This is a genomic window from Halovenus carboxidivorans (assembly GCF_009831575.1).
GTDB classification, from domain to species: Archaea; Halobacteriota; Halobacteria; order Halobacteriales; family Haloarculaceae; genus Halovenus; species Halovenus carboxidivorans.
Genome location: NZ_WUUT01000005.1, coordinates 218,944 through 313,453, shown reverse-complemented (window position 1 = coordinate 313,453; position 94,510 = coordinate 218,944). Strand labels below are relative to the sequence as shown.

The 94,510-nt window shown below is 64.3% G+C and carries 99 protein-coding genes, 1 tRNA gene and 1 pseudogene (1 of these 101 cut by a window edge); 59 read left to right on the top strand and 42 right to left on the bottom strand.

From position 1 onward, the window contains the following. Positions 1–1,720: NAD+ synthase (locus GRX03_RS14050; protein ID WP_201289248.1), on the top strand; the 1,720-nt coding region annotated here is incomplete at its 5' end. A 524-nt stretch (positions 1,721–2,244) separates the two neighbouring features. Here the strand turns inward: GRX03_RS14050 and GRX03_RS14045 are convergent. Continuing rightward, positions 2,245–2,315, bottom strand: a tRNA-Gly gene (locus tag GRX03_RS14045). A gap of 232 nt (positions 2,316–2,547) precedes the next feature. Here GRX03_RS14045 and GRX03_RS14040 point away from each other — a divergent pair. The 21 genes from GRX03_RS14040 (at position 2,548) to GRX03_RS13945 (ending at position 22,261) form a co-directional block, all read left to right on the top strand. Next, positions 2,548–2,844 (top strand): hypothetical protein, encoded by a 297-nt coding sequence (locus tag GRX03_RS14040; RefSeq protein ID WP_201289247.1) that lies wholly within the window; start codon positions 2,548–2,550, stop codon positions 2,842–2,844. A 212-nt stretch (positions 2,845–3,056) separates the two neighbouring features. Next, on the top strand, positions 3,057–4,931 hold the full coding sequence (locus GRX03_RS14035) for an alpha/beta hydrolase family protein (protein WP_159764834.1): 1,875 nt from the start codon (positions 3,057–3,059) through the stop codon (positions 4,929–4,931). An 87-nt stretch (positions 4,932–5,018) separates the two neighbouring features. Then, positions 5,019–5,642, top strand: coding sequence for a methyltransferase domain-containing protein (locus GRX03_RS14030; RefSeq protein WP_159764833.1), 624 nt, complete (start codon positions 5,019–5,021; stop codon positions 5,640–5,642). Between the two features lie 75 nt (positions 5,643–5,717). Beyond that, positions 5,718–6,428 (top strand): DUF7500 family protein, encoded by a 711-nt coding sequence (locus tag GRX03_RS14025; protein WP_159764832.1) that lies wholly within the window; start codon positions 5,718–5,720, stop codon positions 6,426–6,428. Between the two features lie 97 nt (positions 6,429–6,525). Further along, the gene (gene cheY, locus GRX03_RS14020; protein WP_159764831.1) at positions 6,526–6,885 is read left to right on the top strand and encodes a chemotaxis protein CheY; all 360 of its coding nucleotides are present in this window, start codon (positions 6,526–6,528) and stop codon (positions 6,883–6,885) included. Positions 6,886–6,887: 2 nt separating this feature from the next. Continuing rightward, on the top strand, positions 6,888–8,102 hold the full coding sequence (locus tag GRX03_RS14015) for a chemotaxis protein CheC (RefSeq protein WP_159764830.1): 1,215 nt from the start codon (positions 6,888–6,890) through the stop codon (positions 8,100–8,102). 2 nt (positions 8,103–8,104) lie between these two features. After that, positions 8,105–8,626, top strand: coding sequence for a chemotaxis protein CheD (locus GRX03_RS14010; protein WP_159764829.1), 522 nt, complete (start codon positions 8,105–8,107; stop codon positions 8,624–8,626). A gap of 204 nt (positions 8,627–8,830) precedes the next feature. After that, on the top strand, positions 8,831–8,953 hold the full coding sequence (locus GRX03_RS16935; protein ID WP_267902787.1) for a hypothetical protein: 123 nt from the start codon (positions 8,831–8,833) through the stop codon (positions 8,951–8,953). Further along, positions 8,940–10,334, top strand: a complete 1,395-nt coding sequence (locus tag GRX03_RS14005; RefSeq protein WP_368278481.1) for a FlaD/FlaE family flagellar protein — start codon at positions 8,940–8,942, stop codon at positions 10,332–10,334. The genes GRX03_RS16935 and GRX03_RS14005 overlap by 14 nt, the downstream gene beginning before the upstream one ends. Before the next feature lie 3 nt (positions 10,335–10,337). Continuing rightward, the gene (locus GRX03_RS14000; protein WP_159764828.1) at positions 10,338–10,802 is read left to right on the top strand and encodes a fla cluster protein FlaF; all 465 of its coding nucleotides are present in this window, start codon (positions 10,338–10,340) and stop codon (positions 10,800–10,802) included. A gap of 1 nt (position 10,803) precedes the next feature. Then, on the top strand, positions 10,804–11,277 hold the full coding sequence (locus GRX03_RS13995; RefSeq protein WP_159764827.1) for a flagellar protein G: 474 nt from the start codon (positions 10,804–10,806) through the stop codon (positions 11,275–11,277). 54 nt (positions 11,278–11,331) lie between these two features. Continuing rightward, a complete protein-coding gene (locus GRX03_RS13990; protein ID WP_159764826.1) occupies positions 11,332–12,456 on the top strand; it encodes a rod shape-determining protein in 1,125 nt (374 codons plus the stop codon). A 150-nt stretch (positions 12,457–12,606) separates the two neighbouring features. After that, positions 12,607–13,956, top strand: a complete 1,350-nt coding sequence (locus GRX03_RS13985; protein ID WP_159764825.1) for a FlaD/FlaE family flagellar protein — start codon at positions 12,607–12,609, stop codon at positions 13,954–13,956. Position 13,957: 1 nt separating this feature from the next. Continuing rightward, positions 13,958–14,722, top strand: coding sequence for an ATPase domain-containing protein (locus tag GRX03_RS13980; protein ID WP_159764824.1), 765 nt, complete (start codon positions 13,958–13,960; stop codon positions 14,720–14,722). Between the two features lie 88 nt (positions 14,723–14,810). Next, positions 14,811–15,881 carry a hypothetical protein gene (locus GRX03_RS13975; protein ID WP_159764823.1) on the top strand — a complete coding sequence of 357 codons (1,071 nt, stop codon included), beginning with the start codon at positions 14,811–14,813 and terminating at the stop codon, positions 15,879–15,881. 74 nt (positions 15,882–15,955) lie between these two features. Further along, positions 15,956–17,155 (top strand): FlaD/FlaE family flagellar protein, encoded by a 1,200-nt coding sequence (locus GRX03_RS13970; protein WP_159764822.1) that lies wholly within the window; start codon positions 15,956–15,958, stop codon positions 17,153–17,155. A gap of 166 nt (positions 17,156–17,321) precedes the next feature. Next, positions 17,322–18,086: an ATPase domain-containing protein gene (locus GRX03_RS13965; protein WP_159764821.1), complete on the top strand. Its 765-nt coding sequence runs from the start codon at positions 17,322–17,324 to the stop codon at positions 18,084–18,086. 2 nt (positions 18,087–18,088) lie between these two features. Next, positions 18,089–19,768, top strand: coding sequence for a type II/IV secretion system ATPase subunit (locus GRX03_RS13960; protein ID WP_159764820.1), 1,680 nt, complete (start codon positions 18,089–18,091; stop codon positions 19,766–19,768). Beyond that, positions 19,768–21,519: an archaellar assembly protein FlaJ gene (gene flaJ / locus GRX03_RS13955; RefSeq protein ID WP_159764819.1), complete on the top strand. Its 1,752-nt coding sequence runs from the start codon at positions 19,768–19,770 to the stop codon at positions 21,517–21,519. Before GRX03_RS13960 ends, flaJ begins: the two co-directional genes overlap by 1 nt. 53 nt (positions 21,520–21,572) lie before the next feature. Then, the gene (locus GRX03_RS13950; protein WP_159764818.1) at positions 21,573–21,800 is read left to right on the top strand and encodes a CDGSH iron-sulfur domain-containing protein; all 228 of its coding nucleotides are present in this window, start codon (positions 21,573–21,575) and stop codon (positions 21,798–21,800) included. Between the two features lie 47 nt (positions 21,801–21,847). Then, positions 21,848–22,261, top strand: coding sequence for a DUF5807 family protein (locus GRX03_RS13945; protein ID WP_159764817.1), 414 nt, complete (start codon positions 21,848–21,850; stop codon positions 22,259–22,261). 2 nt (positions 22,262–22,263) lie between these two features. On the opposite strand, the gene GRX03_RS13940 is transcribed toward GRX03_RS13945, so the two are convergent. Then, positions 22,264–23,340 carry a DHH family phosphoesterase gene (locus GRX03_RS13940; protein ID WP_159764816.1) on the bottom strand — a complete coding sequence of 359 codons (1,077 nt, stop codon included), beginning with the start codon at positions 23,338–23,340 and terminating at the stop codon, positions 22,264–22,266. A 47-nt stretch (positions 23,341–23,387) separates the two neighbouring features. After that, positions 23,388–23,831: a universal stress protein gene (locus GRX03_RS13935; protein WP_159764815.1), complete on the bottom strand. Its 444-nt coding sequence runs from the start codon at positions 23,829–23,831 to the stop codon at positions 23,388–23,390. Positions 23,832–23,951: 120 nt separating this feature from the next. On the opposite strand from GRX03_RS13935, the gene GRX03_RS13930 reads away from it, so the two are divergent. Continuing rightward, on the top strand, positions 23,952–24,401 hold the full coding sequence (locus tag GRX03_RS13930) for a universal stress protein (RefSeq protein ID WP_159764814.1): 450 nt from the start codon (positions 23,952–23,954) through the stop codon (positions 24,399–24,401). A gap of 11 nt (positions 24,402–24,412) precedes the next feature. Here GRX03_RS13930 and GRX03_RS13925 read toward each other — a convergent pair whose 3' ends face one another. Then, on the bottom strand, positions 24,413–24,934 hold the full coding sequence (locus GRX03_RS13925) for a GNAT family N-acetyltransferase (RefSeq protein ID WP_159764813.1): 522 nt from the start codon (positions 24,932–24,934) through the stop codon (positions 24,413–24,415). Then, a complete protein-coding gene (locus tag GRX03_RS13920) occupies positions 24,931–25,290 on the bottom strand; it encodes a universal stress protein (protein WP_159764812.1) in 360 nt (119 codons plus the stop codon). The genes GRX03_RS13925 and GRX03_RS13920 overlap by 4 nt, the downstream gene beginning before the upstream one ends. A 93-nt stretch (positions 25,291–25,383) precedes the next feature. On the opposite strand from GRX03_RS13920, the gene GRX03_RS13915 reads away from it, so the two are divergent. Further along, entirely contained in the window at positions 25,384–26,064 is a 681-nt protein-coding gene (locus tag GRX03_RS13915; protein WP_159764811.1) for a DUF5806 family protein, read from the top strand. 48 nt (positions 26,065–26,112) lie between these two features. Then, a complete protein-coding gene (locus GRX03_RS13910; protein WP_159764810.1) occupies positions 26,113–26,313 on the top strand; it encodes a hypothetical protein in 201 nt (66 codons plus the stop codon). A 4-nt stretch (positions 26,314–26,317) separates the two neighbouring features. On the opposite strand, the gene GRX03_RS13905 is transcribed toward GRX03_RS13910, so the two are convergent. Continuing rightward, the gene (locus tag GRX03_RS13905) at positions 26,318–26,869 is read right to left on the bottom strand and encodes an HAD family hydrolase (RefSeq protein WP_368278477.1); all 552 of its coding nucleotides are present in this window, start codon (positions 26,867–26,869) and stop codon (positions 26,318–26,320) included. An 88-nt stretch (positions 26,870–26,957) separates the two neighbouring features. On the opposite strand from GRX03_RS13905, the gene GRX03_RS13900 reads away from it, so the two are divergent. Beyond that, positions 26,958–27,827: an SDR family oxidoreductase gene (locus GRX03_RS13900; protein WP_159764808.1), complete on the top strand. Its 870-nt coding sequence runs from the start codon at positions 26,958–26,960 to the stop codon at positions 27,825–27,827. Between the two features lie 68 nt (positions 27,828–27,895). Continuing rightward, a complete protein-coding gene (locus GRX03_RS13895) occupies positions 27,896–28,219 on the top strand; it encodes a DUF5789 family protein (protein ID WP_159764807.1) in 324 nt (107 codons plus the stop codon). Here GRX03_RS13895 and aglJ read toward each other — a convergent pair. Beyond that, positions 28,216–29,232: an S-layer glycoprotein N-glycosyltransferase AglJ gene (aglJ, locus tag GRX03_RS13890; RefSeq protein ID WP_159764806.1), complete on the bottom strand. Its 1,017-nt coding sequence runs from the start codon at positions 29,230–29,232 to the stop codon at positions 28,216–28,218. The two genes, GRX03_RS13895 and aglJ, sit on opposite strands and share 4 nt — an antisense overlap. 133 nt (positions 29,233–29,365) lie before the next feature. Here aglJ and GRX03_RS13885 point away from each other — a divergent pair, with 133 nt between their 5' ends. The 5 genes from GRX03_RS13885 to GRX03_RS13865 all read left to right on the top strand — a co-directional run bounded on the left by GRX03_RS13885 (position 29,366) and on the right by GRX03_RS13865 (position 33,013). After that, a complete protein-coding gene (locus GRX03_RS13885; RefSeq protein ID WP_159764805.1) occupies positions 29,366–30,184 on the top strand; it encodes an aldo/keto reductase in 819 nt (272 codons plus the stop codon). A gap of 93 nt (positions 30,185–30,277) precedes the next feature. Then, positions 30,278–30,811, top strand: a complete 534-nt coding sequence (locus tag GRX03_RS13880; RefSeq protein ID WP_159764804.1) for a transcription factor — start codon at positions 30,278–30,280, stop codon at positions 30,809–30,811. Beyond that, complete coding sequence (locus tag GRX03_RS13875) at positions 30,811–31,479, top strand: DUF2110 family protein (RefSeq protein ID WP_159764803.1); 669 nt, start codon at positions 30,811–30,813, stop codon at positions 31,477–31,479. The genes GRX03_RS13880 and GRX03_RS13875 overlap by 1 nt, the downstream gene beginning before the upstream one ends. After that, complete coding sequence (locus GRX03_RS13870) at positions 31,480–32,256, top strand: DUF5803 family protein (RefSeq protein ID WP_159764802.1); 777 nt, start codon at positions 31,480–31,482, stop codon at positions 32,254–32,256. Between the two features lie 67 nt (positions 32,257–32,323). After that, the gene (locus tag GRX03_RS13865) at positions 32,324–33,013 is read left to right on the top strand and encodes a competence/damage-inducible protein A (protein WP_159764801.1); all 690 of its coding nucleotides are present in this window, start codon (positions 32,324–32,326) and stop codon (positions 33,011–33,013) included. A gap of 27 nt (positions 33,014–33,040) precedes the next feature. Here the strand turns inward: GRX03_RS13865 and GRX03_RS16930 are convergent, their stop codons facing one another. Then, positions 33,041–33,163, bottom strand: coding sequence for a hypothetical protein (locus GRX03_RS16930; RefSeq protein WP_267902786.1), 123 nt, complete (start codon positions 33,161–33,163; stop codon positions 33,041–33,043). Between the two features lie 72 nt (positions 33,164–33,235). On the opposite strand from GRX03_RS16930, the gene GRX03_RS13860 reads away from it, so the two are divergent. After that, a complete protein-coding gene (locus GRX03_RS13860) occupies positions 33,236–34,303 on the top strand; it encodes an ATP-NAD kinase family protein (protein ID WP_159764800.1) in 1,068 nt (355 codons plus the stop codon). 97 nt (positions 34,304–34,400) lie between these two features. After that, positions 34,401–35,435 carry a phosphate signaling complex PhoU family protein gene (locus tag GRX03_RS13855; RefSeq protein WP_159764799.1) on the top strand — a complete coding sequence of 345 codons (1,035 nt, stop codon included), beginning with the start codon at positions 34,401–34,403 and terminating at the stop codon, positions 35,433–35,435. 69 nt (positions 35,436–35,504) lie between these two features. Here the strand turns inward: GRX03_RS13855 and GRX03_RS13850 are convergent, their stop codons facing one another. Beyond that, positions 35,505–36,812, bottom strand: a complete 1,308-nt coding sequence (locus GRX03_RS13850) for a Glu/Leu/Phe/Val family dehydrogenase (RefSeq protein WP_159764798.1) — start codon at positions 36,810–36,812, stop codon at positions 35,505–35,507. A 62-nt stretch (positions 36,813–36,874) separates the two neighbouring features. Beyond that, the gene (locus GRX03_RS13845) at positions 36,875–38,434 is read right to left on the bottom strand and encodes a class I adenylate-forming enzyme family protein (protein ID WP_159764797.1); all 1,560 of its coding nucleotides are present in this window, start codon (positions 38,432–38,434) and stop codon (positions 36,875–36,877) included. 152 nt (positions 38,435–38,586) lie between these two features. Between GRX03_RS13845 and GRX03_RS13840 the strand changes: the two genes are divergently transcribed. The 3 genes from GRX03_RS13840 to GRX03_RS13830 are packed head-to-tail and all read left to right on the top strand — an operon-like array spanning position 38,587 to position 42,337. Then, complete coding sequence (locus GRX03_RS13840) at positions 38,587–38,898, top strand: cupin domain-containing protein (protein WP_159764796.1); 312 nt, start codon at positions 38,587–38,589, stop codon at positions 38,896–38,898. A 59-nt stretch (positions 38,899–38,957) separates the two neighbouring features. Beyond that, entirely contained in the window at positions 38,958–41,318 is a 2,361-nt protein-coding gene (locus GRX03_RS13835) for a CARDB domain-containing protein (protein ID WP_159764795.1), read from the top strand. Between the two features lie 47 nt (positions 41,319–41,365). Next, positions 41,366–42,337, top strand: coding sequence for a ring-cleaving dioxygenase (locus tag GRX03_RS13830; RefSeq protein ID WP_159764794.1), 972 nt, complete (start codon positions 41,366–41,368; stop codon positions 42,335–42,337). A gap of 1 nt (position 42,338) precedes the next feature. On the opposite strand, the gene GRX03_RS13825 is transcribed toward GRX03_RS13830, so the two are convergent. Genes GRX03_RS13825 through GRX03_RS13815 form a run of 3 tightly spaced genes read right to left on the bottom strand, consistent with a single transcriptional unit; the run spans position 42,339 to position 44,036 of the window. Next, a complete protein-coding gene (locus GRX03_RS13825; RefSeq protein ID WP_159764793.1) occupies positions 42,339–42,872 on the bottom strand; it encodes a tRNA (cytidine(56)-2'-O)-methyltransferase in 534 nt (177 codons plus the stop codon). A gap of 3 nt (positions 42,873–42,875) precedes the next feature. Further along, positions 42,876–43,544: a DsbA family protein gene (locus tag GRX03_RS13820; RefSeq protein ID WP_159764861.1), complete on the bottom strand. Its 669-nt coding sequence runs from the start codon at positions 43,542–43,544 to the stop codon at positions 42,876–42,878. Between the two features lie 45 nt (positions 43,545–43,589). Then, the gene (locus GRX03_RS13815; protein ID WP_159764792.1) at positions 43,590–44,036 is read right to left on the bottom strand and encodes a hypothetical protein; all 447 of its coding nucleotides are present in this window, start codon (positions 44,034–44,036) and stop codon (positions 43,590–43,592) included. Positions 44,037–44,156: 120 nt separating this feature from the next. On the opposite strand from GRX03_RS13815, the gene GRX03_RS13810 reads away from it, so the two are divergent. After that, the gene (locus GRX03_RS13810; RefSeq protein ID WP_159764791.1) at positions 44,157–44,873 is read left to right on the top strand and encodes an ABC transporter ATP-binding protein; all 717 of its coding nucleotides are present in this window, start codon (positions 44,157–44,159) and stop codon (positions 44,871–44,873) included. Beyond that, positions 44,870–46,273 carry a hypothetical protein gene (locus tag GRX03_RS13805; protein ID WP_368278472.1) on the top strand — a complete coding sequence of 468 codons (1,404 nt, stop codon included), beginning with the start codon at positions 44,870–44,872 and terminating at the stop codon, positions 46,271–46,273. The genes GRX03_RS13810 and GRX03_RS13805 overlap by 4 nt, the downstream gene beginning before the upstream one ends. Positions 46,274–46,275: 2 nt before the next feature. On the opposite strand, the gene GRX03_RS13800 is transcribed toward GRX03_RS13805, so the two are convergent. From GRX03_RS13800 to mutL, 4 genes are all read right to left on the bottom strand, one after another. Continuing rightward, the gene (locus tag GRX03_RS13800) at positions 46,276–47,496 is read right to left on the bottom strand and encodes a lactate racemase domain-containing protein (protein WP_159764790.1); all 1,221 of its coding nucleotides are present in this window, start codon (positions 47,494–47,496) and stop codon (positions 46,276–46,278) included. A gap of 71 nt (positions 47,497–47,567) precedes the next feature. Further along, positions 47,568–48,398 carry a GTP cyclohydrolase IIa gene (locus GRX03_RS13795; RefSeq protein WP_159764789.1) on the bottom strand — a complete coding sequence of 277 codons (831 nt, stop codon included), beginning with the start codon at positions 48,396–48,398 and terminating at the stop codon, positions 47,568–47,570. A 23-nt stretch (positions 48,399–48,421) separates the two neighbouring features. Then, complete coding sequence (locus tag GRX03_RS13790) at positions 48,422–50,863, bottom strand: heavy metal translocating P-type ATPase (RefSeq protein ID WP_159764788.1); 2,442 nt, start codon at positions 50,861–50,863, stop codon at positions 48,422–48,424. Between the two features lie 73 nt (positions 50,864–50,936). Then, positions 50,937–53,051 (bottom strand): DNA mismatch repair endonuclease MutL, encoded by a 2,115-nt coding sequence (gene mutL, locus GRX03_RS13785; RefSeq protein ID WP_159764787.1) that lies wholly within the window; start codon positions 53,049–53,051, stop codon positions 50,937–50,939. A gap of 241 nt (positions 53,052–53,292) precedes the next feature. Here mutL and GRX03_RS13780 point away from each other — a divergent pair, with 241 nt between their 5' ends. The 10 genes from GRX03_RS13780 to GRX03_RS13735 are packed head-to-tail and all read left to right on the top strand — an operon-like array spanning position 53,293 to position 63,014. After that, on the top strand, positions 53,293–54,492 hold the full coding sequence (locus GRX03_RS13780; protein WP_159764786.1) for an NADH-quinone oxidoreductase subunit B family protein: 1,200 nt from the start codon (positions 53,293–53,295) through the stop codon (positions 54,490–54,492). After that, positions 54,480–56,000, top strand: a complete 1,521-nt coding sequence (locus tag GRX03_RS13775) for a nickel-dependent hydrogenase large subunit (protein ID WP_159764785.1) — start codon at positions 54,480–54,482, stop codon at positions 55,998–56,000. The genes GRX03_RS13780 and GRX03_RS13775 overlap by 13 nt, the downstream gene beginning before the upstream one ends. Then, positions 55,997–56,626, top strand: coding sequence for a hydrogenase maturation protease (locus tag GRX03_RS13770; RefSeq protein ID WP_159764784.1), 630 nt, complete (start codon positions 55,997–55,999; stop codon positions 56,624–56,626). The genes GRX03_RS13775 and GRX03_RS13770 overlap by 4 nt, the downstream gene beginning before the upstream one ends. Beyond that, complete coding sequence (locus GRX03_RS13765) at positions 56,626–56,919, top strand: HypC/HybG/HupF family hydrogenase formation chaperone (protein WP_159764783.1); 294 nt, start codon at positions 56,626–56,628, stop codon at positions 56,917–56,919. The genes GRX03_RS13770 and GRX03_RS13765 overlap by 1 nt, the downstream gene beginning before the upstream one ends. After that, a complete protein-coding gene (gene hypD / locus GRX03_RS13760) occupies positions 56,916–58,028 on the top strand; it encodes a hydrogenase formation protein HypD (protein WP_368278469.1) in 1,113 nt (370 codons plus the stop codon). The genes GRX03_RS13765 and hypD overlap by 4 nt, the downstream gene beginning before the upstream one ends. Beyond that, positions 58,025–59,059 (top strand): hydrogenase expression/formation protein HypE, encoded by a 1,035-nt coding sequence (gene hypE, locus GRX03_RS13755; RefSeq protein ID WP_159764782.1) that lies wholly within the window; start codon positions 58,025–58,027, stop codon positions 59,057–59,059. The genes hypD and hypE overlap by 4 nt, the downstream gene beginning before the upstream one ends. Position 59,060: 1 nt before the next feature. Next, positions 59,061–59,456 carry a hydrogenase maturation nickel metallochaperone HypA/HybF gene (locus GRX03_RS13750; protein WP_159764781.1) on the top strand — a complete coding sequence of 132 codons (396 nt, stop codon included), beginning with the start codon at positions 59,061–59,063 and terminating at the stop codon, positions 59,454–59,456. Then, positions 59,449–60,228, top strand: coding sequence for a hydrogenase nickel incorporation protein HypB (gene hypB / locus GRX03_RS13745; RefSeq protein WP_394351737.1), 780 nt, complete (start codon positions 59,449–59,451; stop codon positions 60,226–60,228). Before GRX03_RS13750 ends, hypB begins: the two co-directional genes overlap by 8 nt. Further along, positions 60,212–62,491, top strand: coding sequence for a carbamoyltransferase HypF (gene hypF / locus GRX03_RS13740; protein ID WP_159764780.1), 2,280 nt, complete (start codon positions 60,212–60,214; stop codon positions 62,489–62,491). The genes hypB and hypF overlap by 17 nt, the downstream gene beginning before the upstream one ends. Positions 62,492–62,540: 49 nt before the next feature. Continuing rightward, positions 62,541–63,014, top strand: a complete 474-nt coding sequence (locus tag GRX03_RS13735; RefSeq protein ID WP_159764779.1) for an FKBP-type peptidyl-prolyl cis-trans isomerase — start codon at positions 62,541–62,543, stop codon at positions 63,012–63,014. Positions 63,015–63,020: 6 nt separating this feature from the next. On the opposite strand, the gene GRX03_RS13730 is transcribed toward GRX03_RS13735, so the two are convergent. From GRX03_RS13730 to GRX03_RS13720, 3 genes are all read right to left on the bottom strand, one after another. After that, on the bottom strand, positions 63,021–64,247 hold the full coding sequence (locus tag GRX03_RS13730; RefSeq protein WP_159764778.1) for an HD domain-containing protein: 1,227 nt from the start codon (positions 64,245–64,247) through the stop codon (positions 63,021–63,023). Positions 64,248–64,285: 38 nt separating this feature from the next. Continuing rightward, positions 64,286–64,843 carry a protein-tyrosine phosphatase family protein gene (locus GRX03_RS13725; RefSeq protein ID WP_159764777.1) on the bottom strand — a complete coding sequence of 186 codons (558 nt, stop codon included), beginning with the start codon at positions 64,841–64,843 and terminating at the stop codon, positions 64,286–64,288. A 72-nt stretch (positions 64,844–64,915) separates the two neighbouring features. Beyond that, positions 64,916–65,371, bottom strand: coding sequence for a DUF302 domain-containing protein (locus tag GRX03_RS13720; RefSeq protein ID WP_159764776.1), 456 nt, complete (start codon positions 65,369–65,371; stop codon positions 64,916–64,918). Positions 65,372–65,500: 129 nt separating this feature from the next. Here GRX03_RS13720 and GRX03_RS13715 point away from each other — a divergent pair, with 129 nt between their 5' ends. Then, positions 65,501–66,295, top strand: coding sequence for an enoyl-CoA hydratase/isomerase family protein (locus GRX03_RS13715; RefSeq protein ID WP_159764775.1), 795 nt, complete (start codon positions 65,501–65,503; stop codon positions 66,293–66,295). 6 nt (positions 66,296–66,301) lie between these two features. Here GRX03_RS13715 and GRX03_RS13710 read toward each other — a convergent pair whose 3' ends face one another. The 4 genes and pseudogenes from GRX03_RS13710 to GRX03_RS13695 all read right to left on the bottom strand — a co-directional run. Further along, positions 66,302–67,408 carry an ABC transporter ATP-binding protein gene (locus tag GRX03_RS13710; RefSeq protein WP_159764774.1) on the bottom strand — a complete coding sequence of 369 codons (1,107 nt, stop codon included), beginning with the start codon at positions 67,406–67,408 and terminating at the stop codon, positions 66,302–66,304. After that, entirely contained in the window at positions 67,405–68,217 is an 813-nt protein-coding gene (locus tag GRX03_RS13705; RefSeq protein WP_159764773.1) for an ABC transporter permease, read from the bottom strand. The genes GRX03_RS13710 and GRX03_RS13705 overlap by 4 nt, the downstream gene beginning before the upstream one ends. Then, positions 68,214–69,146 (bottom strand): extracellular solute-binding protein, encoded by a 933-nt coding sequence (locus GRX03_RS13700; protein ID WP_159764772.1) that lies wholly within the window; start codon positions 69,144–69,146, stop codon positions 68,214–68,216. The genes GRX03_RS13705 and GRX03_RS13700 overlap by 4 nt, the downstream gene beginning before the upstream one ends. Positions 69,147–69,476: 330 nt before the next feature. Beyond that, positions 69,477–69,767, bottom strand: a pseudogene (locus GRX03_RS13695) (DUF5789 family protein); the annotation flags it as partial. Between the two features lie 100 nt (positions 69,768–69,867). Between GRX03_RS13695 and GRX03_RS13690 the strand changes: the two are divergent. From GRX03_RS13690 to GRX03_RS13680, 3 genes are read left to right on the top strand one after another with little or no spacing between them, the layout of a single operon-like run. Then, positions 69,868–70,689, top strand: a complete 822-nt coding sequence (locus GRX03_RS13690) for a DUF7139 domain-containing protein (protein WP_159764771.1) — start codon at positions 69,868–69,870, stop codon at positions 70,687–70,689. Positions 70,690–70,730: 41 nt separating this feature from the next. Then, positions 70,731–71,051, top strand: a complete 321-nt coding sequence (locus GRX03_RS13685) for a transcription factor S (protein WP_159764770.1) — start codon at positions 70,731–70,733, stop codon at positions 71,049–71,051. A 46-nt stretch (positions 71,052–71,097) separates the two neighbouring features. Next, positions 71,098–71,736, top strand: a complete 639-nt coding sequence (locus GRX03_RS13680) for a hypothetical protein (RefSeq protein ID WP_159764769.1) — start codon at positions 71,098–71,100, stop codon at positions 71,734–71,736. Here GRX03_RS13680 and GRX03_RS13675 read toward each other — a convergent pair. The 7 genes from GRX03_RS13675 to pyrB form a co-directional block, all read right to left on the bottom strand. Continuing rightward, positions 71,726–72,457 carry a methyltransferase domain-containing protein gene (locus GRX03_RS13675; protein ID WP_368278463.1) on the bottom strand — a complete coding sequence of 244 codons (732 nt, stop codon included), beginning with the start codon at positions 72,455–72,457 and terminating at the stop codon, positions 71,726–71,728. The genes GRX03_RS13680 and GRX03_RS13675 overlap by 11 nt on opposite strands. A gap of 3 nt (positions 72,458–72,460) precedes the next feature. Next, positions 72,461–72,835, bottom strand: a complete 375-nt coding sequence (locus GRX03_RS13670) for a nascent polypeptide-associated complex protein (RefSeq protein ID WP_159764768.1) — start codon at positions 72,833–72,835, stop codon at positions 72,461–72,463. Positions 72,836–72,960: 125 nt separating this feature from the next. Further along, a complete protein-coding gene (locus GRX03_RS13665) occupies positions 72,961–74,121 on the bottom strand; it encodes an acyl-CoA dehydrogenase family protein (protein WP_159764767.1) in 1,161 nt (386 codons plus the stop codon). 67 nt (positions 74,122–74,188) lie between these two features. Beyond that, positions 74,189–75,367: a hypothetical protein gene (locus tag GRX03_RS13660; protein ID WP_201289246.1), complete on the bottom strand. Its 1,179-nt coding sequence runs from the start codon at positions 75,365–75,367 to the stop codon at positions 74,189–74,191. A 27-nt stretch (positions 75,368–75,394) separates the two neighbouring features. Further along, a complete protein-coding gene (locus GRX03_RS13655) occupies positions 75,395–76,537 on the bottom strand; it encodes an ATP-binding protein (protein WP_233739973.1) in 1,143 nt (380 codons plus the stop codon). A 37-nt stretch (positions 76,538–76,574) separates the two neighbouring features. Continuing rightward, positions 76,575–77,033, bottom strand: a complete 459-nt coding sequence (pyrI, locus tag GRX03_RS13650; protein WP_159764766.1) for an aspartate carbamoyltransferase regulatory subunit — start codon at positions 77,031–77,033, stop codon at positions 76,575–76,577. Beyond that, positions 77,030–77,944, bottom strand: a complete 915-nt coding sequence (pyrB, locus tag GRX03_RS13645; RefSeq protein ID WP_159764765.1) for an aspartate carbamoyltransferase — start codon at positions 77,942–77,944, stop codon at positions 77,030–77,032. The genes pyrI and pyrB overlap by 4 nt, the downstream gene beginning before the upstream one ends. A gap of 119 nt (positions 77,945–78,063) precedes the next feature. Between pyrB and GRX03_RS13640 the strand changes: the two genes are divergently transcribed. Further along, entirely contained in the window at positions 78,064–78,738 is a 675-nt protein-coding gene (locus GRX03_RS13640) for an HAD family hydrolase (protein ID WP_159764764.1), read from the top strand. Between the two features lie 58 nt (positions 78,739–78,796). On the opposite strand, the gene GRX03_RS13635 is transcribed toward GRX03_RS13640, so the two are convergent. Further along, entirely contained in the window at positions 78,797–80,284 is a 1,488-nt protein-coding gene (locus GRX03_RS13635) for an FAD-binding protein (RefSeq protein WP_159764763.1), read from the bottom strand. Positions 80,285–80,399: 115 nt separating this feature from the next. Here GRX03_RS13635 and GRX03_RS13630 point away from each other — a divergent pair, with 115 nt between their 5' ends. Together GRX03_RS13630 and GRX03_RS13625 are read left to right on the top strand one after the other, a co-directional pair. Continuing rightward, the gene (locus GRX03_RS13630) at positions 80,400–81,356 is read left to right on the top strand and encodes a ribose 1,5-bisphosphate isomerase (RefSeq protein WP_159764762.1); all 957 of its coding nucleotides are present in this window, start codon (positions 80,400–80,402) and stop codon (positions 81,354–81,356) included. Beyond that, positions 81,353–82,216 carry a carbohydrate kinase family protein gene (locus tag GRX03_RS13625; RefSeq protein ID WP_159764761.1) on the top strand — a complete coding sequence of 288 codons (864 nt, stop codon included), beginning with the start codon at positions 81,353–81,355 and terminating at the stop codon, positions 82,214–82,216. Before GRX03_RS13630 ends, GRX03_RS13625 begins: the two co-directional genes overlap by 4 nt. Here GRX03_RS13625 and GRX03_RS13620 read toward each other — a convergent pair. From GRX03_RS13620 to GRX03_RS13575, 10 genes are all read right to left on the bottom strand, one after another. Continuing rightward, a complete protein-coding gene (locus GRX03_RS13620; protein ID WP_368278457.1) occupies positions 82,213–83,226 on the bottom strand; it encodes a phosphotransferase family protein in 1,014 nt (337 codons plus the stop codon). The genes GRX03_RS13625 and GRX03_RS13620 overlap by 4 nt on opposite strands. Positions 83,227–83,323: 97 nt before the next feature. Next, a complete protein-coding gene (gene rbcL / locus GRX03_RS13615) occupies positions 83,324–84,574 on the bottom strand; it encodes a type III ribulose-bisphosphate carboxylase (protein ID WP_159764760.1) in 1,251 nt (416 codons plus the stop codon). A gap of 52 nt (positions 84,575–84,626) precedes the next feature. Then, positions 84,627–85,949, bottom strand: coding sequence for a hypothetical protein (locus GRX03_RS13610; protein ID WP_159764759.1), 1,323 nt, complete (start codon positions 85,947–85,949; stop codon positions 84,627–84,629). 134 nt (positions 85,950–86,083) lie between these two features. Further along, positions 86,084–86,716 (bottom strand): archaellin/type IV pilin N-terminal domain-containing protein, encoded by a 633-nt coding sequence (locus GRX03_RS13605; protein WP_159764758.1) that lies wholly within the window; start codon positions 86,714–86,716, stop codon positions 86,084–86,086. 180 nt (positions 86,717–86,896) lie between these two features. After that, on the bottom strand, positions 86,897–87,523 hold the full coding sequence (locus GRX03_RS13600) for an archaellin/type IV pilin N-terminal domain-containing protein (RefSeq protein ID WP_159764757.1): 627 nt from the start codon (positions 87,521–87,523) through the stop codon (positions 86,897–86,899). Between the two features lie 229 nt (positions 87,524–87,752). Beyond that, positions 87,753–88,382 carry an archaellin/type IV pilin N-terminal domain-containing protein gene (locus GRX03_RS13595; RefSeq protein WP_159764756.1) on the bottom strand — a complete coding sequence of 210 codons (630 nt, stop codon included), beginning with the start codon at positions 88,380–88,382 and terminating at the stop codon, positions 87,753–87,755. Between the two features lie 157 nt (positions 88,383–88,539). Then, positions 88,540–88,818 (bottom strand): DUF7521 family protein, encoded by a 279-nt coding sequence (locus GRX03_RS13590; protein ID WP_368278492.1) that lies wholly within the window; start codon positions 88,816–88,818, stop codon positions 88,540–88,542. A gap of 226 nt (positions 88,819–89,044) precedes the next feature. Then, positions 89,045–89,380, bottom strand: coding sequence for a winged helix-turn-helix domain-containing protein (locus GRX03_RS13585; protein WP_159764754.1), 336 nt, complete (start codon positions 89,378–89,380; stop codon positions 89,045–89,047). Positions 89,381–89,531: 151 nt separating this feature from the next. Next, positions 89,532–90,257: an RAD55 family ATPase gene (locus GRX03_RS13580; protein ID WP_159764753.1), complete on the bottom strand. Its 726-nt coding sequence runs from the start codon at positions 90,255–90,257 to the stop codon at positions 89,532–89,534. A 2-nt stretch (positions 90,258–90,259) separates the two neighbouring features. Beyond that, positions 90,260–90,685 carry a chemotaxis protein CheW gene (locus GRX03_RS13575; protein ID WP_159764752.1) on the bottom strand — a complete coding sequence of 142 codons (426 nt, stop codon included), beginning with the start codon at positions 90,683–90,685 and terminating at the stop codon, positions 90,260–90,262. 233 nt (positions 90,686–90,918) lie between these two features. On the opposite strand from GRX03_RS13575, the gene GRX03_RS13570 reads away from it, so the two are divergent. The 3 genes in view from GRX03_RS13570 to GRX03_RS13560 are tightly spaced (at most 2 nt apart) and all read left to right on the top strand, a layout consistent with a single transcriptional unit that may run on beyond the window. After that, a complete protein-coding gene (locus GRX03_RS13570; protein WP_159764855.1) occupies positions 90,919–91,989 on the top strand; it encodes a protein-glutamate methylesterase/protein-glutamine glutaminase in 1,071 nt (356 codons plus the stop codon). Between the two features lie 2 nt (positions 91,990–91,991). Further along, positions 91,992–93,983, top strand: a complete 1,992-nt coding sequence (cheA, locus tag GRX03_RS13565; RefSeq protein ID WP_159764751.1) for a chemotaxis protein CheA — start codon at positions 91,992–91,994, stop codon at positions 93,981–93,983. After that, a protein-coding gene (locus GRX03_RS13560) for a CheR family methyltransferase (protein ID WP_159764750.1) crosses the window boundary here: on the top strand, positions 93,980–94,510 show its 5' portion. The gene runs 276 nt beyond the window's last position; the window shows 531 of its 807 coding nt (coding positions 1–531); it begins with the start codon at positions 93,980–93,982; its stop codon lies beyond the right edge, outside the window. Before cheA ends, GRX03_RS13560 begins: the two co-directional genes overlap by 4 nt.

The window sequence follows — 94,510 nt, the reverse complement described above, 5'->3', positions numbered from 1 at the left end:
TACCATTCGAATGCCACAATCGTTTCAGGTAGGGCTACTCCAGCACGACCCGACAGTCGGCGATGTGGCTGGGAATCTCGACCGACTCGAACGGCAGTTCGACGCCGCGGCTCAGTCGGGCGCGGATCTGGTCGTCACGCCGGAACTCGCCGTACTCGGCTATCCACCGCGTGATCTGCTCCACCGAAACGGCGTTCTGGCCGAACAGGAGGCGGCGCTGCAGCGCCTCGCGACGCTCACCGAAGACGGTCCCGCGATGATCGTCGGCGCCGCGACCGAGTCACCGGCACAGAGCGGACCGCCGTTACAGAACAGCGCGGTCGTATTCGCCGACGGCGAACGACGCGACCGGTACGCCAAACGGCTCCTGCCGACCTACGATATCTTCGACGAGCACCGGTACTTCGACCCGGGGACGGAGCCGCTCACGGTGGACGTAGACGGCGTCACGGTCGGCGTCAGCATCTGTGAGGACGCGTGGCACGACGCGTCGATCACCGGGAAGCGCCGCCACGGAACGAACCCGCTGGCCGAACTCGAAGCCGCCGGAGCGGAACTGATCGTCACGCTCTCAGCCTCGCCGTTCAGGCTCGGCAAACCGCAGTCTCGGGTCACCCGGTTCGGTGCACACGCGAAAGACACCGGCCTGCCTGTCGTATTCGCCAACCAGGTCGGCGGGAACGACGACATCATCTTCGACGGCAACTCTCTGGTGCTCGACCGCGAGGGCGACGTTCTCGAACGACTTCCGGCGTTTGAGGAGGCCGTTCGGACGGTCGACCCGTTTGGGGAGATCCCCGTCGGGTCGGTGTCGATGCGCGAGTCACGGGCCGGGCAGGCCCGGCAGGCCCTCCGTCTTGGACTGCGTGATTACATGGCCAAGACGGGCTTTTCGGACGTTATCATCGGCATGTCCGGCGGCGTCGATTCGACGGTCGCCACCGTGCTCGCAGTGGACGCTCTCGGTCCCGACCACGTCTACGGCGTCTCCCTCCCGAGCACGATTACGAGCGACCAGAGTATCGAGGACGCCCGCGCCGTCGCCGATGCGCTCGGAATCGAGTTCGACGTTGTGCCGGTCGGCGGCGCTATCGAGACGCTCGAAGCGTCGATAGAGTCCGCGACCGGAGAGGTCGTCGATGGTCTCGCAGCGGAGAACATCCAGGCTCGGGCCCGCGGTGTCGTCCTGATGACGCTCGCCAACGCGCGTAACGCGTTCGTCCTCACCCCCGACAACAAAAGCGAGGCCGCCGTTGGCTACTGCACGCTGTACGGCGACGCAGTGGGCGCGCTCGCGCCGCTCGGGGACTGCTACAAGACGCTGGTCTACGACCTCGCCGACCACTACAACGACGATCCTCCGGTCGGGTCGGAACCCGTGATTCCCGAGCGGGTGATCGAGAAACCGCCGACTGCGGAGCTTCGCGAGGGCCAGACCGACGAGGACGAACTCCCTCCGTACGACCAACTCGACCCCGTTCTCAAGTCCTACATCCACGGTCAGGTGACGGGTGCGGACCTGCGCGCGGAGTTTCCCGACCACGTCGTCGACGAGGCCCTCTCACGAATCGCCCGCTCGGAGTTCAAACGCTGGCAGACGCCGCCGCCGCTTCGGATCACCGGAAAATCGTTCGACCGGGGCTGGAAATACCCGATTGCGGCGAGCTACGAAGCCGTGCTGGAACGCGGAGAAGAGACGATGTCCGCCGAGACAGACTGACCCGGTCGGCTGTTCGCCGGAAACCTCCCTCACTGCGCTGAGCAGGACTCGAACCTGGGTACGAATTCCCGCTAGCGCTTGGATTTGCGTGATTCAATTTCGGAGTTGCCTCGCTCGTCACCCCCACTCCTCGGAGGAGTGCGCTGGCCGGGCCGGGAATCGAACCACGCGCAGACGTGCTCGCTCCGATGCGCGCGAGTGCTCTACTTCAATTCCCGTTGGCGATTGCGTTGCTCACTGCTCCGATGCGCGCGAGTGCTCTACTTCAATTCCCGTTGGCGATTGCGTTGCTCACTGCGTTCGTACAAACAGCGCCGGCGGGGAGTGAGCGAAGCCGGAGGCTTCGCAATCTACGGGCGGCGCATCGAGTGACGACCGGAAGGAGGAACGAGATGCGCCGGCCGGGAATTGAACTGGGCGAGACGTTCCGGGCGTCCGGCGCTTCGCGCCGTTCCGGGACTGCGACTCGCTTGCTCAATTCCCTTGCCTGCTCGTTCGCTCGTCACGTCCGTTCCTCGCAGAACTGTGCCGGCCGGGAATTGAACCCGGGCTATGAGCTTGGGAAGCTCATGTCCTACCACTAGACCACCGGCGCTCGCCCCATGCGAAACATCCGTGGCAACGCTTACAAATCCTGTGGATTGTGATCCGATGAGTCCGAAGCGATAACTCGAACTGACACATCCGTTGACCTCTCCCAGCGGTGACACCGCTGTGACAAGTACCACACCCTCTGAAACCCAAGTCGACACGGCGAAGGGTCGTCGCTCTCGTCGAGCCAGGACACAACTTGAATTTATACTGGTGTGTTTATAATCGAAATTTGAGTGCGGATCTTCCACGCCAACGGCGGGCCCAACCTCACCAGCTCCTGGCACGCCATCGGCAACGTCTGGGAGACGTTCTACCGCGACGGCGCAGTTGCGTCCGACCCCGACCACTACATTGAGACCGCGCCCGTGGTGCCGGGGAGTGTCGCCATCGCGGAGATCGACACGCCGGTGCCCGGTCCGATCAAACTGGTCGACCACGCGCTGACCCGCGTCGCCAGAAAAGGGCTACTCGGCATCATCAACGTCGGGGGCAGTCCCGAACCCGACATCTTCCAGCCCGAGCCTGCGTAATCGCGTACCTGACCGCACCGCGGTGAATAAGATATAACTCTGGTGTACCGTACGGCGCTGTTCTGTATCGTACAGTGTTCATCGGAGTGCTACCAAACTCGTACGCTGTAGTGGCCAGCTCGACTATTTCTTACTGTGCAATCCCGATTTAAATATACGCTCTCATGTGTGACCGAAGCTTCAAGTGTGCATTACGAGAGTCCAATGGTAGTATGGTAGACGAGACCAACCTGCCAGCAGAGACGCGGCGGAACGTGCTGAAGTATATCGGCGCGGCCGCCGGGTTGGGGGGACTCGCAAGCGTAACGAACGTCGATCCGTTCGCCCGACGGGGGTCAGCGTTAGGGCTCGGCCAGCAAACCTTCGAGAAAGAGGAGCGGCGGATCGAATCCTTCGACGGGACGGAACTCGACACGACGTACTACGAACCGACCGCTGAGGGCCCACATCCCGCGATTCTGATGACCCACGGATGGGGCGGCAGCAAGAAGGACCTCACGACACTTCCCGACGGGGAGAGTGAGTACTCCGAGGACGTACCGCTCGCGGAGATGTACGCGAGTCGGGGATACGTCGTCCTGGCGTACACCTCCCGGGGGTTCGGACAGGGCGAGAACCAGGGACAGGGCTCGGGCGGCCAGGTCAACTCGACGAGCGAACTCGAACGGCGAGATGCCAGCGCGCTGATCGACTATCTGGCGAATCAGGACGCGGTGATGACCGAAGGGGAGAACGACCCCGTCATCGGCATGGACGGCACCTCCTACGGGGGTGGGATCCAGCTCAGGACGGCGTCGGCGGACGACCGGCTGAACGCCATCGTCCCGCGGGCGACGTGGAACAATCTCGCACAGTCGCTCGCGCCCAACGGCGTAATCAAACGGGGATGGATCCAGGCCCTCGAATTCGGAGCCCAGAGCGGAAACATCGCCGAGAGCAACACCGAGACCACAAACGGCATCCTCGAACGGGGGTATATGACCCAAGCAGACCGGCAGTACTATCGTCAGCGGTCGCCGGTCACGTACGACGCCATCGAGGATACGCCCGCGCTGTTGGTTCCGGAACTCACGGACCAGTTGTTCCCGATCAACGAGGGAGTGCGAAACTTCCGGAAACTGCAGACCGACGGCAGCCAGGCGACACTGGTGCTCGGCCAGGACGGCACCCACGTCCTCGGCCAGCCGGATTCGTACCCGCCGGGGTCGGACACGTCGGCGCAGTTCGTCGATCAGCTCGCGCTGCAGTGGCACGAAGCCCACCTCAAAGGCGACGGAGATCCGGACGTGTCGACGCTGCACTACTACGACCGGGCGGCCGACGAGTTCGCGGCCGCCGACCAGTTCCCCCCGCATCCGGAGCGGTCGACATCCAGAACCATCTCCGAGGCGGTCGAACTCAGCGGGGCCGACGGAAACGTCGCGAGCGTCGACATCGACATCGAGGAATCGACGGAGATTCTCGGACTCCCGACTGTGCAGTTCGAGGCGACCCCGACCGGAGAGGGTCGCAGTCACCTGTTCGTCGCGCTCCAGCGGGTCCGTGACGGTGAGGCCGTGACGATCAAGGATCGGGTAACCCCGCTCGCAGTGACCGAGGGCGGCGAGATCGAACTCGAACTGTTCGGCGTCCACGGCCACCTCGAAGCCGGCGATACGCTACGGGTCGCGATGAGCGCCCGCGAAGACGAACTCACCTCCGCGGAGGTGATCGATCTGTTCGGCGGGTCGATCTACCGACCGTCCGACGACAACGCTGGGATCGAGATTAGCGCTGACACGACGGTGCAGTTGTCCGTGCCAGCGAGTAGCGAACTCCCCGACGCCGGGACCGGCAACAGCGAGATGGACGGCGAGGACATGGACGGCGAAGACGGAACCGACAGCGCGGACGGATCCGACGGCACGACCGACAGCGATGGAAGCGACACCCAAAGCGGGGACGACGGCGGGGATAGCTCCGATGGAAGCGGTCCCGGGTTCGGAATCCCGGCCGCGCTCGGCGGTGCCGGCGGACTGGGGTATCTGCTCTCACAGCGCCTGAGTGGAACCGGCCCGGATAGCGTCGACACGGAAGCAGACGACTGAACACCGATCCGCTCTGCCGGGACCGTAACCCCGGCGGCGGGAGCCGGAATCCCGAGAATTATATCCGCAGAGTCGAATACTACCCCAATGGGCGTTCTGGAAGACAAGGCACGCGCACGCACCTTCTACAAGTACCTCTCGCAGGTGTACGACCGGATCAATCCCTTCATCTGGAACGAGGAGATGCGTGACGAGGCGATCAGTTGGCTCGATATCGGTCCCGAGGACCGCGTCCTCGATATCGGCTGTGGGACGGGGTTTGCGACCGAAGGGCTGCTCCAGCACACAGAACGGATCTACGGACTCGATCAGAGCCCCCACCAGCTCTCGAAGGCATACCAGAAGTTCGGCAAGCGCGGCCCGGTCCGGTTTCACAAGGGAGACGCCGAGCGGTTGCCCTTCGCCGACGATACCTTCGACATCGTCTGGTCGTCGGGCTCTATCGAGTACTGGCCCAACCCGGTCACCGCGCTCCGGGAGTGTCGCCGTGTCGGCAAGCCCGGGAGTACGGTACTGATCGTGGGGCCGGATTATCCGAACAACACCGTCTTTCAGAAGATGGCCGACGCGATTATGCTGTTTTACGACGAGGAGGAAGCCGACCGGATGTTCACCGAGGCGGGATTCGAGGAGTTCGAGCATCGCATCCAGCAGGCCAGCGCGAACAGTCCGCGGGCGATCACGACCATCGCGACGGTACCGGACCGGTAACGCCGTCCCGTGTGACCAGCTACCACTGTCGATAACGGGAGACATACTTTTAGGGTTGGCTCACAGAGTACCACTATGGTCGAGGGGTCAGGCGACGACACGAACAACGGGGGTCGCGCCGACGAGGGGGCGATCCTCTCCCCGAACGAGCTCGACATCACCGAGAGCGAGCACGTCGAGCAGATCGACGAGGGACGGTTCGTCGTCTCGCCGGAAACGCGGACGGGAAGCGGGGGCAATCAGTCACGGGGCGGTGGTGATCCCGCGCAGAACCCACAACGGGGCGGAGGCGGCGGTCGCGGTGGGTCGGGCGGTCAGCCTGCCCCGGGGGGTCAGGGCGGCCAGGCCGGTGGCGCTGCCGGTCGCGGCGGCAACCAGCCCGGAAACCGTCGGCCGAGGAATCAACCGAGCGCCCAGGGCAGCCAACACGGTCAGCTCACCGAATCAGATGTCCGCCGATGGCTCCGACAGAAATACGAACGAAGTAACTCGAAGTACGCCTTCGACGTGACCGCTCAGTTCGACGGGGCGGTCAGCCAGCGCCGGCTCGAATCGAACGACCTGATCACGGTGTTCGAGAGCCTGATGCTGTGGTACGGTCAGCAGGTCGACAGCAACATGCCGGTCGAAGAGGTGCTCGGCATCCTGCTGATGGAATCGAACGTCCCGATTCGGTACCCGCCGGAGAGCGTCGAGAACCTCGTCAAATCGACCGATCTGGGACCGAACGACACCATCGCTGACCTCCTCGAAGCGGTCCGAGACGACGACGGCGTCAAACTCTGAGCGAGTGGTCGGCTCCGCTTGGTTTTGCTAGTATCAACGCCGATAATTAACGGGAAGCATTTATTTGGATGTTCGCGGAACCACTGAGTGAGCAGATATGGCAGAAGTACTGATTGCCGACGACTCCGAGTTCATGCGAAACCTCCTCCGCGAGATTCTCGAAGAGAACCACACTATCGTTGGGGAGGTCGAAAACGGCGTCGAGGCCGTCGAGGTGTTCAAAGAGGAGAAACCAGACCTGGTCATGATGGACATCGTGATGCCGATCCGGGACGGGATCGAAGCGACCGACGAGATCAAAAACACCGATCCCAGTGCCAACGTCATCATGTGCACGAGTGTCGGCCAGGAAGAGAAGATGAAAGAGGCCGTCAAGGCCGGTGCCGACGGGTACATCACCAAACCCTTCCAGAAACCCAGCGTGATGGAAGCAATCCAGGACGTCGTCCCGTCGTAGCGATGAAGATCGATGTTCAGTCGCTCGACACATTCAACCGGTTAGCCCACGAGGGCGCACAGGAAGCGACCGCGTCGATGGCTCAGATGACGGGCATCGACGCGACTGTCGACGTGACGAAGATCTCGCTGATCGACCGGGCCGATATCGGTGAAGAACTCGGTGCGGGATCGTTCGTCGGCGTCGAGTTCGGCTTCGAGGGCGCGCTGAGTGGCGATACCGTTCTGGTCTTCGAGCGGGGCCAGACCGAAGAGATCGTCGAGTCGATGATGCCCGGCGCGTCCACCGACGACAGTATGGGACAATCCGCCGTACAGGAGGTCGGGAACATCATGATGAGCGGGTTCATCGACGGCTGGGCAGAACATCTCGGTGCGAGCATCGAACACACGCCACCGGGATATATCGAGGGCGAGGGTGCGGAGATCCTCCCGGACGGGCCCGAGACCGGCGAGCACGATCAACTGTTCGTCTTCCGCAGTGAGATCGGCTGGGAGGGCGAGAGCGTGAACTTCTTCATCTACATGCTTCCCGAGTACGAGCCGATGGCGGAGCTGATGGCCGAATACGCCGAGACCGACGCCGACGCCATTCCCATCGAGAAACTGGCCGTGTTCAACCAGATGACACAACAAGGGACCGAGCGCGCGGCGGAGAACGTCCAACAGATGTCCGGCATCGAGACGGAGGCCGAGGTGTCACAGATCTCGTTCGTCCCGATCGAGGACGTTCCGCGGCAGTTCGGCGAGGAGACCTTCGTCGGGACGGCAGTCGAGTTCACCGGCGCGCCCAGCGGGTTCCTGCTCGTGCTGTTCGACGAGCAGTCGGCGATCACCGTCGCCGAGGGACTGATGCCCGTCGAGATGGACAGCGACGAACTGACCGAACAGCACAAGATGGCCATCGAGGAGCTCGGTAACATCATGACCAGCGGTTTCGTCGACGGCTGGGCGAACGTGCTCCAGCAGTCCGTCGATCACACCCCACCCCGGCTGGTTCACGACATGGGGCGTGCGATCATCGACCCGCTGGCGGCCCAACTCGGCCAGCACCAACAGCACGCGTTCGTTATCGACTCCAAGATGAAGACCGACGAAGTCGAGTTCGAGAGCGAGATTCACGCGCTGCCGAACGAACAGGAGCTTCGAGAAGCGCTCGACGAACTCGACGTCGAACGGGCGGACAAGACCGACGCCGACGCCGGACAGATCTTCTGATCATGAAGGTGTACGACGGCAGTCAGACCGAGCAAGCGACCGACTCTCGGCCGGAACGGATCAAGGTCGGGATCGCGGAGTACGAAGTAACGACGGAGACCGCAGAGCTGACGACCAGCGGACTGGGCTCCTGTGTCGGGGTCGCGCTCTATCACGACCCGACCAACATCGCGGGACTCATTCACGTGATGTTGCCGGTCGCGGACGAGATGGACGACGGCAAGCCCGCGAAGTTCGCCGACACGGGCACCGAACTCCTCATCGACGAGATGGAGGCCGCCGGTGCCGACGCGGGCGAACTCGAAGCGAAAATCGCCGGCGGGAGCGACATGCTCGACTTCTCTGAGGGTGGCTCGGGCATCGGAGACCGCAACATCACGCAGGTCAGAGAGACGCTCACCGCTGCAGATATCCCCATCGTAGGCGAGGATGTGGGGGGCGACCACGGCCGGTCGCTCAGACTCGAAACCGAGACGGGCAACCTCCTAGTCAAGAGCGCGAACCGCGAGGACCAGCGGCTGTAGCTCCCCGCGCCCCCGTCAGACGGCTGACAGACGCCGATCCGTGTCTGACGATTCTCAGCGCTGAAACTCCCTGGAAGAAAAGTCGGACGTTTCTTTCGGCGCAATGTAGAAAGTTCCGAAAAAATAATGGCAAAATTAAACTCGTATTATCAATTGCGATACCAGAAACAATACATTCAAGAGCGTAAGCACTGATCCTGATGTATGATGAGTGGGTCAGACAGCGCGACAACTAGCTTTCTGTCCGTCCGGGGCGTGCGAGCGTCGACGCTGACTCGCTCGCGCCGAACGACGGTCAGCGGAGGTGGTTGCTGTGAGCATCCGTGATATGGTCGATTCGATCATGGCCGACGAGGACGAAGAGGGCGGCGAGACCCTCGACGGCGGTGGGGACGACCTCGGCGGCGGTGGCGGCGGACTGATGGCCGACGACGGCGGCGGCCAGATGGACGGCGGCGGTGGCGACGATTTGGGCGGACTCGGTGACCTCGATGACGACGGCGGTGATCTCGGTGGGCTAGACGACGGGTTCGACGAGATGGAGGGCGGCGACGAGATGGCCGGCGGTGGCGGCGGGAACGTCGACGAACTGGAACACCGGCTGGACGAACTGGAAAACGAGGTCGGCAGTCTCTCCTCGACGGTGAACACCGTTCGCAACGAGAACGAGCAGATCTCCAACAGCGTCGAAGAGGTCGAAGAGAACGTCCGGAAACTGCTGGACATCTACGAGATGGTGACCCGGGGCGTCAATCCCTTCGCCGACGAGATGGACGCCGGGATGGGGATGGGCGGCGGCCAGATGGAGGGTCAAGACGGCTCGTTTGGCCTGTTCACCGACGACGAGGAGCAGGAAGAGGAAGACGTCGACGAGGACATCGCCGAGGCCGACGCCGAGGGCTTTTTCGACGACGACCTCGTCGAGGAGGAAGACGAAGGCGCCGACGATCTCGGCGGGATGGGTGGTGTCGACGACGAACCCGAGAGTTCCTCCGACGACAGCGGTGGCGGCACGTCCTTCGAGGACCTCAAAGACGAGTACGAGTCCGGAGAAGCCGACTGGGACGACGAGGGCGACCTCGACGACGACGGTCTCGACGACGACGGGTTCGAGGAGATGGACGATGGCCTCGACGACGGGTTCGAGGAGGTCGGCAACGCCGAAGCGGCTGGGGGTCTCGAAGAGATGGACGCGGATGCAGGCGTCGAGGAATCTGGAGACGACCTCGGTGACGACGACCTCTTCGACGAGACCGTCGAGGAGACGCCGGCAGAGACAGCCACGCAGGAAACGGCCCAGCAGAAGGCGACGGAAACCCAGTCGACGCAGACGACGACCGCCGGCGGGGCGACAGAGACGACAACAAGCGAGTCGACCGCGAGCAGTTCGACCGACGGGAAACCGTACATCGCCAGCCTTCCCGAAGGCTACGGTTCGGACGTGATCGTCGTCGAGTGGCTCGAATTCCTGGTGAACCAGGCGGGCATTCGAGAGACATCGAAAGCGATCGACTACTACGAGTCAGTCGGCTGGATCAGCGAAGATGTTGCGGACGAGATGGACGCGTATCTGAGTGGATTTCAGGAGACCGGACGTGGCTCGCTCGTGATCGATCACCACAAGCAGAGCCTCGAGTACATCAACCAACTCAACGGAACCGTCTCGGCTACCTCCGGACTGGACTCGATCGGAGGGCGACAGCACTAACACATGGGGTTCAGCGTCAGTGGTGCCACAGCCCTTCTCTTCGTCGCGTTCCTGATCGCCTTCGGAACCTTCTACTCGGCCACGATGGGGGCAGTCGAGCAGGTACAGGAGGCACAGGTCGAAACACAGGAGGGAAACGTGGAGACGCTGAACACCGCGATCAACATCACGACAGCGGAGTACAACTCAACTCAGGGTGAACTGACTATCATCGCGAACAACACGGGAGCAGAACCGCTCCAACCGCTCGAACTCTCGCTGCTGGTGAGTGGTAACTACACGGGGTTCGGGCAGGCAAACGTCAGCATTACGGACTCGCCGGCGGACGAACTCTGGGCGCCCCAGGAACAACTCACGCTCACGATCGGTGACAACGACCTGCCGGCGACCCCGGCAGACGGAGATACGGCGAAACTCGTCACGGTGAACGAAGTGGCGGCTACCGAACAGATCAGGGTGGTGAACTAACATGGCGAGCGTCTCAGTCTCCCATCTGATCATCTTCATCGCGGCGATGCTCGTCGCGGGTTCAGTCGCCGGTCTCCTGACGACGACCGTCGACGACATCAGCCGCGCAATCGAGGATCAGGGCTTCTCGACCAGCGACGAGATCCGTTCCGACATCTCGATCATCAACGACGCCGGCGCAACCTCGACGAACAGCAGCGGCAGCACGACCAACGTCACGCTGTACGTCAAAAACACCGGCAGTTCGGAGTTATCGACACAGCCAGAGGACATCGATGTCCTCATAAATGGCCAGTTCGTGACGGGAATCGGCTCCGGTCGGATCACACTACTCGAGGGTGCGGAAGTCTGGAGCGAGGGCGAAGTGGTCGAGATTGTGGTCGACGTGAGCGATGTCACGATCAACGACCCGGGTGAGAACCGCGCTCAGGTCAGAGTCCAGGGCGGCGAGGACGTGTTCGTCTGGGAGCAGTAACGCAGTTGCGACGACCGGTTCTTATATATTTCAGCGCATTCAATGGCCGCTCGTATGAGCAACGAGGCAGACGCAGAAGCCGAGGAGAGCCAACCGGAAAGCGAAGAGAGCGCCGAGTCCGCAGGGAACGTCGGAAGCGCGTCGTCGGGTGGAAGCGCGACACCGATCGGGGTCAAACTGGGGAGCACCCGAACCGTGATCGCGCTCCCGTCCGAGACCGGGGCCGGACTCCGGACCATCCAGACGCTGACCTGTCTGGCCGAGTACGAGGATCCGCTGACGGGGGAAACGAAGTATCTCTACGGCGAGGAGGCAGCGACGGAGTACCCGGACAAGGTCCAGTACATGCTCCGGTCGGGCCTGCCGGAAGACGAGGACCGCGCCGAACTAACGAAACAGTTCTTCAATTCGGTTATCGACTCTCACGACATTCCCGAGGACAGCGTCGTCGTCTACGCGGTCCCGACGATCAACAACCCCGCCGGGATCGAGAACCTCCGAGAGGTCATCGAGCAGAGTGACATCGGCAACCGACTGATCGAGAGCTACCCAGAATCGCTCTGTGGCGCGATTCCGGCAGTCGGCAACGAACTCGAAGCCGTCGAGGAGATTTTCGTCGCGCTCAACCTCGGGTCGACGAACCTCGAAGCCTCTGCGTACCGCCGCGGCGAGCAACTTTCGCCGTTCCGGACCGGTGCCGTGACCGGAAACGAGGTCGACCGGGCAATCGCGAACTACGTCGAGGAGGAGACCCAGGGCCGGGTCAACATCGACACCAACACCGCCCGGGAGTACAAGGAGCAACACGCCGATTTCGACGAGTTCGAACCCTTCACGGACATCATCCAGCAGCCCGGCGGCGGCCGCCACGAGTTCACAATCGAGTGGTCCGTGATGGAGGCCGTCGACGAGTACCTCGACGACGTCGTCGAGGAGTTCGCCAACACCTTCCTCTCACAGCTGGCGAACGACCACATGAAGGTCTATCAGCTCGCCCTCGATCAGCCGATTGTCCTCACGGGCGGGATGGCTTGTATCCCCGGCATCGTCGAGGAGTTCGAGGAGCGCGCCAGCGAGGAACTCGGCCGCGAAATCAACGCTATCGCGCCGGACCGAGCCGACCTCGCGGCGACGATCGGCGCTCAGCGGATCGCCGCACAGCTCGCTGAAACCCAGTAACGAGGTCAAGAATCGGCACTCTGCCGCAGTTTCACCGACTGTCCGAGCAGTTCCGGCCATTTTGCGGACGCTACTCCGGCGAGAGCCGATAGTATCAACTATGAGACCGGAGACGGTAGATTAAAAAGTGTTATCCTTCACATAACATCTATGAGTACGACTGTCCTCGCGACCAGCCTGCAGTCTCTCCTGCAGGGTCCGGCGGCGGCAGCGGCCGTCGCAGTCGCCGTCGTTGCCTTGCTGGGGGCCGTTTTTGTCCTGCGGGGAGCAGTCTCGACCGACGACGGAGGCGGCGAGCCGATCAGCGACGGCGGAACGACCGGATTCGCCGACGCAGAACCGGAGCGCAAGGCGGCCGAAAACGCGACGAGAGATCGGTCCGAAGCGTCCGGGGACGAAGAACTCGAACACCGGCTGGACGAACTGGAGAACGAAGTCGATAGCCTCTCTTCGACGGTCAAGACTGTCCGCAACGAGAACGAACAGATCTCCGAGAGCGTCACCGATATCGAGGAGAACACCGGTCGACTCCTGAATCTCTACCGCATGGCAACCCGTGGTGTCAACCCCTTCGCCGGTGACGCGGAGCCCGAAACGGCGGCCGTAGCCCACGAAAGCCCGGGAGACGAGCAGTTCGAGAAGGAGGACGAGATCGAGGAGATCGAAACGGATGTCGCAGACGACAGCGCCGCCGACCTGTTCGACAGCGAGGGGGCGGAGATCAGAGAGGAGCACTGTGTCGACAGCGTCGAGGAGGTCGTCGATTCGGGCGGCGAACCGGACGACGCCTTCCAGCAGCGCAAGCAGGCCGAGCAGACCGAACGGGAGGACGACGAACACGAGGCCGTCGAAGCGGTCGAGGAAGTCGACGACGGCGCTTTCGAGACCTCCTTCGAGTCCGACTCCGAGGCGGCGCCCGAATCCGAGGGGCCCGAACCGGAGTTCGGCACCGAGGAGATGATCGACGCGGGCGGGGAGTCCACCGCACCGGCCGCCAGCGACGGAGGACAACTGATCGAACCCCCGGAGAGCGCCGAGCCGAGTACGGAAACGCCGCAGACCGCAGAGTCGAGTACTGAGCCGGCGACAGCCACCGACGAACCGGCCGACGTGGCCGCCGAACGGGAGCGTGCCGAACCGGATGTCGAACCGGAGGCAGTCGAGGAACAGCCGTCTGTAGTCCAGCCTGCGACGGAGTCCGCGCCCGGCGGTGACCTCAGCGAGGGCAAGCCCTACGTCGACTCGCTCCCGGAGGGCTTCTCGACGGAGGTCATGACCGTCGAGTGGCTCGAATACCTGGTGGAGGAGGTCGGCATCCACGGCACGCTCAGAGCGCTCGACTACTACGAGACAATCGGCTGGCTAACCGAGGACGCCGTTGCCGAACTGGACGAGTATCTCGATGCTTTCGAGGAGGCTTCGCAGGAAGACCTCTCTGTCGAACACCACCTTCGGAGCCTCGATTACGTCGAAGAGCTGAAGCACGCGAGCGAGGACTGACATGAGCTTAGCACAACAGGACCTGTATTCGATCGGACTCGGTGAACGGGACCGGCTGAACAAGGAACTCGGTGGCGGTCTGCCCCCCGGAAGCATCGTCTTGATCGAAGGCGAGTACGGGGCCGGCAAGTCCGCGATGAGCCAGCGCTTCTCCTACGGTCTCTGTGAGGAAGGAACGATGGTCTCACTGCTGTCGACGGAACTGACCGTCGGCTCGTTTTTAGAGCAGATGCACTCGCTGGACTACGGCATGGTCGATCACATGCTCGACGAGAACATCCTCTACCTGCATGCGGCCATCGGCGACTCGAAAAACACGTTCACGATGGACGACGAGGAAGACGACCGCAAAGAGTTGCTACGCCGACTGATGGAGGCGGAGGTGATGTGGGACTCGGACGTGGTTATCATCGACACCTTCGACGCGATTTTGCGTAACGATCCGAAGTTCGAGGCCTTGGTCCGGGAGAACGAGGAGCGCCAGGCGGCCCTGGAGATCATCTCTTTCTTCCGCGATATCATCTCCGAAGGGAAAGTGATCATTCTCACCGTCGATCCGACGACGCTGGATGAGGAAGCACTCGGACCGTTCCGGTCGATTGCGGACGTGTTCATCGAACTGGAGATGGTGGAAGTGGGCAACGAGGTGCGCCGGCAGATCAACGTGTTGCGGTTCGCGGGGATGGGCGAGCAGGTCGGTGACACGATCGGTTTCTCGGTCCGACAGGGGACCGGCATCGTTATCGAATCTCGTAGTGTGGCGTAACCGGAGATTCTCGAACGAACTGATTGCCGACTGATACTCTCCGTCGGGTTCCGGTTGTTATATGTCCGAGTACGGAGAACGGAGAGATATGTATCGAGGCGCCGACCACGGGTCGGACGATGCCGTCACGGACGGCGGTTCGCCAGTGCCTGTCGGCGTCAAAATCGGGTCAACGCGGACGGTTATCGCGTTTCCCGCACCCGACGGCTCCGGAGTCCAGGTCGTCCAGACGCTGACCTGTCTGGCAGAGTACGAGAATCCGATCACGGGCGAGACGAAGTACGCCTACGGCGACGACGCAGCCGCGGAGTATCCCGAGAGCGTGGAGTTTCCGCTCCGATCCGGACTTCCCGACGCCGGCCGACAGACTGAACTCACGAGTCAGTTTTTCGATGCAGTCGTGGCGTCACACGACGTGCCCGAACACAGTGCCGTCGTCTACGTCACTCCGATGAGCGACGACGAGGCCGGCCAGGCGAACCTCCGGCGGGTGATCGAACAGAGTCCGATCGGTCAGGTCGGCATCGAACGCTATCCTGAGATGCTCTGCGGCGCCATTCCGGCGCTGGGCGAGGGATTGGAAGCCATCGAGCAGGTCTTCGCGGCGATGAATCTCGGCGCGACACACGTCGAGGCCGCCGCCTTTCGCCGCGGCGAACAGATCGCCCCCTACCGGAGCGGGCGGACCACCGGAAACGAGGTCGACCGGAAGATCATCAGCAACGTCGAAAACGAGACACAGAGCCGGGTGCACATCGACATCAACACCGCCCGGGAGTACAAAGAGCAACACGCCGATTTCGAGTCGTTCGAGCCCGTGACGGACGTCATCCAGCAACCCGGCGGCGGTCGACACGAATTCACTATCGAGCGGTCGATCATGGATCCCGTCGAGGAGTATCTCGACGGAGTCGTCGATATTTTCGCCGGCGAGTTTCTCCCGGCACTGTCGAGCCAGTACCACCGGGTCCATCGGCTCGCGCTCGACCAGCCAATCGTCCTCACCGGCGGCATGGCCTGTATCCCAGGTCTCGTCGCGGAGTTCCAGCGCCGGGTGAGGTCGGTCGTCGACGAGGACCTGACTGTCACCGCTCCCCAGCGCCCCGATATCGCTGCAACGCTCGGGGCTCACCGTATCGCGACGCGATTCGTCGGCTGACGGCCCCAAACTATTATCACGTTTGATATCACAAACGGTGGATTGAATAGGCAGACTGGCGAATATGGCTCACAATGAGTGGTAGCGACGACCTCGGCGGGTTGGGCGATCTGGACGAGGGCGGGGACGACCTCGGCGGTCTCGAAGGCGACGAGGAGTTGGGCGGATTAGACGACGGGTTCGACGAGATGGAGGGCGGCGACGAGATGGCCGGCGGTGGCGGCGGGAACGTCGACGAACTGGAACACCGGCTGGACGAACTGGAAAACGAGGTCGGCAGTCTCTCCTCGACGGTGAACACCGTTCGCAACGAGAACGAGCAGATCTCCAACAGCGTCGAAGAGGTCGAAGAGAACGTCCGGAAACTGCTGGACATCTACGAGATGGTGACCCGGGGCGTCAATCCCTTCGCCGACGAGATGGACGCCGGGATGGGGATGGGCGGCGGCCAGATGGAGGCACAGGACAGTTCCTTCGGTCTGTTTACCGACGACGAGGAGCAGGAAGAGGAGGACGTCGACGAGGACATCGCCGAGGCCGACGCCGAGGGCTTTTTCGACGACGACCTCGTCGAGGAGGACCCAGACGGCGGTGAGGAAGAGGTCGATGCCGAGATGGGCGACGCCTTCCAGGAGTCGTCCACGGACGCAGACGACGAAGCGTTCGAGGAGGTGGGTGGCGAGCTCGACGACGAGGCGGAGTTCGACGACATCGAAGGCGAACTCGACGACGAAGCCGAGTTCGAGGAGGTCGGTGACACCGACGATACGGCAGCCCAGTTCGAGGACGAGGAGGTCGCGAGTGACACGACCGATACGGCCGACGACATCGGGGACGACGAGTTGTTCGACGACACCGTCGAAGACCCGAGGGAGCCTGCGGCCGAACAAACCGTCTCTGAATCGTCTGTGAGCCAACGGTCCGAAACCGAGCAGACGACAGATACGTCCTCGCCGGAATCCGGCAAACCGTATCTGACCCAGGTCCCGGACGGCCTCACCGGTGATCTGGTCGTCATCGAGTGGCTCGAATATCTCGTCGACGAGCTCGGTTCCCGGGGTGCTTCGGAGGCGGTCCGGTACTACGAAACTATCGACTGGATCACCGAGCCGGTGGCAGACCAGCTCGAGGCGCACCTCGACAAGTTCGAGAGCGGCGAGCGCGGATCGCTCTCGGTCGACCACCACCGACAGAGCCTCGAATACATCGACCAACTCAACGGAGGTGACGCCGCACAGCAAACGGCCGTCTTTGGCGGAGGTGAGCCGCTGTGACGTCTCTGATCGCGCGTGGACAGCGCCCGGATAGCCGACCCCGGCGGCCGCGGAGTCGGCCAACACGGTTATCGGGACACCTCTCTAACTGTCCGCTCAGACAGCGCGCCGCAACGACAGCAGGCACCGACTGTTCGGTTGATCTGACGCGAACGGAGGAGATAGCATGAGTCTGGCACAACAGGACCTGTATTCGATCGGACTCGGTGAACGGGACCGGCTGAACAAGGAACTCGGTGGCGGTCTGCCCCCCGGAAGTATCGTTCTGATCGAAGGCGAGTACGGGGCCGGCAAGTCCGCGATGAGCCAGCGCTTCTCCTACGGTCTCTGCGAAGAGGGGACCATGGTGACGCTGCTGTCGACGGAACTGACCGTCGGTTCGTTTTTAGAGCAGATGCACTCGCTGGACTACGGCATGGTCGATCACATGCTCGACGAGAACATTCTCTATCTCCACGCCGCGATCGGCGATTCCAAAAACACGTTCACGATGGACGACGAGGAAGACGACCGCAAAGAGTTGCTACGCCGACTGATGGAGGCGGAGGTGATGTGGGACTCGGACGTGGTTATCATCGACACCTTCGACGCGATTTTGCGTAACGATCCGAAGTTCGAGGCCTTGGTCCGGGAGAACGAGGAGCGCCAGGCGGCCCTGGAGATCATCTCCTTCTTCCGCGATATCATCTCCGAAGGGAAAGTGATCATCCTGACGGTGGACCCGACGACGCTAGACGAAGAGGCACTCGGACCGTTCCGGTCGATTGCGGACGTGTTCATCGAACTGGAGATGGTGGAAGTGGGCAACGAGGTGCGCCGGCAGATCAACGTGTTGCGGTTCGCGGGGATGGGCGAGCAGGTCGGTGACACGATCGGTTTCTCGGTCCGACAGGGGACCGGCATCGTTATCGAATCTCGTAGCGTGGCATAACTATGACAGAGCACGGACAGCCAACTCCTTCGGACGAACTCAGGCAACACGCGGCCCGTCGGCCCCACCTGCGTGAGCACCTGATGAAGTTCAAACAGATCACGGGGGAGTTCCCGCTGTTCATCGAGGAGGCCGACGACGAGTACGAGTCGGATCGGCCGAACGTGCTCTACCCGGTCGGGGGGCCGATCTACTGCCACATCTACGGCGACGTGGGACAGGACATGAAATACTACGTCATCGAGCCGGACCTCTCGGACGACGAGTGGTCCGTCTTCAACCGCGTTCGGGACAAACTGCTCGAACGCAGTGTCACCAAACCCGCCCCACAGGACGAGGCCGAGTACGACGACCGCATCGAGGAGTTGATGGAGGAGACGACGAAGATCAAGGAGCCGGAATCGGAGTCCGACAGCGGCGTCCTGACCCGCCTGAAGAACATCACCGACGTGGGCAAGGTCGAACTCACCGAGCAGACCTACGAGAACATCCGGTATCGGCTGAACCGCGATATCGTCGGCCTCGGGCCGCTCGAACCAGTTATGCGCGACCCGGCGAACGAGGACATCCACGTGATCGGGCCGAACCAGTGTTTCACCGATCACTCCGTCTACAGCATGATCGAGACCACCGTCGAGTGGGAGAGCGACGAGCACTTCGACCAGTGGCTCAAGAACATGGGCGAGCGGATGGGCGACCCGGTGAGTGACTCCGATCCGATCGTGGACTCGACGCTGCCGGACGGGTCGCGTCTGAATCTCATCTACTCCGACGACGTGAGCCTGAAAGGCCCCTCGCTGACGATCCGTCAGGGCGACGAGGTGCCGCTGTCGATCTTCCAGATTACCGCCTGGAACACGCTCAGTCCGGAACTGTCAGCGTACCTCTGGCTCTGTCTCGAAAACGAGCAGACCGTCTTCGTCGTCGGTGAGACGGCCTCCGGGAAGACGACGACGCTGAACTCGATCATGGCGTTCATCCCCCGCGATGCGAAGATCTACACCGCGGAGGACACCGCCGAGGTCATGCCGCCGCACGACACCTGGCAGCAACTGCTGACCCGGGAGGGTGACGACGAGGAGACCTCGATTTCCATGTTCGATCTGGTCGCGGCCGCGCTCCGATCCCGCCCGGACTACATCATCGTGGGTGAGGTTCGTGGCGAGGAGGGTCGGATGGCGTTCCAGGCGGCACAGACCGGTCACCCCGTCATGCTGACCTTCCACGCCAGCGATATCGTCTCGATGATCCAGCGGTTCACCGGCGACCCGATCAACATCCCCGAGACGTTCATGGACAACGCCGACGTGGCGCTGTTCCAGAACCGAGTCAAGCAGGGCGACGACGTGCTCCGACGCGTCACCTCGGTGCAGGAGATCGAGGGCTACTCCAAGGAGATGGACGGCGTCGTCACCCGCCAGGCGTTCTACTGGGATCCCGTCGAGGACGAAATCGTCTTCCAGGGCCGGAACAACTCCTACGTCCTCGAAGAACAGATTGCGACCCTGCTCGGCTACGAGGATACCCGGGATATCTACGACGATCTGGACTTCCGAGCCCGGATCATCGAGCGGGCGATCCAGGAGGGGATCGTCGGCTACCACGAAGTGAACGAACTGATAACTGACTTCCAGCGCGACGGTGTCGAAGGACTCCCCTTCGATATCTACAGGCAAGACTAATGGCTACTGATAGTGCGGATCCGGCGATTGACCTGACGGTTACGGAGAACATCAAGTCGCTGCTTGAGTCCTACCGCCGGATGCAGATGCCGATGGGCCAGTACATCACGTTCATTCTGGTCCCGGCACTCGCGTTCTTCTTCGTGACGATTGCCGCGCCCTTCTTTTTGACCGGCCAGCCGCTGGTCGTCCGCGTGCCGATCCCGCTTTTGGGACTGCTCGCGTTCGCGTCGGCGGTCTTCTATCCGAAGATTCTCGTCAGCCAGCGCCGTCGCCAACTCGACAACCAGTTCCACCTGATGGTCACGCACATGACGGTGCTGGCTATCACGAAAATCGACCGGATGGAGGTCTTCCGGTCGCTGGCACAGGAAGAGGAGTACGGCGAACTCGCCAAGGAGATGGGCCGAGTCGTCGAACTCGTCGACACGTGGAACCAAAGTCTCGACGACGCCTGCCGTCGCCGCGCTCAGGAAGTTCCGAGCGACACCGTCGCTGACTTTTTTGAGCGTCTGGCGTACACCATCAGCGCCGGTCAGTCCCTGCGTGAGTATCTGCTCACCGAGCAGGAGAGTATCATCCAGGAGTACTCGACCGTCTACGAGTCGACGCTGAACAATCTCGACGTGATGAAAGACCTCTACCTGTCGATGGTGCTGTCGATGACGTTCGCGCTGGTGTTCGCGGTCGTGTTGCCGGTGCTGACCGGGACCGATCCGACGATGACCGTCAGCGCCGTCATCGTGATGTACATCTTCATCCAGAGCGGGTTCTACATGGCCCTGCGTTCGCTCTCGCCGTACGACCCGCGGTGGTATCACCCGCCGGAGAAGCCCTCCCAAGCAGAGCCTCGAATCAGGGCGAGTTTCTGGACCGGCGTGGCGCTGTCACTGCTGGTCACGTTCGTCACCTACGGCGGTCTGCTCGGGATCCTTCCGATCCGCATCTCGATGCTCATCCCCTTTTTCGGGACTCCGATGCCGCTGCCGCTGTACGCGGTGATCCCGGTGACCCCGCTTCTGATTCCGGGGATCGTACTCTATCGCCAGGAGAAACTCGTCAAGGCCCGAGACGACGAGTTTCCGAGTTTCATTCGGGCGCTCGGAACGACCGAGTCGGTCAAACAGTCGACCAGTTCCGACGTGTTGCGCACCCTGCGGGAGAAAGACTTCGGGCCGCTGACGGAGAACATCGACGACCTGTACAAGCGGCTCAACATGCGGATCGAACCCGCCGAGGCCTGGCGGTACTTCACCGCCGACTGTCGTTCGTACCTGATCCAGACGTTCAGTGAGATGTACCTGATCGGCCGGGAGATGGGCGGTGACCCGCAGATCCTCGGGGAACTGATCGGTGAGAACATGAGCGAGGTCAACCGCCTCCGTCAGCAGCGCAGTCAGGCGGCGACGACGCTGATCGGGCTGTTGTACGGGATCACCGCGGCGGCGACGTTCGCCTTCTTCATCGGACTGGAAGTCGTCCGTATTCTCAGCAACATGAACATCAATATCGGCAACGCTGGCGGGTTCGCCGGCCAACTCATCAACACCGAAATGTACAACATCCCGCTGATCGAGTTTCTGCTGGTCGTCGTCATCATGTTCTCGGCGATGCTTTCGGCGCTGATGATCCGGACCGTCGACGGGGGTCACAAGATCAACACCTACCTCCACTTCGTAGCGATGTCCTGGATCGCCGCACTCACTGCCATCCTGACTCGCGTGGTCGTCAGCACCTTCCTGGCGGTCTGAATCCCGAGACGTGCGGCCGATCTTTTTAACCCGCTCCCGAGCAATGTCCTCGCATGGCACGAGAGGTCACCCACGAGGCGACCGGTCCGAAACCGATCGACGAAGACGACTTCGGTGACGACGGGAAGGCCTACATCTGCCAGTGTGGGCTGTCAGATGACCGGCCGTTCTGTGATGGTTCACACAGAGCCGTCGCCGACGAGGAGGACGGAGTGGTGTACAAGTACGAGGGCGAGGGTCGCCGCAGAGAGATCGAGGAAATCCGCTACGCGGAGGAGTAAGTGGCGATTCCAGAGGGCTTATTCCGCCGGCTATCGCAGGGTGGGACATGAGTGATCGCGAGGCGTTTCTGGCTGGGGAGCGGCCGTCGGACATCCACATCTTTCTGCACGACGAGAGCGTCTCGAACGCGGAGGCGCTGGAAGCACACGGCGAGCGCGTCGAAAACGGTATCGTTCTCCTGATGGACGGTGATCAGGCGCGGGGGATCTTCCAGCAGGCGACCGGGATCGATCCGATGGCACTCGCACAGGAGGCGATGAAACGGGACGGCACGGTCTCGGAGGACTGCATCACGGCGGCCTGCCCCGACGGAGACGACCACACGCCGAAGTTCATCTTCTCGTTCGCCGAGGAACAGAACGAGGAAGTCGGCGGCATCTACGCCGACGGCCCGGTCATCCACGCCTACGTCGCCTGCGACTGCGGCGCTCGGTACTCCGACAAGTGGGTTGTCGAGTAGAGTTACTCCGGTGACTCTTCGGGATCGAGCCGTCGGAAGGCGTCGACAATTGCCTGTTTTGCGACCGCGCCGTGGGTCGTCCAGTGGTGTGCGTAATCGAGCATGTCGTCGTAGATGTCGGGCTTGCAGCCCGCTGCCTTTGGATGACCGCCGCCGTTGACCTGTGCGGCCACCTCGTGACAGCGCTGGAACTCCTCTGTCCCGCGGATCGAGGCCGATCCGGCCGGTTTGACGATGACGGCCGCGTCGGTGCCCTGCTCGCGCATCGCCTCGGCGACCTCGTTTTGCGAACAGCGGCCGTATGTGACGCCGACCGTCCACGGTCCGACCTCCCGGATCTCCGCGCGTTCGACGGCCTTCTCGATGAGCGCCTCCTTCTCGACGCGGCGCTCCGCCAGTAACTCCTCGGCCTCCGGCGGGAGATCAGCCCCGTGTTCGACGACAGTCTCGATGTAGGTCTCCGGTTCGACCCAGTGTGCGTAATCGGCCAGGTCGTCGGAGCGTTCGTCCTCCCGGATCCACAGATCGTGGTCCCGGGTCACGGCAGCGAGTTCGGCGTACTTGTCCTCGAACTCCGTGTCGAGTTCGGCCAGGGCGACATCGGCCGTGCAGACCTCCTCGGACTCGCCGACGGTCAGATCGACACCCGCGTCCCGAACCGCGGCGGCGAGGTCGTCGTCCCACTGGTGGTGGTCGTACCACGTGACGCCGTCGAGATGATCGTCGATAACCCCGATGTCGGCGATGTCGTCCTCGCTGTCGGGGCAGAGATCGCAGATGAACAACTGCGCGTCGGAATCGGCGTACTCGGCGATCCACGCCAGGGACTCTCCGAGTTCGTGCGGCCCGGTCGGTAACAGCGCTCCCTCGCCGTGGGCGAGGCGCACGAGCGCGGTACAGGCGAGTCCGTCGGCGTCCGGATCGGCCACGACGATCACGGATGCGTCTTTCAGTGTCTCGGCGGCTTCGCGCTCCTTCTGTTCGGCTTCGACCGAATCCGGTCGGAAAAACCCCTCGCCCGGGAGAACAGACTTCCGACCGATCGAGAGTCGGTCGTCATCGATCAGCCAATCTTCCATACCCACACCAGCAGAGCAACCCTCAAAAGGAGCCCGGTCGCGCCGCCTCAGGCGGCTTCGGTGCTTTCGAGCTGTCGCACCGTCAGGACCGGCTGGGGTGCCGTGCGCACGACCGCCTCCGCGACGCTCCCGAGCAGGAAGGCGTGCTCGCCGTGGCGGCCACGGGTTCCCATCGCGATCACGTCGGCGTCGATCTCGTCGGCGTAGTCGACAATCTCGCTCGCCGGGTCGCCCTCTCGAACGGCCGTGGTCAGCGGGATCGAGCCCTCCGCGTGCTCCTGTGCGAACGAGAGGGCCTCGTCGCCGGCCGCTTCGATCGCCGTTTCGAGGTCGTCGCGGATCTCCGCTGGCGAGTTCTCGATTTCGTCGGTGTCGGCGACGTAGAGGGCGTGTACCTCGGCGTCGAAGCGGGTGGCGAAGTCGACCGCCGCCCGAACGCTCCGCTCGGCGCTCTCGGAGCCGTCGGTCGCGATCACGACAGTCTCGAACATACCCCATCAATCGGCGGGCAGGACAAAAAACAGCCGGGTTCGTTGCAGTCTCTCGGGACCGCCTCCCCGCGTGGCGGGACTGACCGGCGGCTTTTTTACTCGCCCGCCGGAATAGCGCCTATGGCCCTCGATATCGATCTCGTCCTCTCGGCCGCGGACAACACGCAGGAGGCCGCCGAGGCCGCGGAGTACGCCGCCGAGGTCGCAGCCCGATACGACGCGGATCTGCACCTGCTCCACGTCATCGATCAGCGGATCGTCCGCGGACTGGAGGCCGGGGACCTGGCCAGCGACACCGTCGCAGAACGCCAGCAGTGGATCACCGGTCACGCTCGCCAGCATCTCCCGGAAGACGGATCGGTCGAACTCACCCAGTCAGGGGCTATCGGCTTCTCCGCCGACAGGCTGGATCAGACCCCCGGTAGCGTCATTCTGACCGTTGCTGACAACCTCGGCGCTGACTTTCTGGTCGTTCCCCGGGTCACCGCACACGGCTCGCCGGAAGAGATCCTCGGGAAAGCCGCTCTGCACGTCCTCGAATACGCCGAGCAGCCAGTGTTGTCGGTGTGACCGCCGGCCGGTCACGCGAGTCGCAGCGCCATCATCCGCTCGAACCGTTCGCCGCCACAGGACTGGAACCCGATCTTCTCGTAGAGGTTGACCGCTGGCTTGTTCCAGCGTTCGACTGAGAGCCAGACGCGGTCGATCCCCTCCTCCGCCGCCGCGCCGAGGGCCGTCTCGACGAGGGCGGTCCCGATCCCCGCGCCCTGGTACGGCTGGAGGACGAAGATCGCGAGTTCGTAGGCACCGTCGCTGTCGCTGACCAGCATCACGTGGCCGACGGCGTTGCCCTCGTTTCGGGCGATCACGTTGAGTCCGTCGTCGGTCATCACCGCGTCGAGCCACTCCCGGATATCCGGCTCTTTCGTCGGTGGGATTCCCTGCGCTCGGTCCTCCTCCTCGAAGTCGAGGTACATCTCGACGAGATCCTCGGTGTCCCCGTCGGCACGCGTGAGTTCGATCTCGCGGCCCTCTCGGTCCGTCACCGTCCGCGGCGGGGTCGGGAAGCCATCGACCGGCTCGTCCGGATATTCGACGCTCATCTGACGAGTTTCACCGTAGTTCGGGAGTTGAGCAGGACGAACTCGTGTACGTCGTCGAGTTTGATCTTGCCCAGCGGACTCCGCTGTCCCCCCGAGAGTACGATCTGGTCGTACTCCTCTCGTTCCGCCAGTTCGACCAACCTGCTTCCCGGGTCCGAGTCGATGCGTTCGACCGCACAGTCGACGTCGAGCGTCTCGATCCGGTCGCGGACCGCCGATTCCGTCTCCTCGATCGAACCGTCGGTCGCGTAGATGGCGACAGTCAGGTCGTCTCCCGTCTGTTTTGCACGTTCGACTGTGGATTCGAGTGCCTTGATGCCGTGGTCGGTGTCTTCGATCCCAACGAGGACGCGCATATCTACAGCGACGACCGCCGTATATAAAAGAACAGCGACGGGAGGGGTCACGGGATCGGGTACGTTTTTCACCCGCGGGTACCAGCCATCTGTATGGCCGAGAACCCAGGACAGCCAACCGACCCCGAGTCGGACGACCGGCGCGAGGCCGGAGGTGAAGGTGAGCCGTCTCGACCCACACCCGACGCCGAGGACTTCGTTGACGACGAATCGGAGGGTACCGACGAGGTCACGGACTCCGACGTTCCCGAGGACGTGCAGGCGTACACGAAGTTCTCGAAGATCGACGGCAGCACCTACGACAGGGCGAACGAGTTCCTCCGGGATCGCACGTACATCACCGCCCGGGAGTGGGCGATTGCCCGCCTCTGTGCTGACTTTCGGACGGAGACAGGCGTCGAGATGACGAAAATCGGTGAGAACCTGCCGCACCTCGTCCCCTTCATGACCGACACGTACAGTCCACAGGCGGTCAACCAGGCCCGCCACTCCTTCGAGGAGAAGGTCCGGAAGGCCGGTGCGACTTTCCTCTACGGAGCGATGTGTGACTTCTTCACCGCAGAGGAACTGGACGACGTGATGTACGAGGCCACCGAAGTCGCGAAGTTCCTGCTCGAAGTCGAGGGAGTGAACCTCTCCGTCGAGGAGGAGCTCGAAGCGGAGGACCGGATCACCGAGGTGATGCGGGACGTACGCGAACACAGCGTCGCGCTCCGTCACGACGAGGTCTGCTGTCCCGAATGCGGCCACGAGTTCGACGCGAGCGAGAACTGAGTCGGCCCCTGTGAAAACTACCAAGTCTCTGTCTGTGAACACTGAGATATGTCCGACAGCAGTTTTCCGACATCGTGGCGAGACCCCGAGTACGTCGCGGCGGTCGTCGGTACGGTCGCGACGGCGGCCCTGTTTTACTACAGCGCGCTCTCCAGTTCGGCCCCGTCGACGGAGACGGTCGGGTTCGTCCTCCTCTGGGTGCTCGGTCCGGCGGGGGTAGCACACCAACTGGCCCGCCGATACCTCTGAGGTCCTACTGCCGAAACCAGCCGTCGTCCAACCGTTCGGAGACGTACTGGAAGTCGACGCCGGCACGGTCCGCCGCCAGTTCGTCGCTATCTGAGTCCCCGACGAACAGCGCTTCCGTCGGTGCCACTCCGAGCGAGCGGATCGTCTCCAGAAGTGGTTCCGGATCCGGCTTGTAGGCACTGATGCTGTCTCGACCGACGATGGCTTCGACGTGTCGATCCAGTCCGTGTATCTCCAGGGCGATCCGGCAGGCGGCCTCGCAGTTGAGCGAACAGACGCCGACCGGCACCTCCAGCGGCAGTTCGTCTGCCAGCGCCAGCCGTTCCGATCTGCGTGCGCCCTCGCGTTCGTGGTCCTGAATCGCCTCCTCGACAGTCCGTTCGAGCGGACCGCCGTGGGCGTACTCGAACAGTTCCCAGAGGCTCTTCTCGTCGACATCGATCTCCCGGGCGCGTAGCTTCGAGGCGACATCGTCACGAACCTGCTCCCAGTCGACCGCCAGGCGGGCGAGCGTCCCGTCGAGGTCGTACACGACCGCCTCGTACTCCTCTGTCACGGACCAGTGTAGGGCGAGGCCAAGCAAATGGGCTTCGGTCACCCGGATACGGGTACGCTTAAGAGGGTCGGTATCAAACCGCCTGGGGATGGGTATCAATAAACCAGATCTCTCCGGGAGTACAGCGTTCATCACAGGCACGACCCGCGGTATCGGGAAGGCCATCGCGCTCGATCTCGCAAAACAGGGGTGCAACATCGTCTCGACCGGCAAGACGAGCGAGGGCGGCGAGTACAAGGAGGAGAAAGACCTCGACGGCTCTATCGAACAGACTGCCCGCGAGGCCGAGGAGCACGGTGTCGAGGCGCTGCCGATCCAACTCGACGTCCGCGAGGAGGAAAACGTCGAGGCCGCCGTCGAGGAGGCAATCGATCACTTCGGCGAGATCAACATCGTCATCAACAACGCCAGTGCGATCCAGCCCGAGAAAATCGAGGATCTCCCGCCGAACCGCTTCGACCTGCTCAACGATGTCAACGTCCGCGGGACGTATCTCACCTGTCACTACTTCGTCGACCACCTCAAACAGATCGAAGACAAGGACACGTGGGTCCTGACGAACGCCCCGCCGATCGAGACCGACCGCGCGCCCGGAAGCGGGCCGTACACGTGGTCGAAACTCGGGATGACGTTCATGACGCTGTCGCTGGCGGGCGAACTCAGCAATTTCGACATCGGCTGCAACGCGTTCTGGCCCGCGACGGCGATCGACACGCGCGCGACCCGGTACTTCGGGATGGGAACCGAGGACGACTGGCGGACTCCACAGATCGTCTCGGACACCGTGCTCGAAATTCTCAGCCGCGATCCGGCCGAGTTCACCGGCAACGCGGTCTACGACGAGGAACTGCTCTGGGAGGCCGGCGTCCGTGACTTCTCTGAGTACAACCTCACCGAGGGCGACCCCGCGCCGATGTCCGCACAGATGACCAACCCCGACTACGAGAGCCCGGAGTAGTCGCCGGCGTTCGAGACCGTCCGCTCGACCCAGCACACTTAACGGGTTCGCTGGCTATACTCCGGATAATGGCAGCACGGCCACCATCGAACGACCTGGACGACGAACCGGATACGGTCGAGTTCGGCATCGTCGCGCTGGAGGCGCGAGTCGACGACAGGGGTGTCAGTTTCCCGATTTCGGCCGGGGAACTCGAGGCCGCACACGGCGACCTCCGGCTGGCTGTCGACCCCTCCGGAGCGAAGATCACGCTCGCCGAGGCGCTCGCGGCCTGCGAGCAGGAGCGCTTCGAGTCCAAGCAGGACCTGCTCAACGCTATGCATCCAGTGTTCGAGGAGAAACGGAGTTCGACCGGACTCATCGGTCGGCTCCGCGCGCTGGTTCCGTTCTAATCCTCAGTCCCGTCCTCCGAGACCGCAACCGTCTCTTCGCCCGGCGGTCTCGCTGTCCCGGACGGCTCCGCCCCGTCGTCCGGTTCGAGGCGGTCGAGGCGGCGTTCGATCCGCTGGAACTGGCGGCGCTGCTGTCGGTTCGCGGTGACGATCAGATCCGACAGCACCCCGAACATCACCAGTTGGAGGCCGAAAAGCAGCGCGACGCCGCTCGCCAGAGCGATCACCTCCCGGGAGATGCCGACGACTATCCAGGAGTAGAGGACGAACACCGCCAGTCCGACGCCGATGAGGCCGCTCAACACGCCGATGCTCCCGAAGTAGAAGATCGGATTGTTCTTTTTCGCCAGCCGATACAGCGTGAGGAGGATGTTCCCGCCGTCGCGAAACGGCCGGAGGTTCGTCTCCGATCCCTCGGGCCGGGACTCGTAGGTGATCGGGACGACGGCAGTCTTGATGTCGTGTCGCACGCACTCGACGGCGAGTTCGGTCTCGATACCGAACCCGTCGGCCGACAGCGAGAGCCGACCGAAGGAGTCGGTGGTAAACGCCCGGTAGCCGCTGAGGATGTCCTGCAGGTCGCGGCCGTGCACGACGCTGAACACCCGGTTGATGATCCGGTTCCCGACCTGGTTCAGCCGAGTCATCGCACCGTCTTGCATGTCGGCGAAGCGGTCCCCGATGACGTGTTCGGCCGTTCCCTCCTGAAGTGGTTCGATCATGCGGTCGGCCTGCTCGGGTCGGTACGTCGCGTCGCCGTCGACCATCAAGACGTAGGGGGCGTCGATCATATCGACGGCTTCCCGGACGGCCTGGCCCTTGCCCTCGCCGCTCTGGACGACGACGTGCGCGCCGGCCTCCTCCGCGATATCACGCGTTCCGTCCGTCGATCCGCCGTCGATGACGAGGACGTTCTCGTAGCCGACAGCTAGAAACCGCTCGATGACTTCACCGATAGCCGCGGCCTCGTTGTACGTCGGAATGAGAACACAGACCTCGTCTCGGTCGACCATTACCGGGACGTAGATCACTTACACAAAAAAACGTACGTGTTCGCAGAGCGGCAGTCGGACGGTAAGAATCCCGTCGATTCGACGACCGGCCGGTACCAGTATCCATTAGGGTATCCGGGTCGAACCAACCGGTATGGAGTACGTCAGGAAGGACGGTGTCGAGGTGCCGAAGGTCGGTGTCGGGACGTGGCAGATGGAGACCCAGGTCGCCTACGAGAGCGTCTCGACGGCGCTGGAACTGGGCTATCGACACGTCGATACCGCACAGTTGTACGAGAACGAGGCCGGTGTCGGTAGCGCGATCGCGGATGCAGACGTGGATCGGTCGGAGATCTTTCTCACGACGAAGGTCAATCCGGCCCACCGGTCTGTCGCGGACATCGTCGAGTCCGTCCGGGCGAGTCTCAATCGCCTGGAGGTCGACCAGGTCGACCTGCTGTTGATCCACTGGCCGCATCCGCTCGCAGATCTGCCGGCGGTTATCGACGGACTCAACGAGTGTGTCAGGCAGGGCCTCACGCGGTTTATCGGCGTGAGCAACTTCGGCGTCGACCGACTCAAACGCGCACAGAACCTCTCCGACGTGCCGATTTTCACCAACCAGGTGCTCTTCCATCCGTGGTGGCCCCAGCGGGAACTGCTCTCCTACTGCCAGCAGGAAGACGTGATCCTGACGGGCTACAGCCCCCTGGCCAACGGCGGCGCAATCGACGACGACCTGCTGGCGGAGATCGGTCGCGTCTACGACAAGAGCGGCCCGCAGGTGGCGATCCGGTGGGCGACCCAACACGAGAACGTGATCACCATTCCGATGTCCACCTCCCGGGAGCATCTCGCCGAGAACATCGACGTCTTCGACTTCAAACTGACGCGGTCGGAACACGACCAGATCACCCGTCCGTCCTACCTCAAGACCGGACTCTCGATGGTCCGCGGTCAGATCGGCGTCTGACTGTCGACCCTGCCGCTCGGGGCCGACCCGGGCGGCGCGTATCGGCTGAGCTATCCGATGCTTTTAACCGGATGACACCCCCAGCTAAGAGCAATGGCTTTTGAGGAACTGCTCGAAGATCCGGTCATTCAGAAGTACCTCCACGAACTCGTCGGACCGAAGGGGATGCCCGTCGCGGCGGCCCCGCCGGACGGCGAGGTCACCGACGAGGAGCTAGCTGAAGAACTCGGACTCGAGCTCAACGACGTTCGCCGGGCACTCTTTATTCTCTACGAGAACGACCTGGCGAGCTACCGACGGCTTCGCGACGAGGACTCCGGCTGGCTGACCTATCTCTGGACCTTCGAGTACGAGGAGATTCCCGAACAGCTCGAAACCGAGATGCATCGCCTGCTGGCCGCGCTCGAAGCCCGCTACGAGTACGAGATGGAAAACGAGTTCTACCTCTCCGAGGAGGCGGGCATCCGCTTCGAGTTCGGCGAGGCGATGGAGTTCGGCTTCCAGTGTCCGGAGACGGGCGCTGAACTGCAGCCGATGGAGAACACACGCCTGATCGAGGCGATGGAGGAGCGCATCGAACAACTGCGAGACGAACTCGGCGTCGAGAGCGCCGAAATCGAGGTCTAATGGTCGTCCTCGCGACGAAGTGTTACGTCAGCGGCGACGCCCGCGAGCGCACGCTCAAGTCCCTACGTTCGCTTCTCGACAACGCCGTCGGTGATCTCGACGTGACCGTCGATGTCGGCCTCAGAGACGACGGCTTTCCCGAGGTGACCCTGACCGGCGACGACGAGACGGTCGCCGCGAACCTCCTCGCCGAGGAGTGGGGAACGATTCCCGACTCCTTCGAGGTCGGCGAAACATACGTCGGGACGCTCGACTCCTGGGACGAGGACGCGCTCGTGCTCGATGCCGGCCGACCGATCCGAATCCCGAGTGACGAACTCGGACTCGGCCCGGGTGATCCCGAATCGATCCGAACCCGGTTCGGACTCGTCCAGCACGTGCCGCTGACGTTCGTTTACGACGAACCCCCGCGGTTGGCCGACAGCCAGCGTGACGAACTGTACGACTGGCAGCGTGGCAACGGCCGCGTCAACGTCAACAGCGCGACCCGGGCGGAGGTTCGGGCGACGGTCAACCGGGCCGGCCACGCCCAGGATATCGTCACCGTCGAGCGACTCGGTCTGCTCGAACAGAGCATTATCTGTGCGGAGGATACCGACCCGCCGGGGCTGCTCGCCGGAATCGGCGAGTACCTCCCGGCCGAACTGCTCTGTGTCGTCCCATCATAAATGAACAACAGACATCGCGCAGTGCTCGCGCTGGTCGCGCTGGTCTTCCTCTCCGGCTGTACGCTGTTCGGCGGCGGCGAAATCGACGACGAACAGCTCACGGGTGACCAGGAGTACGACTGGGACTCGAACGCGACGATGCGTATCAACCTGACCGTCGGCTCGAACACGTACGCGGCTGTCGTCGATGTCGAGGGCCAGTCCGAACTGGCGGTCTACCGGGAAGACACCTTCCGGGGCGAAACCTCGGTCGAGATAGGGGACTTGAAGTTCCGATTCTCGAACGGCACCGTCGTCAACGCGACCCACCCCGGACTCGGAGCCACGCGGAACCGGGACGAGACGACGATCCGACTGCCGGCGGAGAACGGGTCGGTCGGATACACCGCACCTCGGAGCGGCAAAAGTTGGAGCGGGCCCGTCCTCGTCGACGGCACGGTCCGGATGGAGTTGCCGAAAGGCACCCGCGTCGGACTGTGGGGGCTCTCCCGGGTGAATCCGACTCCGGACGAGAACACCGTCGCAAACGACCGGACGACGCTGGTCTGGAACGACATGAACGCCGGCGATCCGATCTCCGTTCGCTACTACCTCGTCAGGGACATGTACATCTTCGGCGGACTGCTCGCGGTGGTCGTCTCTGTCGGAATCGGTGGCGTCACCTACTACTATCGGCAGGTTCGGCGTGCCAAGAAGAAACGTGAGGATGTCGGGTTAGATGTCGAGATGGAAGACGACGACATCGGCGACGACGGGCCGCCGCCGGGGATGCGGTGACCGTCGCTGCGGCGGTCGGCCTCGGGAGTCAGTGCCCCTTTGTACCGTCGAGTCCGTACCGGCGTGTATGCGCGTTGCGCTGATCGCCGTCGGTGACGAGATTCTCTCGGGGGATACGGTCAACACGAACGCCTCGTGGCTGGCCGAGCGACTGACAGAGGCGGGAGCGACTGTCTCCCGAATCACCGTCGTTCCGGACGACGTGAGCGAGATTGCCCGCGTCGTCAACGAGTACCGGGCGGCCTACGAGAGAGTGATCGTCACCGGCGGGCTCGGACCGACACACGACGACATGACGATGGAGGCGGTCGCGGCCGCGTTCGGGACTGAACTGGCCGCCGACGAGGAGGTCGAACGCTGGCTGACGGAGGGCGGCGGCTACTCCGGCGACGACCTCGCGCCGGGCACGACGCACATCCCGGAGCGCGCGGAGATGCTTCCCAATCCAGAGGGCGTCGCCCCCGGCTGTACGATCGAAAACGTCTACGTCCTCCCCGGGGTTCCTGCGGAGATGCGGGCGATGTTCGAGTTGATCGCTGACGAGTTCGGCGGCACGCAGAAACACCGTGCGGTCGTCGAGGCGGCCGAACCGGAGAGTCAACTGCTGGACCGCGTGCGGGAGGTCCAGGAGCAGTTCGGGGTCAAGGTCGGGAGCTACCCCGGCGAGTACGTGCGACTGCGGATTCAGAGCACAGACAAAGACGCCGTCGAGGCCGCCGCCGACTGGCTGACCGAGCGTGTCGAATCTCCCGAATAAGAGCCGCCGTGCGCCTGCAGGGCGTTCTCACCGCGTGAGCGAACGCACCCACAGCGCAGCGAGAACGATCCCACCGAGAAGAACGACTGCAGCCGCGATGTTGATCGGTCCGGCGCCGACGCCAACCTGCGTCGCGTTCAGTACTGTCATGTACGATGCTGACAGGCGGGTGTAGTAAGGCGTTCCGGTTCGCTTTTGTCGGCTTCGCCCGTAGTGTCGGTGATGCGTCGACTCGGGTTCGTGGTCAACCCCATCGCGGGGATGGGCGGCCGCGTCGGACTCAAAGGAACTGACGGGAAAGTCGAAGAGGCGCGGGCACGCGGCGCGGAGATGCGCGCACCCGACCGGGCCGGGGAGATGCTCACAGAACTCGCTGACACCGGTGCCGAGGTCACGCTGTACACCTGGGGTGGTCTCATGGGCGAAGCGGAGGCCGTCGAGCACGGCTTCGACCCCGAAGTGCTCGGGCGCCCGGAACGCGAACAGACCACCCCCGAGGACACCCGCCGAGCAGTTCGGGCCTTTCTGGAGGCGGATCTCGATCTCGTATTGTTCGTCGGCGGGGACGGCACCGCGGCCGATGTCGCCGAGACGATTGCCGACGCCGGCGGGGATCTGCCGATTCTCGGCGTCCCTGCCGGTGTGAAGGTCTACTCGGCGGTGTTCGCGGTCACGCCGGAGGCCGCGGCTCACGTCGCCGTCTCCTTCGACTCCACCGAGCGCGCCGAGGTGAACGACATCGACGAGGACGAGTACCGCGAGGGAGAGGTCCACACTGAACTCCGGGCGCTGGCGACGGTCCCCGTCGCCCCGCAGCGACAGGGCGGCAAACAGCTCAGCGGCGGCACCGTCGAGGGCCTCGCGGAGGGGTTCGCAGAGGACGTGGAACCGGGCCGAACCTACATTCTGGGTCCGGGCGGCACCCTCGGCACGATCAAGGAGAAACTCGGCATCGACGGCACCGCGCTCGGCGTCGACGTGTACCGCGACGGCGAAGTCCTCGTCTCCGACGGCGCGGCCGATGATATCGCCGCGGTGCTGGGCGAGCGCAACACGGTGGTCGTCTCGCCGATTGGCGGCCAGGGGTTCATTTTCGGCCGCGGCAACCAACAGATCTCGCCGGAGATCATCCGTAACTCCGAGATCGAGATCGTCGCCTCGCGGCGGAAACTCGAAGACATCGGTGCGCTCCGCGTCGATACCGGCGACGAGGCGCTCGACGAGTCGCTGCGGGGCTGGCAGCGCGTGCGCGTCGGTCGGTACGAGACCCGACTCATGGAAGTACTCTGATTTCTCCACGAACCGACTGGAACAGTCCCCGGTCGCCCTTGGAGTGACCAAGGACGTATTGATAAGATTAAGGTAGCAGTGCGAACGTAAAGGGAGTATGGAAACGCGGAAAGTCCAGCGACTGGGACCGTCGACGCTTGCGATGACGCTGCCCGCGGAGTGGGCACAGGAGTACGATGTCGAGAAGGGAGACGAGGTGTCGCTCAGACTCGGCGGTAAGGGCACACTGACCGTCATGCCCGAATCCGTTCACTCAGAGGAGAGTGAGGCGGTGATCAACGCCAGCGGCCTCGGGGCAGACGCCGTCGAGCGCGCGATCGTCTCGCAGTACGTTCTCGGCCGTCGGGTCATCCACGTTCGTGCCGACGAGGGGGAAACGCTCGACAGCCAGCACATAAACGCCGTCTACAACGCCGAAACGCAACTGATGGGCCTCGGCGTCATCGAGGAGACGCCGGAGAACATCGCCATCCGGTGTTCGGTCGACCCGGAGGACTTCACGCTCGACAATCTGCTCGAACGACTGGAATCGACCGGGTCGACGATGCGAAACGAGGCAGTGAAATCGCTGGCCCACAGCAACCCCGACCTCGCACAGCGCGCGCTCAACCGCGAGCGGCAGGCGAACAAGATTTTCGTCCTTCTGCTTCGGCTGATCTTCACCTCCTACCAGAACCCGAACTTGGCCCGGGCGGTCGGCCTGACCGACGGCTTCCCGCTGATCGGCTACCGCTCCATCGCGAAGAATCTCGAACTGACCGCCGACAACGCCGAAGACATCGCTGACATCGCACTGGAGGCAGACGGCCACTCGCTGAACATCGACCAGTCGACGATGCGACGGATCCGGGAGTTCACCGACGAGGTGAACGAACTGACCGAACTCGCCGTCGAGTCGGCCGTCGAACGCGATTACGACGCCGCAATCGAGGTCAAACAGCGCTTCGAGGAGATCAGCACCCGCGAACAGGAGATTCTCGCGGACCTGCCCGAGATGGACAACCAACAGCTACTGCAGGTCCGGGAGGTACTCGTCAGCCTCGATCAGACCGCGCAGTACGCCGTCCGAAACGCCGAAATCGCGACGAACCTGGCACTCAACGAGGAATCGGACCACATCTCTATCGACTGAGCGACCCGTCCCGACGGTCCCCGCCGGTCATCGTTCCCCCGGTGGGTGAGATGGCGTCGCCTGACCGTCTCAGTCTGGACTCACTCCTGACCCGCTACGGTCGGTCGGATCCGGAATGTTACTCCGGTAGCTCTCGGCCGTCAACACGGCGTCTACCGCTCTGGTGTAGGCGGCCTCTCGCCACGTCCGGTCGGGCTGCCCGTCGGTTTTAAGTTCGGCAACTGCCTCGAACGCCGTCCGCATCTGTTTTCGGAGTTTCTCCTGAACCCGCCGTTCCGTCCAGTACTCGTTCGTCGTGTTCTGCACCCACTCGAAGTAGGAGACGGTGACGCCGCCGGCGTTGGCGAGGATATCGGGGATGACCGGTATCCCCTGCTCTGCGAGATACTCGTCGGCTGCTGGCGTCGTCGGCCCGTTGGCCATTTCGAGTACGGCCGCAGCCTGTATCTCGGCCATGTTCGATTGGGTGATCTGGTCCTCGATAGCCGCCGGGATCAACACGTCGACATCAGCCGTCAGCAGTTCCTCGTTGGATATCTCGGTCGCGTCGAACTCGAACAGGTCGTGTTCGCTCTCGTAGCCGTCGATCAGTTCGGTGACCGCGAGTCCGGTCGGATCACGGATCCCGCCGGCGGCGTTGCTGACCGCGACGACGTTGTACCCCCGGTCGTGGAGAAACCGCGCCAGGTGTGACCCGACGTTGCCGAAGCCCTGAATCGCCACGTCGATCTGACCGTCGATGTCGGCGTGGTCGACGAAGGCGTCGAGAATCTCGGCTCCGCCGAGAGCGGTCGCCGTGTCACGCCCCTCGCTGCCGTCCAGCGCGGGCGGCTTGCCCGTAATCGCACCCGGGGCGTGTTCGCCTTCGAGCCGTTCGTACTCGTCGCGCATCCAGGCCATGATCTGCGCGTCCGTGTTCACGTCCGGCGCTGGGATGTCACTCTGCGGTCCGATCGTGTCGTGGTACTCTCTGACGTACGCCCGCGAGAGCCGTTCGAGTTCGCCGGCCGAAAGCTCCGACGGGTCGACCTGCACCCCGCCTTTGGCGCCGCCGAATGGGATATCGACCACGGCGCATTTCAGTGTCATCAGGAAGGCGAGTTCGTCGACTTCGCTCTCGTTGACGCCGGGATGAAACCGAATCCCGCCTTTTGTCGGTCCCCGAGCGCCGTTGTACTGGATCCGAAAGGACGGGAACACGTCGATAGAGCCGTCGTCCATCCGGACGGGGATGTTGGCGTTGATCCGACGCCGTGGCTGGCGCAGTAGCTCGATGTCCTGATCGGTTAGTTGCGCGACCTCCGTAATCCGATCCAGTTCGACTTCACACACCTCACAGACGGTTTCGACCCCTTCTGGTCCCAGATCGCTATCCATGTCATCTGGTTACACTCCAGTGCATAAGAAGCTCCCTCACGCCAGTGTGATGTCTCGTCGACTTAGTCCTCGCCGCGGAGCTTGTATTTCTGGATCTTGCCGCTGGCGGTCCGGGGCAGTTCGTCGATGAACTCGACCTCCCGGGGGTGTTTGTACGCGGCGACCCGGTCGAGGAAGTACTGCTTGATCTCTTCCTCGGTGACCTCTTCGCCGGGCTCGACGCCCTCGCTCGGGACGACGAAGGCCTTGGGGACCTCGTTGCGGCGTTCGTCCGGAATCGCGACGACGGCCCCCTCCGCGACAGCCTCGTGTTCGGCCAGCAACTCCTCCAGTTCGCTCGGATAGACGTTGTAGCCGGCCGTGTTGATCATGTGCTTCTTGCGGTCGAGAATCTCGTAGTAGTTGTGCTCGTCCCGGCGGGCGATGTCGCCGGTTTTGAAGTAGCCACGCTCGGTAAACGCCGCCTCGGTCGTCTCGGGCATGTCGTGGTATCCCTTCATCACCTGTGGTCCGCGGACGAGTAACTCTCCCTGCTCGCCCGGTTGGACCTCTTCGCCGGCTTCGTCGACAATCTTGCAGTCCGTCAGCCGCGTCGGCTGGCCGACCGAGCCGTGTTTCGTCCCGTACGTCGAGTTCACCTGCGTGTGTGTCGCGCCGTGTGTCTCGGTCAGTCCGTACCCCTCGTCCATCTCGACGCCGGTCCCCTCCTGGAACCGTTCCTGTATCGCCTCGGGCAGTTTCGCTCCCCCTTCGGCGGCCATCTCGAGGCTCGTCAGATCGTAGGAGTCGAACTCCTCGTGTTCGACCATGTCGACGTACATCGCCGTCACCCCGACGAAGTGTGTGATCCCCTCCTCTTCGATGAGTTGCATCCCGGCCTCGCCCTTCCAGTTGGCCGCACTCCGGAGATAGACGCTGCCGCCTCGGAGCAGTGGCTGCCACGCCGTGTGGGTGAACCCGGTGATATGATACAGCGGCAACCAGACCAGACTCCTGACCTCCTCGTCGGGGATGTCGTTCGCCTGGCCGAGGGTCTGGAACATCTGCGCCCGGAAGTTCGCGTGGGTCAGTTCGACGCCTTTCGGCTTCCCCGTCGTCCCCGACGTGTACGGCAACAGCGCGATATCGTCGTCGTCCTGCTCGACGAACGTGGGGTCGCTGCGCATCTCCGAGAACATCTCCACGTCGTCGTCGCTGGCGGCGACTGCGACGACCAGCGGATCCCAGTCGATTTCGGCCAGCGCCTCCCTGAGATGGTCGAGCAGCGCCGTGTGTGTCAACACGACTGACGCCCCGGTATCCTCCAGTTGGTACGTCAACTCCCGCTTGCGGTACTGCGGATTCACCGGCGAGACCGCGACGCCGGCTTTGAACGCCCCCAGCGCCCCGGTCAAGTACGCCGGACAGTTCGGGAGATACTGCAGCAGTACGTCGCCGGGTTCGATCCCGTGGTCAGCGAGGGCACCGGCAAACGCGGCGCTCTCCGCGCTCAGTTCGTCGTGTGTGAGTGTCGTTCCGTGATACTCGACGGCGAGTGCGTCCCCGTGATGGCGTGCCGTCTCCTCGTGCAACCGCGCGGCGTTACCCGACCTCGCGGCCTCCGAAAGCTCACTGGCGTCCATGGCATATGCTCCCATAGCGTCGTGTTAAAAATTTCCCCGCTCATGGCCGGCCCGCGCGTCCACCGTCGGTCACGCCCCGGCACAGACGGCATCAGCACCTCGCAGACCCACACCCCTAACAGTAAGTGTCCGCACGCAGTATCTCCAACGAGATGGATCTGTACGAATCACTCGATCCGGACGACGGCGAGGTTCTGGACACGGAGTTAGTCGTCTCCGAGGATGTCCTCGTCAAGGCGTTCGCGCTGGGTCCCGGTGCGGAACTCTCCCCGCACGAGCACCCGGAATCGACGAACATCTTCCAGGTCACCGAGGGAACCGTGACGGTCATCCAGGATGGAACCGAGGCGGAAATCACCGCCCCCGGGATCGTCCATCACGACCGGGGGGTCTCCCACGGCGCACGCAACGAGACTGACGAGACGGTCGTTCTGACCGCCAGCCTCTGCCCGATGCCCGGTTGAACCACCGACCTAGCTAAACGACGAACGTTTATTAGTAACTCTCTCCAATTGACGGCCGAATGAGAGAACACGGCCCGGCGGCCGGCGATGACGACGTATCGCCGAGTCGGCGGGCGTTTTTACGGAATGTGGTCGCCGCGTCGGCACTCCTCGGCGCCGGAACCGCGGGCGCGGGCGAAGTGGCCGCGCAGACCGACGGCGCGACGTTCACCGTCACCGACCTCTCTCCGACCGTGGTCGAGACTCGGCCCGGCGGGGAGATCCGAGTGACAACGACCGTCCGTAACACCGGGACGGTCTACGGCAGCCAGTTGATCGAAGCCCGGTTAGCGGGTAGTGTCGTTTCGACCCAGCGGGTGGATCTCGCGGCCGACGCGAGCAGACAGGTGGCGTTTCGATTACCCGTTCCCGATGTCACGGACCGGCGGCGATTTACTTTCTCGGTCGCGAGCGAAGACAGTTCCGCAGAGGGGGTCGTCCTCGTCGTTCCGGACAACCCCGTCTTCTCGGTCTCGAATCTCCGCCCCCAGACCGCTACCGTCGAACCCGGCGAGGAGGTTCCCATCTCGGCGACGGTCACGAACACCGGATCGGGTACCGGAACCGCGCAGGTACGGCTTCTGCTCGATACGATCGATGCCGGATCCCAGGAGGTGACACTGGACTCCGGAGAGTCGGTCTCGGTCGAATTTTCGATTCCCGCCCCGGAGATAGACGACGAACGGACGTTCACTCACGCGATTCGCACCCCCGACGACGCTGTCGAGGGACAGCTAACGGTCGTGCCTCCCGACCCGGCGCAGTTCACCGTCGAGGAGATCCGACCGCAAAGCCTCTCTGTCGAACCCGAACAGCGGATCGACGCACTGGTCGGAACCATCGTGAACACCGGCGGACAGCAAGGGGAGCGACAGATCGAACTGGTGATCGGCGCCGAGACGGTCGAACGCCGAAGCATCAGGCTCTCTCCGAACGAGAGCACCACCGTCCGGTTCACTGACCTCCGGGCACCGGCCGACCCGGGAACGTACAGCTACGAGATCAGGACCGGGGACGACAGTGCCCTCGCTCAGTTCCGCGTCACCGAACCGCCGACTCCCCCGACCTCCGACGGTGGTACCGGCGACTCGGGGAGTGAACAGGGAGGCTCCGATGCGTCGGCCGACCCCGGACAGATTCTCAGCTCTCTGCCAGTCGATCCGACGAGCCCACCGGTCGCGGTTGCGCTCGCCAGCGGCGGCGCGGCCACGCTCATCGGCGGATACGCGTTGCTGTCGGGTGGCAGTTCCTCGGAGCGACCCGAGGAGTCGGCGTCTGCCGGAGGAGTCCCCTCCGGCGCGGGCCCGACCGACCCACAGGGAGCGTCCGCCGGTGCGGTCGAGCAATCCGTCTCCGAGGCGGAACTCGCCGACCGGATCGAGGAAATCGACCGCCTGCTCGACAACGCAGAGGTCCAACTCGAAGACGGTGACGACGAGCGCGCCCTCGACACCTGTAGCCACGCTCGCTCGCTCCTCGAGGAGACGCGTGCGGACGCCGGGGAGCGATACCCCGATATCGTCGCGATGGCAAACGACCGATTCGAGTGGCTTCGCCGCCTCGAAACCGATATCGAAGTCGCCGGCGGCAACGTCGCTCCGCTGCTCGAACGGGAAGTCCCGGCTCTGGCTAGTCTGACACGCCTCTCTAACACCGACGGTCTCAGCGTCCTCCGGGGCACGCACACGAACGCGCCCGGCGATGCCCGCGTCTACGCGCTCGCTGACGCCGACGACGACGCCGCGGATGCGTTCACGAACGCGGTCTCGAAGTGGTACAACGGCCACACGCACCCGAACGTCGTCTCGATTTACGACCGGGACAGCCGGCCGCAGCCCTGGGTCGCCGTGGAGGATTTCTCCGGGACACGGACCGTCGCGGATCTCGCCGGCACCGACCCCGAAGGCGTCGTCGCCGCCGTGACAGATGCCGCGGAGGCGATTCGGCGGATGGAACTGTACAACGTCCGCCACGAGGACCTGACCCCCGACGTGGTTCACGTTCTCGAGGGTGGCGAGGGCCCGCAGGGAGTCGTCGACGACTGGGGGCTTCGCCGGGCCGTCGTCGAAGCCCGCGGCGACGAGCGGATCACGGCATACACCGCGCCGGAGTTGCTCTCCGCCGAGTTCGACAGCGCTGCCGGCACCGTCGACATCTACGGGCTCGGTGCCGTCGCGTACTACGGACTCACCGGGGAGCCGCCGGTCGCCGCCGAGCGGTCGGCGATTCTCGACGGCGAAATCACGCCGCCGAGTTCGGTCGCCGATCTCCCCGCCTCGGTCGACGACCCGGTCATGCGCGCCCTCGAAACGGATCCCGGTGCCCGGTACGACTCCGCGTACGACTTCAGCCAGGCGCTTCGCTCCTCGCTCGACCGGTAACATCCGTGTCAGCGGAGACTGAAGTAGGCTCGGCCCCTACTTGTGGTATGGCAGATCCGTCACCGACACCGGGCATTCACCACGTCACCTGCGTCGCAGGCGACCCGCAGGCGAACATCGACTTCTGGGTGGAGACGCTCGGGCTTCGACTCGTCAAGCGGTCGATCAACCAGGACGACCCCGGAACGTACCACTTCTTCTACGCCGACAGCGAGGGCACACCGGGAACGAGTATGACCTTCTTCCCGTGGGAGGACCTCAGCGCCGGCAAGGTCGGCTCCGGGCAGGTCTCCCGAACCGCCTTCCGCGTTCCACCGGGAAGTCTCGACTTCTGGGAGGACCGCTTCGAGGAGTACGGCGTCGAGTACGACGACCGACTCGAACGGTTCGGGGAGACCGTGCTCCCCTTCAGCGACCCCGACGGGCTTCCGGTCGAACTGGTCGAGACGGAGATTCCGGACGACGACCCGACCGACCCGTGGACCGAGTTCGTCCCCGAGGAGCACGCCATCCGCGGCTTTCACTCGGTGACGCTGTGGGTGGCCGATCCGATTCCGACACAGGAACTGCTCGAAACGATGGGGCTCGAAGAGACCGGAACCGAACAGACCGACGCCGACGCGGGCGAGGAGCGAACCCGCTTCGCTGCGACGGGTCACGTGGGCAAGTACGTCGACGTCGTCCCGACCATCGAAGGGGGTCGACAGGGCCACGGCACGGTCCACCACGTCGCGTTCCAGACGCCGACCGACGAGGATCAGGACGCGATGCGGGCGGCGGTTCGCAAGGAGGGGCTGAACCCGACTTCGCAGATCGACCGCCACTGGTTCCGTTCGGTGTACTTCCGGGAGCACGCGGGCATCCTCTTCGAGTTGGCGACGAACGGCCCCGGGTACGACAGCGACGAACCCCTCGACGCGCTCGGTGAACGGCTCGTCCTCCCGGGCGAGTTCGAGGCCCAGCGGGACCAGATCGAAGCCAATCTCACGCCAATCGAGATTCCGACCGCCGAGCGGTAGCTCACGTCTCGTCGACGCGTTTGCCGGCCTCCTGCGGGACGACCCGGCGCTCGGCGTCCTCCCATTCCCGGTCCAGTTCCGCCCCCTCGAACAGTCGGTCGAGAAAGACCGCGAGAGAGGCCACCTCCGAGTGTGGCTGGTTCGTGACCCCGACGTTGTACTCCGCGTGCTCGTAGACGTCCCACGGCACCTTCTCCGCGCCGACGACGACGAGCACCGGATCGGTCTCGTGGGCGTCCCGAATCTCCGCCTCCACGTCCTGCACCGGAAGGCCGTACATCGTCAGATGGACGACGACGCCGTCGAACGCCTCGATCCTGTCGATCGGCCGTTCTGTCTCCTCCACGGCGAAGGGGCCGCCGAAGCGGTCCGTGATGTCTTCGATGGTATCGCGACGGCTCGCTCCGTCGTTGGCCAACACGACTCGGTCGGCACCGAGCGCCCGGGCGGTGAGTCCGACGTGGGTGGTCATGCGCTCGTCGCGCCCCGGGCGATGTCCCAGTCGCAGGACAGTCACGGGTGGTCTGTCCTGCATGAGTTACTCCGAGAGTTTGCTGTCGATGGTACTCCGGGCGTCAGCGAGCCCACTCATCACGCTCCCGTCCACGACGAACCCGGGAGTCGCTTCGACGCCGTACTCGACAGCCCGTGATCGGTCTGCTTGGACTCTCTCGTCGTGCGCTCGGTTCGCGGCCGCCTCCCGGACGGCCTCCGAATCGAGATTCAACTGGGCCGCGATCTCTCCGAAGATTCCCGGCGCATTGTTCCGGATCTGACTGCCGCTTTCCATCAGTTTGGATTTGTACTCCCAGAACACGTCCCCGCCGTAGAGCCGGTAGACCTCCCTGACGGCGCTGGCCGCCTGCCAGGAGGTCGCGTGAATGAACGGGAGGTCTCGGTGCTCGTACCGGATCGAGCCGGGGTCGAGATACTCCGATTTGACCTCCGGGAACTGCTCGGTGCTGTACTCCTGGCAGTGCGGGCAGTTGAAATCCTCGAACACTTCGAGGGTGACTGCCGCCTCGGGGTCACCGAGGACCGGCGGCCACTCGGGCGGTTCGGACAGTGTCTCGCGTTGCTCGCCCGACCCGCTGGTGCCGGGATCGGAGCTGCCAGTACAGCCGGCGAGCGCGACGGTCCCCGCCGCGACTGCTCCGAGAAACCGCCGTCGGGACGCCGGCCGACGGTCGGGTCCATCTGTTATCATAGCTAGGCGTTGTCGGACCACCGTATTGAGGGTCACGACTCGACGCTACCCGCCCGAGAGCTTCTTGCCGTCGAGTTTCTTCTTCTCGCCGCCGGCGGTCTTGATCAGCAGGGCGGCGCCGTCGTGACGCATCTCGACGATGTTGTAAATCTTCTCGGTATCGCCGACTTTGACGCGAGCGAGCCCCTCTTCGTCGATTTCGATAAACGTGATCGGGGCCTTCTGGCTGCCGAGAGTGACCTCCTTGTCGGCGATTTCGACCTGCTTCTGTTTCGTCTTCCCCCACTTGAACACGCACCGGTACTGGGTCCGCGAGGAGTCTGCTCTGTCGTGGTCGATCCGCTTGCGCGTGTCGAAATCGAACCCGCAGTGGTTCACCCACCGCTTGAAGTGAGTGTCGTCGAACCGCTTCATCGGTTTGCCGCTGTCGGTTGTGCGGGTCCACAGCATGTGTGCCTTCGACGGCCGCCCGCGAAAGCTCCCGATTTTCACACTCCCATCTCTGCGATGCTCCGATAAAAATTGTACTGATGTCGCCGGGCTCTCCGCGGGCACGACCAGCGCCGAGACCACGGGGCCGGGATTTAATTCGGTCCGTTCCGATTGCCGACTATGGCCGCAATCGAGGTCGACGGGTTGCGCAAGGAATACGGCGACGTAGCGGCCCTGGACGGACTCGACCTCACGGTCGAGGCGGGCGAACTCTACGGACTGCTCGGCCCGAACGGCTCCGGCAAGACGACGACAATAGAGATTCTCACCGGCCAGCGGACGCCGACGGCGGGCGAGGCTCGCGTCCTCGGCACCGACCCGGTGACAGAGCCCATCGAGGTCCGCAGATCGATCGGGATTCTGCCCGAACGAGAGGATCCGCCGAGTTTCCTCACGCCCCGGGAGTACCTGGAGTTCGTCGGTGACGTACGCTCGATTCCGGATATCGACGACCGGATCGCCGAGTGGGCCGACGTCCTCGATTTCCGGGGCATCCTCGACACGATGAGTTCCGATCTCTCGGAGGGTGAACGCCAGCGGGTCATGCTCGCGCAGGTGTTCATCCACGAGCCGGATCTGGCCTTCATCGACGAACCGCTCGTCAATCTCGACCCGCTGATGCAGTCGGAGGTGAAGGCGACGCTCCGGGAGTACTGTGCCGACGGCAACACTCTCTTTCTCTCGACACACTTCGTCGAGGTCGCCGAACAGCTCTGTACCGAGGTCGGAATCATCGCTGACGGCCGCCTCCGGACACAGCGCGATCCGGCGACGATGGACGACGGGTTGCTCAGCGCCTACGAAACCGAGGTTGCCCGGGAGGTGTCGCCGCAGTGAGTCGGACGACCCGGCTGTTCTCCCGGATGCTAATCGAGGAGTACCGCCTGCACGCCGAACTGTTCGGCCGGGAGCGGTTCCTGGCCTTCCCGGTTCTGATTGCGCTTCTCGCCGGCGGCGGCCTGTCTCTGTTCGCGCTGACGGGAACCGCAGTCGGGACACTCGCTGCCGGCCTGCACGGGCTGGTTTTCTTCTTCGGGTTGCAGGTCGGCACCATCGGACTGGTCGGCCGCGACGCGCTCCGAGATGTCCTCGGCGACGTGACCCTGCTCGTCTTCTCGGCGCGGACGCTGCCGGTCTCCCGGCGACGACTGCTCGGCGTGTTCATCTGGAAGGACATCGTCTACTACCTCTGCTTTTTCTTGACGCCGGTGGTCGTCGGCTTCGTCCCGGTCGCTCTCACGGGCGGGCTCACAGTGCCGTCGCTGGCGTTGCTGTGGCTGACCGTCGCCGGAACCTTCGCACTCGGCACCGGGACCAGCCTGGCGCTGGCCGGCATCGCAACGCAGAACCGCGGCGTGCTGGTGGCTGTCGTTGCCGCTCTGGTCGCCGCTGTCGTTCTCGAACCCGCGGTGATGGTTCAGTTCACCCCCTACGGTGTCTTCGTCGACCCGGGGGTCCGGACCGCCGCGACCGGCCTCCTCGCTCTGGCCGTGGTTCTCGTCGCCGGCCCGCTGTCGTTCGATCCGACTTCGGGTCGGGCGCTCCGCCGGACCGACCCGTCCCGGTTTCGACGGCTCCGCTCGGCGACGGACGTTCACACCGCCAGATCACTGCTCGAAGTGACCCGCTCCAGCGGCTCGGTCTGGAAAGTCGGGTTCTCGCTGGGCGTCCTGTTCGGTGTCGCACTTCTGTTGCTCGACCGACTCGCGGCCGCGACGACGCTCGATCCGTCCGGCGGTATCGCCTTCGGCACGCTGCTCGGCCTCGGCACGTTCACGACCTACAACTGGGTGACACAGGCGGACGACCCGGCGGAGTACCTGCGCTATCCCGACGGCCTACAAGCGGTGTTTCGGGGGAAACTGCTGGCGTTTTACGCCTGTGCGGCACCGTTCGGAGCCGCATACCTCGCGGCCGGCGTCCTTCGGTATCCGGCCGCGGATCTGCTCGTGGGGATCGCCGTCTTCCCGCTGGTCGCCCTCTACGTCTTCGGTGTCACGGCGTATCTGACCGGCTTTTCGGCCAACGAACTGCTGTTCGACACGGCGCTGTTCGCGGTCTACGGGGCGGCGTTGGCGCTGGTCTCGGTCCCGCTTCTGGTCGCCGCGCTGGCCCACGGAACCGCTCCGGTGACCTCGACAGCCGTCGCTGTCGGGGTCGCGGCCGTCGCCGCCGCTGTCGGCGCGGTCCTCGCGGTCCGAGCGCCCCGTCGGTGGCACGACCGACTCCGGAGGTGACCTCAGACGAGCAGCGTGTTCAGCGCGTCCGGCACCACGAGCACGTCACTGCCGGGGTCGATTGCGTCACTAACCTCCGCCTCGGCGGACATGAGACAGTCCTCGACGAGGTCCGGGCACTCGCTGTGTGTCACCCACACCTCGTGGTCGCGCAGCGCCCGCGCGAGGACGAACGCCCGCTGTGTCCCGGGTTCGTAGCCCGTCCGAAGCTCCTCGTACAGCGATTCGGCGCTCTCCGCCGTCGAGAGCCGCTCGTGAAATCGCCGTTCGCCGCGACCCTCGCCCGCGCCCTCCGGAAGCCGGGCTGGGAGGACGACACGTCCGCCGGTTCGCAGCGGGTCGTTCGCCCCGAGGACGACGTACGTGGCCGCGCGGCTCGCCTGGTAGAGGTTCGCGTCCTTCGGGGCTCCAATCCCAGCAACGACAGCGTCGTACTCCTCGGTCAGTTCGACCGATAGCGCCGTTCTCGCCGTCTCAGCGAGCGATTCGACGACCCGCCGCGGGTCGCCCGCCGCTACGCCCGTGATCCCCGCCGGGCCGTGCGTGACGTTGAGACAGAAGTCGACGCCGACGGCGTCGCCGGCGTCGTCGATAAACCCTCGAAAGGGGTTGTCGTCGATCCGACCCAGGCGGACGCCGTCCCGCGCGAGCATCTCCGGGCCGTGACTGTATCTGATCTGTGACTCCCCGCCCGCTCCGATCACCGCCGTCTTCGCCCCGCCGGAGAAGCCGGCGTACTGGTGGGGTTCGACCATTCCCGTCGAGCAGATCACGTCTGCGTCCGCGACTGGCTCGAAGATATCGATCGGACAGCCCTCGACGGTCCCGACCGTTCGGGTCCGGTCCGGGTCGTGGTTGACCGCGAGATCGGCGTGCTCACCCAGCGCCTCGTCGAGTTCCTCCCCAGTCAGCGGCCGGTGCAGGCCCAGTCCGACCACGACGGTCACCTGCTCGCGGGCCACGCCACCGTCTTCCAACTCCGCGAGCAGGCTATCGAGCAACAGATCGTCGGGTGTGGCACGGGTCACGTCGGTCACGACGACCGCGACCGAATCCTCGGCGTCGACCTGCGGTGCTAACGGATCTCCGAGCGGGTCACGCATGGCCCTCTCCGCGGCCGATTCGACGTCGACGGACTCGCCGCCGTCGGGGACGGCCGTCGTTACCTCACACGAGGGTAACCCGACGGTAATCGATTTCTCCCCGAGTGGAACCTCTGTCATGTCTGCCGTTCGGCACGGGCGGCGCAAAACGGTTCGGATGGGCTCTGCCGTCAACCGTGGCGGGGTCGGCCTCAGTCCGTCGCGACCTGGGTCGTGATCTGGTGGACGCGGTGGCCGTTCTCCCGACACTCCTCCAGAGCGAGTTTGGCCCGATAGCCGGCGTCGTGCGCGGTCAGTCCCCGGCCGACTCCGACCTGTAGCTCGATGTCCGCCCGCTCGCGGACGGCGTCTCGGGCCTCGTCGAAGCAGTCTTCGGAGAGGTGTGGGCAGACTGCGATGATGTTGTCACCGCCGACGAAGCGGGCGATGCTGTCGTGTTCGGTCTGCATGTACTCGGCGAGTTCGAGGGTCGCGCGGCGCACGTCGAGCGTCGTTCGCGCGGCGTGTTCGCTGTCCGTGTAGGTGCCGGTCACGTCGACGATGTCGAAGTGCGCAATCGTCACCTCGCCCTCGCCGGGCGCGACCGTCCCGTCGGCGGCGAGAATCTCGGTTCTGTTCGGGTCCTGAGCGCTGCCGGCGTCTTGGAGCTGTTCGGTGGCCCTGCCCAGCGCCGCGACCGGCGTCGGCGCCGCACCGATGCCGATGCTCGCGGTCACCGGATACCGGTTGCGGACGTGTTCCTGGAACCGCTCGTGGGTTCGCCGGTCGATGCCGTTCGTGACACCGATGATGTTGTCGAACCGATCGAAGAAGGCGTAGCCGTCTTCGCGGCCCACGAAGTCCGCAAAATCAGCGTACAGGTGAGCTTGCAGAGACTGCAGATCAGTTTCCCGCCGTGGCGACGGCGTCACCGTCCACGGACCGTAGTTGTCCAGCTGGACAAGCGACAGCTGAACGTCCTCGTTGTCGTTCGTCACAGCGCAGACTTGGGTCTGACGCGTATAAAGCAACAGGAATTCCATCTGTAGTCCCCACCTCAAAACCGTTATGGGCCGATCAACGGTCGCGTCGCGTTCAGACTCACCGCACAGATCGTCAGCACGCCCGCGCCCATGACGAACAGCGGGTTCAGCCACCCGGCGAGGCCGAGCGGAATCGTTACGGCGTTGAAACCGAGCGCGAGAGCCGTGTTCTGTCGCAGTCGTTCACGCGCACCGGCGGCCAACTCGAAAGCCGTCTCGACGTTCGAGAGGTCGTCGTCGAGCACCGTGATATCGGCCGCCTCCGAAGCCAGCGCCGTGCCACCCCCGAGCGAAATGCCCAGATCCGCCGCGGCGAGCGCGGGGCCGTCGTTCGTACCGTCTCCGACCATCGTCACGTGGCCGTCCTGCTGGAGCCGATGGATCGTCGCCGTCTTCCCGGCCGGTGGCACCCCCGCGAAGACGTGTTCGACCGCGGGGTGATCGTCGAACAGCGACGCGGCCGACGCGTCGTCGCCGGTCAACACGACCGTCCTGATCTCCCGATCCGCGAGCCGACGAAGGATCTCCTCCCACTCTTCGCGGGGGTCGTCCCCCAGGACGACCAGCCCCTCTGCTTCGCCCTCCCGGCCGATGACGACCGGCAGATCCCCGGCCTCTCGGTACCCGACCGCCTTCCGTTCGATCTCTCTGGAGACGGCCCAATCCCGCTCGGCGAACAACGCGAGGTTCCCGACCAGGAGCCGCTCGCCCTCGACATCGCCCTCGATACCGGTGTCGTGGCTCCGGACGTTGCTGACGCGCTCCGTCGGAGTCGTCTCCTCCGGCGGGTCGACAGTTTCGCCGCGACCGGTTCCCCCGTCCGGCCGGGCCTCGGCGCCGAACTCGACGGCCGAGGCGATCGCCTTGCCCGCCGGGTGTGCGGCGTGTTGTTCGAGTTCGGCGGCTTTCGCCAGTGCCTGGTCGGGCACGTCGGTCGTCAGTATGTTCATCTCCCCGGTCGTCAGCGTCCCTGTCTTGTCGAAGACGACCGTGTCGGTCTCCCGGAGTCGCTCGAAGACCGTCTCGTCGAAGACGATGATCCCGTGGCTGATCGCCGCCTCGATGCTCCGCGCGACCGAAAGCGGCGTCGACAGCCCCAGCCCCCACGGGTTCGCGATGAACAGCACGCCGAGCCCCGCCAGGACGCCGCCCAGGAGTCCGTTCAGCCAGACGCCGGCGGCGGCCGCGCACACGGCCACAGCGACCACACCCGGGATCACTCGCTCGGCCAGCCGATCACTCCACCGTTGGATGCCGTGGGTGGTGCTCTGGAGATCCCAGACCGAGGTCGTCAGCGCGTCGAGGCTGCTTGTCGGCGGATCCCCGACCCGGATCGTCGCCCCGTCGCTGGTGACGATCGACCCGCCGATCAACTCGTCGCCGCTCTCCTTCCGCACCGGGAGGGACTCCCCGGTCACGACCGCCTCGTCGACGGTACAGCTCCCGGATTCGAGGACGCCGTCGACGGGGACGCGCTCGCCCTCCCTGACGAGCACCCGGTCGTTCGCCTCCAACTCCGAGATGTCGACCGTCTCCGTCGTCCCGTCGCTCTCGTAGCGGTTGGCCTCGGTGACCTGCGAGACAGTGAGTTCGGTCAACAGATCGACGGCGCGCTGTTTCGTCAGCGATTCGTAGTAGATTGTCGTGACCACCACCGCCGCGATGAGAATCGTCAGATCGAAGTAGATGTTCAGGTCGCTCGTGAGGAAGGCGACCGTCCCGTAGACGTACGCGCTCGTGATCGTCACCGCGACCAGCAGGTCCAAGTTCGGCTGACGCATGACGAGGCTGACGTAGGCCCCGCGCAACAGCGGCAGCCCGGTGAAAAAGAGGACGACACCGGTGATGATCATGAAAATCGGGAGCACCATCAGCGCGTCTCCAGGCCCCTGCCCGCCCGAGAAGAAGGCGAGATCGCCCGTTCCAAGCAGGTCCATGAGGTGGACGGGGTAGACGACCGTGATATACGGGAGCATCATAAAGAGGCCGAAGAGCACGCCCGCCGCGTACCTGAAGCCGAGCATGTCGTCCAGTTGGCGGTCGTCCCAGCGGCGCTCGTGTACGTCGGCGACGGTCACGAGACTCTCTCGCGGGACGACGCTGTAGCCGACCGTCGTCAGGGCGTCTTCGAGTTCGTCGACGGTGATCTGCTCGGGATCGTACTCGATTCTGATCGTCTCGGTGACGTAACTCGCGGCGGCGTCGAACACGCCCTCGCGGTTCGTCGCTCTTCGTTCGAGAAACGCCTCGCAGGTGGCACAGTGCATCCCGTCGATGTGGAGATACACCTGTTCGGCTCCGGTTTGCTCGTCCTCCCCCGTGGCTCCCGTCGACTGGTCGGTCGACCCGCCCGCCCCGAGTGTCCGATCCACCTGCCGACAGCCAGGCGAGCAGTACGACTGCTCGTCCGTCGCGGTCGGGCCGATTGGCTCGTTACAGAGCCGACAGCGTGCCGGGTCGTCCATCTCTGCCACCTGCCACGACTCCGTTGATGGTAGTTGATACCACGGACAGATAAATTACCACGGTTACCCGGCTCTACGACTCGGTGTGGCCGGGGTAGTCGCGCTCGAAGCGGGCCTCGATCTCCTCGGCGTCGAACTCGACGATCACGGGCCGGCCGTGCGGACAGGCGTAGGGGTTCTCACAGTCGTCCAGCGAGGCGAGCAGATCGATCATCGAGCCGTCGGTCAGCGAAGTGTGTCCGGTGATCGAGGGGTAACAGGCCAGGTCGGCGATCAGTTCGTCCGCCGCCGCTTCGACCGTCGCCGCCGCTGCCGTCTCGCCGCTCACGAACTCCCCGAGCACGTCTCGCAGAAGTTCCGGATCGGCCGCCTCGGCGACCAGCGACGGAACGGTCGCCACCTCGACAGTCCGGTCGTCGGTCAGTTCGGCCCGGAAGCCGAGGGTCGCGAGCGCCTCCTCGTGGGCGCTGAACAGTTCCGCCTCTCGCGCCGTCAGTTCGAGTTCGACGGGGTCGGCGAGCGCCTGCGTCGTCACCTCGCCGGCCAGCGTCTCGCGGAGTCGCTCGTAGTTGATCCGCTCGTCGGCGGCGTGCTGATCGATCAGCACCATCCCGTCGGCCGTTTCGGCGACGATGTACGTCTCCTGTAGTTGACCGAGTACGCGCATCGACGGGAGCGAATCGAACTCCTGGGCCGTCGGATCGACATCCGTGTCGAGGCGGCGCTGTTCCGCCCCGCCGGTGAACTTCCGGTCGCTCGAACGCTCAGGCGAACCCGGATCTGACGTGGTGCTGCCTTCGGGGTCGGGAGGGTAACTGTCCGTTTCAGCGGACTGACCAGCGGCGAACGCCTGATTATCCGCGTCAGCGGTGTCAGGAGTGTCGCTACCGCTCGTGTGGGCTCTGTTTCGCGACGGCGCTCCGTCGAACTGTGATGGGTACCCCTCGGCTCGTGACGGCGCTCCGTCGGATCCTGACGTGGACGCGGCTACTTCCTCTGACCCGTCGGACTGGTCCGGAGTCGACTCAGCCGTACCATCCTGCGGATCACGGTCTGCATCCGTCGCTGACTCTCCTGTCTGCCGGTCGATCCGTACCTGCTCTCTGTCGACCGACTCCGGTTCGACGGTCGTCTCCTCGGGTGCGGACTTCCCGCGGGGGGCGTTACTCCGGAGCAACCCCTCCCGGAGCAGTGCGCTCTCGACGGCCGATTCGATCTGTTCGCTGACGGCTTCCTCGGCCGCGAACCGGACCTCCAGTTTCCGGGGGTGGACGTTCACGTCGACGTTCGCGGGATCGACATCGAGGAAGACGACCGCGAACGGATACCGGTCCGGGGCGAGTTGTGCGCCGTAGGCCTCGAATACCGCGTCTCTGACGGTGTTCGCCGTGACGTACCGCCCGTTGACGAACGTCGAACAGTACTCCCGGCTCGCGCGGTTGGTCTCGGGGTGGCTCACCAGTCCGCTGATGCCGTCGAGCGGGCCGTCGTCGACATCTTCCGGCGCGAGTTCGATCATCGACTCCGCGACCTCACGGCCGTATACCGACAGAACGGTTTCCCGCAGGTCGCCGGTGCCGTTGGTCGCGAAGGTCTCCCGGCCGTCGTGTTCGAGGGTGATCGCCACGTCGGGGTTCGCGAGCGCGTAGTTGGTCACGATCCGATTGACGTGGTCGAACTCCGTCGACTCCTGCTTGAGGTACTTCCGGCGGGCCGGGACGTTGTAGAAGAGATCTTCGAGTTCGACGGTCGTCCCTTCCGGACAGCCCGCGGGTTCGACCGAGGTCACGTCGCCGCCCTCGACGACGAGTTCTGTCCCCCGGCCGCCGCCGCGCGGGCGGGAGGTGATCGTCATCCGCGAGACGGCACCGATCGCGTGTAGCGCCTCGCCCCGGAATCCGAGGGTGGCGACACCGGACTCCAGATCCTCGATATCCCCGATCTTGCTCGTCGTGTGTTCTTTGATCGCCTGTTTGAGTGCGGGTTCGGACATGCCGATCCCGTCGTCGCTGACCCGGATCGACTCGGTTCCGCCGCTCTCGACCGCGACGGTCACGCGGGAGGCGTCGGCGTCGATGGCGTTTTCGAGTAGCTCCTTGACCGCGGATGCTGGTCGTTCGACGACCTCGCCGGCCGCGATTCGCTCGACGGTCCGAGAATCGAGTTCCTGTATTTCCGAGGGTGGCATTCAGTCGGAAAGACCTTCGAGGAGGCCGGACTTGAGGGTTGCCTTGCCTCCCCGTCCGTTCAGGACACGGTACCTCGATCCGCTGATGTACCGAAGCTATCGCGTCGCTGTGGAATCCTGTCGTTATTACTCAATGATAAATACCCGAAGTTTCACGGCCACGAGCCCTTCCCTAATCAATAATAATGAATATTAACGGCGAGCCGAACCCGTTCGACCGGCCGCCGCCAACGTCACTATGGTGAGAACAGACGCACTGACGGCAGGCGCTGCATCGGCCCCCGCACAACCGGACTTTCTGGATATTGCCGCGCGGTCGGAACCTGGCACGGTCGTCGAGACACATCTCCAGGAGCTGAAAGCGGCGCTGCAACGAGGCGTCGACGGTGATATCGAGGTCGCGTGGATTCAAGGTCAGAGCTGCTCTGGCTGTACGATGTCGCTGCTACAGAGCGAGGACCCGGGCATCGAGCAAACTATCGGCGACCTCCGGGAACAGATGTCGTTTCACACGACGGTGATGGAGTCGTCCGGCGGAGCCGCGATGGGGGCGCTTCCGGAGACACCGGACATACTGATCGTCGAGGGCGCGATTCCGACGCGTATTCCCAGTGCCGCGACGCTGGGTGTCGACGAGAACGGCCATCCGAAGCCGATTCTCGATTGGGTCGTCGAACTCGGCGAGCGGGCAGATGTCGTCATTGCAGCGGGAAGTTGCGCCGCATTCGGCGGACTGCCCGCTGCTGGCCGGTTCGACAGCGACGATGTTGGCGAGTCAGACACCGGCGCGGTCGGCCTCCAGTTCGACGGCCGCGAACCCGGCGGGATCTTCGGCCCCGAGTTCCGAACCGGTCGGGATCTGCCCGTCATCAACATCTCCGGCTGTCCGTTGTACGCCGATCACCTCGTGTTAACGCTCGCGGCGCTGCTCAACGGCCACGAGCCTGTCCTCGACGAGTTCAACCGGCCGCTTCCGCTGTTCGAGCCGCTGGTCCACGACGACTGCGAACTCCGCGAGGAGTACGAGTGTTTCGAGTTCGCCGACGAACCCGGCGAGGACGGCTGCCTCTACGAGGCCGGGTGTGCCGGTGTCTACGCCTACTGTGACGGCTCGATGCGGCTACGCAACGGCGGCACGACGGTCTGTCGCAACGCCGGCGCACCCTGTATCGGCTGTGTCGAACCCGCGTTCTGGGACCGCTTCTCACCGTTTTACGAGAACAACCCCGAAGACCGCGGGACCGATCCCGACCCGAGCCAGGCCGTCACGGCAGCAACCGACCGGTCGACGGACCGGCAGATGGGCCTCGTCGGGATGGTGATGGCCGGCGTTCTCGCCGTCCTCGCTGCCCCGCTCGCGCCCGTGCTGGCGCTCGCCTGGCTGTACGACAACTACTGCGGCGACCAGTCCGGCGGGGGTGAGCGGGCGTGCCGGAGATAGAGATCGACCCGACCACGCGGATCGAGGGCCACCACAGCACCACGTTGTCGGTCAGCGATGGCGAGGTCGTTCGCGCCGAAAGCGAGATGAACATGTTTCGGGGAATCGAGAGCATCGTCCTCGGCCGCCCGCCCTCGGACGCCCCACAGGTCACGCAGATGGTCTGTGGCGTCTGTTTCACCTGTCACCGACAGGCGTCGATTCTCGCAATCGAGGATGCCGCCCGGCGGGCGGGCATGTTCGACTCGGTCCCGCTGCACGGACGCCTGCTCAGGGACATTATGGAAGGGATGTTCCTCCTCTGGAACCACACGATCCACCTGTTCACGCTGGCCGGTCCGGATTACAGCGAGGCCGTCGCCGACACCGGCTTCGACCGACTCGACCCGGTCGACGGCGCGGGCTACCGGGCGGCGCTCCGACGCCAGCGCGAACTCCTCCAGGCGTTCTCGGCCTTCGGCGGCAGAGCGCCGCACCCGCTCACCTACGCGCCGGGCGGTGTGACGGCCGATCCAGACCCCGAAACCGTCGAGGAAGTCCGCGAGACCGTGGCCGCATTCCGCGACTGGCTCGGTCCGACCGACGCGTTAGAGGCGGTGCTGTCGACCGCGCGCGACCGCGGCCCAGTTCCGGACCACGCCCCCGGCCTGTACGATCTCTGTTCGGTGCTGGTCGCGGCGGAGGAGGCGGGTGCAACCGGCTTCGGAGTCGGACCCGGCCGATTTTACGCGAACGGCATGTTCTACGGAACCGGCGACCGGTCGCTGGTGCTTCCCCGCGGCATCTACGCCGACGGCCGCCTCCGCCGCCCGGACCGCGAGGAGTTGATCGGGGGAATCACCGAGGATGTCTCACACGCGTGGTACACGGGCGACTCCGGCGGCCCGGCGACGACGGCCCCTCCGCCGGAGCCGGCGCCCGAGAAGACGGACGCCTACTCCTGGGGCAAGGCTCCGCGCTTCGAGGGCCAATCGATGGAGACGGGGCCGCTGGCGCGGCTGATCGCTGCGGACCGTGACCCCGGTGACATTCGTGCGTCGCCGGGCGGCGACGCGAACCGGTCCAGCACGTTCAACCGCCTCGCGGCCCGCGTTCAGGAGCTTCTGATCGTCACGGGACTGGTCGAATCGTGGCTCGACGAACTCGATGTCGACGAGCCGATGACCGGCGAGTGGACCGACGACTTCTCCGGCTCCGGCGTCGGCTTCTGGGGTGCCTCCCGGGGCGCGCTCTCACACTGGGTCGATATCGAGGACGGCGAGGTGAGTCGATACCAGATCATCACGCCGACGACCTGGAATCTCGGCCCCCGGGATGCGGACGACGAACCGAGCATCTTCGAGGAGGCAGTCGAGGGAATCGCCGTCCCGGACGTTAGCAATCCGATCGACGTGATGCGCACCGTCCGGTCGTTCGACCCGTGCCTGGGCTGTGGCGTCCACGTTCAGGGCCCGGATCACAACTTCGAGACGACGATCGAACCGCACGCGCCCGGGGGCGAACAATGACGGTCGCAGTCGTCGGCGTCGGAAATCCGACGATGGGTGACGACGGCCTCGGGCGCGCGCTCGTCGACCGCATCGACACAGAACCAGCGCCGATTGGCCGCGCACAGTTCGCCGGCACGACGGCAATGCTCGCCCTGGAGGCCATCGACGGGGCCGACCGGGCGGTCGTCGCCGACGCGGTCGACGCTCCGGGCGACCCCGGTACGATACACCGCTTCGAGCCGGGCGGTGAGGGATTCGGAGAGGTCACGATGCACGATTTCACCGTTACCGAGGCGATACGGGGCTGTCGCGGTGTCTACGACCTCCCATCCCAGATTGTCGTCGTCGGCGCGGTGCCGGCGACGGTCGAACCCCGGATCGGCCTGAGTACGGCGCTTCGGCGGGCGCTGCCGGCGGTTGCGGCTGTTGTCCGGGCGGAAGCGGCACGAAAACGCTCGAAATTAGGTAATCACGCTATGGACGCAACGTGGTACTGCGAGGACTGCGAGACGGAGATCGATCCGGACGCAGTCGACGAACACGAACAACAGGGGCACAGCGTCAGAGGGCGGCTCCGACCCGAGCGGCTCCTCTCGCAACGACCGTCACAGAGCCACGACTCGACGGACGGAGGTGAGGACTGATGTGTCTCGGTATCCCCGGCGAAATCGACGAGATCGACGGCACGGAGGCGCTGGTCGATTTCGGCGGCGCGGAGAAGTGGGTTCGGGTCGACATCGTCGGCGACCAGATCTCGCCCGGCGATTACGTCCTCACACACGCCGGGTTCGCGATTCGCAAGATCCCGGAGCACGAGGTCGAACGGACCGTCGAACTGTACGAGGCCGCAATCGAGGACGACCGCACTAGCCTCGCGGACCGGCGAACAGAGCCCGCGGCAGCCGCCGAGCCGGCGCATGGAGGTGAACAGCCGTGACCGCCGGGGGTCCTGCCGACTCCGGGGCCGACGAGCTGACCTTCCGTGACCCGGAACGCGCCGACGCGTTACGAGCGCGGTTGGAGTCACTCGTCGACCGAGCAGACGATTCGATCCGGATCGTTCACGTCTGTGGCACGCACGAGCAGACGATCGCCGAGTTCGGCCTCCGGAGCATCCTGCCCGACGGTTTGACCGTCGCAATGGGTCCGGGCTGTCCGGTCTGTGTGACCGACAGCGCGGAGGTCGACGAGGCGGTCACACTGGCGGAGTCCGGCAAACTCGTCGCCACGTACGGAGACATGCTCGACGTGCCCGGCGGCGACCGAAGCCTCGCTGCGGTTCGCGATGCCGGTGGCGATGTCGAAGTCGTCTACAGCGCAGCCGACGCCGTGTCGCTCGCGGCCGAAACCGACCAGGAGGTCGTCTTCTTCGGCGTCGGATTCGAGACGACCGCGGCACCGACCGCGAGTGTCCTCCGAAACGATCCGCCGGCCAACTTCTCCGTGCTGTCGGCGCACAAATACGTCCCGCCAGCCATGGATGTCGTCGCCGCGCACCCGAACACCCGTGTCGACGGCTTTCTCGCCGCGGGGAACGCGGCGACGATCACCGGGACGGAGGTCTTCGAGCCCATCGCTGGGACCCACGACCTGCCGGTCGTCGTCGGTGGGTTCGAACCGCTCGACGTGTTGTACGCGCTCGTCGAGTTGGTCGAAGCGATTGCCGACGACGAGCCGGCAGTCGTCAACGCTTACCCCCGCTGCGTGAGCGCTACGGGCAATCAGGCGGCGCAGACGGCCCTCTGGGATGTCTTCGAGCGCGTCGAGGGCGAGTGGCGCGGCATCGCGGCGGTCCCCGATGCGACGCTCGCGATCCGTCCCGAGTACGCGGCCTACGACGCCCGGGAGCGGTTCGATATCGAAGTCGACCGCGACAGTGAGACGACCGAGTGTATCTGTGGGGATATTATGGCGGGCCACGCGGCGCCGCGGGAGTGTCCGCTGTTCGGCGAGGAGTGTACGCCGGCCAGCCCCGTGGGCGCGTGCATGGTCAGCGACGAGGGTCCGTGCCGGATCAGACAGACGTTCGGGGAGGTCCGACAATGAGCGCGGACGACGAAGCCGAGACGCTGACCGCCGCACACGGCGCGGGGAGGGCGGAGATGCGCTCGTTTCTCTCCGAGACGGTACTGGAGCGGCTCGGTGATCCGATTGCCGACGGCGTCGGCCTGCCGGCGCTTGACGACGGCGCGGTGCTGCCGGACGGCGACCGCTCGCTGGTCGTGACCACCGACAGCCACGTGGTCGATCCGCCGGTGTTTCCGGGCGGCGACCTGGGGCGTCTCGGTGTCGCGGGAACGGTCAACGACCTCGCGGCGATGGGGGCCGTCGAGCCCCTGACGCTGACCTGTGGACTGGTGGTCGAGGCGGGGACGCCCACCGACCGGATCGAAACGATCCTCGATTCGATGGCCGAGACCGCCGAGGAGTGTGGCGTCAGCGTCCAGACCGGCGACACGAAGGTCCTGCCGCCCGACGACCTCGACGGGATCGTCCTCAACACCACCGGTATCGGCCGGATACCCCGCGGTGAACAGCTCACGAGCGACGGCCTGTCACCTGGCGACCGACTGTTGGTGACCGGCCCCGTCGGTCAGCACGGCATCGCGCTGCTGGCTGCACGTGAGGGATTCGACTTCGAGACGGACCTCCGCAGCGATGTCGCGCCGGTCAACCACCTGGTTGCGGCCGCCCGCGAGGCGGGCACCGTCACGGCCGCGACGGATCCGACCCGCGGCGGGCTTGCTACCGCCCTCACTGAACTCGCAGCGCGCAGCGGCGTCGGTCTCGTCGCTGAGGACCGGGCGGTGCCTGTCAGCGGCGCCACCGATAGCGCAGCAGCGGTCCTCGGACTCGACCCGAAGACCGTGGCCTGTGAGGGACGGATGGTTCTCGGCGTCGCACCTGAGGACGCCGAGTCGGTGCTCGATGCCGTGCGGGCGACCCCCGGTGGCGAACAAGCGGCGCTGATCGGCGACGCTGTCGATGACCACACCGGTCGGGTCGTCGTCGATACGGGCATCGGGCAGCGCTACCTGACAGAGCCGAGCGGCCAACAGCTACCGCGGATCTGCTGACATGCACGAACTCACACTCGCACAGCGGCTCCTCGATCGGGCGCTGTGTGTTGCCGACGAGTACGACGCCGCCGAGATCGAGACGCTAACTGTCGAAGTCGGGACGGCGACACACATCGCCCCCCGACAGCTACGGTTCTGTCTGGAGGCCGTCGCCGAGGGAACGAAAGCGGCGGCGGCGACTGTCGAGTTCGAGCGTGTACGAGCCCGCGGGACGTGTGACTGCGGCTGGTGCGGCACGCTGACGACGTTGTCGGACGCCGGACAGCGCGCGCCGTCAGTCCGGTGTCCGAGCTGTGGTGAACGCGTGTCGCTGACCGCCGGCCGGGAGTGTCGGCTCAGAAGTATCGAGGTTCCGGATCCGGCTGATTCGGAGACCATCTCGACGCATACATGACCACACATCGAAATCGACGCGACGGACTGTACCGCACTGGAACCGACCCGTTCCCCGGCCTCGGGAGTCTCGTAGACTCGTCCGCTGCCATCGGTTCGGCCACGACCACACCGACGAGAGAACGGCAGACGTACTGGAAGCGATCGAACGGGAAGCTACACGTGTGCACGAGCGGCTCACACACGATAACGATATCGACGCCGTCGAGATGCTCGGCGCGACCGGTAGTGGGAAGACGGCGCTGATCGAGCAGTTGGTCTCGCGTTCTCCTGCCAGCGAGCGGGTCGGCGTTATCGCCGGTGATGTCGCCGGCGACGACGACGCCCGCCGGTACCGAGACCTCGGTATCCCGGTCGCAGACGTGACGACCGGGAAGGACTGTCACCTCGATCCCGAGCGGGTCGGTGACGCCCTCGGCGCGTTCGAACTCAGTCGGCTCGATACGCTGTACGTCGAGAACGTCGGGAACATGGTCTGTCCGGCGGATTTCCCGCTCGGCGCGACGGTGCGGGTCGTCGTTGTCAGCGTCACCGAGGGCGAGGACGTGATCCGCAAACATCCGCTGCTGTTTCAGGCCTGTGACCTCGTCGTCATCAACAAGATCGACATCGCGGAGGCTGTCGGTGTCGATCCCGACCGGATGCGCGCGGATCTCCGGGAGATCGATCCGGAGTGCCCGGTCGTGTTGACCAGTGCTGTGACCGGCGAGGGAATCGAAGCACTGGAGCGGCGACTTCGAGATTTGCAAGCGACGCATGCCCACGAACACTGAGCGGTTCGCGCTTTCGCTGACGGTTCGGGGCACCGTCCAGGGAGTCGGATTTCGGCCGTTTGTCGCCCGCACCGCCGCCGAGGCGGGTGTCACCGGTTCGGTCGCGAACACCGACGCCGGCGTCGAGATCCACTTCGAGGGTGACCGGCAGGCGGTCGAACGGGCGGCCCAGCGCGTCCGATCCGATCCGCCGCGGTTGGCTACCCTCGCCGACATCGAGGTCTCGGAGGCCGAACCGCAGGGGACCGACGAGTTCGAGATCGTCCCCTCCGAGGAGGGTCCGAACCGGACGACACTGGTCCCACCGGATACGGCGCTCTGTGCGGCGTGTCGTGAGGAGATCCGCTCGGAGACATCGCGGTTTCACGACTACTGGGCGACCGCCTGTGTCGACTGCGGTCCGCGGTTTGCCGTCACTCGTGCGCTCCCGTACGACCGGGCGACGACCGCGATGGCGGAGTTTGAACCCTGTTCGGCATGCCGAGACGACTACGAAGACCGCACCGATCGTCGGTTTCACGCACAGACGATCGCCTGTCCGGACTGCGGCCCGACGCTTTCCGCCGTCGACACCGACGGAACGACCCGAGCCACGGGAACTGACGCCCTCGACTGGATCGGAACGCGGCTGGACGAGGGCGCAGTTGTCGGACTCATGGGGACGGGTGGCTGTCACATCGCCTGTGACGGCACCGACCCGGACCTCGTCGAACGTCTCCGCACCCGACTCGGCCGTCCTGCGAAGCCGCTCGCGACGATGGCCCGTTCGCTCGATTCGGTCCGGGAGTTTGCGACCGTCACGCCCGGGGCCGCGGATCTCCTCCGGAGCAAGCGCCGCCCGATCGTTCTCCTCGGACACGGGCGAACGGACTGGCTCGACGCCGTCGCGCCCGGCCTCGACACTGTTGGCGTCATGCTCCCCTACAGCGGGATCCACCACCTGCTGTTCGAGCGTCTCGACTCGGGACCGCTGGTGATGACGAGCGCGAACCGCCCCGGCGAGCCGATGGCGACCGATCGGTCGTCGCTCCTCGCGCTGTCGGACGCTCTGGACGCCGCGCTCGTCCACGACCGCGAAATCGTCAACCGCTGTGACGACAGCGTCGTTCGGCCCGTCAACGGCGACCGGCGGCTGCTCCGTCGGTCCCGTGGGCACGTCCCGCGGCCGCTCGACCGACCGGTACAGGCCGACGCCGAGGTGCTCGCCGTCGGTGCGGGAACCGATGTGACCGTGGCGCTCACTCGGGGCGATATCGTTCTCCCGTCACAGCACATCGGGGAGCCTGAAACGCCGACCGCCGCGGACGCACACCGGGAGGCGTCGAACCGGCTCTGCGAACTCCTGTCCGTCTCTCCGGACGTCGTCGCTCACGACTGCCACCCGGAGTTGGAGACGACAGCTATTGCGACCGACCGGGCGGAGCGGACCGTGGCGGTCCAGCATCACCACGCACACGCGGCGTCGTTGCTCGCGGAGCACGACCGTGACAGAGCGATCGTCATCGCGGCGGACGGCACGGGCTACAGCCCCGACGGCGTCGTCCGGGGCGGTGAGGTCCTCGATTCCGGACTTGCCGATTCCGAACGCGTCGGTGGCCTCTCTCGGTTTCGGCTTCCCGGTGGCGAGGCTGCAGTCAGGGAACCGGCCCGCGTCGCGGCGGCGCTGCTGTCGGATACGGATCGCGAGCGCGCAGTATCGCTCCTGCGTAACAGCGAGGCCGCGTCCTCGCGGGCTGACGCCGAAACGATCCTCGAACAGCCAGTTGCGGGGGTCAACAGCCCGTACTCGACCAGTGCCGGGCGATTCCTCGACGCGGTTGCGGCGCTGTTGGGCGTCTGCTCGGTCCGGCGCTACCGGGGTGAACCGGCGATGCGACTGGAGGCCGCGGCGGGCGATCCGGTCGCGCTGGACCCGCCGCTCACCCGACGAGACGGTCAGTTACGTCTCGATGCCACCGCGGCGATGGATCGCCTCGCCTCGCTCGACACACACCGGGACTCGTCGGTCGTCGCTGCGACCGCACAGCGGTTGCTCGGTCTCGGCCTCGCTGAGATTGCCGTCACTGCCGCCGACGAGCGGTCTCTCGACGCGGTCGGCTTCACCGGCGGAGTCGCGTACAACGAGGCGATCGATCGCGTCGTTCGCCAGCGGGTCGAAACAGCAGGCTACACCTACCTCGGCCACCACCGCGTTCCGCCCGGCGACGCCGGCCTCGCGTACGGCCAGGCCGTCGCCGCGAGCGCACGGTTGGCCGACAGCTGACTCGCTCGGCTCCGCCCCGCTTATTTGCGTGGCTCACCGAGAGACATGTATGACAATCTCAGAGGGCGACAGCGTGACCATCGAATACGTCGGACGACTCGAAGACGGAACGCTCTTCGACACGTCGGATCGTGCCCTGGCGGAGGAGACAGGGCTCGCAGACGAACACCCCGACCGCGCGTACGAGCCGTTGACGGTCAACATCGGCGAAGGCAACGTCATCGACGGACTCGAAGAGGCGCTTCGCGGACTCGAAGACGGTGACTCGACGGCGGTGCGGATCCCGCCGGAGAAGGCCTACGGCCCGCACAAGGAGTCCCGCGTCGCGGAGTACGACCGCGAGGCCTTCGAGGAGATGATGGGCGACCGCGAACTCGAAATCGGCTTCGAGGTCGAAGCCAAGGAGTCGGGGCTCCCCGGACAGGTCACCGAGATCAAAGAGGACAGCGTCGTCGTCGATTTCAACCACGAACTCGCCGGCGAGACGCTCGAATTCGAGATCGAAGTCGTCGACGTTTCCTGATTCCCTCTACTGGTCGAACTCGTCGAGCCGGGCGTTGATCCCGGATCGGACATCGCGGATGCGGGTGCCGTCGAGATCCAGCCCGAGCACCCTGACTGCTGCCGTGCCGACCCGTTCGCTGACGTTTTGGGGCGCGTAGACCCCCATCCGCCACTGATCGCGCTGGGCCTGCTGGAGTGCGGTCACCAGCGTCGACTGCTCGTCGAGGGTCCGGACCTCTCCGTTGACGAGCACGCGCGAGGAGGACTCTTTCATCTCCGGTTTCGACGGCACGTCGAGGATCACGGCCTCGCGGTCGACGTTCGCCTCGGCGGCGATTTCGCGCTCGAAGGACTGGATCTCCTGGTGGTCCGCACCGAGCAACTCGCTCGGAACGGCGTCGAGTTCCGTCCACAGGGCCCGTTTGAATAGCTCCCGGCTGTCGAGTCGGCCGGCGATGTCCCCGCTGTCCGGGCAGTCCCGAAGCGTCGACAGCAGATCGTAATCGTCCATCCGTCGGAGGGATTCGGCGTCGGCCGCGTCGGCGGCTAGCACGCGCTCGACGCCGCGGCGGAGCATCGCCTTGGCGATTCGGGCGACGTGGTGCTGGTAGACGGTCGGGTTCATCAGCGCGCGTGCGAGCAGGAGGCTCTCGGCGGTCTGGACGTTGTTCTCGTCGAGGACGAGTTCGCCGTCGACGAACCGGAGTTCCCGGATCAGTCGCTCGTGGTCGATGGTGCCGTAGGGGACGCCGGTGTGGTGGGCGTCGCGGACGAGATAGTCCATCCGGTCGACGTCGAGTTCGCCGGAGACCAACTGGCCGAGTTCCCCCTCGCCGGAGATCAGGTCGGCGATCCGGTCGGGGTTCAGCCCCGCGTCGGTGAGCGTCTGCGCGACTGGCCCGGAGTCGATCAGATCGTGGACCTCGTCGTGGTACTTGCCGGTGTACCGGTAGAGCACCTCCTCGATGTTGTGGCTGTACGGACAGTGCCCGATGTCGTGCAGCAGCGCGGCGCTGCGAACACGCTCGGCCTGCTTGCCCTCGATTCCGAGGTGATCGAGCGCGCGGTCGGCGAGGTGGTAGACGCCGAGGCTGTGCTCGAACCGCGTGTGGTTCGCGGAGGGGTACACCAGATCGACCGTCCCGAGTTGACCGATCCGGCGGAGTCGCTGTACCGGTGGGGTATCGAGCAACTGTTCGGCCACGCCGTGTATCTCGATGTGATCGTGGACACTGTCCTTGATCGTCGCCATACTACTGCTACTGTCCACTGATTGAAAAGGCTCGGTACTTACGCCCGCTCGCGGACCGTCTCCAGCACCTCGAACAGATCGGCCTCGCTGGCCGGGCCGTCCCTCACGGTTTCGACGGGGTCGCGGCCGTACTCTTGGACGATCCGGACGGCCCGTTCGGGTCGGTAGCCGCGGTCGTAGGCCAGCCACGCGGCCAGTACCTGCCCGGTCCGGCCGAGGCCGGACAACCCGTGTACGACGACCGGTTCGTCGTTCGCCTTCCCGGCTTCGAGGAAGGGGAGAATCTCCGATCCCAGTCGCTCCGGCGTGGCGAGTCGCCCCGTCGGAATCGACGCGTGTAGCGTGCGGTCTGCTCCGAACTCCTCGCGATAGACCCCGACGTTGGCCTGTTCGGCTTCCTCGTCCGCCGCCGCGATGAGACAGCAGACCCGTTCCATCCCTGCGGCCCGCATATCCTCGATCCACTCGCGGATACAGGTCTCGTGGTCCGCTGCCGCGTGCCAGCCGGGGGCACACGATCCGTAGACGTACTCTTCGTCGGGCGCTGCGGGGCCAAGTCGATGGGCGTCCTGGAGGAGGCGGTCTGTTTTTCCCATCGTACTAACAGATGTGCTCGCGATACTTCAGTCTGTGCGTGGTGTTCTCACTCCTGAGAAACGAACCGGTGGTTAGACCGCCTCCGATTCGATCAACCCGAAGAGGTCGTCGACGAGTTCTCCGGTGTCTTCGACCAACTCTGCCCACTCCTCGTCGTCGGGCGCCATCCCGACGAGCCGCGCGATTTTCATGATCGAAACGTGGTACACCTCCTGTGTGCCGGGTTCGCGCTCCCAGACGATGACGTTACACGGGAAGAGTCCACCGATGCGCTTCTCCGAGAGGTCGAGCGCCCGATTCGCCATCCGCGGGTTACAGGCGCCCAACACGTAGTAGGGATCCCGGTCCGCGTCGACTTTCTCGTTCAGTAACTCGGAGGGGGAGAACTCCACCGGAATCCCGAACCCGGCCTCCTCACAGCACTCGCGGACGAACTCGATAGCTTGCTCGTGGTCCATCGCGAGCGTCGCCCGCTTCTGACCGATATCCTCCTCGGTGAGCGCCGTCGGGTCGATTGGCAGCGTCATATCTGGGGCTTCGGGTGGGAGCGACAAAAAGCCAGCCCGGTGTCACCACGAGTGTTCTGAACGATGGAAATTATTTCTCCGAGAGGAGGGGAAACCGTTACCTATCTGGCCCGTGACGGTGACAACCGTATGAGTGACGAATCGGTCTTACTCGACATCGAGGACGGCATCGCAACCATCACGCTCAACGAACCCGACCGCCGGAACGCGCTCTCACAGAGCATCGAGGAGGGGATGCTCGACGCCCTCGACGAGATCGACGACAGCGACGCCAGCGTCGTCGTCATCGAGGGCAGCGGGGGGTCGTTCTGCGCCGGCGGTGACATCGACCGAATGATGGAAGGGCTCACAGAGGACGTTCCGCTGGACGACCGTGCGAAGGATCTCGAAGACGGGACGCCCGAGACGCTGACGCGGGTCTTCGAGTACCACCTGCCGACAATCGCAAAGATCGACGGTCCAGCCGTCGGCGCGGGTGCGAATCTCGCCATCGCCTGTGACATCCAGGTCGCCAGCGAGGAGGCCAGTTTCGGCTTCGTCTTCCGGCAGGTCGGCCTGAGTGTCGACGCCGGGACCTCCTATCTGCTTCCGCGTCTCGTCGGGCTGAACGTCGCCAAGGAACTGGTCTTCACCGGGGACATCTTCGGCGCCGAGCGCGCCGAGGAGATCGGTCTCGTCAACCACGTCTACGACGCCGACGAGTTCGACGAGAAAGTCGACGAACTCGCGGCGAAGATCGCCTCCGGCCCCGACGTGGCGTTCCGCCACACGAAGCGTCTACTCAACGAAGGCTTCGAGAAATCAATCGAACAGGCGATGACCGACGAGGCAGTCGCGCAGGGAATCGTCTTCCAGACTGACGACCACCACGAGGGCGTCGAAGCGTTCATGGAGGGCCGCGATCCGGAGTTCGAGGGTAAGTAGATCCGGTCAACCGACCCGGAGTTCGGCTGTCGACTGTAACGAGGGCTCGGCCGTCTCGTGGGTGAGCCGCACACCGTTTTTCGTGAACACGGACAGCGCGTCGGCAGACGCCTCCACGCGGACGGCGTCACCGACAGCGGGCGGTTCGGTCCGCTGTTCGACGACAACCTCGTCGCCACAGGCCAGTTCGACGGTTACCTCGTAGCGTCTCCCCAGGTCGGATACCGACCGCACGTGTCCGGACAGCGACACCGCGGCGGCAGTGCTCTCCGACTCCAGCGTGAGATCCCGCGGCCGCAGGTGACAGACCGCTCGATCCGGACTCGCCTGTGATTCGTCTGCGAGTTGACGGGTCGTTCCGCCGAGTTCGACCGCCGCCCGGTCCCCCGTCACATCGACGGTGATCGTGTTCGACCGGCCCAGAAACTCCGCGACGAACAGGTTCGGCGGTCGCTCGTACAGCGCCCGCGGGGCTCCGACCGCGGCGACCGATCCCTCGTTCATCACCACGAGTCGGTCCGCGAGCGCCATCGCCTCCTCCTGATCGTGCGTGACGAACAGCGTCGTCACGCCCGTCTCCGAGTGGATTCGGCTGATCTCGTCCCGTAACTGCTCGCGGAGCTGTCGATCCAGCGCCGAGAGCGGTTCGTCGAGCAGGAGCAGATCCGGCTCCGGTGCGAGGGCGCGCGCGAGTTCGACACGGCGTTTCTGGCCGCCGCTCAGTTCGTCGGGACGGAGGCTCCGCCGCTCGTCGAGGGCAACGAGATCTAAGTACTCCGAGACCTGCCGCTCCGGGTCGGTGACCCCCGCCGGCCCGAGCCCGTACGCGACGTTTTCCCCGACAGTCATGTGGGGGAACAGCGTCGGCTCCTGAAAGACCAGCCCGACATCACGCGCTTCCGGCGGGTCGGTGGTCACGTCGTCGCCGCGAAGCCGGACCCGTCCCTCGCTCGGTCGCACGTGGCCGGCAATCGCCTGGACCAGTGTGGTCTTCCCGCAGCCGCTGGGGCCGAGCACCGCGACCAGTTCCCCGGCCTCGACACCGAAGGAGATGTCCTCGACCGCGGGCTGGTCGTCGTATCGGTGCGTGACCGAGTCGAGTTCGAGCATCATCTGCCGATCACCGTGGGCACTCGTCCGATCCGCTGGATCGATATCACGACGGCGAGCGTGATCCCGAGCAGGCCGACAGCGAGCGGGATGATCTCGTCGATCCCGCCGGTGATGAACTCGACCCAGATCCGCGTCGGCATCGTCCGCGGGTTGTACGCGACCATCATCGTCGCGCCGAACTCCCCGATTGCTCGCGCGAACGTCAACACCACGCCGGCGACGATCGCTCCCCGCGCCATCGGCAGGGAGACGTGCCAGAACGTCGCGAGCGGTCCGTAACCGAGCGAGCGAGAGGCTTGTTCGAGCCGTTCGTCGACGGCGCCGAACCCCGCGCGTGCGGTGACGATCACGAACGGCGCAGCGACGAACACCTGCGCGAGGACGACCCCGAGCAGACTGTTCGTCAGCGGCACTCCGAGTGCTGCTGCCGTCGATCCGAGCGGCGTGAACTGCCCGACGGCGGTCAACAGCATCGCTCCGCCGACGACCGGCGGCAACACCAGCGGGAGGATGACGACGGCCTCGACGAGTCGCTTGCCGGGAAACGAGCGCCGCGCGAGGACGTACGCCAGCGGGACGCCGAACACCGTCGCAACCGCCGTCGAGACGGGTGCGGTGAGCAACGAGTTTCGGATCGCGTCTCGGGCTCCGGGCGAGGACAGTCCCTCGATGACGTTCGCGGTCCCGGTTCGCGAGAGAAACGCGACGAACGGGATCAGGAAGTAGACGACCAACAGTCCGCCGAGCACCGCCGGCACGAGCGCCTCTCGGGCGGATCTGTCGGCGGTGAGTCGACTCGCGTAGCTCATACCGTGATCCCCTCCGGTGTGGTTCCGTGTGCGGTCGGTAGCGTGTCCCCGACGGTCAGCCCCGCGTCGACGAGCAGTTGCCCGCTGTCCGCGAGGAACTGGACGAGATCACGGCCAGCGGCGGGTGAGGCGGCGTCTTCGTACACCGTCGCGCTGTACACGATCGGTCGGCCCGTCGCGGTGTATCCCTCGTCGGTGGTGTACGTCGCCGTCGCGTAGTGGTCGGACAGCGACGGGTCGGCGAAGTTGTACGCCGGTGGAAACTCGTAGAAGGGCAGGTCGTGATCGATCGCCATGTTCCGGTAGACGACGGCCGCCGCGGTCGATCCCGTCTCGACGCCGGCCATGAGTTGGGGTTCCTCGGGTTCTCTGTAGGCGGTTTCGAGCACCTCGTCGCGGAAACCGTCGAGGCCGTGTTCCCGTTCGGCTAATTTGAAGGCCTGCACGGCACGGTAGCCGAGCGGGTCGAGGTCGGGATCCGCAATCGCGAACTCGCCGCTGTCGAGGTCGGTTACGAGGTCGTACCACGGACCGTCGCCGGACGTGAGCGCCTCCCCGAACGCGGTATCGGGGCTGTATCCGATGCCCAGGGAGTTACTCGCGAAGGTGACGTCCCAGTCGGGGGCGAGTCGGTCGCGTAACAGCGTCGCGTCGGCGCTCACGACCACGTCTGGCACGGTCGTCCGGTCTTCGACCATCCGAATGAGCGCGTTCGTTCCGAAGTACTCCCCCCGGAGTTCCGTCCCCGTCTCTGACTCGAAGGCCGGGCCGACGTGATCCTCGAAGGTCGTCGCCAGACTCCCCGCCGAGAGGACGTGCACGGAGTCACCGCCGAGGCCGAGACAGCCAGCCCCCAGAAGCGTTCCGGCCGCCGCCAGCACCGCTCGGCGACTCGTCAGTGGCACGTCCGGTTCCGTGTGGCCCCGCATTGTAATCCAATACCGTTCCGTCGTATAAAAAACCAGGATCGAATTATCACTCGTTTGGAACCGTCGCCACGGTGCCCCGTCGTAGCCGTCGACACTCAGTCACTCTTCGGCGTCGTCTGCTTCGCTTTCGCTCTCGTCCTCAGTCTCGTTGTCGTCGCCCCCGTCGACCTCGCTCTGGTCGTCGTTCCTCTCGTCAGTTTCACCGTCCTCTGTCTCGCTCTCGGCTTCGTCGTCACTCTGATCCGGTTCCCCGGCTTCGCCCTCGTCAGTCCCGTCTTCCGCGCCCTCGTGCTCGTCGTCCTCGGAAGTGTCTCTTTCCTCCTCTGCGGGCTCGTCGGCCCCCTCTGTGGGCACGGGGCCGGTGCCGATCACCTCGCGGACGGCAGTCTCGAACTCCTGTCGGGTGGCGAAGTACTGTTTGTCGACCGATTCGAGTACGTCACCGAGGGTCTGCGGTCCGTCGGGGGTCCGGATCACTGTCTCGCCCTCGCGCTCGCGGACCGCGCTCTTTTCGATGCCCCACATGAGCCGCGCCGAGACGCGGGCGAGCGGGGCACCCTCGACGACCTGCCCTGTGCCCAGTGTCACCGCCGGCTCCTCGCTGTCCTCGTCGTCTGCCATGTTCGGCCCTTCAGGTGGACAGCGATTATGACTTTCGGCTCGGTGTCGTCTGACGGCCGTCTGACGGGTACCTTTGTAGCTGGTCGAACAACACGGCGGTATGACCAGCCTCTCGGACGTGTACGAGGGCGGGATCAACACCGTCGCGGACCCGCGCCAGCGCCGGCTCGGCATGGCTCTGTTCGCCGTCGGTGCGGCGATGGTGGTCGGTGCGATTCCCGTCGCGACGACGGAGCTGTCGGCGGTGTTGGGCCTGGATCTCTTCGCCGCCCGCGAGGTCGCGGGAATACTCGCCGGCCTCGGAATCCCCGCAGTGTTCGTCGGCCTGTTCGTCGTCGTCCCCGCGAGCGACCGGACCCGGGCCGTGGCCGCGCTCGGCGCGAGTCTGGCGGTCCTCGGCGTCCTCCTGTTCGGGCAGGCGTACCCGTATCGCTGGCTCGCGAACGACCCGCAGGTTGCGCTGGTGACGACCGCGGTCTACACCTTCGGGACGCTGCTGACGCTGTGGGCGCTTTTCATCAGTGTCGCCACGTTCAACCGACGCATCGATCCGGGCGGAACCGCCAGAATCGAACTCACCGAGGAGGGGAACGTCCGGGTCATCTCCGCCGGCCGGGATGGTGGCACGGGAAGCGTCGGGCTGTTCGGGGGGGAACCCGACGGCTCCGTCCCGACACAGACCAACGCCACCACGACTCCCGAACCAGCGAGCGACGGTAGCGGAGCCGTCAGCGACGACGCGCTCGTCGACGACGAGATTTTCGAGGCCGCACAGTCCCGCGGCATGCCCGACGAGTACTGCGGGAACTGCGACCACTTCAAGTACGTCCGCGTCGACGGCGAACTCGTCCCGTACTGCGGGTTTCACGCGGAGCGGCTGAACGATATGGACGCCTGCGAGCAGTGGGAGGAGAACAACTGAAAACCAGTCTTTTATGTGATCCGGACGGCATATCCGGTGACATGGAATTCTGTGACGAGTGCGGCTCTATGATGAAAACAGAGAACGGTTCGTGGATCTGCAACAGTTGTGGCTACGAGAAGGAGCGTGACGAGAACGACGAGGAGCAGATGGTGACGACGTCGGGCCAGGAGGAGACGGAAGTGGTCGATCTGAGCGAGGCCGAAGACCAGGGCCGACCGAAAACGACCGCGCAGTGTCCCGAGTGTGACAACGACGAGGCGTACTGGTACATGCAGCAGATCCGTGCGGCCGACGAGAGCGAGACACGGTTTTTTGTCTGTACGGAATGTGAACACAAATGGCGAGAAGATGACCACTGATTAGGCGGCCACTGAGCCGGTGAGGTGGATTCTCGCGCTGGTATCAATGAGCTCGAATCGTCCCGATCCGGTCGTCCCGCAGGCCGCGTTCGACGACGCGGGGTTCTCTCTGGCGGAGCAGCGGACAGAGCGGCTGTTCGAGTTGGCTGCTGCCCGTATCGACGGAGAGACGTTTCGCTACGAGGACGACCGCTCGCGGACGGCACTGGCCGCGGCGACCGACGAGACGGTAGACCACCCAGTTCGGTTCGTTGCGATCACCCGGCTCCGGTTCCAGCCGTCGCTACCGCCCGGCGTCTCGCTGTCGGCGTTCGCCTCGACGGTCCGACGAGAGGCCCGGTCGTCGTTTGCCGACCGCCTCGAACGGCGAGGGCTGACCGAGATCAGAGAGGGGCGACGGGACCGACTCCGGGTCGGCAGGCGCGGTCGCGCACGCGTTCGGACGTTCAGAGCGACAGACCCGCTTCCCGAGGTCGACGGGCGCTCGCTCGCGCTGAGTTTTCGGTTGACGGTGTTGACCCACCGCCGACGGGGAGTGATTGTCACCGCGGGGTTTCCGTCGGCACCGCTGGCCGATCAGTTCGGGATTGCCGACGCAGCGGACCCGCTCACGCGGACCGCCGAGGAGTACGAATCCGAGTTCCGCCAGTTACTGGACGCGATCTACCAGCGGCTCACAGCGTAGGATTCCGGGCGAACGTCAGATAGCCCGTGTGACCGACACCGGCCGTCGAGGGTCGGGTCCCCCGGTCGCCAACGTCCATCTCCCGCTGGATCGTCTCTAAGCTCTCGACACCGTCGAGGCCGGCCTCGCGTGCGGTTTTGACGACCTCGCTGGTCGCTTCGACGAACGGCGAGTAGACCGCGAGAAAGCCCCCCGGACTGAGCAGTTCGGACGCGTGTGCGACGACGGCCGGGGCGTCCTCGGTATCCAGGGTCAGCAGGTCGAACTCCCCACCTAGTTCGTCGAGGTGCTCGGTCACGTCGCCGGTTCGCACCTCGACAGCGTTGGCGACGGAACCGAGCGCCATGTTCTCCCGGGCCACTTCGGCGAACTCCGGATCCTGCTCGTAGGTGACCACGTCGGCACCGGCGCGGCCGAGCGAGGCCGCGAGCACACCCGTTCCGGTTCCGGCGTCGAGGACGCGGTCGCCCTGTTTGACACCGGTATGGCCCATCACGAGGCCGATGTCCCGGGGCATCATCGGCGCGCCGGTCCGCTCGAAGTGATGGAAGAGATCCGGGCCGCGCAACTCTCGCGCGACGAAGGCCGTCCCCAGATGCGTCTCGACGGTATCGCCCGCCTCGACGTTCTCGGGTACTTCGAGAATCCCCAGATCCGTCTCCAAGGTCGCACCCGGTTCGAGCAGGTACTCCCTGCCCTCACCGACGAAGAGATACGCCACGACTCACTCCGAGAGTCGTTCGATCGCGTCCAGCGGCATCCCGCCGGTCGCTTCCAGCGCCTCCTCCGCCTCGGCCTCGCTGACACCGGCACGGTCGGCGACCGTCTCGATGTCTTCCTGTGGAATCCCGTCGTCGGACTCGTCGTCTTCGGTCGTCGACACGTCCCCCTCCTCAGTTCGCGGACTGCCGACGACGTTGTACGTCTCCTGGCCCTGGGCGTCCATTCGCTGGACATCCGGGTTATCGAAGACGAGCGTCTCCTCACTCGTCTTGATAATTACTTCCTCGGCATCGAGTTCGTCGATGTCGATGCCCATCTGCTTCATCATTTGCTGCATCTTACGCGAGTCGAGTCCGCCACCGCCTCCTCCAAACATACCTCTCTCTTTTCGCCACGCAATAAAAAGATCTGCGTTGCTGATCGGAACCGCCCCGGCTCACACCTCGGCGGTATCCTCTCTGGCTCGGTCACCGAACGCCGCGTTGCCGTCCGTGATCCCGATCAGGTCATCCCCTTGTCCTGCAGTTCGCGGGCGATGATGTTCTTCTGGATCTCGGTGGTGCCCTCGTAGATCTGGGTGATCTTGGCGTCGCGGTAGAACCGCTCGACGTCGAAGTCGTCGACGTAGCCGGCCCCGCCGTGGATCTGCAGCGCCTCGTTGGCCACGTCGACGGCGACGCGGGAGCCGTATTCTTTGGCCATCGACGCCAACTGCGTCAGGTTCACGTCGGAGTCGTTCTCGACGGCCCAGGCGGATTTCAGCGTCAGCAGGTGTGCGGCCTCGATTTTCGTGAACATGTCCGAGAGTTTGTGCTGGATCGCCTGGAACTCCCCGATCGGTTGGCCGAACTGCTCTCGCTCGTCCGCATACTGCAGGGCGCGCTCGGCGGCCCCGCGCGCAATCCCCACGCCTTGAGCGGCGACGCCAGTCCGCGTCTCGTCGAAGAACTGCATCTGCTGGAGGAAGCCAGCGCCCCGCGTGCCGACCAGATTCTCCTCGGGCACGCGCACGTCGTCGAAGATCAACTCGGCCGTATCGGAGGCGCGGATCCCCATCTTCCCGGTGATCTTCTCCGCCTCGAAACCGTCGCGGTCGGTCTCGATGACGATCTGACTGAAGCCGTTGTACCGACCCTGGGCGTCGGGATCGGTCTCGCACAGCGCGACCACGAAATCAGCCACCGTGCCGTTGGTGATCCACATCTTGTTGCCGTTGATAACCCACTCGTCGCCGTCTTTCTCGGCGCTGGTCGAAATCGAGGACACGTCAGAGCCGGCGTGTGGTTCGCTGATCGCCGCGCCGGAGATTTTCTCGCCGCGGGCGACCGGTTCGAGGTACTTCTCTTTCTGCTCTTCCGTGCCGAACTCCATGATATTCTCCGTGCCGAACGATGTCGACATCACACAGAGTGCGAGTCCGGGGTCGGCGGCGAACAGTTCCTCGGCGATGAGCATGTTCTCGACGGTCGAGTAGCCGGCACCGCCGTACTCGACGGGGATCTGCGAGCCAGTCAGTCCCATCTTCGCCGCCTCGTCGATCACGTCGTGGGGATACTTCTCCTCGCGGTCGTACTCCGACGCCACCGGCTTGATCTCGTTCTCCGCGAACTTGCGCACTTCCTCCTGGATCTGTTTTTGCTCCTCGGTGAGTCCGAACTCCATACCCTCGTGTAAGGGCTGAGGTATATAGGTGTTGTGTCACGATACCACGATACTCGTGGACATCCCACTATCGCTCGGCGAGCACCGCGGCAACGACCAGCAGATGGGCGACTCCGCCTATGGCCGCCAGCGCACGCCCGAGCGTCCGAATCAGAGGTAACCCGGCCAACAGCCCAGTTACCTCAACGACCAGACCGCCGGCTAACAGACAGAGCGCGACCAGGGCGGTCCGGTCGTTGATCAGCGCCGTGGTACTGACCCCCGGCGGGTAGAACTGGTAACTGACTCCGACGATCGTCAGCCCGAGCAACCCGAGCACATTGAGCCGAGCGTGTGCCGCAATCCGCGCGCCCGTCACACCGTCGAGTGCGAACGTTATCCCGAGTCCGACGGCCAGCAGGCCCGCACCGGCACCGCCGAGGACACCGTAGAAGCCGATTCGATCCCGCTTCGAGCGCCTGTAGAGGGCCACTACCGCGAGGGCGTAGCCGACGACAGCTACTGCTTGCAGGGCCGCTCCGACTGCGAACAGACCGCCGGCCGGAAGGGAGACTGCGATCACGGCCGGTCCGAGCGCGCCCGCCGTGAGGACGACCAGCGCGAACCGGTGATCGATGGTCGTCACGAGAAACCGCGGGAGTAGGCGAAAGCCGACCGCAAACAGGAGCAGGACGGCCCCGCCCGCCCCGAGGAGGTGTACAGTCCGCGGTACGTAGCCGTCGACGAGGACCGGGAGTTCGCTCTCGACCGCCAGCAGTCCGTAGGTCCCGACCAGCAGATAGGCGAACGCGACCGGGACGAACGGGTTCGCGGTTCGGTCCAGCGGCACCCGGTGACTCGACGCGTCGCCGGTCCCGGTCTCGGAACCAGCGATGTTGTCGCGGATACTCGCGCCGAGGGTGCCGACGAACACCCCGACGGCGAGCGTCCACGCCACCGCACCCGCCAGACGCAGCGACGGATTCGCGGTTTCGATCCCGACGGCGAGTAGCATCGGTCCCAGATTCCCGAGGAGGAAGTGAACCGGCAGCAGTCGGGTCGTCACGAGCGAGCGGTCGAAGTAGCTCGGAACCAGCGAGTACGCCTTCCCGAACACCGTCTGGAAGACGAACCCGAGCAGGCCGACCACGACTCCCGTCCGGTGTGTTCCGCCCGCGAGGACGAGTATCTGCCAGACCGCGAGCCAGAGGGCGCCGGCGAAGACGAACCGCCGCGCCCAGCGGGAGATCCGTTCGGCGGTCGTCACGACCGGGACCGACGACCGCGCCGCTGTTCAGTCTTCTCCCGGACACGTTCCCGTCTCTGTAGTAGCCGCTTCGAGCCGACCTGGTCCGTCGCTACCGGTCGCGTCGACCTGCGCCTCGGAAGAAACGCTAGCATCGGTCGCAGTGGCGCTATCGCCCTCGTGGGCGGTTCGTCGCTGTCGGATCTTGGCGGTGTGGACGCTCTCTGTCGAGTCGTCGACGATGAGCACTTCGCCGGTGTCACTCGGCAACCGCCCCTCGATTGCGTCGGTCATGTAGGTCGGCTGTGCGGTCTGCAACGCCTCGACGTCGGCCTCGGCGGTCAGTCTGTGCGAGAGCAGGATATCCGACTGCGAGAGCGCGACCGGCGGGACGACGCTCGGCCGCTGTGTCGCCAACACGAGGCTCACTCCGGGTGCGCGCCCGCGCGTGAGGATCGTTTCAAGCGCTGGCTGTGCGACGCCGTCGAAGAACGCGTGCGCCTCGTCGACCAGAAGCCACGGAAGCCGCCGAATCTCCCCGCGAACACGGGCCTGATACAGCGACTCGGCGACACCTCGAACGACGGCGTTCATCGGTTCGTCCGCGAGCCCCGAGAGGTTCAGTACGCTCACTTCCGGTCCGGCGAGCGCCTCGGCGTCCAGTCCACCGGCGGCGTCGAACACGTCCCAGTTGTCCGCCATCCTGAGGTGGTTGATCGCGGCCCGTTTGTCGCCCCGCTCGGCGTCGGTGTTACGGATCAGATCACACATTCCATCGAGAGTAGAGCCCTCCTGTGCGGACTGCCAGACCAGTGACCCGGCTCCGCTCTGTGGCGGGAGCCCGACGAGCGCACACCAGGATTGCGGTGTGAGCGAATTCGGGGTCACTGTCGGCTGTGCTCGGACATCTGCGGGAATCTCCGGCTCTGTCGCCCCGAACCCCTCGAATGCACCCATCGGATCGACGACCACCGGGGCCAGCGGCTCCGCGGTAGCGAGTTCTTCGGCGATGACGCCGAGCGTGTAGGATTTGCCGTACCCTCGCTTGCCGACGACGACCGCCGCGTGCGGGCCGTCGAGATCCAGATACAGCGTCGCGCCGGAACTGCCGTCCAGCGCCCGAAAACGGCCGAGTGTTCCGACTGGTTTCTCACCGAGTTGCTCCCGGCCGCGGCCGATGATAAACTGCATACGCCGGGTGGTTCGTCGTCGTATTTGAATCCGGGGATCAGACCTTGATGTGATCGGCAATCTGCTCGCGGATGATCGAATCACAGTAGACACAGCGGATGCCGTCCTCGAGCACGTCGAACTGCGAGTGGATCGGTTCGTTCTCGTTGGTGATACAGTGGGCGTTCGGGCAGTCCAGCACGCCGGTGACAGAGTCGGGACGTTCGACGCGGTGTTTCTCGACCACGTCGTACCCCCGGATGATGTTGATGGTCGCGGCCGGCGCGATCAGCGAGAGCACGTCCAGTTCGGACTGGCTCAGTTCCCGGTCCTCGACCTTGACGACATCTTTCCGGCCGAGCCGATCCGAGGGGACGTTCATCCCGATGGAGACGGTCTCGCCGCGGCTCCCGTCGATGTCTAAGATTGCGAGGACGTTCAGCGCCTGTCCGCCCGTGATGTGGTCGATCACCGTCCCGTTCTCGATTTTGCTGACACGGAGCTGTTGGTCTGTCATTGTTCACCTCCCAGGAGTAGATCGAGCAGCGCCATCCGAACCGGGACGCCGTTGTGTGCCTGCTCGAAGTAGGTCGCGTACTCGGTCTCGTCGATGTCGTGTGCAATCTCGTCGACGCGGGGCAGCGGATGCATCACCGTCAGTGAGTCCTGTGCGGCCTCCAGTGTCTCGGCGTCGATCTGGTACTCGCCGGCGACCTCGCGGTACTCACTCTCGTCGGGGAACCGCTCTTTCTGGATGCGCGTCACGTACAGCACGTCGAGCGAGGGCAGAATCTCCGCCAGTTCGGTGTGCTCTTTGATGGACGACCCCTGCTCGTGGAGATCGTACCGGACGTTACGCGGCAGTTTCAGGCTCTCCGGACTGATGAAGTGCTGTCGGGTCTCGAAGTTCGTCAGCGCGTACGCGAGCGAGTGGACCGTCCGGCCGTACTTCAGATCGCCCATGATCCCGATTGTCAGGTCGTCAAGCCCGGCGTTTTCTCGGATCGTGTACAGATCCAGCAGGGTCTGGGTCGGGTGCTGGCCGGCCCCGTCGCCGCCGTTGATCAGCGGCACGTCGACGAACTCGCTTGCCATCTGTGCCGATCCCTCGCTGGGGTGGCGCAGCACGAGCGCGTCGGCGTAGCCTTCGACGACCCGCACCGTATCGGCCAGGCTCTCGCCTTTCTGGACGCTCGAGGAGTCGACCGGGCCCATATCGACGATATCACCGCCGAGTCGCTTGATCGCCGCGGAGAAACTCATCTTGGTCCGCGTGCTCGGCTCGAAAAACATCAAGCCGAGCAGCGCGCCCTCGTGGCGGTCGGCGTAGGCCGCGGGGTCGGCCGCGATCTCGCTGGCGCGGTCCAGTACGGCCTCGATATCCTCCCGCGAGAGCTGTTTAGCGCTCGTAATGTGATCGTGACGCATCGGTCGCATTGGGGACCCGGATCCTCTTGAATCCCCCGAACCGTTCTGACCGCTCCCGTGCCCGGCAGACGCTCGCCCAGAACGAATATATGATCGGGGGGCCTACGAACAGAATCCCGATGAGCAGTGGCCCGTACGACTTCTGGCTGCTCGACCTCGACGGCACGTTGATCGATGTCGAACAGCAGTATATCTACGACGTGATGAACACCGTCGGGAGACGGTTCGGACGCAGTTTCAGCGAGTGGGAAGCGGAGATGCTGTGGTACGGTCCGAGCCAGTCCCGAGCGACGATTATGGACCGCCACGAGATCGACCCGGAGCAGTTCTGGCAGGCCTTCCACGAGGTCGAACAGCCCGAGAAACGGGCGGCCGCGTCACACCTGTACTCCGACACGGAGCAGTTCATCCGCGCCATCGACGGTCCGGTCGGACTCGTCACCCACTGCCAGGAGTTCATCACCTGGCCGGTGCTCAAGTACCTCGATATCGAGGACTGGTTCGACACAATCGTCTGCTGTACCGACGAAACCGGCTGGAAACCCGACCCGGAGCCCGTCGAGTTGGCGATGGCGGATCTCGGTGTCGATTCTGACGCCGACGGCGTGTTGGTCGGTGACGACCCGAGCGATGTCGGCGCGGCCTGGAACGCCGGCCTGACCGGTGTCCACATCCAGCGTCGAGACCCGAACCGAGTCGGCCAGTGCGTGCGCGGCGACCGCCGAATCGAATCGCTCGACGCTCTCCTCACCGGCGCCTCGGTCGAGTCGGACCAGCGGCGAGCGATGGACTGATTGGTCTCTACGGGCGGCGTTTCGCTACGACCGCAGGGCAGAAACCGCGGCGTCGCGGTCAGTACTTCTGTTCCTCGGGCGCGAGATCTAACGCGTCGTAGAAGTCGCTGTCGAGGCGGTTGCGCTCGGAGAGCCAGTTCTCGAAGGTGCCTCGATCCTCGGGGTACCGCGAGTAGATATCCTCGTACGAGCGGACGTACTTTCGGGTCTCGATGACGCCGGTGACCGACTCGTACAGTTCCTCTTTGCTCACGCCGAGTTGCTCGAAGGTGTCCGAGCGGTACTCCGAGATGAGGTTCTTGATGACTCCCGCGCCGACCAGCGCCTTCGATTTCAGGTCGGCCACGTTCGTCTCTGTACCGACGATATCTCTGATTTCCTCCTCGGGCAACAGCGCGGCGACGGCCCGGAGGATGTTCACGTCGATGGTGCTGCCGGCGACGTTGTAGGCGTCCCGGGAGGCGAGCATCGCCGCCTCGCCGTGCTCGCGGTAGAGCCAGCGGTTGTGCTCCCAGAGGCCGTACTCGGAGAGATCACCGTCTTCGACGGCCATCGCGGCGGTTCGGCCCGCGGAGTAGCCGGAGAACGCGGCCCCGCGGATCCCCTTGCCGGTGATCGAGTGGGTCGTTCCCGCGGCCCCGCCGGCGGCCAGATAGCCCGGCGCGACCATCGAGTCGAGCGGCCGCCGGAGCGCAATCGCGGCCCCGAGTTTGTCCTTCTTATCGAACTTCTCGGCGACGCGTGCGCCTCGGTACTCCGGACGGTTCTGGATGTCCTGCTTGAGGCGGTCCGCGAGCGGAATCGGTTCCTTGTTCATCTGGAAACCGAGTCCGACGTTGATCTCCGTCGGCGTCCGCGGGAAGTACCAGATGTATCCCATCTCTTCGAGCGGTTTGCCGACGATGGCGTTCTCGTACTCGACGGGTTCCGGCGTCTCGATAATCTCCCGGTACGCCGAGCCGAAATGCGTGTAGTGTGGCTCCTCGAACGTCGCCGCGCCCGGCGTGTCGAGCGCCTCGAAATCGACCATCTCCTGGATGATCGACTGCGCGCCCGCCGCGTCGATCAACACGTCGCCCTCGTAGGTGACCGGCTCACCGTCACGGACGGCCTCGACGCCGGTGACCCGACCGTCCTGTGTCACGTCGTTGACGACCGTATCGAAGTGCTGGTCGACGCCCAGCGCGGCCGTCTGATCGAGCAGACGCTGGCCGAACTCGTAGCGGTCGATGACGTTGCTGTTGTCCTCGTACGGAAGCACTTTCCTGACGCCGAGTTCCTCGTCGCGCCACTCGATCTGATCGATGTTTCCGTTGATCAGCACGTCGTCGTCGTCCGCAATCGCGCCCATATCGATCGGACCGGGATACTTCTTCGAGTCCCGGGGCGCTTTCATCGCGTCGCCACAGGCGATATACCCGCCCTGTTCGCGGGGCTTGCGTTCGAGTTGGACGACAGATGCTCCCTCTGCCGCCGCAGTCGCCGCCGCAAAGCAGCCCGCGACACCACCACCAACGACGATCACCTCGTATGTTTCCTTCGCCATGGCCTGTTACCCTCTATTTGGAAATTGCGAATGTAACTCTTTGGGGTTTCTCCCCGCGGATCCCGCCCGGCCTGCCGGCGGGGTACTTTTCAGTTCAGCCCGAGTACGTCGGGCTATGTCCGCAGCCGAGATCCATCCAGACGTCGAGGCGACCGCCGAACGGATCGCCTCGATGGAGGTCAGGGGAGCGGCGGCTATCGCCGAGGCGGCCGCCGCGGGGCTGGCCACACAGGCCGAACACAGCAGCGCGGACTCGCCGGAGGCGTTCCGCCGCGAACTCCGGGCCGCCGCGCGTCGCCTCGTCGACACCAGACCGACGGCCGTGAGCCTCCCCAACGCCGTTCGGTTCGTCTTCGAGCGCACCGACGGCGACAGCGTCGCTGAACTCCGCCGGAGCACCCGGGACGGTGCGGCCGCGCTTCGCGCTCAACTCGACACCGCACAGGACGACCTCGGCGCAATCGGTGCCAACCGGCTCAGGGACGGCGATACGGTTCTCACACACTGTCACTCGACGGACGCGCTCGCGTGCATCGAAGCCGCCCGCGAGCAGGGCAAATCCCTCTCGGCAATCGTCAAGGAGACCCGACCGCGCAAGCAGGGGCACATTACCGCCCGACAGCTCCGCGAGGCCGGCGTTCCCGTGACGCTGATCGTCGACGGGGCCGCTGGCCGGTATCTCGACGACGCCGATCACGTCCTCGTCGGCGCGGATTCGATCACCGCCGACGGTTCCGTCGTCAACAAGATCGGCACTCGGTCGCTCGCGGTCAACGCCCGAGAGCGGGACACGCCGATCGTGGTCGCGGCACAGACGCTGAAGCTCGATCCGGCGACGCTGTCGGGACACACCGTCGACATCGAGCACCGCGCGGAGGCGGAAGTCATCAGCGACGACGACCGGGAGGCAATCGGAGAGATCGACGTCGCGAACCCGGCGTTCGACGTGACGCCCCCGCGGTACGTCGACGCGATTGTCACGGAGCGAGGCCAGTTTCCGCCGGAGAGTATCGTCATGCTCACCAGAGAACTGTTCGGTGAGGGTCCCGTGCGGCCGTGGGAACAGCGATGAGTCGGGTCGTCTGCGCCGGCCACGTCAACTGGGACGTGACGCTTCACGTCGACGACCTCCCCGATCCGGACGGCGAGGCGGCGATCACCCACCAGTCACAGGCCGGCGGCGGCAGCGCCTCGAACACCGCGACCGCGCTGGCCGGACTCGGGATCGACGTCTCGCTGCTGGGCAGTGTCGGCGACGACCAGTACGCCACCCTCGCCAGAGACGAACTCGACTCCGTCGGCGTGGATTGTTCGGCGCTTAAATCCGTCTCGGGGGAGACGACGGTCAAGTACATCGTCGTCGACGAGGACGGCGAGGTGTTCGTCTTCGCCAACGAAGGGGTCAACGAGGCGTACGATGCCGACGACCTCGCCGAGGAGACGCTCGCGGCGGCTGACCGGCTTCATCTCACCAGCCAAGATCCGTCGACGGCGGCCGACCTCGCCAAACGCGCCCGGAAACGCTCTATTCCGGTGAGTTTCGACCCGGGACGGCGGCTGGATACCCGGGCGTACGACGATCTCATCCGCGAGGTCGACCTCCTCTTTCTCAACGAGCGAGAGGCCGACGCTGTCGAGTCGCTGCTGGAGACGCGAGAGTTCCCGACGGTGATCAAACGCGGAAACGGCGGAGCAACCGTTCGGAGCCCGGACGGTCGAATCACCCACGAGGGGTTCGATGTCGACGCCAGCGACACGGCCGGTGCGGGCGACGCCTTCGCGGCCGGCTACCTCGCCAGCGTCCTCCGCGGACGGTCCGTCCGCGACGCCCTCGCAGATGCGAACGCCTGCGGCGCTCTCGCGGTACAGTCTCCCGGCGCGCGTGTCGATCTCTCGCTGTCTGCCGTCGAACGGTATCGCCGCGATCACTAGGGCAGCCGTGTCGCTAACTGATCGAACTGCTGTCTGAAGCGGACCTCTGCCCGGCCCTGTGCCAGTTCTCGGGCGTCGTCGAAGGCGGCCTCGAAGCCGAGCATCCGCCACAGCAGTGTCGCGAAGTAGTAGACGGCACGTCGCTGCTCGAACCCTTTCGCGGGGTCGAAGTCGAGATGCTCGCGGTAGCCATCGTATAGCTGTTTCCGAAGCCGATTTCTCGCGGCGGCATCCTGAAAGGCGGGGTCGATGAACAGAAACTCCGTCCGTGCGATGTGATACTCTGGATCCGCCGCGAGTGCGAGTTGCCAGTCGAGGACGGCAGTGATCGGTGCGGTCTCTGTCGGATCGAACAGCAGATTCGCCGGGCGGAAATCGTCGTGGACGAGCCGTGGGGGGCCGGTGCTCTCGATACAATCGATTGCGCTGTCGATGTACTCACGCGCCTGATCCTGCAGATCCGCAAACGGGGTGTCGGCCAGCCGGTCGATGTACGACTCGACCAGGTCGGTAAAAAACGCCTGCCAGTCCCAGGAGAACTCGTCGACGATCAACCGCTGGTCGTCCTCGTCCAGCGCGAGTCGACCGAACCCCTCGAAACCGATGTTCGCGTGCATGTCACCGAGCGTCCGCCCGGTGTGTGCGATCACGCGTTCGCGGGTCGGCCGGTCCAACTCCCCCATCGACGCCGCGAGATTCTCTCCCCGGATCCGCTCCGTGACGAAGTACGGCTCGACATCGAGTTCGGGGTCACGCTTGAACACCAGAATGCGCGGGACCGGTACGTCCGTCCGGTCCGCAACGTACTCGTGGAGAAACGGTTCGAGCGCGAAATCGGGGTCCCCGGCCTGGAACTTGACGACCACCTCGTAGGTCTCACCGCCGACCTTCAGCGAGACCATGAACACCTCCCCCTGGTGGCCCGCAGTCGGCCGTTCGTACGAGAAGGAGTCGTAATCCGGACCGGATTCGTCTAAAACTGCCTCGATATCGCGCTCGGGGCTCGACACAGCACGTGCTTCGAGACAACCCACAAAAAACCTACTGACCGGGGCAACCGCCCACACAGCCGGAATCCTGTACGCGATAGCAGACTCACCGTCCGACTCACCGCGGCGTCGCGGTTCCCCACTTGTCGACCGCCGTCGCCAGTTCGGGGTACTCGGCGCTGGCCGCTTCGAGGGGTCGGCCGTCCTGTGTCGCTTCGACTGCTCCCCGGAGTGCACGTGCGCCCGCACGAGTTCCGTCCGGGTGGCCGTGGATTCCACCGCCGGCCTGGATCATGATCTCCTCGCCCAGACGGTCCAGCAGTTCGGGCACCAGCCCGGGGTGTAATCCGCCCGAGGCGACCGGAAGGACATCCGAGAGACCGTGTCGGTCACTCCGCAGCCACTCGTTGATCCCGACCGTATCCTCGTTTTCGAGTTTCCCGAGGTCGGCGGTGCCGGTGTGGATGTGATCCACTCCGCAGAGCCGTGCGATCTGTGCGATGACACGCATCGAGACGCCGTGTGAGGGCACCCGGTCGAAGGCCGCGTGCATCGCTCGGTGGGCGTGAATCGCCAGCCCGTGTCGTTCACAGCGCTGTCGGACCTGTTGGACGGCGGCCCACCCTGTCGTGACCACGTCGACCATGACGAACTCACAGCCGTGTTCGGCCGCCAGGTCGACCCGTTCGAGCATCTCTCCGCCGGGGGCCGTGACGTTCAACAGGTAGCTCTTCCGTTCGCCGGTCTCGCTCTCCGCTCGGTCGCGCTGAGCCAGGCTCTCCGTCAGGCGGTCCTCGAATGGGTTGAACGACTGATCCGTGAGATTTTCGTCGTCTTTCAGCAGATCCACCCCACCGACCCACGCCTCGTATCCGACCTCGGCGTGTTGCTCGCTGGAGAGCCCGACCTTCGGCTTCGGGACGGTCGCTAGCGCCGGTCGATCTCCGGCGTCGAGAATCTCCGACTTGACCGCGCTCCCGTACTGGGGTCCGGGGAACGCATCGACGACGGCGGCTGGCCACTCGCAGTCGAGCAACCGGATTCGGTCGACGGCTTTCATCCCCATGATGTTGCCGGCGATACACGAGAGAATCTGCGGCATGCTTCCCGGCTCGAACAGCGCTTCGGGGTACGCGACCTCGACAATCCCCGCGGATTCGTCGATTTCGTAGGCCGTCGCGGAGAGATCCGTCACCGATCCCTCGACATCGAGTTCCGCCCACGTTCCGTTCGAGCTCTCGCTTGCGACCCGGCCCGCCGCGTCCGCCCAACTCATGTCCGCGGCCGGTTCTATCGAGAACCGACAGCGGAGATCCGATGCGAGGGGTTCGTACTCCCTGTCCAGAAAGTCCTCGTAACTGATTCCCATACTTCCCGTTCGCCACCGACGCTGATAAACTCGGCTCCCCCTGGGCCGACAGCTACGACGGCGTCCAGAACCGAGCCACGACGGCCGCGTCTGTGGTATCGGGGCGCCAGACGACCCACGCCTGCGTTCCCGAGTCGATCGACCGCTGGCTCTCGAAGGTGTCTCCTTTTCCGACCGGTCCCTCCCAGGGCTCTCGCTGCTCGGTCCCGTCGTGGACGTACCGGACGAGCAAATCCTCGACATCTGAGCCGGCGATCTGTTCGAGCATCAGCGTGCCGCTGTCGGTGACCGACGGCTGGAAATACACGATTGGCGGGGTAGCTCGACCGAGAGCGGTCGGATCGATCGGGTTCCACAGGTTCTCGTAGCCAGCAATCGGAAGTGCGGTCTGAAGCATCGCCGGACCCACAGCGCCCGTGACGGAGGTCCGTGCACTCACGACAGCCCCGTTCGTACTCGTCGACCACTCCGAGTCACCGAGTTCGTCCTGCTCCGACGCGGCGTAGGCATCGAGTAGCGCCGACCCGTCGGCCATGCTCGGGTCGAGATAGCTCACGGCCCGCTGGACCGCCGTCTCCATTCCGGGAGAGACACTCAGCCCGCTACCGACGATTCCGGAGACGGCGGTATCGAACGCTTCAGTTCCGGTATCGGCGCCCAGTGGGACGAGTGCGTACCCCGCAGCACGCCGCATCGGCGCCTCGTCCAGTTCTTCGACGACCGATGCGTACGACGGCGCGTTATCCGCCAGCGAGGTGCCTCCGCTACTCTGGTGATCGATCTCCGTCGTGAGAGCCGTTTCGGGTCCGGAATCGACGTTCGAGCGCGCCACCGCGATGAACGTCCCGTCCGTGACGGCGAACGCCTCGAACCCGCTCGTCTCCTCTTTGGTTACCGCATAGCGTTCGTATCCGTCCTGGGTCCCGAGGGATTCGACACCTTGCTGTGAGAGCCACTGCGTGAACGGTTCCGTCCCGAACTCCCCCTCGACGACCAGCGATTGTCCGCTCGGGACGCTCAACGCGAGTCCGCCACCCGCGATTCCCTGTGACCTGACGCGGCTTCCGGTGAACGTATCCATGTCTTCGAGCGTGAGATCCGGAATCTCCTCGTTGAGCACGCCGATCAGGCCGCCGCCGATTCCGGGAGTCACGGCAGCGAGATTGACTGCTCCGGTCAGTCCCGGGATGCGGTAGTGATAGCCCGAGAAGAACTCCGGACGGACTTGCTCCGTCGGATCGGCGATTCCGCCGAGCAGTCCGGTCCCCGGTGACTGGTCCTCCGTGTCGCTCCCGAAAAATCCGGCACAGCCGCTCAGAGCAATCCCGCTGCCGACTCCGGCAGCGCCGACCAGAAATCCGCGTCGCGTAGTCATGTATTGGAATCCATACACGTCGCCCGATGTAAACGCTTGCGGCCTGGCTATCAATCCTGAGAGAGGAGTAGAGTACCCCTGTCCAGAGATGTCTCTGCCCGGACGCGAAAAATGGGAAAAACTGGTTCGGCTGGTTACCGGAGCAGGTCGACGGTTTCGCCGGTCGTCAGGTTGTCCGGGACGTTGATCCGGGCCTCGCGGGTCGCGCCGTCCTGGGTGGTGAATCGCAGCAGTGCGGATTCACCGGGCTGCAGCGGGTTGAGGTCTCCGGAGGCGTTACCGGACCGGTCGGTGCCAGACAGACCGCCGCTGAAGTCGAAGACGAGTCGGTACCGATCCGAGGAGTCGGTAAGGACTTCGTCACTGCTATCCTCGGCGACGAGCGCTTTGATACCGAACGTGCTCCCAAGCTGTGAGTTGCCGTTACTGTTCGCCGCGAGGATCGCCGTGGTCTCCTCGCCGACGAACTCGACGGTGACTTCACTGAGGTTCAGGTCGCCGGAGCCGGAGGCCCGCTGAACCGTCAGATTCGCGTTGACGACTTCCTCGCTGGTGCTCGACACGTTTCCAGTGGCGCCGACGATTTCGATGTTGTTGGAGACCTGATCCGTGCTTTCGGTCCCGGTCTGTTCGGCCTGGGTTTGCAGGAACCCAGCAGTGTTGATCAGCACGCCCGCGGCGATGGCGGCGACCAGCACGAGTGCGATGAACACGATCAGCGTACCGATCCCGACCTGACCGCGGTCGTCCGTAATGTATCCTTTCATGATTGTCTCGTCTGCACGCAGTGGCAGACTTACTCAGCAATTCAGTGTTCTACTGTATAACCGACTCGGCCAAATTATCGATGGTGAAAATACAGTATCTCTCTTTCTCTTCTTACACTATCTAACAAAAGAAATGTATTTAAGGTTACAATGTATAGAATAACGAAAGTGGGCGGCTATTTACCGAAGTAGATCGACAGACTCGCCGCCACTAAGATTATCCGGAACGCTCAGTCTAGCCTCACGAGTCGCACCATCCTGCGTGGTGAATCGTAGTAAAGCGCTTTCCCCAGCATCGAGTGCTTTAACCCCCTCAATATCCTGTACCTCTGTGTTGGAGGTCGCATTGAAATCAAATATGAGCCTGTAGCGGTCTGATGAGTCCGTCAGAACGTTATCGTTGCTATCTTCTGCCACGAGCGGTCTGATTCCAAATCGGTCATCAACACCGCCTGCGTTACCGTTACTCTCCGCAGCGAGAATGATCGTGTCATCTTCGCCAATGAACTCAACTGACACTTCGCTAAGATTCACATCACCAGAGCCAGATGCACGCTGGACGGTGAGATTTGCAACTGTTACGTTAGACGTGGAGGAACTGACTTCACCAGTAGCGCCGACGATTTCGATGTTGTTGGAGACCTGATCCGTGCTTTCGGTCCCGGTCTGTTCGGCCTGGGTTTGCAGGAACCCAGCAGTGTTGATCAGCACACCCGCGGCGATGGCGGCGACCAGCACGAGCGCGATGAACACGATCAGCGTACCGATCCCGACCTGACCGCGGTCGTCCGTAATGTATCCTTTCATGGTTATCTCGTCTGCGCACAGTGGCAGACTTGTTGTGGTTTCTTTCCTGTTACATATAATTGTCTCGCCCAAATTATCGACAGTGAAAATTGCGTCTGTGTAGTGTTGCTAGCGTCTTGGCACCGGCGATGGACACTTTAGCTCAGTACCATAAACTTACTACACAGTTTGGGGAACTGCATAGCAGCCATCGTTGCTACGGTGTAACGCCCGGAAAATTTCTCACTATCTACCGGAGAATATCAACGGTCTCGCCGCCAGAGAGGTTGTCTGGAATGTTGATTCGTGCCTCACGGGTCGCGCCGTCCTGAGTGGTGAACCGGAGCAGTGCGGATTCACCGGGGCCGGGAGCCGTAATTCCATCTGCGTTGTCGCTGGAAGCGAGGTTGGTTTCCCCAGTGAAGTCAAAAATAAGACGATATCGGTCCGATGAGTCCGTCAGCACGTTATCGTCGGAGTCTTCGGCGACGAGGGGACGAATCGCAAACTTTTCGTTCAAGTCGTCGGCATTGGCATTGCTCGCGGCGCCAAGGATCGCTGTATCGCCCTCACCAATGTATTCGACGGTGACTTCACTAATATTCACGTCGCCAGAGCCTGAAGCTCGTTGAATTGTCAGGTTCGCGTTGTTGATAACCGACCCGTCAGTACTCACGTTCCCAGTAGCGCCGACGATTTCGATGTTGTTGGAGACCTGATCCGTGCTTTCGGTCCCGGTCTGTTCGGCCTGGGTCTGCAGGAACCCAGCGGTGTTGATCAGCACACCCGCGGCGATGGCGGCGACCAGCACGAGTGCGATGAACACGATCAGCGTACCGATCCCGACCTGACCGCGGTCGTCCGTAATGTATCCTTTCATGATTGTCTCGTCTGCACGCGGTGGCAGACTTGCTCATCAGTTCCGTGCACTCTCATATAAATTACTCTGCCAAATTATCAACGTAGAAAATGAGGTTGCCCGCCTGTACTGTTCCTTCTCAGAAGTGATACCGTAGGACCGAGGCGAAACCCTGCTGTTACGACTCGTAGGTAATGATACTGAAGATAACGAACAGAAGTCCCAGAGTCAACAGACCGCTGTTGACCATCAGTAACCACCGGGGATTGTTGAAACTGTACAGGAACGCAGAGATGAGCGTCGCCGCCGCGCCCGCTACCGCCAGGGAAAACCCGAGCGCGAGGTGCAACATCGCGCTTCGGGAAGTCTCCACGTACGCGCGCAACCCCATCCCGGCCACTGTCAGTCCAGCTGCGATGAACACCAGCGAACTCATGGCGTACACCGATTCGATTATGAGAGACACGATAGTATACAGTACCTTAGGGACGAAGTTAAATTCTCCTACCCCAGTTTAGCTGTTGATAACAGAGGATGCGCCGCCGCACACACCCGCCTGTTCTGCTCCGAGAATCTCTCCGTAAGAGCAACTATGCCCGGAGCTTCCGTCTCGGAACGCAGTGATATCTCTGGAATCATCGAAAAGAACGAGACGCAGGCGGGGACCTCAGGGGGCGTGGGGCTTACCCTTCCGAGAGGGTGCGCCAGGCTTCGTCGAGGGTGTTCGTGACCTCTGTCCGTTCCTCGATGTCGACGGTGAGTTCCTCGTCGAAGTCGATGGACACCTCGTCGACGTTTCTCCGGTACACCTTGATGCGCCGGCGGTCGTCCGAGAGGATGTTGTCGTGGAGTTCGAGCAGGTTGTGCTCTGTCAGTTCGTCGATGCGCCGGTAACACGTGGCGATCGGAATTTCGAGTTCGTCGCTTAGTTCCTGTGCCGACCGTGGTTCGTCAGTCGCGTCCAGGATCTCTGCGCTGTATTTGTTGCCCAACGTTTGCAGGAGGTCCACTGAAGACATCGGTTATCAGAATTTAAATTACGATAATCAATAAATGTACCGGCCGAGAACGGCGTTTTCTAGCTGTGAAAACACCCGGGGCGTATCAGCCGAAATGCGACACGTGAGCGGTCCTGGCCGGTATTTCATCGGGTGATAACGACGTAAACAGTCAGATTGGTGACTCGTCTTCGCTCATCATCGAGAACGCACTGGCGTTCTGGTGGACAGTGATTCCACCGTCCGAGATCTCCATGGGGAAGATGTCAGTATCGATGTTCTTCTTCCGCATCTTCGCCACCCAGACGTACCGGTTGACCCCCGAATCGGTCGGGGTCTGAAGCAGATAGATGTTCCCGTCGGTGAGGAAGTTTTCCAGGCTGATGTCGGTCTCCGGGAAGACCGTTCCCTGCTCGTTCGTCATCAGCGTCGTCAGATTGTTCTCCGCGAGGATGTCAGTGAACTTCAGCAGGTAGGTCCGCTGCTCGCGTTCGGTCTCGAAGAACAGTTTGAACATCGTCAGCGAGTCCAACACGAGCCGTTCGTAGTTGTCGTCGTCGAGTTCCCCGAGCAGCAGTTCCAGCGAGGAACTGAAGTCGTTCTCCCGGAGCAGGACCTGCTTGTCGTAGATGGTGATATCTCCGTTCTCGACGTACTCGGCCCAGTTGTCGAGTCCGATCGACTCGGCGGCCTGACGCAGATCCTCGGCGTTTTCCTCGAAGGAGAGGAAAATCCCCTTCTCGCCGAACTGTTCGACGCCGTTGTAGATGTACTGCAGGCCGAGAATACTCTTCCCCGCGCCCGGGTTCCCGCTGACCAGCGTGGTCGAGTTGTTGACGATACCGCCGTTGAGGATCTCATCCAGTCCGTCAATCCCTGTCTCAGTGAGTTCGATCATGCCTACGAGTGCACCCTCTGGGGATCGACCCAGATAACGAAATCACCTTCTCCCTGTTTGATAACTCCTTTGATCGATTCCTTGTCTTCGGCCGGAGACTGGTCGACGTCGCTGTAATCGACCTGTACGACCTGTTTGACCTCGTCGACCAGCCACCCCGCGGCCCCGGCGTTGTCGGTGATCTCCGGATCGTAGACGATGATCCGTTCGGCCTCTCTGTCCCTGTCGTCGATATCGAAGACGGTCTTCGGGTTGACGATGGACGTCGTTCGGCCCCGCAGATCCATTACGCCTTCGACGTGGTCCGGTGAGTTCGGAACCTTCGTCAGTTCGCCGACGTCGACGATTTCGGTCACGTAGTCGATGCTCACGCAGTACGTTTCCTCGCCTAACTCGAATTCGAGGACTTGTCCATTTGTCTCTGTCATCGCGGAACCTCCCTGCAGATGCAGGTGTGTAGACGGTCAGATTCGCCGCTGAATCCGGTACCGTCGGTCGGCTGTCTATCCGTAGGGACTTCTCGATGTAACTTAAATCTGCCCACTGGCCTATCAGATTTGATTACGCGGGCGGAGTATTTATTTGGAGAGTGCGCACAGTAACAGACGAGAATGCTGACGATCCTCGTACAGCAGCCGACCTGGTGTTGGGTGAGCAGGCGATGACTCGGGCGGTCGTCGCCGACGACTCACACTTCATGCGGAGCGTGATCTCCGACATCCTCGACGACGGCGGGATCGATGTCGTCGCACAGGCTCGCAACGGGAAAGAGGCTGTCGAGGCCGTCCGCGAGCACAGTCCGGATGTCGTGACGATGGACGTGGAGATGCCCGAGATGGACGGGATCGAAGCCGTCGAGCGGATCATGGACGAGCAGCCGACCCCGGTGTTGATGCTGTCGGCACACACCGACGAAAACGCCGATGTCACGTTCCAGGCGCTGGACAAGGGCGCGGTTGATTTCTTCACGAAACCCGGTGGAGAGGTCTCGATGGAGATGTCCCGACTGGAGGACCAACTCGTCGAGATGGTCTCTTCCGTCGCGGATGCGGGCGTCGACAGCGGAGGCCGGGACACCGACACGACGCCAACGTCCGAGTCAGCGACCACGGAGTCGAGGGATGGAGCGCAGTACGTAGACCGTCCGACGCTTCTGATCGGTTCCTCGACGGGCGGACCGAAGATGGTCGAGCGGGTGCTGTCACAACTGCCGCTGGAAGCGGATTTCCGCGTGCTGATCATCCAGCACATGCCGGACGGGTTCACCGGTCGGTTCGCCGACCGGATCGACTCACGCAGTGATTACGACGTTCGGGAGGCGAACGACGGGGATCGCATCGGCGGCGGTGAAGCGCTCGTCGCACCCGGAGACAGCCACATGGTCGTCTCGAACTACCACGCTGGCCGGCTTCGGGTCAAACTCACCGACGACCCGCCGGTCAACAGCGTCCGACCCGCGGTGGATATGACCATGTCCAGCGCTGCGGAAGTGATCGACGACCCGATGGTGGGGGTCATCCTCACCGGTATGGGGGAGGACGGCGCTGCCGGGATCAAGTCGATCAAAGCCGTCGACGGTGTGACTCTCGCACAGGACGAGGAGACGTCAGCAGTATTCGGGATGCCGAAACGCGCGATCGAAACGGGATACGTCGACGACGTACTCTCGATCGGGGAGATTCCCGACGGGATTCTCGGCGCGATCGCACCTGACCGACAAGAGGTGAACTAACTATGGACGATCAGTATCTGGACGCATTCATCCGCGAAAGTGAGGAAGAAATTACGAAACTGAACAACTCGCTGCTGGAGCTGGAGTCGGACCCGGAGAACCGGGACGCGATGGACCAGATCTTCCGGACAGCACACACCCTGAAGGGTAACTTCGGCGCGATGGGCTTCGAGGACGCGTCAAATCTCGCACACGCGATGGAGGATCTGCTGGACGAGATGCGCGACGGCAACATGTCCGTCACTCCCGAGGTGATGGATCTCATCTTCCAGGGCGTCGACGAGATCGAAGCCATCGTCGGCCAGATCGAGGAACAGGGCCAATCGCAGATGGACACCAGCGATACGGTCTCTCAACTGCGAAACGTGCTCGAAAGCGGGGCGGATGCGGCGGGCCAGCCGCCGGAAGCGAGTTCGGACGGAGCCGAGACCGAGGGCCAGACCAGCAGTAACCCCGAGGGTGGGGACCTCACCGCCGATGCCGACCTCGACAGCGTCGATATCGACGACGACGATGTCGATGATCAGGTCGCCTACGCCGAGATCGATCTCGGCGACACCGACATGCCCGGTGTCGACGCGATGTTCGCGATGGAGTCCGTCGAGGAGGTGTTCGATATCCTCGGGACCGAGCCGGACCGAGCGGCAATCGAGGACGGCGAGTACGACGAAACCTTCGGCGTCTTTCTCGATACGGACGATCTCGGCCGCGTCGACGCCGAACTCGACAGCGTCGGTGAAATCTCCGATGTCGCCGTCGAGGACGTAACCGACGAGGTACTCGGCGGCGGTGCTCCGACCGGAACCGGTGGCGGTGGCGGCCCCGAGGACGAGCACTCCGTCGACGAGATCAAGTCGGTCCGGGTCGATGTCGATCAACTCGACGACCTCCACGGCCTCGTCGAGCAGCTGGTCACCTCCCGGATCAAGCTCCGACGCGCGGTCGAAGACGAGAACATGGACTCCGCCGAGGAGACGCTGAACGAACTCGACAAGATCACCGGCAGCCTCCAGAACACGGTGATGGACATGCGGCTGATCCCGCTGAAGAAGGTCGTCGGGAAGTTCCCCCGGATGGTGCGGGATCTCTCCCGGGAACTCGGCAAGGAGGTCGATTTCGAGATCGAAGGCGAGGAGATCGAACTCGACCGGACGATCCTCACCGAGATTTCGGACCCGCTGATGCACATCATCCGGAACTCGCTGGATCACGGGATCGAACCGCCCGAGGAGCGCGTCGAGAACGGCAAACCTCGGCAGGGCCAGGTCACTCTGCGGGCCTCTCGCGAGCGGGATCACGTCGTGATCCAGGTCGAGGACGACGGTGCGGGCCTCGACGTCGAGGGGATCAAGAAGACGGCAATCGAGAACAACGTCCGGTCCGCCGAGGAACTGGAGATGATGGACGACTCCGAGATCTACGATCTGGTCTTCCACCCTGGCTTCTCGACGACCGACGAGGTGACCGACACCAGCGGCCGCGGCGTCGGAATGGACGTCGTCCACGACACGGTCACTCGGCTCGACGGCTCCGTAGACGTGGACAGCACTCCCGGCGAAGGGACGACCGTCTCCCTGCGGCTGCCGGTGACGATGGCCATCGTCAAGGTGCTGTTCGTGCAGGTCGGAGACGAGGAGTACGGCATTCCGATCAAAAACGTCGACGAGATCACCCGCGCCGACGAGATGCAGCAGGTCAACGGCCGGGAGGTCATCAAGCACAACGACGAGATCTATCCGATCGTAAACCTCGGCGAGACGTTCAACGTCCCCCAGCGGGCGGCGACCGACGGCGGTACCGAAGGTGGGGATATGCTCGTCCGCATCCGCGAGTCCGAACGCCAGATCGCGCTGCGGTGTGACGCTGTCAACGCCCAGGAGGAAGTCGTCGTCAAACCGCTCGAGGGAATCCTCAGCGGTACTCCCGGCCTCTCGGGAACCGCCGTGCTCGGTGACGGCAACATCGTGCACATCCTCGACGTGGTGACGCTATGAGCACGCAGGACGACAGTTTCGAGGATCTGCTCGAGTACATCGGGCGCGAACTCGACTTCGAGTCCGGCTTCTACAACGACTCCTACCTGGACCGCCGGATCACCGCGCGGATGCGCCGGACGGATATCGACGAGTACGACGACTACCAGCGCCTGCTCGCCCGCGACGACGAGGAGAAAGAGGCGCTGCTGGACTCGCTGTCGATCAACGTGACCGGCTTCTTCCGGAACCCCGACGCCTGGGAGAAACTCCGGCCGGTTCTGCGAGAGTTGACGACAGACAACCGCCGTGTGCGGATCTGGTCGGCCCCCTGTGCGGACGGTCGGGAGCCGTACTCGCTGGCGATGCTCGCGCTCGACGATCCGGATATCAACGACCGCCGGGTCGAGATCACGGCGACGGATATCAACGCCGACATCCTCGAAGAGGCCCGCGAGGGCGTCTACGAGACCTCCCAGACGAGCGACATCGCCGAGGAACTCGAACCGCTCGCGGATTACGAGCCGTACATCGACCGCGATGACGAC

Coding starts and splice junctions, on each gene's coding strand:
- GRX03_RS13835 (WP_159764795.1), top strand. CDS start 38,958: ATGAGAGAACACGGCCCGGCGGCCGGCGATGACGACGTATCGCCGAGT.
- GRX03_RS13710 (WP_159764774.1), bottom strand. CDS start 67,408: ATGATGCTCGAACTCGACTCGGTCACGCACCGATACGACGACCAGCCC.
- GRX03_RS13860 (WP_159764800.1), top strand. CDS start 33,236: ATGCGTCGACTCGGGTTCGTGGTCAACCCCATCGCGGGGATGGGCGGC.
- GRX03_RS14015 (WP_159764830.1), top strand. CDS start 6,888: ATGAAGATCGATGTTCAGTCGCTCGACACATTCAACCGGTTAGCCCAC.
- GRX03_RS13975 (WP_159764823.1), top strand. CDS start 14,811: ATGTATCGAGGCGCCGACCACGGGTCGGACGATGCCGTCACGGACGGC.
- GRX03_RS13935 (WP_159764815.1), bottom strand. CDS start 23,831: ATGTTCGAGACTGTCGTGATCGCGACCGACGGCTCCGAGAGCGCCGAG.
- GRX03_RS13725 (WP_159764777.1), bottom strand. CDS start 64,843: ATGGGAAAAACAGACCGCCTCCTCCAGGACGCCCATCGACTTGGCCCC.
- GRX03_RS13990 (WP_159764826.1), top strand. CDS start 11,332: ATGAGCAACGAGGCAGACGCAGAAGCCGAGGAGAGCCAACCGGAAAGC.
- mutL (WP_159764787.1), bottom strand. CDS start 53,051: ATGCCACCCTCGGAAATACAGGAACTCGATTCTCGGACCGTCGAGCGA.
- GRX03_RS13895 (WP_159764807.1), top strand. CDS start 27,896: ATGGCAGCACGGCCACCATCGAACGACCTGGACGACGAACCGGATACG.
- GRX03_RS13950 (WP_159764818.1), top strand. CDS start 21,573: ATGGCACGAGAGGTCACCCACGAGGCGACCGGTCCGAAACCGATCGAC.
- GRX03_RS13810 (WP_159764791.1), top strand. CDS start 44,157: ATGGCCGCAATCGAGGTCGACGGGTTGCGCAAGGAATACGGCGACGTA.
- GRX03_RS13630 (WP_159764762.1), top strand. CDS start 80,400: ATGTCCGCAGCCGAGATCCATCCAGACGTCGAGGCGACCGCCGAACGG.
- GRX03_RS13770 (WP_159764784.1), top strand. CDS start 55,997: ATGACGGTCGCAGTCGTCGGCGTCGGAAATCCGACGATGGGTGACGAC.
- hypF (WP_159764780.1), top strand. CDS start 60,212: ATGCCCACGAACACTGAGCGGTTCGCGCTTTCGCTGACGGTTCGGGGC.
- GRX03_RS13685 (WP_159764770.1), top strand. CDS start 70,731: ATGGAATTCTGTGACGAGTGCGGCTCTATGATGAAAACAGAGAACGGT.
- GRX03_RS13720 (WP_159764776.1), bottom strand. CDS start 65,371: ATGACGCTGCCAATCGACCCGACGGCGCTCACCGAGGAGGATATCGGT.
- GRX03_RS13790 (WP_159764788.1), bottom strand. CDS start 50,863: ATGGACGACCCGGCACGCTGTCGGCTCTGTAACGAGCCAATCGGCCCG.
- cheY (WP_159764831.1), top strand. CDS start 6,526: ATGGCAGAAGTACTGATTGCCGACGACTCCGAGTTCATGCGAAACCTC.
- GRX03_RS13960 (WP_159764820.1), top strand. CDS start 18,089: ATGACAGAGCACGGACAGCCAACTCCTTCGGACGAACTCAGGCAACAC.
- GRX03_RS13875 (WP_159764803.1), top strand. CDS start 30,811: ATGGTCGTCCTCGCGACGAAGTGTTACGTCAGCGGCGACGCCCGCGAG.
- GRX03_RS13970 (WP_159764822.1), top strand. CDS start 15,956: ATGAGTGGTAGCGACGACCTCGGCGGGTTGGGCGATCTGGACGAGGGC.
- GRX03_RS13855 (WP_159764799.1), top strand. CDS start 34,401: ATGGAAACGCGGAAAGTCCAGCGACTGGGACCGTCGACGCTTGCGATG.
- GRX03_RS13870 (WP_159764802.1), top strand. CDS start 31,480: ATGAACAACAGACATCGCGCAGTGCTCGCGCTGGTCGCGCTGGTCTTC.
- hypE (WP_159764782.1), top strand. CDS start 58,025: ATGAGCGCGGACGACGAAGCCGAGACGCTGACCGCCGCACACGGCGCG.
- GRX03_RS13640 (WP_159764764.1), top strand. CDS start 78,064: ATGAGCAGTGGCCCGTACGACTTCTGGCTGCTCGACCTCGACGGCACG.
- GRX03_RS13585 (WP_159764754.1), bottom strand. CDS start 89,380: ATGTCTTCAGTGGACCTCCTGCAAACGTTGGGCAACAAATACAGCGCA.
- GRX03_RS13840 (WP_159764796.1), top strand. CDS start 38,587: ATGGATCTGTACGAATCACTCGATCCGGACGACGGCGAGGTTCTGGAC.
- GRX03_RS13765 (WP_159764783.1), top strand. CDS start 56,626: ATGTGTCTCGGTATCCCCGGCGAAATCGACGAGATCGACGGCACGGAG.
- rbcL (WP_159764760.1), bottom strand. CDS start 84,574: ATGGGAATCAGTTACGAGGACTTTCTGGACAGGGAGTACGAACCCCTC.
- GRX03_RS13580 (WP_159764753.1), bottom strand. CDS start 90,257: ATGATCGAACTCACTGAGACAGGGATTGACGGACTGGATGAGATCCTC.
- GRX03_RS13575 (WP_159764752.1), bottom strand. CDS start 90,685: ATGACAGAGACAAATGGACAAGTCCTCGAATTCGAGTTAGGCGAGGAA.
- GRX03_RS13965 (WP_159764821.1), top strand. CDS start 17,322: ATGAGTCTGGCACAACAGGACCTGTATTCGATCGGACTCGGTGAACGG.
- GRX03_RS13850 (WP_159764798.1), bottom strand. CDS start 36,812: ATGGATAGCGATCTGGGACCAGAAGGGGTCGAAACCGTCTGTGAGGTG.
- GRX03_RS13705 (WP_159764773.1), bottom strand. CDS start 68,217: ATGAGCTACGCGAGTCGACTCACCGCCGACAGATCCGCCCGAGAGGCG.
- GRX03_RS13820 (WP_159764861.1), bottom strand. CDS start 43,544: ATGATAACAGATGGACCCGACCGTCGGCCGGCGTCCCGACGGCGGTTT.
- cheA (WP_159764751.1), top strand. CDS start 91,992: ATGGACGATCAGTATCTGGACGCATTCATCCGCGAAAGTGAGGAAGAA.
- GRX03_RS13570 (WP_159764855.1), top strand. CDS start 90,919: ATGACTCGGGCGGTCGTCGCCGACGACTCACACTTCATGCGGAGCGTG.
- GRX03_RS13795 (WP_159764789.1), bottom strand. CDS start 48,398: ATGGAATTCCTGTTGCTTTATACGCGTCAGACCCAAGTCTGCGCTGTG.
- GRX03_RS13715 (WP_159764775.1), top strand. CDS start 65,501: ATGAGTGACGAATCGGTCTTACTCGACATCGAGGACGGCATCGCAACC.
- GRX03_RS13830 (WP_159764794.1), top strand. CDS start 41,366: ATGGCAGATCCGTCACCGACACCGGGCATTCACCACGTCACCTGCGTC.
- GRX03_RS14025 (WP_159764832.1), top strand. CDS start 5,718: ATGGTCGAGGGGTCAGGCGACGACACGAACAACGGGGGTCGCGCCGAC.
- GRX03_RS13600 (WP_159764757.1), bottom strand. CDS start 87,523: ATGAAAGGATACATTACGGACGACCGCGGTCAGGTCGGGATCGGTACG.
- GRX03_RS13845 (WP_159764797.1), bottom strand. CDS start 38,434: ATGGACGCCAGTGAGCTTTCGGAGGCCGCGAGGTCGGGTAACGCCGCG.
- GRX03_RS13655 (WP_233739973.1), bottom strand. CDS start 76,537: ATGCAGTTTATCATCGGCCGCGGCCGGGAGCAACTCGGTGAGAAACCA.
- GRX03_RS13880 (WP_159764804.1), top strand. CDS start 30,278: ATGGCTTTTGAGGAACTGCTCGAAGATCCGGTCATTCAGAAGTACCTC.
- GRX03_RS13930 (WP_159764814.1), top strand. CDS start 23,952: ATGGCCCTCGATATCGATCTCGTCCTCTCGGCCGCGGACAACACGCAG.
- GRX03_RS13940 (WP_159764816.1), bottom strand. CDS start 23,340: ATGGAAGATTGGCTGATCGATGACGACCGACTCTCGATCGGTCGGAAG.
- GRX03_RS14030 (WP_159764833.1), top strand. CDS start 5,019: ATGGGCGTTCTGGAAGACAAGGCACGCGCACGCACCTTCTACAAGTAC.
- GRX03_RS13985 (WP_159764825.1), top strand. CDS start 12,607: ATGAGTACGACTGTCCTCGCGACCAGCCTGCAGTCTCTCCTGCAGGGT.
- GRX03_RS13915 (WP_159764811.1), top strand. CDS start 25,384: ATGGCCGAGAACCCAGGACAGCCAACCGACCCCGAGTCGGACGACCGG.
- GRX03_RS13865 (WP_159764801.1), top strand. CDS start 32,324: ATGCGCGTTGCGCTGATCGCCGTCGGTGACGAGATTCTCTCGGGGGAT.
- GRX03_RS14000 (WP_159764828.1), top strand. CDS start 10,338: ATGGGGTTCAGCGTCAGTGGTGCCACAGCCCTTCTCTTCGTCGCGTTC.
- GRX03_RS13635 (WP_159764763.1), bottom strand. CDS start 80,284: ATGGCGAAGGAAACATACGAGGTGATCGTCGTTGGTGGTGGTGTCGCG.
- flaJ (WP_159764819.1), top strand. CDS start 19,768: ATGGCTACTGATAGTGCGGATCCGGCGATTGACCTGACGGTTACGGAG.
- GRX03_RS13605 (WP_159764758.1), bottom strand. CDS start 86,716: ATGAAAGGATACATTACGGACGACCGCGGTCAGGTCGGGATCGGTACG.
- GRX03_RS13995 (WP_159764827.1), top strand. CDS start 10,804: ATGGCGAGCGTCTCAGTCTCCCATCTGATCATCTTCATCGCGGCGATG.
- GRX03_RS13980 (WP_159764824.1), top strand. CDS start 13,958: ATGAGCTTAGCACAACAGGACCTGTATTCGATCGGACTCGGTGAACGG.
- GRX03_RS16935 (WP_267902787.1), top strand. CDS start 8,831: ATGATGAGTGGGTCAGACAGCGCGACAACTAGCTTTCTGTCCGTCCGG.
- GRX03_RS13925 (WP_159764813.1), bottom strand. CDS start 24,934: ATGAGCGTCGAATATCCGGACGAGCCGGTCGATGGCTTCCCGACCCCG.
- GRX03_RS13900 (WP_159764808.1), top strand. CDS start 26,958: ATGGGTATCAATAAACCAGATCTCTCCGGGAGTACAGCGTTCATCACA.
- GRX03_RS13885 (WP_159764805.1), top strand. CDS start 29,366: ATGGAGTACGTCAGGAAGGACGGTGTCGAGGTGCCGAAGGTCGGTGTC.
- aglJ (WP_159764806.1), bottom strand. CDS start 29,232: ATGGTCGACCGAGACGAGGTCTGTGTTCTCATTCCGACGTACAACGAG.
- GRX03_RS13910 (WP_159764810.1), top strand. CDS start 26,113: ATGTCCGACAGCAGTTTTCCGACATCGTGGCGAGACCCCGAGTACGTC.
- GRX03_RS13670 (WP_159764768.1), bottom strand. CDS start 72,835: ATGTTTGGAGGAGGCGGTGGCGGACTCGACTCGCGTAAGATGCAGCAA.
- GRX03_RS14035 (WP_159764834.1), top strand. CDS start 3,057: ATGGTAGACGAGACCAACCTGCCAGCAGAGACGCGGCGGAACGTGCTG.
- GRX03_RS13730 (WP_159764778.1), bottom strand. CDS start 64,247: ATGGCGACGATCAAGGACAGTGTCCACGATCACATCGAGATACACGGC.
- GRX03_RS13945 (WP_159764817.1), top strand. CDS start 21,848: ATGAGTGATCGCGAGGCGTTTCTGGCTGGGGAGCGGCCGTCGGACATC.
- GRX03_RS13680 (WP_159764769.1), top strand. CDS start 71,098: ATGAGCTCGAATCGTCCCGATCCGGTCGTCCCGCAGGCCGCGTTCGAC.
- GRX03_RS16930 (WP_267902786.1), bottom strand. CDS start 33,163: ATGACAGTACTGAACGCGACGCAGGTTGGCGTCGGCGCCGGACCGATC.
- GRX03_RS13750 (WP_159764781.1), top strand. CDS start 59,061: ATGCACGAACTCACACTCGCACAGCGGCTCCTCGATCGGGCGCTGTGT.
- GRX03_RS13625 (WP_159764761.1), top strand. CDS start 81,353: ATGAGTCGGGTCGTCTGCGCCGGCCACGTCAACTGGGACGTGACGCTT.
- GRX03_RS13800 (WP_159764790.1), bottom strand. CDS start 47,496: ATGACAGAGGTTCCACTCGGGGAGAAATCGATTACCGTCGGGTTACCC.
- GRX03_RS14010 (WP_159764829.1), top strand. CDS start 8,105: ATGAAGGTGTACGACGGCAGTCAGACCGAGCAAGCGACCGACTCTCGG.
- GRX03_RS13665 (WP_159764767.1), bottom strand. CDS start 74,121: ATGGAGTTCGGACTCACCGAGGAGCAAAAACAGATCCAGGAGGAAGTG.
- pyrB (WP_159764765.1), bottom strand. CDS start 77,944: ATGCGTCACGATCACATTACGAGCGCTAAACAGCTCTCGCGGGAGGAT.
- GRX03_RS13735 (WP_159764779.1), top strand. CDS start 62,541: ATGACAATCTCAGAGGGCGACAGCGTGACCATCGAATACGTCGGACGA.
- GRX03_RS13595 (WP_159764756.1), bottom strand. CDS start 88,382: ATGAAAGGATACATTACGGACGACCGCGGTCAGGTCGGGATCGGTACG.
- GRX03_RS13690 (WP_159764771.1), top strand. CDS start 69,868: ATGACCAGCCTCTCGGACGTGTACGAGGGCGGGATCAACACCGTCGCG.
- GRX03_RS13825 (WP_159764793.1), bottom strand. CDS start 42,872: ATGCAGGACAGACCACCCGTGACTGTCCTGCGACTGGGACATCGCCCG.
- GRX03_RS13920 (WP_159764812.1), bottom strand. CDS start 25,290: ATGCGCGTCCTCGTTGGGATCGAAGACACCGACCACGGCATCAAGGCA.
- GRX03_RS13610 (WP_159764759.1), bottom strand. CDS start 85,949: ATGACTACGCGACGCGGATTTCTGGTCGGCGCTGCCGGAGTCGGCAGC.
- pyrI (WP_159764766.1), bottom strand. CDS start 77,033: ATGACAGACCAACAGCTCCGTGTCAGCAAAATCGAGAACGGGACGGTG.
- GRX03_RS13700 (WP_159764772.1), bottom strand. CDS start 69,146: ATGCGGGGCCACACGGAACCGGACGTGCCACTGACGAGTCGCCGAGCG.